The sequence below is a fragment of the Streptomyces sp. NBC_00557 genome (assembly GCF_036345995.1).
Classification (GTDB): Bacteria; Actinomycetota; Actinomycetes; order Streptomycetales; family Streptomycetaceae; genus Streptomyces.
The window spans coordinates 5,421,812-5,536,354 of record NZ_CP107796.1 but is presented as its reverse complement, the minus strand read 5'-3'; the positions used below and the strand labels follow the sequence as shown (position 1 = coordinate 5,536,354).

Sequence of the window (114,543 nt, the reverse complement as noted above, 5' to 3'; positions counted from 1 at the left end):
CGGCGATGACGGCGAGCGGCGCCCTCTTCGCGGCCTTCGAGGCGGAGACGTCGAACGCCACCCTGCTCGTCGGCTACGTCCTGTTCGGCATCGGCTTCGGCTTCGTGAACGCGCCGATCACCAACACGGCCGTCTCCGGAATGCCGCGCGCCCAGGCCGGCGTCGCCGCCGCGGTCGCCTCCACGAGCCGGCAGCTGGGCCAGACGCTCGGCGTCGCGGTGGTCGGCGCGGTGCTGGCCTCCGGCATCCACGCCTCCGCATTCCGCGGCACCTTCGTCGCGGCGGCCCGCCCCGGCTGGTGGATCCTCACCGCCTGCGGCCTGGCCGTCCTCGTCCTCGGCCTGCTCACCAGCGGCCCCTGGGCCCACCGCACGGCGGAGCGCACGGCCGACAAGCTCCAGGCGGCGGAGATCCGCCAGCCGGTGGGAGCGTCCGGGCGGGGCTAGGGGGCGCGCCGAGGCGCTCCCGGCCCCGTGCCGTGCCTCGCCCTGCTCCTCCGGCTCCCAGGCCCGGAGCAGCTCGAAGAGTCGGCCGTCTCCGTCGAGCTTCAGGGAGTCCGGCGAATGCGGTCGTAGAGGGCCAGGACCAGGTCACCGGCCGTGCCCCGGAGGGAGGCGTCAGCCGCCCCGGGGCCCTAGCCCGCAACGGCGGCGGGTATGGGCAGGCGGCCGGCTAGACGAGTAAGTCCGAAGGGGCCGAGTGCATGAAGCGAGGGTCTCGTTGGTCCGTTTGTGACGACAGACCTCGAAACCCTCGCGACTGCACTGTACGTGAAGATCGATGACTCTCTGGCAGGATCGCGTCGATGGGGCCGCCCGCCGAGCCTGAGCGATGCCGAGTTGTTGACGCTGGCGGTGATGCAGGCCCTGCTCGGGTTCGTCTCCGAAGCCCGCTGGCTGCGGTTCGCCCGCGTCCATCTGGCGGCCGAGTTCCCCTACCTGCCCGGGCAGTCCGGGTACAACAAACGCCTGCGGGCCGCGAACACGCTGATCAGCAGGTTCATCCGCACCCTGGCCCGGGACAGCGACCTTTGGCACGACGACGTGTGGATCGTGGACTCCACCCCCGTGGAGTGCGCCCGCTCACGGCCCACCGCGAAGCGCTCCGACCTGGCCGGCTGGGCCGGCTACGGCTACTGCCCCTCGCACTCCCGGTTCTTCTGGGGCCTGCGTCTTCACCTTGTGTGCACCCCCGGCGGCCTCCCGATCGCCTGGGCCCTGGCCAACCCCAAAGTTGACGAACGCGAGGTGCTGGCCGACATGCTCACCGGCGACCAGGACCTACTGGCCACCCACCCCGGACAGACCATCGTCGGCGACAAGGGCTACGTATCCAGGCACCTCGACGCCTTCATGGCCGAGCACGGCCTGACCCTGCTGCGGCCGACCTACCGCAACATCACCCCCCGGCCCGGCGAACACCTTCTCAAGCCCATCCGTCAGCTCATCGAGTCGGTGAACGACACCCTCAAGGGCCAGCTCGACCTCGAGCGTCACGGCGCGAGAACCCCCGCCGGCGTTCTCGCCCGTGTCGGACAACGGATCCTCGCCATGACGACCGCGATCTGGCACAACCGCAACACAGGCCGAGCCATCACACGCTCACTGATCGCCTACGACCACTGACCAACCCTTCGGACTTACTCGTCTAGGCCCTGGCGGTGGTGCGGGCCAGTGCGATGTCGTACAGCCGTTCCAGGCGCTCGTGGGTCTCCTCGTCGGCCGGGGTGTACGTCACCATGCGGGGGCCGTGCTCCGGGCCGAGCCACAGGTCGGTGTGCTCCAGCTTGAGGCGGCCCACGTGCGCGTTGAGGAACTCCTTGGTCCTGGTGCGGCTGCCGACGACCTCGTAACGCTCCCAGTGCTCGCGGAAGTCGGGGGACTCCGCCGCCAGCCGCTTCAGGAGCATCTTCCAGGCCGGCTCACCGAGATGACCGGCCAGGGACGCGCGCAGCTTGGCGGCCATCAGGCGCTGGGTCTCCTCGAGGTGGACGACCGAGGCCTGCCACTCCTTGTTCGTGTAGATGAGGAGCATGCAGTTGTGGTCCTCGGGCGGGATCGCGTCCAGGTCGCCCAGGAGCAGGGCGTACGTGCGGTTGTAGGCGACGATGTCGTACCGGCTGTTCTGGATGAGGGCCGGGACCGGCTCCAGCCGGCGCAGCATCTGCCGCAGCGCCGGGGTCACGCTCGGGCAGCTCGTCGCCGGCGTCGGGTCGGTGGCGCCGGCGAGCTGGAACAGGTGGGCTCGTTCGCTGGCGTCCAGCATCAGGGTGCGGGCGAGGGCGTCCAGCACCTGCACGGAGACCTGGATGTCGCGGGCCTGTTCGAGCCAGGTGTACCAGGTGACGCCGACCGCGGAGAGCTGGGCGACCTCCTCCCGGCGCAGCCCGGGGGTGCGGCGGCGGGCGCCGCGCGGCAGGCCCACCTGCTCGGGGGTGATGCGCTCACGCCGGCTGCGCAGGAACGCGGCCAGTTCGTGCCGCCGGATCTCCGAGCCCCGGCTCGCCGGCTGCGGGGGGCTGGTCCGGTCCGTGGCCATGGTCGTCATGGTCCCAGGGTGCCCTGTCCGTCATCCTGTTGCCAGGTAGTTCTTGTACCAGGATGAGGACACTCTGGTACCCCCCTGGGCGGCGGCGCAGGATCGGGGGCATGAGTGAAACCGTCACCACCCGGGCCGTCCGTACGACGGCCGCGCCACCCGCACTCGGCGGGCTCGGGCTGTTCACCGTCCTGCTGGCGGCGGCGCTGCCGCTGGTCGACTTCTTCATCGTCAACGTGGCCCTGCCGGCCATCGGCGCCGATCTCGCCGCGGGCGAGGCCGTGCTGGAGCTGGTCGTGGCCGGGTACGGGGTCGCGTACGCCGTGCTGCTGGTGCTCGGCGGGCGGCTCGGCGACCTGTTCGGACGGCGCCGGCTGTTCCTCGGCGGGATGGCCGCGTTCGGCCTGACCTCGCTGGCCTGCGGGCTGGCGCCCGGCGCCTGGAGCCTGGTCGCGGCGCGGGTCGCCCAGGGCGCCTCGGCCGCGGCGATGCTGCCGCAGGTCCTCGCCACCATCCAGGCCACCACCCGCGGCACGCGCCGCGCCAGGGCCATGAGCCTGTACGGCGCGACCGCCGGACTGTCCATGGTCGCCGGGCAGATACTCGGCGGGGTGCTCGTCGCCGCCGACATCGCCGGGACCGGCTGGCGGTCGGTGTTCCTGGTCAACGTGCCCGTGGTCGCGGTGGGGCTGGTCCTCGCCGTGCGGGCGGTGCCGGAGACCCGCTCGCAGCATCCCGAGCCCGCCGACGGGCCCGGCACGGTCCTGCTCGCGGTCTCCCTGCTGACGCTGCTCGCCCCGCTCACCGAGGGCCGGGCCGCGGGCTGGCCGCTGTGGACCTGGCTGTCGCTGGCCGCGTTCCCGGTCGCCGCGGGGGCGTTCTGGGCCGTGGAGCGGCGGGCCGACCGGGCGGGCCGGACCCCGCTGGTGCCGCCGAGTCTGCTGGCGCTGGCCTCGCTGCGGCGCGGTCTGGTGCTGATGCTGCCGTTCTCCATCGGCTTCAGCGGGTTCATGTTCGTGATCGCGCTGGCGCTGCAGCAGGGCGCGGGGCTCGGTCCGGTGCCGGCCGGGCTGGCGCTCGCACCGATGGCCGTGGCGTTCCTGTTCGTCTCCCTCGCCGGGCCGCGGCTGATCGGCCGTTACGGCACCCGGGTCGTGACCGCCGGTTCGGTGGTGCAGGGTGTGGGCGTGCTGCTGATCGTGCTGGCGGCGTGGCGGGACTGGCCGCACCTCGACTTCGGGTCGCTGCTGCCGGGCGCCGCCGTGGCCGGTGCCGGGCAGGCGCTCCAACTGCCCAACATCCTCCGGATCGTGATGTCCGAGGTGCCGCCCGCCCGGGCCGGAGTCGGCAGTGGTGTGATGGTCACCACCCAGCAGTCGGCGCTCGCGCTCGGCGTGGCCACGCTGGGCACGCTGTTCCTCACTCTGGTGCCGCGCATCGGCATGCAGGACGCGCTGGTCACGGCGCTGCTGGTGCAGTTGGCCGGGGTGGTGCTGACCGGGCTGCTCAGCCTGCGGCTGCCGCGCGAGGTCGGCTGAGCCGGTGCCGGACCGCCGGGCTTGCGGCCACGGCTCGGACAACTCCGCGTGAAGCTCCCCCTGTTGATGTTCGTTGTGCTGCACACTCCTGTCCCGGCCGGGGTTCGCGGACCCGAGAGAGCGGGAGGCGTCATGGCGCAGGGCAACACCACGAGCAAGGTGAGCCGTTGGGACCGGCACGGCCGGGAGCACGTGGTCCGGGTGCAGCGCACGGGGGTGCAGCGCACGATCAGATGCGACACGTGCGGCTGGCGCAGAGGGGCCCAGTTCCTGCCGTGGCTGAAGGCGGAGGAGCATCTGGCCGAGGCACATCAGGCGACGGTCGACCCGGCGGCCGCCCGGCAGCCGTCAAGGTAAGAAAAACAGGGTAAGAGCGCAGGTCGGACGGTCCGTTGGCGGCACGTGTCACGGTGCGTGACAACTCGAGTGGCCTGTGTGGCGGACCGGGGTCAGCCTTGAGACGTCCCTTCCACGAGCGACAGGAGACAGACATGACCTCGGTACTCCGCCACAGTCACGCCCGGGCGCTCGGGGCCGGTGCCCTCACCGTGGCGCTGCTCTCCGGCGGAACGGCCGGCGCGTTCGCCGCGAGCCCGAGTCCCAGTCCGACGCCGACCAGGACGATGTCCAGCCCGTCCGCCGGGATGGCGTCGATCACCGCCACCGCCAGACCGGCCTCGGTGAAACACGGTCACACCGTGCTGCTGGCCGGGCGCACCAAGGGCCTGAAGGTCGGCTCCCCGCTCATCGTCCAGCAGGAGATGAACGGCAAGTGGGTGCCGCTGAGGGCCACCGGCAAGGTGAAGACGGGCAGTTCGTACGCGATCACCGCCAAGCTCACCCGGACCGGCACGCAGAAGCTGCGCGTCGCGAGCGCGACCATGGCCGGGAAGGTCTACTCGCCCACGGTCACCGTGAAGGTGCGCTGACCCCCACGGTCCCGAGGCTCACCGTGCGGGTGTCGTCAGCCCCCGTATCAGCAGGTCCACCACGGCCGTGAAGTCCTCGTCGACGCCGGGAGCGGTCCATTCCCGGGCGTGACAGGGGTCGTGGAAGCGGCCGGTGGCCTGGAAGACGGCTCGGGCCGCGGCGGCCGGGTCGGGCACCGGGAAGGCTCCCGACCCGGCGCCTTCCGCGATGATCCGGGTCAGCTGCCCGGTCAGGTCGGCGATGTGCTCGCCGACCACCGTGCCGTTCTCGTCGGTCAGCACCGTGTAGGTGGCGAAGAGTTCGGGATCGTCGCCCGCCTTGTGCCGCTTGGCCTCGAACAGGGCGGTGAGCCAGGCCCGCAGTCTCTCCTCCGCGGTGCCGTCCCCGGCGGCGATGACGGCGAGTTTCTCCGCCGTCCGGTCCAGCCAGCGCTTGGTGACCGCCTCGCGCAGCGCGGCCTTGGTGCGGAAGTGCCGGTAGACGCTGCCGTGGCTGACGCCGAGCGCGCGGGCCACGTCCACCACGGTGGCCTTGGCCGGGCCGTGGCGGCGCAGCACCTCCTCGGTCGCTTCGAGGATGCGCTCGGCGGTCAGGGTCTCTGCGGGCGGTGCCATGCCCTAGACCGTACCCGGCTCCGCGGTCAGCGCTCGCTGTCGAGGTGTGCCATCTGCGCGGTGGGGTAGCGGTCGCCGGCCGCCGCGTCCGCCGGCACGGCCTCCTCGATCGCCGTGAGGTCGGCCGCGTCCAGGGTGACGTCCAGCGCGCCGAGGGACTCGCCGAGCCGCTCCCGGGTACGGGCGCCGACGAGCGGCACGATGTCCTCGCCGCGCGAGAGGACCCAGGCGATGGCGATCTGCGCGACGCTCACGCCCTTCTGCTCGGCGATCTTGCGCAGGGCCTCGACCAGGTTCAGGTTGTGCTGGAGGTTCTCGCCCTGGAAACGGGGCGAGTGGGCGCGGAAGTCGTTCGCGGCCAGCTGCCGGTCGCGGGAGAAGTGGCCGGAGATCAGGCCGCGGGAGAGCACGCCGTACGCCGTGATGCCGATGCCCAGCTCGCGGGTGACCGGCAGGATCTCCCGCTCGATGCCCCGGCTGATCAGCGAGTACTCGATCTGCAGGTCGGCGATGGGGGCGGTGGCGGCGGCCCGGCGGATGGTCTCGGCGCCGACCTCGCTCAGGCCGGCGTGCCGGACGTACCCCTTCTCGATCAGCTCGGCGATCGCGCCGACGGTCTCCTCGATCGGCACGTCGGGGTCGAGGCGGGCGATCCGGTAGACGTCGATGTGGTCGACGCCGAGGCGCTGCAGGGAGTAGGCGGCGAAGTTCTTCACGGCGGCCGGGCGGCCGTCGTAGCCGCTCCAGTTGCCCTCCGGGTCGCGCAGGGCGCCGAACTTCACGCTGGTCATGGCCTGTTCGCGCAGGGCGGCCGGGGCGGTGCGCAGGGCCTCGCCGATCAGCATCTCGTTGTGCCCCATGGCGTAGAAGTCGCCGGTGTCCAGCAGGGTCACGCCCGCTTCGAGGGCGGCGTGGATGGTCGCGACGGACTCCGCGCGGTCGGCGCCGCCGTAGAGCGCGGACATGCCCATGCAGCCGAGGCCCAGGGCGGAGACCCGGGGGCCGGTGGTTCCGAGGGTTCGGGTTCGCATCGTCATGGCACCACCCTGCCATGACAGCTGACAGATTTCAATATCTGTCAGCTGTCATGGGTCAGGGCGTCGCGACTGCCCGGCCGGTCACACCACGCCGCTCTCCCACCACCAGGAGCCGGAGCCGTACGAGGGGTACTGGACGCGGCTGTCGCAGTGCTGCCAGGAGTGGGAGTACGCCTCCAGACCGGAGAACCCGCAGGTCTCGGCGATCTTGTAGACCTGGTAGGTGGTGTGTCCCGAGACCACGACGTCCGCGGCGACGCCGTAGCAGTGCATGCTGTTGGAGGCGCCGCCCACCGAGGAGTTGTACGAGACGCTGCGGAAGCCGGAGTTGATGGTGACCGCGCTGTCGCCGGCCTTCCTGCGCAGCGCCTCCAGCTTGTACATCAGCCGGCGCACGTTCTCCTTGACCGTGGCGGAGCCGACCTTGCCGCCGCCGAAGCCGGAGCCGTCGTGCGAGGTGAACTCGCTCCAGTCGAAGTGCGCCGTCGATCCGTCGCTGCTCTCCAGGCTGTTGAGCACACTCTGGGTCTGCGGGCCCACGACGCCGTCCGCGCTCAGGCCGTAGGCGGACTGGAAGCGTCTGACCGCGCCGTCCGTGGCGGGACCGAAGTCGCCGTCCCAGGCGATGTACGTCTGGCTGGCCCCGGACGCGGCCCAGCCGCCGACCCGGATCTGCAGTTCGACCACGTCGGAGCCGGAGGCGCCCTGCTGGAGGGTGCGGGACCAGCCGTACGCGGAGGCGGGGCCGGCCGTGCCGAGGGTGACCGCCGCGGCGCCGAACGCGGCCGTGACGCCGGCCGCGCCGCGCAGCAGCGTGCGCCGTCCGATGATCCGGTCGTGCGGCTGTGACTCGTTCATGCGTGTCTCCTCTTCTGTCGAATCTTCTGTCGAACCGAAATGGGAGAGTTCTGTCGAACGGGACGGGCGAGCGGGCAGCAGTCAGGCGACGAGGGCCTGCCAGGTGTCCGGGCCGACGACGCCGTCGACGCTCAGCCCGTGCGCCGACTGGAAGGAACGCACCGCACTGTCCGTCGCCGCCCCGAAGGCGCCGTCCACGGTGAGCGCGGCGCCGTGCGCGTTCAGCTGGCTCTGCACCGCCGACACCGCCTGGCCGGTGGAGCCCTGGCGCACGGTGACGATCAGCGCCTGCCAGGTGTCCGGTCCCACGACGCCGTCGACGCTCAGCCCGTGCGCCGACTGGAAGGAACGCACCGCACTGTCCGTCGCCGCCCCGAAGGCGCCGTCCACGGTGAGCGCGGCGCCGTGCGCGTTGAGCAGGTACTGCACGGTTCTGACGCGTTCACCGGTGGCGCCCTGCCGCACGGTGGGCCAGCCGGCGTTCGGCGGGGGCGTGTAGCCGCTGCGGGCGAAGGACTGGAGCTGGGCGGCGGTGCCGTTGAAGGTGTCCTGGTCGCCGGGGAAGACGCCGGAGTCGGCGTACTGCCAGATGGTCTGGGCGGACCAGCCGGCCGGCAGCGTGCCGGGGCTGCTCGCGTAGCGTGCGATCCACAGCGGGTTGGTCGCGCCGAAGCCGCTGTTGCCGCCGGTGCAGGTGGTCCACCAGTCGGTGGTGGTGTAGATCGTGGGGTAGCGGCCGGTGCGGGCGTGCACCTCGTTGCTGAAGTCCCGGATCCAGGACACCATCGCGCTCTGGCTCAGGCCGTAGCAGGTGGCCCCGTAGGGGTTGTACTCGATGTCCAGCGCGGGCGGCAGGGTCCTGCCGTCGGCGCTCCAGCCGCCGCCGTGGCCGACGAACCAGTCGGCCTGCGCCGTACCGCTGGAGTTGCCCGGCAGGGCGAAGTGGTAGGCGCCGCGGACCAGTCCGGCGTTGTAGGCGCCGGTGTACTGCTGGGAGAAGTCGGGGCTGGTGTAGGTGGTGCCCTCGGTGGCCTTGACGTAGGCGAAGGCGGCTCCGGCGGCCTTCACGGACGCCCAGTCGACGGTGCCCTGGTGGCCGCTGACGTCGAGTCCGGCCGGTCCGGTGCCGGTGACGGCGGCCGAGGCGAGGGCGTTCGGTGCGGTGCCGAGGCGTTGCAGTCCGGCTCCGGCGTAGTCGTCCTCGGGGTGCGTCATGCGCACCGGGGTGCCGCGGTCGTGGCCGTGTACCGCGGGGTCTGCGGGCCGGGCGGAGGCGGTGGCGGGCAGGAGGAGCAGGGACAGTAAGGCGGTCAGCAGGACGGCCGCGCCGGCCGGCGCCGCTGACCGCGGGAGTCTGGTGGACGGCATGACGGATCAACTCCTCGGAAGGGAAGGGTTGACGCGCGTAAACCGTAGGAGTGGATTGTCATGGCTGCAACAGTCCGCGCATGAACAGTCGACTGCCGCAACGAGTCGGCTCCGCGGATTCGACCCACTCGGCGGGCTGGGCGAACTCGGCCCTCGCCCTCACCTCGCCCCACCGGACACACCACGGCCCCCGACGGGGTTCCGGGCGGAACCCCGTCGGGGGCCGGTGAGGCGGCGGGCCGGAGGGGCTAGCAGCCGAGCAGGCGTCCGGCGAGGTAGCCCTCGATCTGGTCGAGAGACACCCGCTCCTGCTTCATCGAGTCGCGCTCACGCACCGTGACGGCGTTGTCCTCGAGCGTGTCGAAGTCGACGGTCACGCAGTACGGCGTGCCGATCTCGTCCTGGCGCCGGTAGCGGCGGCCGATGGCGCCGGCGTCGTCGAACTCGATGTTCCAGTTCTGGCGCAGCGCCTGCGCGAGACCCTTGGCCTTCGGGGACAGCTCGGGGTTGCGGGACAGCGGGAGGACGGCCACCTTCACCGGGGCGAGCCGGTGGTCGAGGCGCAGCACCGTGCGCTTCTCCATCTTGCCCTTGGCGTTCGGCGCCTCGTCCTCGACGTACGCGTCGAGCAGGAAGGCCAGCATGGTCCGGCCGACACCCGCCGCGGGCTCGATGACGTACGGCGTCCAGCGCTCGCCGGCCTCCTGGTCGAAGTACGACAGGTCCTGGCCGGAGGCCTTGGAGTGGGCCGTGAGGTCGTAGTCGGTGCGGTTCGCGACGCCCTCCAGCTCGCCCCACTCCGAGCCGCCGAACTGGAAGCGGTACTCGATGTCGGCGGTGCGCTTGGAGTAGTGGGAGAGCTTCTCCTTCGGGTGCTCGTACCAGCGCATGTTCTCCTCACGGAGACCCAGGCCGGTGTACCAGTTCCAGCGCTGCTCCATCCAGTACTCGTGCCACTTCTCGTCCTCGCCGGGCTTGACGAAGAACTCCATCTCCATCTGCTCGAACTCGCGGGTGCGGAAGATGAAGTTGCCCGGCGTGATCTCGTTGCGGAACGACTTGCCCATCTGGGCGATGCCGAACGGCGGCTTGCGGCGCGAGGTGGTCTGCACCTGGGCGAAGTTGGTGAAGATGCCCTGGGCGGTCTCGGGGCGCAGGTAGGCGACCGAGCCGCTGTCCTGGGTCGGGCCGAGGTGCGTCGACAGCAGGCCGGAGAACTGCTTGGGCTCGGTGAACTGGCCCTTGTTGCCGCAGTTCGGGCAGTTGATGTCGGCCAGGCCGTTCGCCGGGGCGTGGCCCTTCTTCTCCTCGTAGGCCTCTTCGAGGTGGTCGGCACGGAACCGCTTGTGACACGCGGTGCACTCGGTCAGCGGGTCCGTGAAGGTGGCGACGTGACCGGAGGCGACCCACACCTCGGAGGCCAGGATGACGGACGAGTCGATACCGACGACGTCCTCGCGCGACGTCACCATGTAGCGCCACCACTGGCGCTTGATGTTCTCCTTGAGCTCGACACCCAGCGGTCCGTAGTCCCAGGCGGCGCGCTGTCCGCCGTAGATCTCACTGCACGGGAAAACGAAGCCACGGCGCTTGCTCAGGCTGACGATGGTGTCGATCTTGTCGGCGGCCACGGTGCTCTCTTCATTACGACGACGGGCGTTGAAGCGAGATGCTTCCAGCGAATGATTCAGGTTACCGGCGCAGGCTCCCCCCGGACCAAATCGGCCCCCTCCAGGAGGTGCCTCCCTCAGGCTCTCACCGGCTCTCACCGGCCTCTCACCGACCGTTGTTGACAACGGTTTCCATGTAAGTTGAAAATGACTGTCATGAACGTACGACGCCGCCTCATACCCGCCGCCGCGATCACCGCCGTGACCGCCCTCGGCCTCGGCACCCTCACCGCATGCTCCGGGGACAGGGCGGAGGCCGCGAACACCGGCAGGTTCGACGTCGTCGCGTCGTTCTACCCGATGGCCTTCCTCGCCGAGCGGATCGGCGGGGACCACGTCCACGTCACCAGTCTGACCTCCCCCGGCCAGGAGCCGCACGACCTGGAGATCAGCCCCCAGCAGATCGCCTCGATCCAGGAGTCCGACGCGGTCCTGTACCTGAAGAACCTCCAGCCCTCGGTCGACGACGCGGTGGCCCAGTCCCCGGTCAAGACCAAGATCGACGCGGCCTCGCTCACCACGCTGGAGGAGCACGGCAACGAGGCCGGCGGCCACGCCGCCGCGCACGACACCCACCAGGGCGAGGAGGCCGGCGCCAAGGACCCGCACATCTGGCTCGACCCGGTGCGCTACGCCCAGGTCGCCGAGGGCGTCGGCAAGGCCTTCGAGAAGGCCGACCCGAAGCACGCCGCCGACTACCGCAAGAACACCGCGGCCCTGGTCACACAGCTCGACGAGCTGAACACGCGGTTCAGGACCGGCCTCGCGCACACGAAGACCAAGGTCTTCATCACCACCCACGCCGCCTTCGGCTACCTCGCCGAGCGCTACGGCCTGACCGAGGAGGCCGTCAACGGCCTCGACCCCGAGTCCGAGCCCAGCGCCGCCCGGGTGAAGGACCTGGAGACCATGGCGAAGGCCGACGGCGTCTCCACCGTCTTCTACGAGACGCTCGTCAGCGACAAGACCGCGAAGACCATCGCGCACGACGCCGGCCTGAGGACCGACGTGCTCGACCCGATCGAGGGCATCACCGCCAAGTCCCGCGGCAAGGACTACTTCTCCGTCCAGGAGGCCAACCTCAAGGCCCTCCAGCAGGCGCTCGGCGCGAAGTGAGGGGACACGAGATGACCGGCGAACCCGTCATATCCCTGCGCGGCGTCACCGCCGAACTCGGCGCCCGGCCCGTGCTGCGCGGCATCGACCTCACCGTCGGCCGCGGCGAGGTCGTCGCGCTGCTCGGCGCCAACGGCTCCGGCAAGTCCACGGCGATCCGCACGATCATCGGCCAGGTCCCGGCGAGCGGCGGCACGATCGAGCTGTTCGGCACCCCGCGCCACGCCTTCCGCGACTGGTCGCGCGTGGGTTACGTGCCGCAGCGCACGACGGCGGCGGGAGGCGTGCCCGCCACGGTGACCGAGATCGTCTCGTCCGGCCGGCTCTCCCGCACCCGCTTCGGCGTCTTCCGCCGGGCCGACCGGGAAGCCGTGCACCGCGCCCTGGACCTGGTCGGGATGGCCGACCGCGCCAAGGACTCGGTGAACGCCCTGTCCGGCGGCCAGCACCAGCGCGTCCTGATCGCCCGCGCCCTCGTCGTCGAGCCCGAACTGCTGATCATGGACGAGCCGATGGCGGGCGTCGACCTGGCCAGCCAGGAGGTCCTCGCCCGCACGCTGGGGCAGCAGGTCGGCTCCGGTACGACGGTCCTGCTCGTCCTGCACGAACTGGGCCCGCTGGAGCCCCTGATCGACCGGGCGGTCGTCCTGCGCGACGGCTGCGTCCTGCACGACGGCCCGCCCCCGCAGGCCCTCGGCCAGCATGCGCTGCCCGGCCACGACCACGTACACCCGCACGCACCGTCGGGTTCGGAATCTCTGCGGACGGGACTGCTGAGCTGATGGACTTCCTCAACTACGCCTTCATGCAGCGGGCCCTGCTCGCCGCCGTCCTGGTCGGCATCACGGCCCCCGCGGTCGGCATCTACCTGGTCCAGCGCCGCCAGGCCCTCATGGGCGACGGCATCGGGCACGTCGCCATGACCGGCGTCGGCCTGGGCTTCCTGCTCTCCACCTCCCCCGTGTGGATGGCGACGGCCGTCTCGGTCCTCGGCGCGGTCCTGATGGAGCTGATCCGCTGGTACGGCAGGACCCGCGGCGACATCGCGCTCGCCATGCTCTTCTACGGCGGCATGGCCGGCGGCGTGATGTTCATCAACCTGGCGCCGACGGGCTCCAACGCGAACCTGACGACGTACCTGTTCGGATCGCTGTCCACCGTGTCGCCGTCCGACGTGACGGCGATCTGCCTGCTCGCCGCGTTCGTGGTGCTGGTCACCCTCGGCCTGCGCCGCCAGCTGTTCGCGGTCAGCCAGGACGAGGAGTTCGCCCGGGTCACGGGTCTGCCGGTGCGCGCCCTGAACCTGCTGACGGCGGTCACGGCGGCGGTCACGGTCACGGTCGCCATGCGCGTGGTCGGCCTGCTGCTGGTGTCCGCGCTGATGGTGGTGCCCGTCGCGGCGGCGCAGCAGCTCACCCGCAGCTTCACGGCGACGTTCGTGATCGCGGTCGCGATCGGCGTGGCCGTGACCGTCAGCGGCACGATCACCTCGTACTACCAGGACGTCCCGCCCGGCGCGACGATCGTCCTGCTGACCATCGCCGCGTTCGTCGCGCTGACGGCCCTGGCCACACCCCTGGCCCGGCGCCGCGCCCGTGCGGCGGCCGCGGCGCGGCCCGCCGCGGACCCGGCCGAGTGCACGATTCCGGCCACGAGACAGGCCGGAGACAAGATCGGCGTCTGACCGCTGACAGCCCGGGCTGGCACAATGGCCGCCCGGGCAGAAGCGAGACGTGAGGAGGACCCGGTGACGACCGCTGGACCGCCCGTGAAGGGCCGCGCGACCCGTCAGCGTGCAGCCGTGGCGGCGGCCCTGGACGAGGTCGAGGAGTTCCGCAGCGCGCAGGAACTGCACGACATGCTCAAGCACAAGGGCGACTCGGTCGGCCTGACCACGGTCTACCGCACCCTCCAGTCCCTCGCCGAGGCCGGCGAGGTCGACGTCCTGCGCACCTCCGACGGCGAGTCCGTCTACCGCCGCTGCTCGACCGGCGAGCACCACCACCACCTGGTCTGCCGGGCCTGCGGCAAGGCCGTGGAGGTCGAGGGCCCGGCCGTCGAGAAGTGGGCCGAGGCGATCGCGGCGGAACACGGGTACGTCAACGTGGCCCACACGGTGGAGATCTTCGGCACGTGCGCCGACTGCGCCGAGAGCTGACCGCCGGCCGGGGCAGCGCCGGCGGCGGTGCGGACCGTCCGGCGCCCGCGGCTCCGCTCAGCTGCGGGTGATGTGGCGGTCCAGGATCTCCCGCAGGCGGTCCGCGTCCGACGGCTCCGCCAGCCCCCGCTTCGGCAGCAACGTGAAGCACCGCGCCTGGGGATCACCGCTGAAGAGGACGAACATCTCCGGCGTCTCCCGGTAGCAGGGCCGTGCGCCCCACTCCTGGGTGACGGTGATGTGGTCCCTGCGGACCGTCACCCCGGCGTCCGTCACCGTCGTACGGCACGCCCCGCTCACCTCCGCGGCCCGTGCCAGGCTCCGCCCCTGCAACCGGGGCATCAGCAGGAGGCACAGCGCCAGATAGCCGGCGAGGAGGACCGAGGTCACGTCCATGCCGTCGGTGGCAAGGAACCCGGCCCACAGCAGGACGGCGAGGGCGACCCCCAGCGTGTTCCGGTCCCACCAGGTCATCCTCCGGCGCACCCAGAGTGCCTCGGTGAAATCGCGCGCGGTCGGCCGGTACGTCAGCTCCACGGCCTCATGAGCGGTCTCCCGCCCCATGCCCATGACCATGAGGCGGGATCGTACAGCCGTTCCCCCGGACGTGATCACGCGGTGCGGTCGAAGCAGCGCTCCAGCTCGTCCAGGTCGTAGAACACGCTGTTCCCGGCGATCGGGCGGCAGCCGGCCTTGAACGGGGTCTCCCGCTCGTTGTAGAGCATGCGGACCAGATAGCGGCCGTCCTTCTCGTACACGTCCCACTGGATGTTCGCGCCCAGCGGGGCGACCGAGGCGCCGCGCCAGGGGTTGCCGGCGTAGGTGTACGGCTGCCCCGGCGTCGCCGGCTTCGTGCTGCCCGGCAGGCCCATCAGCGCGGCCAGCGGGATGATCTCCTCGGCGTGGGTGAAGCGCAGCTCGGCGCCGAGGTCGCCGGTGCCGGCGCGTTTGGCCTCGACCTGGCGGAAGAAGTCGTCCAGGAGGACGCCGGCCATCCTGTAGGTGATGTCGCTGCCGGCGAAGCCGGGGCCCTTCTCGTAGAAGTCCTCCGCGTCCGAGAGGTACCCGAACCAGGCCGCGTCCGAGCGGGAGATGAAGCGGCCCATGTCCCAGCCCCTGCCGTCCGGGTCGGGGCTCTCCTGGATCATGGCGGGCGCGATGGCGTACAGGTTGTAGACGGCCTGCGCGGCGCCGGCCTGGTCGGTGATCCCGTCGACGAAGGACGACGTGAACAGCCGCCGCAGGACACTGCGCGCGGCCTCGTGCGTCCGGGGCTGGTCGGCGACGGCCGCCAGGGTGTCCTTCAGGCGCTGGTCGTTCGCCAGGTAGTCCCGGTACGCGGCGCCGCCCGCCGCCTTGTGGAAGTACAGCAGGTCCTTGTCCGTGCGGGCCGGCCCGATCAGCGGCTTCAGCGCCGGGTCGGCGGCGGCCAGCGCGGCCGTGTACTCCCCGGCGCTGTCCACGGCCCGCGCCTGCCCGGAGCTGACCACGTCGATCCTCTCGCCCCGGTCGGCGATGTCCTCGAACAGGGTGGGCAGGCGCTGCTCCATGCGCGTCGCGGTGTCCCGCATCTCCTGCCGGCCGCGCCCGCTGAGATCGCCGTACCCGGTCTTCGCCATGGCGGCCGTCAGCGCCCGCACGGCCGGCCCGAACTCCTCCCCCCATGCGGGTGAGTTGCTTCTCCTCCCGGGCCTTGTCCCACAGCGGGAGGATCAGGCCGGCGTCCCCGCCGTCGGTCGCCGCGCGGGAGCCGTGCCGGGAGACGTTCTCGGTGAAGACGGGGAGGTAACCGGCCGGGGGCCGCTGGTAGCCGCGCGGGTTCTGCTCGGGGGCGTACGGCGCCTTGGTGCCGTAGCTCTCGCGCTGCGCGGGAGCGCCGTCCGGGGCGGCGTGCGCGGGCAGCGCGGTGAGCAGCAGGGCGCCGAGGGCGAGGACAGGGGCGAGACGTCTCATGAGTCCCGCATCCTCGGCGCCGCGGATGAACCGGCCTTCGCCGCCCGGATGAACCGCCGATGGCTACGAGGAGGACTCGCCCTTCATCGCGGCCTCCATGGCGAGCAGTTCCTCGTTGGGCACGGCGCCGCCGAACCGCCGGTCGCGGGAGGCGAATTCGACGCAGGCCCGCCACAGGTCACGGCGGTCGAAGTCGGGCCACAGCACGTCCTGGAAGACCATCTCGGCGTACGCGCTCTGCCACAGCAGGTAGTTGGAGGTGCGCTGCTCCCCGCTGGGGCGCAGGAAGAGGTCCACATCCGGCATGTCCGGGTAGTACAGGTACTTCTGGATGGTCTTCTCGGTGACCTTCGACGGGTCCAGCCGCCCGGCCGCGACGTCCTCGGCCAGCGCCTTGGCCGCGTCGGCGAGCTCGGCCCGGCCGCCGTAGTTCATGCAGAAGTACAGCGTGAGCAGGTCGTTGCCCTTGGTCTGCTCCTGGGCGACCTGCAACTCCTTGGCGACGGACTTCCACAGCCGGGGCATCCGGCCCACCCAGCGCACCCGGATCCCCAGCTCGTCGAGCTGGTCCCGGGTCTTGCGGATGAAGTCGCGGTTGAAGTTCATCAGGAAGCGGACCTCGTCGGGCGACCGCTTCCAGTTCTCGGTGGAGAAGGCGTACAGGGAGATGTTGCGGACGCCGATCTCGATGGAGCCCTGAAGCACGTCGAGCACCCGCTCGGCGCCGACCTTGTGCCCCTCGGTGCGGGGCAGCCCGCGCTCCTTCGCCCACCGGCCGTTGCCGTCCATGACGATCGCCACATGGTTCGGGACCAGCTCCCCCGGGAGCTTCGGCGCGCGCGCACCCGACGGGTGCGGCTCCGGCGCCTTGTACTCGCGCCGCTGGCGCCCCAGGATCCCGCGTACGGCCATGTGCTCCTCGTCTCCCTCTTGCTTCGTTACCGGAGCGGACTACTTCTCGACGTATCTGAGCGAGCGCAGCCCGCGCTCCAGATGCCAGTGCAGGTAGGCGGACACCAGCCCGCTGCCCTCGCGGACGTACCGCGCCTCGCAGGCGTCCGCCGTCTCCCAGTCTCCCGTAAGCAGCGCGCCGAGCAGCACCAGGGTCTGCGGCGACGGTACGACACTGCCGGGCACCCGGCAGTCGGCGCAGACGGAGCCGCCGGAGGCCACCGAGAAGAACCGGTTCGGTCCGGGCATGCCGCACTTGGCGCAGTCGCTGAAGCTCGGGGCGTAGCCGTTCACGGCGAGGGAGCGGAGCAGGAAGGCGTCGAGCACGAGATGGGGCGCGTGCTCGCCCCGGGCGAGGGTCCGCAGGGCGCCCACGAGCAGCAGGTACTGCTGGACGGCCGGCTCGCCCTCGTGGTCGGTGAACCGCTCGGCGGTCTCCAGCATGGCCGTCCCGGCGGTGTAGCGCGCGTAGTCGGTGACGATCCCGCCGCCGTACGGCGCGATGGTCTCACTCTGCGTGCACAGCGGCAGCCCCCGCCCGACCAGCTCGCTCCCCCGCGCGAAGAACTGCACGTCGACGTGGGAGAACGGCTCCAGCCGTGCCCCGAACTTCGACTTCGTCCGCCGCACGCCCCGGGCCACCGCCCGCACCCGCCCGTGACCGCGCGTGAGCAGCGTGATGATCCGGTCCGCCTCACCGAGTTTCTGGGTGCGCAGCACGATGCCGTCATCCCGGAACAGGCTCACAGCCGCCCCCCGCATCCCACCGGCCGGGGGCCCGGGGGTCGCCCCCCGGAACAGCCCAGCATGATCCGGTCCGCCTCACCCGGCATCCGGGTGCGCAGCACGATGCCGTCGCGGAACAGAGTCATGGAGCCCATTGTCGCCCATCCGCTCGGCGGGGCGGCAAGCACTCCGGACCCGGAGAGGCCGTTCACGCGGGTCGGGGTCGCGTGCGGGCCGGGTCGCGAGCTCGCCGGTTTCCGGCGGGCGAACGGGAGTCGGAGCCGTCAGTGGTGCGGACCTCTGGCGGCTCACCCATCCGTGTACGCCGTCTTGACCACCCCCACGCCCCCTCCTATGGTCGCGCTACCGGCCGGACGTAGGACGTAGGACGTCGTATCTCTCACCCCGCCTCACCCTCCCGCTCCCAGACTCGTTGGAGGACCCGTGCGCGACGACGTGACACCCGAGCCCGGCGTATCGGCACCGCGCCGCCGGCAGTTCCTCACTTGCACCGGTGCGCTCGGCGCGGCCGCTCTGCTGCCGCCGGCGCTGACCGCGTGCTCGGCCGGGCCGCAGTCGACGAACGACACCGGGGGCGGGGGCAGCGGGAAGGACCGGACGCTGACCGCCGTGATCGGCTACGGCAACGACGGCAGCTGGGATCCGACGCAGACGGCGTCGGCGTTCTGCATGGCCGCCAACAACCACATCTACGAGGGGCTGCTGGACACCGACCCGATCACCCGGGTGCCGTATCCGGCGCTCGGCACCGAGGTGCCGAAGGACCCGAACGCCACCACCTGGCGGTTCACGCTGCGCTCCGGCGCCACCTTCCACGACGGCAAGCCCGTCACCGCCGACGACGTCGTGTTCGTCTTCGACCGGATCCTCGACCCGAAGACCCAGACCCTCGCCAAGGGCTTCTTCGCAAGCTGGCTGGACCGCGTCCGGAAGGTCGACGCGCGCACCGTCGAGCTGGTGCTCAAGTTCCCCTTCCCGGACGGGCTTTCCCGGCTCACGCTGGCCAAGATCATGCCGCAGCACGTCTTCTCCAAGCCCGGCGCCTGGGACGACGCGATCAAGGGGCTGGCGGTCGGCTCGGGACCGTACCGGCAGACCGCGCACCACCCGAAGTCCAACACCGCCTTCGAGGCGTACGCCGGCTACAACGGCCCGCGCCCGCCCGCCTTCAAGCGCATGAACTGGCTGACCATCGTCGACGCCGCGCCGCGCGTCGCGAAGATCTCCGGGTCGGACGCGGGGGCGCAGATCGCCGACAACATCCCCTACGCCAACATCGCGCGGCTGGAGCAGAGCGGACTGAAGGTCGCCGGCGGCGCCGGGATGAACAACCTGTTCCTGATGTTCAACACCCGGCACAAGCCCTTCGACGACGTGCGGGTGCGGCAGGCCCTGCACTACGCCATCGACACCGAGAAGATGGTGCGGGTCGCCCTCAAGGGGCACGGCAGGCCCGCGTCCTCGTTCCTCAACGAGGGCAACCCCGCCTACCGGCGGGCCCGGACCGTCTACGACTACGACCCCGACAAGGCCGAGGCCCTCCTCAAGGCCGCCGGGGTGAGCGACCTCAATGTCGAGATCCTCGCGGTCAACGTCAGCTGGATCGTCGACTGCCTGCCGACCATCAAGGCCTCCTGGGACGCCGTCGGCGTGCACACGACGCTGGCGCCGCAGGAGACCACGGCCGTGTTCACCAAGATGGACCAGAAGCAGGACTACCAGGTCGTCGCCGCCGCATCCAACCCCAATCAGTTCGGGCTCGACGCCGACCTGATCATGCACTACAACTACGGGCCGCAGAACCTGTGGATGCAGTACACCCGGTGGGCCGACGACCCCGTCGCCAGGCAGCTCTTCAAGGACATGGACCGGGCGACCCGGGAGCCGGACCCGCAGAAGAAGAAGGCGATGATCCAGGACTACATCGACGTCGTCGCCGAGCAGGCCGTGCTCTACCCGGTGGTGCACAACGAGCTGATGACCGCCTGGGATCCCCGCAAGCTCACCGGGATAAGGGCCCAGCCGTACCCGGGCATCAACCTGCTCCAGGCGAAATGGGCCTGACGGCATGACGGCCGTCGCACGGATCCTGCTCCGGCGTATCGCCCTGCTCGTGCCGCTGATGCTCGGAATCGTGCTGTTCGTGTTCCTGGTGATGCGGTTCTCGGACGTCGATCCCGCGTCCGCGTTCTTCCAGGGCGCCAATCCGACCCCGCAGCAGCTGCACGACTTCCGGGAGCGCAACGGCCTGCTCGATCCGCTCCTGGTGCGGTACGTCCACTTCGTCGGCGCCCTCCTCCACGGCGACCTCGGCACCAGCGCCCTGACCCGCGCGCCGGTGGCCGACCAGGTCACCACCGCGCTGCCGCTCACCCTCCAGCTGACCTTCCTCGGCCTGGCCCTCGCGGTGGTGCTGGCGCTGCTGGGCGGGGTGACGGCCGCCGTGTACCGGGACCGGATCCCGGACCAGGTGATCCGCGTCGTCTCGCTGGTCGGGGTCGCCGCCCCGGGCTTCTGGCTGGCGCTGCTGATGATCCAGTACCTGGCGGTGGACCGGGGCTGGTTCCCGACCGGCGGTTACATCAACCCGGCCGACTCGCTCACCGGCTGGCTGAGGACCATGGCGTTGCCCGCCTTCGCGCTCTCCCTGCCGGTGGCCGCCCAGCTGACGAGGATCGTGCGGACCTCGGTGGTGGAGGAGCTGGACAAGGACTACGTCCGGACGGCGATCGGCAGCGGGCTGCCGCCGTGGGTCGTCGTCGGCCGGAACGTGCTGCGCAACGCCCTGGTCAATCCGCTGACCGTGCTCGGGCTGCGGGTCGGCTATCTGCTCGGCGGCGCCGTCGTCATCGAGACGATCTTCTCGCTGCCCGGCATGGGCAAGCTGATGATCGACGCCGTGCAGAACGGCGACCCGGCGGTGGTGCAGGGCGTGGTCCTGACCACGGCCACCGGGTTCGTCGTCGTCAACCTCGTCATCGACATCCTGTATCTGCTGGTCAATCCACGTCTGAGGGCGGGCTGATGGTCACACGCGCGCCTCTTGCCGAGCGGCTCTCCCGGCCCGGCGGCGTCCGGCTGCGGGCCTGGCGCCGGCTGCCGCCGCTGTCGAAGGCCGCCGTCTGCTTCCTGGCCGTCGTCCTCCTCGTCGCCGTACTCGCCCCGCTGCTCGCCCCGGACGATCCCCTCGACCAGCAGGAGCCGGCCGGCGGCTCCGGGCATCCCTCCGCCGCGCACTGGCTGGGGCAGGACAGCCTCGGCCGGGACATCCTGAGCCGGCTGATGTACGGCGCCCGGTGGTCGCTGGCGATCGGGCTGGGCGCGACCGCGCTCGCCCTGGTCGCCGGCGCCCTGCTCGGCGCGCTCGCGGCCACCTCCCGCAAGGCGGTCGACGAGACGCTGATGCGCTGCCTGGACGTGGTCATGGCGTTCCCGGGCATCGCGCTCGCGGCCGTGCTGGTCGCGGTGTTCGGCGGCGGGATCGGGGTGCTGATCTGCGCCATCGCCTTCCTGTTCACGCCGCCCGTCGCCCGGGTCGTCCGGGCGAACGTCCTCGACCAGTACGGCGAGGACTACGTCACCGCCGAGCGGGTCATCGGCGCCCGCACCCCGCACATCGTGCTGCGGCACGTGGCCGTCAACTGCGCCGCCCCGGTGCTGGTGTTCTGCACGGTGCAGGTCGCCGAGGCCATCGTGTTCGAGGCGTCGCTGTCCTTCATCGGCGCCGGGGTCCGGCCGCCGGACCCGTCCTGGGGCAGTGTCATCGCCGACGGCAAGAACATGGTGCTGACCGGCGGCTGGTGGGCGACCGTCTTCCCCGGGCTGCTGATCCTGCTGACCGTGCTGTCGCTGAACATCCTCTCCGAGGGGCTGTCGGACGCGTGGGCGGCGCCGGCGCCCCGGGAGGTGGAGGCTCCCCCGGAAGGTGCGCCTGCGGCCGACCGGCTGCAGACCCCCGAGCCCGGCAGCGGCGAGGTGCTGCGGCTGCCCGGCCTGACCGAGGCCGCCCGGCGGCTGCGCGCCCGCGCCCGGCCCCGCCCCGACGCCTCCGCGCAGCCGGTGCTCGCCGTGGAGAACCTCACCATCGGCTTCCCGGACCGGCACCGGGGCGTGGACGTCGTCGCCGGGGTCGGCTTCGAGGTGTACCCGGGTGAAGTGCTCGGTCTGGTGGGCGAGTCGGGCTGCGGGAAGTCGCTGACCGCGCTCACCGTCATGGGGCTCCAGCCGCGGGGTGCGCGGGTCGGCGGCCAGGTGCGGTTCCGGCAGCGGGAGCTGCTCGCCGAGCCGATGCGGGTGCGGCGGCGGCTGCTCGGGCACGAGATGGCGATGGTCTACCAGGACGCCCTGTCCTCGCTGAACCCGGCGATGACGATCCGCGCCCAGCTGAAGCAGCTGGTCCGGCGGGGCGGCCGGCGCGGTCCGGCCGAGCTGCTGGAGCTGGTCGGCCTGGACCCGGAGCGCACGCTGCGCAGCTATCCGCACGAGCTGTCCGGCGGGCAGCGGCAGCGGGTGCTGATCGCCATGGCGCTGTCCCGCGAACCCCGGCTGATCGTCGCCGACGAGCCGACGACCGCCCTCGACGTCACCGTGCAGGCCCAGGTGATGGAGCTGCTGCTGCGGCTGCGCGAGGAGCTGGGGTTCGCGCTGATCCTGGTCTCGCATGATCTGGCGCTGGTCGCCGACGTCACCGACCGGGTGGTGGTGATGTACGGCGGGCAGATCGTGGAGAGCGGGGTGACCGCCGAGCTGGTGGCGGCGCCGGCCCACCACTACACGCGCGGGCTGCTCGGCAGCGTGCTGTCGCTGGAGTCGGCCGAGGAGCGGATGACGCAGATCAAGGGGGTCGTCCCCGCCCCGGCCGACTTCCCGGCGGGCTGCCGCTTCGCCGGCCGCTGCCCGCTGGCGACCGAGGTGTGCCGCGACCGGGCGCCCGTCCTCACCGGTACGGCCGCCCACACGGCCGCCTGCCACCATCCGGCCGTATCCGTGGAGGGGGCCCTGCAGTGAACGCCGTCGTCGAGGTCCGGGACGTCCATGTCGTGCACAAGGCCCGCAGCGGCGGCCTGTTCCGCCGGGACCGGGTGTACGCCCTGACCGGCGCCGACCTCACCGTGGCCGCCGGGGAAACGGTGGGCGTGGTGGGCGAGTCCGGGTGCGGGAAGTCGACGCTGGCGCGGGTGCTGGTCGGCGTGCAGCCGCCGACGTCCGGGACGGTGGCCTTCCGCGGGCGGGACCTGTGGACGATGCCGCCCGCCGAGCGCCGGGTCACCGTCGGCGCGGGCGTCGGCATGGTCTTCCAGGACCCGTCGACGGCGCTGAACCGGCGGCTGACGGTGCGGCGGATCCTGCGCGACCCGCTGGACGTGCACCAGCGCGGCACGCGGCCCGAACGGGAGGACAGGGTACGGGAGTTGATGGCGCTCGTCGGCCTCCCCGGGGCCCTCGCGGACGCCCTGCCCGGTCAGCTCTCCGGCGGCCAGCGGCAGCGCGTCGCCATCGCCCGCGCGCTCGCCCTGGACCCGGCGCTGGTCGTCGCCGACGAGCCGACCAGCGCGCTCGACGTGTCGGTCCGCGCGCAGATCCTCAATCTCCTGCTGGACCTGAAGGAGCGCCTCGGGCTCGCCCTGGTGTTCGTCTCGCACGACATCCAGACGGTACGGCGGATGAGCGACCGGGTGATCACCATGTACCTGGGCCGGATCGTGGAGGAGACCCCGGCCGACCGGGTCACCGGCGCCGCCCGGCACCCGTACACCCGCGCCCTGTTCTCCGCCACGCCCGGCCTGCTGGACCCGATCGACCCGATCCCGCTGACCGGCCCGGTGCCCTCGGCGACCCGGCCGCCCAGCGGCTGCCCGTTCCGCACCCGCTGCTGGAAGGCGGACGGGCGGTGCGCCGAGGCGATGCCGGACTTCTCGGCCGCGTCACGGCCCGGACACCGCTACCGGTGCCACCATCCTGTGCAGGAGGAGGAATCGACCCGAGACCTAGCAGACCTAGCACGCCAGGAGCCCTGACATGCCCTTCCCCGCCCCGCTGACCGGTGTCGTCCCGCCCGTCTGCACGCCCCTGACGCCGGACCGCGAGGTGGACGTGCCCTCGCTGCTCAGGCTGGTCGGCCATCTGGTGGAGGGCGGGGTGCACGGGCTGTTCCTGCTCGGGTCGACGTCCGAGGCCGCGTTCCTCACGGACCGGCAGCGCCGGCAGGTGGTGGAGGCGGTGGTGGCCCATGTCGGCGGTCAGCTGCCGGTCCTCGCCGGCGCCATCGACATGACGACACCGCGGGTGCTGGAGCACGTCGCGGCGGTGACGGCGGCCGGAGCGGAGGCGGTGGTCGTCACGGCCCCGTTCTACGCCCGCACCCACCGCTCCGAGATCATCCACCACTACCGCCGGATCGCCGCCGCGTCCGACGTGCCGGTCATCGCGTACGACATCCCCGTCGCCGTGCACACCAAGCTGCCCGCCGAGGTGGTGCTGGGCCTGGCCGCCGACCGGGTGCTGGCCGGGATCAAGGACTCCAGCGGCGACCTGGGCGCCTTCCGCGAGATCGTCACCGGCGCCCGCGCGCACCCCGGGTTCAGCGCGCTCACCGGCTCGGAGCTGGTCGTGGACTCGGCGCTGACGCTGGGCGCCGACGGGGCGGTGCCGGGCCTGGCCAACGTCGACCCGCACGGGTACGTGCGGCTGTACCGGCTGTGCCGCGCCGGCGACTTCGAGGGCGCGCGGGCCGAGCAGGAGCGGCTGTGCGCGCTGTTCGGGATGGTCGCGGTCGGGGATCCGGCCCGGATGGGCGGCAGCTCGTCGGCGCTGGGCGCGTTCAAGGCGGCGCTGCACCTGCGGGGGGTCATCGACTGCGCGGTCACGGCGGAGCCGCAGGTGCCGCTGTCCGGGGACGAGGTGGAGCGGGTGGGGAAGTTCCTGGCGGCGGCGGGGCTCCTCTAGCCCTCCGGCACGGCCAGACTGCGGAACTCCAGGGTGTCGTACGGGCGCACGCTCCCCGTCTCGTACAGGACGCCGATCGTGCGGGGGTCCAGTTGGACCAGGTCGGAGTAGGCGGCCGGGCGGTCCGAGAGGGTGAGCAGCCTGGTGAAGGTGCGGCCGGCGTCCGTGCTCGACCAGATCGCGAGGGCGCGGCGGGCGGTCGGCGCGGAGGGGGCCGAGAAGAGCAGCGGGGCGCTGCGGCCGCGGAGCTGGAGGAGGCTGCCCTGGACGACCGGGACGGCGTTCAGGGTGGGCTGGACGGCGTAGGGCCGGTCGAGGGTGGCGCCGCCGTCGGAGGAGTAGGTGTCGAGGCGGTTGCCCGGCGCGCTGCCGTACTGGTCGCGGGCGTTGAAGTAGACGCGCCCGTCGGGGAGTTGGGCGGCGGTCGTCTCGTTGGGGCGGATCGCGCCGCCGTGCGGCTCGGTCACGAAACCGAGGTGCCAGGTGCGGCCGCCGTCGTCGCTGTAGAGGGCGTGGCCGCCGTCGGACGGGGAGCCGGAGCCGGAGTGGTCGGCGGGGACCAGCAGCCGGACGGGGGCACTCCCTGTGGGGGAGTGCGGGCCCCGGGTGAGGGCGACGGCATGGCCGGGGCCGGTGGCGTACCAGGTCCAGCCGGGCCGCTTCACCGACGCCGTGATGTCCACGGGCGGTGTGAAGTGCCGGCCGTCGTCCCGGCTGCGCTGCACGAACACCCGGCGCTCCCCCGCACCGCGCCGGATCTGCTCCTCCGTCAGCCTGCCGCTGTGGGAGCAGGTCACCAGGACGACGGCGCCGGTGCGCGGGTCCACGACCGGTGCCGGGTTGCCCCGGGTGTCGCCGTGCCCGGCGGCCACCACGGTCAGCGGACCCCAGGTGCAGCCGCCGTCGGTGGAGCGGCGCAGCACGACGTCGATGGCGCCGGTGTCCGCGGGGCCGCTGCGCCGCCCTTCGGCGAAGGCCAGGAGGGTGCCGTGCCGGGTGCGCACCAGGGCGGGGATGCGATAGACGGCGTAGCCGCCGCGGCCGGAGACGTACGGCATGGACCCGGCGCAGCCGGTGCGCGGCTCGGCGAAGGCCGCCGCCGGCGGGCGGACGGTGAGCGAGGTGAGGAGCACGAGGGCGGTGAGCAGGAGGCGGCTTCTCGGTGTCACCCGCCCATGTTCCCCGCAACCACCGGCCCGGACTCGTAACCGGCGATCACGTCGGCGCGCGCGGCGCGGGCGGGGCCGACGGCCGGGTGCCCTGCCTCGCCGGCGCATGTCGTCCGCCCGGACCCGGGTGAGGGAGGGCCGCCGAGGCTCCTGGCGGCGGGGGTCAGGAGGGCGTGCGCGCCGCTGCCAGCAGCCGTGTCACGTCGTCGGCGCAGATGGTCAGCGCCGCCCCGACCGTGGTGAGGGCGTCCCGTTCCGCCGGTGTGTACGGTCCGTCGGCGAGGGCGATGCGGGCGCCCTGGAGGAGCAGGGACTCGCGGCCGGCCGGGGCGAGGTGCGGGGCGAGCGGGTCCAGGGCCTCGTGCAGCTCTATCGTCAGGCTGGTGCCGCACTCCGCGCCGAGTACCCGGCCGGTGTCGGCGGCGAGGGCCTCGACGAGCGCGGCCAGCTGTTCCTCGGTGCAGCCGTCGAAACCGGCGGCGCGCACGGTGCCGGCGGCCGTCTCCAGGGCCGTACGGGAGGAGGTGCCGCCCGCCGCGAGCACGGCGAGGGCGACGGTGTGCACGGCGTCGCGGAGCATCGCGGAGAAGCGGCGCGTGGTGGGGTGGTCGAGGACGTCGGTGCCGTAGTGGTGCCCGCAGGCGGCGCACTCCACGACCGGTCCGGCGGTGCCGCGCGGCAGCAGGGGCACGCCCAGCAGGGTGAGCCTGCGGCGTCCGGTGAGCCGCTGGTAGTTGCGGTCGCCGCCGCAGCCGGGGCAGTAGAACTCGCCGTCCCCGACGGGTGTCCACGCGGTGCGGATGCGCAGGATGCGCGCAGCCCTGGCGGCACGGCCGTCTCGTCCCCGTACTGGCAGCACGTCGCACCTCCGTAACGACGCCGCAACATCGCGGCGCTGGCGTGATGTTAGCCACACCACCGAGGCTGAGTCAGTACCCCGTAAGAGACCTTTCCGTGACCATCACGGTCCGCTGGCCGAAAACGGGCGGGTCCCGCCCGCCGGGAACGGCGGACGGGACCTTGCGGCTCGGGGCGGAACCGCACCCCAAGGGGCGCGGGGCTAGCGCGCCGCGCGGTTGACGGCGGAGACGACCGCCTTCAGCGACGCACGCGTCGTGTTCGCGTCGATGCCGATGCCCCACAGGACCTTGCCGTCGATGGCGCACTCGATGTAGGAGGCGGCCTGCGCGGAGGCGCCCTCGCTCATCGTGTGCTCCTGGTAGTCCAGCAGGCGTACGTCGATGCCGATGGACTGCAGGGCGTCGAAGAAGGCCGAGATCGGACCGTTGCCGGAGCCGGTCAGGACGGTGTCCTCGCCGTCGACGGTCGCCTCGACGGTCAGCGTGTCCACGCCGTCGGTGTCGGTGGTCGACTGGCCCGTCCTGACCTGGATGCGGCCCCACGGGTTGTCCGGGTTCGGCAGGTACTCGTCCTGGAAGACCGCCCAGATCTCCTTCGGCGTGATCTCGCCGCCCTCGGCGTCCGTCTTCGCCTGGATGATCTTCGAGAACTCGATCTGCATCCGGCGCGGCAGGTCCAGCTTGTGGTCGTTCTTCAGGACGTAGGAGATACCGCCCTTGCCGGACTGCGAGTTGACGCGGATGACGGCCTCGTAGGAGCGGCCGACGTCCTTGGGGTCGATGGGCAGGTACGGCACGGCCCACTCGAGGTCGTCGACGGTGACGCCCTTGGCCTTGGCGTCGGCCTCCATGGCGTCGAAGCCCTTCTTGATGGCGTCCTGGTGGGAGCCGGAGAAGGACGTGTAGACCAGGTCGCCCACGTACGGGTGGCGCGGGTGGACCTCCATCTGGTTGCAGTACTCCCACACGCGGCGGATCTCGTCGATGTCGGAGAAGTCGATCTGCGGGTCGACGCCCTGCGAGAACAGGTTCATGCCCAGGGTGACCAGGTCGACGTTGCCGGTGCGCTCGCCCTGGCCGAACAGGCAGCCCTCGACGCGGTCGGCGCCGGCCATCAGGGCCAGCTCGGCCGCCGCCACGGCCGTGCCGCGGTCGTTGTGCGGGTGGACGGACAGGCAGACGTACTCGCGGCGGGACAGGTTGCGGTGCATCCACTCGAACCGGTCCGCGTGCGTGGACGGGGTGGAACGCTCCACGGTGGCGGGCAGGTTGAGGATGATCTCGCGGTCCGGGCCGGGCTGCCAGACGTCCATGACCGCCTCGCAGACCTCCAGGGCGAAGTCCAGCTCGGTGTCGGTGAAGATCTCCGGCGAGTACTGGTAGCCGAACTCGGTCTCGGGGCCCAGCAGTTTCTCGGCGTACTCCACCACCAGGCGGGTGCCGTCGACGGCGATCTGCTTGATGTCGTCCTTGGAGCCGCGGAAGACGACCCGGCGGAAGACGGGCGCGGTGGCGTTGTAGAGATGCACGGTGGCGCGCTTGGCGCCCTTCAGCGACTCCACGGTCCGCTCGATCAGGTCCTCGCGGGCCTGGGTCAGCACGGAGATCGTGACGTCGTCCGGGATCGCGCCCTCTTCCTCGATGATCGAGCGCACGAAGTCGAAGTCGGTCTGGCCGGAGGCCGGGAAGCCGACCTCGATCTCCTTGTAGCCCATCTTGACCAGCTGGTCGAACATCCGGCGCTTGCGCTCGGGCGACATCGGGTCGATCAGGGCCTGGTTGCCGTCGCGCAGGTCGGTGGAGAGCCAGCGCGGGGCTACGGTGATCCGCTTGTCCGGCCAGGTGCGGTCCGGGATGTCCACCTGCTCGTAGCGGCCGTACTTGTGGATCGGCATGGGGCTGGGCTGCTGGCGGTTGGCCATGATCGCGTGGGCTCCTTGGGGAGTTCCGGAGGTCCGGATGTCCTGGTGGACGGCCGACGACGCAACACCAAGCTCCGCGGGGAGGGAGTCGGCCTTTGTCTACAGGCCCTCGCCGCGGCAGCTAAGGAGAAGCAGCCCGAAACGCATGATGCGCAGCAGCCTAGCCGAGCCACCCAGGACGCGGGGGCGTGTCCCAGTATGCGGGACCGCACCTACAAACCGATAAGAACATGGATAAATCGTGCGCCATACCACATGCGTCGTATCACATCGTCACGGAGCGTGGCGACTCCTGTCCCGCTATTTCACCAATCATGGTGGCCGCTAGTGACATCAGGGTCACGCAGTGCAATGGTGCCGGGCATGACGACCAACGGGGGCTTCGAGCCCGTCTTCTGCACGATCGTGCCGCCGCACATCCTCGACAAGCTCGCGCAAGCCGACGACCCCGCGCTCTCCGGCCCGGCCCGCCGGTCCCTGGAGCACGACGCCTACCAGCGCACCAAGCGCCGGCTGACCACGGTCGTCGGCGCGCCCACCGCCGCGGCGCCCGCGGGCGCCGCGGCGGACCAGCCGCACCGCACGATCTACGACGCGCACCACACCCAGGACCTGCCCGGCACCGAGGTCCGCGCGGAGGGCTCCGAGGCGGGCCCGGACGCCACCGTCAACCGCGCCTACGCGGGCCTCGGCGCCACCTTCGAGCTGTACCTGAAGGCCTACGGCCGCCGCTCCATCGACGGCGAGGGCCTCCCGCTGAACGCCACCGTGCACTTCGGGGAGTCGTACGACAACGCCTTCTGGAACGGCGAGCAGATGGTGTTCGGCGACGGCGACAACGAGATCTTCCTCGACTTCACCATCCCGGTCGACGTCATCGGCCACGAGCTGACCCACGGCGTCACGCAGCACACCGCGAACCTGGAGTACTTCGGCCAGTCCGGCGCGCTCAACGAGTCGGTCTCCGACGTCTTCGGCTCCCTGATCAAGCAGTACACCCTCGGCCAGACCGCCGCCGAGGCCGACTGGCTGATCGGCGCCGGGCTGCTCGCCCCGCACGTCCACGGCACCGCGCTGCGCTCGATGAAGGCCCCGGGCACCGCGTACGACGACCCGAGGCTCGGCAAGGACCCGCAGCCGGCGACCATGGAGCACTACGTCCGCACCGGCCGCGACAACGGCGGCGTGCACATCAACTCCGGCATCCCCAACCACGCCTTCTACCTGGTCGCCACGGCCATCGGCGGCCACGCCTGGGACCGGGCCGGGCAGATCTGGTACGACGTCCTCACCGGCGGCGAGCTGAAGAGCGACGCGGTGTTCGCCGACTTCGCCACACTGACGGTGAAGGCGGCGCGGGAGCGGTACGGCACCGGCGACGAGCTCCAGGCCGTGCAGAAGGCGTGGGAACAGGTCGGGGTGCGGACGCTGTAGTTCCGTACTAGACAGTCCCCATGCGTATCCGAGTACGGCGCACGGGCGGCTTCGCGGGCATCGAGCGCCAGGCCGAGCTGGACACCGCGGGCCGCCCCGACGCCCAGCAGTGGCACACCCTGGCCGAACGCGTCCTCGCGTCCGGCCAGCCCACCCGCCCCACCGGCGTCCCCGACGGCTTCCACTACGAGATCACCGTGGACGACCACACGGTCCACGCCGCCGATCCCCGTCTCACGGACGACGAACGGGAGCTGGTGTCGCGGGTGTTGAAGGAGGGGGCGTAAGCGCCGGGTCCCGACGGGGCGTTGACTTCTGTTACCGGGGGTACGGATGATCCCGCCATGGCGACTGACGCAGGCGGTCCGCGGTCTCCGGTGCCGCGCTTTCCGGACGGGTTTCTGTGGGGGGTGGCGACCTCGGCGCATCAGATCGAGGGGGCCGTCGAGGAGCGCGGGGCGTCCGTGTGGGACGTGTTCACGGCAGAGCCGGGGCGGGTGAAGGACGGGTCGACGGCGGCGGTGGCCTGCGACCACTACCACCGGTACCGGGAGGACGTGGCCCTGCTCGCCGGACTGGGCGTGGACGCCTACCGGTTCTCCGTCTCCTGGCCCCGGGTCGAGTCCCCCGGCGGGCTGGACTTCTACGACCGCCTGGTCGACGAGCTGTGCGCGGCGGGGGTACGGCCCGTGCCCACCCTCTTCCACTGGGACCTGCCCGCCGGTCTGGACTGGCTTCGGCGGGACACGGCGGCGCTTTTCGCCGACCACGTGACGGCCGTCGCCGAACGGCTCGGCGACCGGGTGCACCAGTGGATCACCCTCAACGAACCCGCCGAGCACACCCTCCTCGGCCACGCCATCGGCGCCCACGCCCCCGGCAAGCGGCTGCTGTTCGACGCGCTCCCCGTCGCCCACCACCAGCTCCTCGCCCACGGCCTCGCGGTACGGGCGCTGCGCGCGGCCGGCGCCGGCGGCATCGGCATCGCCAACTCGCACGGCCCCACCTGGCCCGCCTCCGCCGAACCGGCCGACGTGGAGGCGGCCGGCTTCTACGACCTCCTGCTCAACCGCCTGTTCGCCGAGCCGGTCATCCTCGGCGCCTACCCGGACGGGACGGGAGAGCTGATGCCCGGCGACGTCGCGGCCGACCTGAAGGTCATCGGCGAGCCCGTCGACTGGTACGGGATCAACTACTACGCCCCGACCCGGGTGGGCGCGCCCGGCGGCACCGACGGCGAGTACGGCGGTCTGGCGCTCCCCGCCGAACTGCCCTTCTCCGTCCGGGAGATCGAGGGCCGCCCGGTGACCGACTTCGGCTGGCCGGTCGTCCCGGAGGGCCTCACCGAGCTGCTGTGCGGCTTCCGGGACCGGTACGGCGACCGGCTCCCGCCGATCGTCATCACCGAGAACGGCTGCTCCTACGACGGCCTCGACGACCAGGACCGCATCGCCTACCTGGACGCGCACCTGCGCGCCCTGCACACCGCGCTGGAGGCCGGCGTGGACGTGCGCGGCTACTTCGTGTGGTCCCTGATGGACAACTTCGAGTGGGCCGAGGGCTATGCGCGCCGCTTCGGCCTGGTGCACGTGGACTACGAGACGCTGGAGCGCACTCCGAAGGCCTCCTACCACTGGTTCCGGGACGTGCTCCGGGCGCAGAGATGACCGCGGTCCGGCCCCCGGCCGCGCTGGCCGAACCGATCGAGCCGGTCGGCCGGGGCTGGACGGCCGCGCTGTCGCTGGCCAACGGGGCCATCTGGGTCGGCTGGTTCGGCCCGCTGCAGATCCTGCTCGCCTCCCAGGCGAAGGACCTCGCGCCCGGCTCCGGGATGTCCAAGGAGACCCTGCTGGCCTGGGTGACCGGCGCCGGCGCGGTGGTCTCCCTGCTCGCCAACCCGGTCTTCGGCGCCCTGTCCGACCGTACGACGGCCCGGCCCGGCCGCCGTACGCCCTGGATCGTGGCCGGGGCGGCCGGCGGCGCGCTGTCCCTGCTGCTGCTCGCGCGGGCGGGCGGGGTGTGGTCCATGGCGGTGGGCTGGTGCCTGGTGCAGCTGACGCTGAACGCGGCGTTCGCGGCGGTGACGGCGGCCGTGCCGGACCGGGTGCCCCGGCTCCAGCGGGGCGCGGTGGGCGGCTGGCTGGGGGCGGCGCAGATCCTGGGCGTGGTCGGCGGCACCGGCCTCGCGACCGCGGCCGGCGGGATCGGTGCCGGGTATGCGCTGTGCGCGGGGTGCGCGGTGGCGGGCGTGCTGCCGTACGTGCTGTGCCACGACGACCTGCGGCTGCTGCCGCGGGACCGCCCGCCCTGGTCCTGGCGGAGCTTCCTCGCGGGTTTCTGGCTGAGCCCGCGCCGCCATCCCGACCTCGGCTGGGCCTGGCTGACCCGGTTCCTGATCAACCTCAGCAACTCGCTCGTCCTGCTGTACCTCCTGTACTACCTCCGCGACCGCCTGCACCGCCCCGACCCGGGCCAGGGCGTGCTGGTCCTGACGGCCGTCAACAGCCTGACGCTGATGGCGACCGTCGTGGCGGGCGGGGTGTGGTCGGACCGGGTGGGGCGGCGCAAGCCGTTCGTCGTCTGGTCGGGCGTGCTGATGGCGGTGGCGACGGCGGCGCTGGCCGGCTGGCAGACCTGGCCGGGCGCGATCGTGGCGGCGGCGGTGCTGGGCGTCGGCTTCGGGGTGTTCACCTCCGTCGACTTCGCGCTGATGACGGACGTGCTGCCCAAGGCGCTGGACCGGGGCAAGGACCTGGGCGTCGTCAACGTGGCCAACGCCCTGCCCCAGGTGGCCGCCCCCGCGCTGGCCGCGCCGGTCGTCACGTACCTGGGCGGCTACCGGGTCCTGTACCTGGTCTCGGCGGTGATCGGGCTGGCGGGGGCGCTGCTGGTGGGGCGGATACGGGGGGTGGAGTGAGGCGGACTCACAGCACCCCCGCGTCGCGGGCCGCCCAGACCGTCGGGTAGAAGGGGCGGAAGCCCAGGTCCCGGCGGATCTTCTCGGTGGACATGATGCCGAGCCACGGGTCGGGATCGGTACGGGTGTGCATGTCGGCGGGCACCTCGACGCCGTTGAGCCGGAGCAGTTCGACCGCCGTGACGGGGGCGTCGTCGGCGATGTTGTGGACCGGGCCGTTCACCGCCGGGGCGTGCAGCAGGCGCAGCAGCCCCTGGGCGACGTCGGCGTGGTGGCCCATGTGCAGCCGCTGGGTGGACGCCCAGTGCACGGCCCAGCGCAGGGACTGGGCGAGGTGCGGGTCGCCGTCGCCGTACACGAACGGCAGCCGGCCCACGCGCACCTCCATGCCCTCGAGCGCGAGCAGTTCCCGTTCGGCCGCCGCCTTGGACTCGGGATAGGCGCCCCACATCGCGCCGCCGGGCCGGGTCTCGTCGTCCTCGGTCAGCGGGCGGCCGCGTCCGACGCCGTACACGAGCCCGGTGCTGACCTGCACGAACCGCCGTACGCCCGCGGTGAGCGCGGCCCGGCCCAGGGCCACGGCCGCGTCCCGGTTCACGGCCCACGCCTCCTCGTCGGGGACCCCGCGGAAGGAGGCGGCGACGTTCACGACGGCGTCCGCGCCGGCCACGGCCTTGCCGAGCGCCTCCTCGTCCCGCAGGTCGCCGACGACGACCTGGGCGCCCAGCGCCGCGAACGCCTCGCCGCGCGCCGCGTCCCGCACCAGCACCCGCACCTGCTCCCCCGGCCGCCGCTGGGCCAGCAGCCTCGGCACGAACCTCCGGCCCACCTGTCCCGTGGCGCCCGTCACCAGTGTCAGCATGTCCTGCTCCCCTCGAATCCGGTGCCACCACTGTCGGACGGCGCCGCCGGGGCCGGGAGAGACCTCCCGATCAGGGGACCGGCACTCCCTGGATAAGCCCGGCCCGCTGCCCCACCCTGAAGAGGTGAACCGAGCCGAACTCGCCGACTTCCTGCGCCGTGGCCGTGCCCGCCTGGACCCCGCCGACGTGGGCCTGCCCCCCGGCGCCCGCCGCCGCACCGCCGGTCTGCGGCGGGAGGAGGTGGCGTCGCTGGCCGGGATGTCGGTCGACTACTACACGCGGCTGGAACAGCGCCGGGGTCCGCGCCCGTCGCGGCAGATGCTCACGGCGCTGGCCCGGGCGCTGCGCCTGACCGACGACGAACGCGACCACCTCTTCCATCTGGCGGGCGAGGAGCCGCCGCGCCGCGACCGGGCGTCGGCCCATGTCCGGCCCGGTCTGCTGCTGGTCCTGGACCGGCTGTACGACGCGCCGGCGCTGGTGGTGACGGACTGCGGGGAGGTGCTGGCGCAGAACGCGCTGTCGCGGGCGCTGTCGGGAGACGTGCTGGCCCGCCCGGTGCGTGAGCGCAACATGGTCCGCCGCTTCTTCCTGGACCCGGCGGCGCGCGAGATCTTCCCGCCGGAGGACTGGCCGGAACACGCGCGCGGGCACGTGGCGAACCTCCGCGCGGTGGCCGCCGCACGGCCCGACGACCCGGAGCCGACCGCCCTGGTCGCCGAACTCCGCGCCGCGAGCGAGGAGTTCAGCCGGCTGTGGGACACCCACGAGGTGGCGGTGCGGCGCGGCTCGACCAAGCGGTTCCGGCACCCGGTGGTGGGACTGCTGGAACTCGACTGCGAGATCCTGCTGTCCGACGACCACCGCCACCACCTCGTCCTCCACACCGCCCGCCCGGGCACGGAGTCCTACGAGCGCCTGGAGCTGCTCAGGGTGGTGGGCACGCAGGACATGACACCTCGGGCCGCCGCCGGCCACTGACCCGGCCTGCGCCCGCCCCCGGAAAGCGCCTCAGAAGCCGGCCGGCCGGGAACCGAGCACTCAGAAACCCAGCCTCCGCAGCTGCTTCGGGTCCCGCTGCCAGTCCTTGGCGACCTTGACGTGGAGGTCCAGGAAGACCGGTGTACCGAGGAGAGCCTCGATGTGTTTGCGGGACTTGATGCCGACCTCCTTCAGGCGCTTGCCCTTGGGGCCGATGATGATGCCCTTCTGGCTGGGGCGCTCGATGTAGACGTTGGCGTGGATGTCCAGCAGCGGCCGGTCGGCGGGGCGGTCCTCGCGCGGGAGCATCTCCTCCACGACCACGGCGATGGAGTGCGGCAGCTCGTCGCGCACGCCCTCCAGCGCGGCCTCGCGGATCAGCTCGGCCACCATCACCTGCTCGGGCTCGTCCGTGAGGTCGCCCTCCGGGTACAGCGCCGGTCCCTCGGGCAGAAGCGGGATCAGGAGGTCGGCCAGCAGGTCCACCTGCTTGGCACCGACCGCCGACACCGGGACGATCTCCGCCCACTCGATGCCCAGCTCCTTGCCGAGCTGGTCGACGGCGATCAGCTGCTCGGCGAGGGCCTTCGGGTCCACCAGGTCGGTCTTGGTGACGATCGCGACCTTCGGCGTCTTCTTGATCCCGGCGAGTTCCTTGGCGATGAAGCGGTCGCCGGGACCGATCTTCTGGTCGGCGGGCAGGCAGAAGCCGATCACGTCGACCTCGGCCCACGTCGTGCGCACCACGTCGTTCAGCCGCTCGCCGAGCAGCGTGCGCGGCTTGTGCAGGCCCGGGGTGTCGACCAGGATCAGCTGGGCGTCGGGGCGGTGCACGATGCCGCGTACGGTGTGCCGGGTGGTCTGCGGCCGGTTGGACGTGATCGCCACCTTCTGCCCGACCAGAGCGTTCGTGAGGGTGGACTTGCCCGCGTTGGGGCGGCCCACGAAGCAGGCGAAGCCGGCGCGGTGGACGGTCTCGGCCGGCTGTTCGGATGACGGGGTGCGAACGCTCATGCCGTTCATTGTCCCTGATCCACAGGGCCGCCCCGTACCGTACGGCCCCCGTCTCCCGGGCCGCACCAGGCTGTGAGGTTTCGGTAACCCTCAGGCAATGAAACGTCACGGAAACACACCCGTACGCAACCGGAAACGCTCACCGGTGACCCTCTGACGAGCCCGCACACCCGTTGGAGACGCCCGTGACCCTCGCCGCCGCGCACGTGAACACCGGCGACACCGCCTGGCTGCTCGCCGCGACCGCCCTCGTCCTGCTGATGACCCCCGGCCTGGCCCTGTTCTACGGCGGCATGGTCCGCACGAAGAGCGTCCTCAACATGCTGATGATGAGCTTCGTGTCGATCGCCCTGGTCACGGTGGTGTGGCTGGCGGCCGGCTACTCCCTCGCCTTCGGCGACGACGCGTTCGGCGGGCTGATCGGCGGTCTGCGGGAGGCCGGGATGGCGCACCTCGGCCCCGGCAGCGTGCACGGCACGGTCCCCACCCTGCTCTTCGCCACCTTCCAGCTGACCTTCGCGATCATCACGGCCGCGCTGATCAGCGGCGCGGTCGCGGACCGGACGAAATTCGCGGCCTGGCTGGTCTTCGTGCCGGTCTGGACACTGCTCGTATACGTTCCGGTGACCCACTGGGTGTGGGGCCCCGGCGGCTGGATCGCGAGCGGGCTCGGCGCGCTGGACTTCGCGGGCGGCCTGCCCGTCGAGATCACCTCCGGCGCCTCCGGTCTCGCCCTGTGCCTGGTCATCGGCCCGCGCCTGGGCTTCAAGAAGGACGCCATGCGCCCGCACAACCTGCCCATGGTGATCCTCGGCGCCGGTCTGCTCTGGTTCGGCTGGTTCGGCTTCAACGCGGGCAGCGCGCTCGGCGCGAACGGCCTCGCCGCGGCCGCCTTCCTCAACACCCTGGCCGCCGGCTGCACCGGCCTGCTCGGCTGGCTCTTCGTCGAGCAGAAGAGGGACGGCCACCCGACGACGCTCGGCGCCGCCTCCGGCGCGGTGGCCGGCCTGGTCGCGATCACGCCCTCCTGCGGCACGGTCTCCCTGCTCGGCGCCCTCGTCGTCGGCCTGGCCGCCGGTGTCGTCTGCAGCTACGCGGTGAGCTGGAAGTTCAGGCTGAACTACGACGACTCGCTGGACGTCGTGGGCGTCCACCTGGTCGGCGGGATCATCGGCACCCTGCTGATCGGCCTGTTCGCCGAGAAGGCGATGACCGGCGGTGCGCAGGGCCTGTTCTACGGCGGCGGGCTCGCCCCGCTCGGCAAGCAGCTCCTCGCCGTCGCGGCCGTCGCCGGGTACGCCTTCGCGGTGACGTTCGGCGTCGGCAAGCTGCTCGACAAGGCGATGGGCCTCAGGGCGAGCGAGGAGCAGGAACACACCGGCCTCGACCTTACGGTGCACGCCGAGACGGCTTACGATCACGGGGTCCTGGGCCACGGCGCCCCGGTCAGCTCGTCCGTCCTCTCCACCGCCCAGAAGGTCAAGAGCCAGGCATGAAGCTCATCACCGCGATCGTCAAGCCGTACCGTCTGGACGAGGTCAAGACCGCCCTGCAGGAGCTGGGCGTGCAGGGCCTGACCGTGACGGAGGCGAGCGGCTACGGCAGGCAGCGCGGCCACACCGAGGTGTACCGGGGCGCCGAGTACCGCGTCGACCTGGTGCCGAAGGTCCGGATCGAGGTCGTGGTGGAGGACGCGGACGCCGACGCCGTGATCGACGCGATCGTGGACGCCGCGCGGACGGGGAAGATCGGGGACGGGAAGGTGTGGGCCGTGCCCGTGGAGACGGTGGTCCGCGTGCGGACCGGCGAACGCGGCCCCGACGCGCTCTGACCCACGGCACGCCGTGACGCCGCGCCCGCGGGGAACGCCGGCGCCACGAGCGGCCACGGCAGCGTGATGAAGTGGGCGTTCGCGGTCGGCGCCGCCTCACCTCAGCCGGCGGAGACGGTCGCCCGTACCGCTCCGTCCGGCCCGGCCAGCAGCACCGGCGTCCCCGCTCCGCCGAGGTCGGCGACCGCGGCCAGGTCCTCCGCCGGCACGGACTCCGCCTCCGTCACCAGCGCCGCCGCCTCCAGCGACGCGGCCCCGGACGCCACCGCCATGGCCACGGCGGTCCGCAGCGCGCTCAGCTCCAGCGAGCGCAGCGACACCGTCCCGGCGACATAGGTGCGCCCGGTGTCGTCCCGTACGGCCGCCCCCTCCGGCACCCCGTTGCGGACCCGCGCGGAACGGGCCAGGGTCACGATCTTGCGGTCCTCGGGATCAAGCGCGTTGCTCTCGGTCATGCCCCGAGCATACGAAGCACCGCTCCGCCGCCCCCGCCACGGGGTCGCATCGCCCCGTCACGGGGTCGCGTCGCCCCGTCACGGGGTCGCGTCACCCGGTCACGAGGTGCACGTCACCCCGCCACGGGATACATCGCGCCCCGCCGTCCCTCCGGAGACGCCAGCCACTCCAGCTTCTCCGCGGTGTCCGCCTCGTCCAGCGGAGTGTGCAGCACGATCATCAGATCGGGCCGGGCCGGCACCTTCAGCACCGTCGACTCCACCACCAGCAGCCCGGCCAGCGGATGCTCCAGTTCCTTGCGGATCTGCCCCTGGTCCTCGATGTCCCGCTCGGCCCACATCTCCCGGAACTCGGCGCTGGCCTCGCTCACCTCCGCGAGCACCGCCTGGAACCCCTCGTCGTCCGGCCGCGCCGCACACGCCGCCCGGAACTGCGCCACGACCGTGCGCGCGTTCCGCTCCCAGCTGTGGCTGCGCGCACGGTACAGCGGGTCGGTGAAGAAGTCGACGAGGCAGTTCTGCGTGATGTCCGGCCGCATGCCGAGCACGATCGCGGCCGCGTCGTTGTACATCACGCAGTTGTAGTACAGGTCCATGATGTGCGCCGGATACGGCATCCACGTGTCGATCAGCCGCCGCAGCCCGTCGCACATGTCCCGCTTGTCCGGGGCCACTTCGGGCGCCGGCGGGTTCATTCCGGCCAGCAGGTACAGATGCCGGCGCTCGGCGTCGCTCAGCCGCAGCACCCGCGCGACGGCGTCCAGCACCTGCGGGGAGACGGAGATCTCCCGGCCCTGCTCCAGCCACTGGTACCAGGAGGCGCCCACCCCGGCCAGCACGGCGACCTCCTCCCGGCGCAGTCCGGGCGTGCGGCGCCGGCCGCCGCCCATGGGCAGTCCGGCCTCCTCGGGGCTGACCCGGGCCCGCCGGCTGATCAGGAACTCGCGCAGTTCCTCGCGTCGTTGACTCCGTGTCGCCTCGGCAGCGGGCACGTGCCGCTCCTCCCCCGTCGTGACGGTCCCCGTGTCTGGTGGTGCCACCACCACCATAAGTTCCGACTCCCCACCGGTATTCCGGGCGCCCGAAGCTCGACGCATGGCGATCGACACCACCACCCCGACCACCCCGACCTCCACGGGCACGACGCTCGGCACACCCCGGCCACCCCGGTTGTCGACGCGTGACAAGCTCGTCCTGTTCGTCCTGTGCGCCGCCCAGTTCATGGTCGCGCTGGACTTCTCCGTGCTGAACGTGGCGCTGCCCGAACTCGGCGCCGACCTCGGCATGAGCCGCTCGGCCCTGCAGTGGGGGGTCACCGCGTTCGCGCTGCCCTCCGGCGGGTTCCTGCTGCTCTTCGGCCGCATCGGCGACCTGTTCGGCCGCCGGAAGCTGTTCCTGGCCGGCCTGGCCCTGTTCGGGGCGGCCTCGCTGCTGGCCACCCTGGCCTGGGACCCGGCGTCCTTCCTCACCGGACGCGCCCTGCAGGGCCTCGGCGCGGCGGCGATCGTCCCGACCGGCATGTCCCTGCTGACCACCACCTTCCCCGAGGGCCCGGCCCGCGACCGTGCCCTCGGCATCTCCGGCACGCTGCTGTCGCTGGGCTTCACCGTCGGCATGGTCGCGGGCGGTGTGCTGACGGACGCGTTCGGCTGGCGCTCCACGATGGCCCTGCTGTCGGTGTTCGCGCTGATCGTGCTGCCGCTGGCGCCGGGCCTGCTGCCGGAGTCGCGCACCCCGGAGCGGCCGCGCCTGGACGTGCCCGGCGCGGTCACCGTGACCGCCGGCCTGCTGTCCCTGATCTACGCCCTGTCCACGGCCGCGGACCACGGCTTCGCCCGCGCCGACGTCGTCACCACCCTGGTCGCCGGTCTGCTCCTGCTGGCCGCGTTCACGGTCGTCGAGTCCCGTACGGCCGCCCCGCTGGTCTCGCTGCCGATGCTGCGCCGCCGCACGGTGGCCTGGGGCAACGTGGGCGGCCTGGTGACCTTCTCGATGATGTCGACGGTGGTCTTCGTGCTGACCCTGTACCTGCAGGAGATCCTGCGCCTGTCGGCCTTCGAGACGGGCCTGGTCTTCGGCGTCCAGGGCGTGCTGTCGGCGGTCGCCGGCACCCTCGCCCCGAAGGTGATCGGCCGCTTCGGCGCCCGCCGCACCCTGGTCGGCTCGCTGACCGGCCAGGGCGCGCTGATCGCGACGCTGCTCCTGCTGAACGCCCACACCTGGTCGGTGTGGCTCGCCACGGCCGCCGTGTCCCTGGCCAGCATGTGCCACCTGGGCGCGATCATCTCGTACGGCCTGACCGTCACCTCGGGCGTCCCCGACGAGGAGCAGGGCCTCGCCACCGGGCTGGTGACCTCCACCCAGCAGGTCGGCATCACGGTCGGCATCCCGCTGCTGGGTGTGCTGGCCACCACCTCCGGCGACCTGCTGAGCGGCGTCCACACGGTCCTCGCCCTGGACGCGGGCGTGGTCCTCGCCGCCGCCGTCCTGGTCGGACTGGGCCTGCGCCGGGGTCAGTCCAGGGTCTGAACGATCCCGCTCCGCGCGGCCGTGTGCACCACACGGCCGCGCGCGCCGTTGACCAGGGGAAGGTACGGCGCGACATGCCCGCACTCGACGCCGGCGACGACCGGAACCCCGAGCGGGCCGAGCGCGTCCAGGACGGCCTCGTGCTGGGTGAGGGTGGGGCTGTCGGGGGCGTGGGTGCGGCCGACGAGAACGGCGGCGGCCCGGTCGAAGAACCCGGCGAGCCGCATGCCGTGCAGCTGGCGGCAGATGGTGAAGGCGTTGTCCTCGCAGGCCTCGACGTACACGAGCAGCGGCTCGTCCCCGGCGAACCGGGAGGTGTCGAGGTACGGGGTGCCGGCCAGGGGACCGACGGTCTCGACGCAGCCGCCGATCAGCCGGCCCTCGACGTCCACGTCCCCGTCGCCGTCCAGCCGGGTCCAGCCGCCCTCGGCGTCGAGGGTGAAGTCGCGGACCTCCGGGTGTCCGACGAAGTCGTCGAAGCGAGCGGTCCGGTACCGGCCGGGCGGCTCCTGCGTGAGCGGCTCGCCCTGCGGGGCCGTGACGATGTCGAGCCAGGACATGAGGCCCTCGGGCGTCCGGTAGGGGGTCTCCATCAGGTTGTTGCCGTGGACGGTCGCGACCCCGGTGAGCAGGGTCAGCGGGGTGAGGATCGTGGACATGTCCGAGTAGCCGACGACCCAGGTCGGCTCGGCCCGTCCGATCGCCTCGAAGTCGAGCAGCGGGAGCAGGTCGATCGCGGTCTCGCCGCCCCACGGGGGCACCACCGCCCGGATCGCCGGGTCGGTCAGCATCGCGGTCAGCTCGGCGGCGCGGTCGGCGGCCGGGGCGCTGACGTGCGTCGAGCCGTCCATGCACCGGCCGACGACCACCTCGTATCCGCGCTGCTCGAGGTCGCGGAGCGCCACGTCGAGGCGGGCGCGCATCTTCTCGGCCACCCCGCTGGACGGGGAGGTCACACCTATACGGTCACCGGGGCGCAGCGGGCGCGGATACCTGATCGTCATACGGGAGATCCGACCGCGTGCGGGCCGCGCCGGGCAACCGGATTCACGGCCGGTCCAGCCGCAGCCGCTCCGCCCGGGGCAGGCCGGCGACGACCAGGTCGTAGGAGTCCTCGATCAGCTCTCCGACCAGCCGGTCCGGCAGCCCGCCGGCCACCGTCACGGTGTTCCAGTGCCGTTTGTTCATGTGCCAGCCGGGGACGATCAGGCCCTCGTGCTCGGCCCGGAGCCGGATCGCGTCCTCCGGGTCGCACTTGAGGTTGACCGTCAGGGGCCGCGCGTCCAGGGCGGTGAGGGCGAACATCCTGCCCAGCACCTTGAAGACGGAGGTCTCCGGGTTGAACGGGAAGTCCTCCACGGCCGCGTTGAAGGACAGGCAGAAGGCGCGCAGCTCCTGAGGGGTCACTCGGCCGTCTCCTCCTCGGCGACCGGCACGGGGACTGGTTCCACCAGGACCGTGACGATCTTGTTCCGGCGTCCGGCGGCGGCCTCCGCGGTCAGTTTCAGCCGGCGCTCGTCGGGGAGTTCGACCTCGGCGGACGCGCCGGCGATGGGCACGCGGCCGAGGGCCTTGGCGAGCAGGCCGCCGACGGTCTCCACGTCCTCGTCGTCGTACTCCTCCAGGCCGTACAGCTCGCCCAGGTCGGTGATGTCGAGGCGGGCGGTGACCCGGTAGCGGTCGTCGCCGAGCTCGACGACGGGCGGGAGCTCCCGGTCGTACTCGTCGGTGATCTCGCCGACGATCTCCTCGAGGATGTCCTCGATGGTGACGATGCCGGCGGTGCCGCCGTACTCGTCGATGACGACGGCGACGTGGTTGCGTTCCTTCTGCATCTCGCGCAGCAGGTCGCCGGCGTTCTTGGTGTCCGGCACGAAGACGGCGGGCCGCATCGCGGTGGAGACCAGGTCGCTCTCCGCCTCCCGGCTGATGTGCGTCTTGCGGACCAGGTCCTTCAGGTACACGATCCCGACGATGTCGTCCTCGCTCTCGCCGGTGACCGGGATCCGGGAGAAGCCGGAGCGCAGGGCGAGGGTGAGGGCCTGCCGGATGGTCTTGAAGCGCTCGATGGTGACCAGGTCGGTGCGCGGCACCATGACCTCGCGGACGAGGGTGTCGCCCAGTTCGAACACCGAGTGCACCATGCGGCGCTCCTCGTCCTCGATCAGCGACTCCTTCTCGGCGAGGTCGACCAGCGCGCGCAGTTCGGCCTCGGAGGCGAACGGGCCGTGCCGGAAGCCCTTGCCGGGGGTGAGGGCGTTGCCGATGAGGATGAGCAGCGACGGGACGGGCCCCATGATCCGGGCGAGCGGCAGCAGCACGTACGCCGCCGCGGTCGCGGTGTTCAGCGGGTGCTGGCGGCCGATGGTGCGCGGGGAGACGCCCACGGCGACGTACGACACCAGGACCATGACCGCGATGGCGGTGAGCAGGGCCTGCCAGGTGGCGGGGAACTCCTCCAGGCAGGCGTACGTCACCAGGGCCGCGGCCGCCATCTCGCAGGCGACGCGGACCAGCAGGGCCACGTTGAGATAGCGGGTGGGGTCGGCGGCGATCTGGGCGAGCTTGGCACTGCCGCGCCGCCCCGACTTGACGGCCTCCTCGGCCCGGAAGCTGGAGATGCGGGCGATGCCCGCCTCCGCGCAGGCGGCGAGCCAGGCGACGACGACCAGCGCGATCGCGCCGATCACGATCTGCGGAGACATGCGGGCCGCTTACGAGACGGTCGGCGCCGGGGAGGGCCCGGTCAGCCCGCGCTCGGCCCGCCACCCGTCCACGATGGCGGCCTGCAGCCCGAACATCTCGGCCTTCTCGTCGGGCTCCTCGTGGTCGTAGCCGAGCAGGTGCAGCACCCCGTGGACGGTGAGCAGCTGCAGCTCCTCGTCCATGGAGTGCCGGGTCGGGGCTTCCTCGCCCTGTTTCCTGGCGACCTCCGGGCACAGCACGATGTCGCCGAGCAGCCCCTGCGGCGGCTCGTCGTCGTCCTTGGACGGGGGCCGCAGCTCGTCCATCGGGAACGACATGACATCGGTGGGCCCGGGCAGGTCCATCCACTGCACGTGCAGCTGCTCCATGGCGTCGGCGTCCACGACGATCACCGAGAGCTCGGAGAGCGGGTGGATGCGCATCCGCGCGAGCGCGTAGCGGGCGATGTCGAGGATCGCCTGCTCGTCGACCTCGGTGCCGGACTCGTTGTTGACGTCGATCGACATGGTCGTGCTGGTCTACTTCCCCTTGGAGCCCTTGGCGCCGGTCTTGGCACGACCGCTCTTGTGCGCGCCGTTCTCGGTGCCGTACTGGCTGTCGTACTTCTCGTACGCGTCGACGATACGGCCCACCAGCTTGTGCCGTACGACATCGTGGGACGACAGCCGGGAGAAATGGACGTCCTCGACCCCTTCGAGGATCTCCTGCACCTGGCGCAGACCGGACTTCTGCCCGCCCGGCAGGTCGACCTGCGTCACGTCGCCGGTGATCACGATCTTGGAGTCGAAACCGAGGCGGGTGAGGAACATCTTCATCTGTTCGGGGCTCGTGTTCTGGGCCTCGTCCAGGATGATGAAGGCGTCGTTGAGGGTCCGGCCGCGCATGTACGCGAGCGGCGCGACCTCGATCGTCCCCGCCGCCATCAGCCGCGGGATGGAGTCCGGGTCGATCATGTCGTGCAGCGCGTCGTACAGCGGGCGCAGGTAGGGGTCGATCTTCTCGTAGAGCGTGCCGGGCAGGAAGCCGAGCCGCTCCCCCGCCTCCACCGCGGGCCGGGTGAGGATGATCCGGTTGACCTGCTTGGACTGCAGGGCCTGCACGGCCTTGGCCATGGCCAGATAGGTCTTGCCGGTGCCGGCGGGGCCGATGCCGAAGACGATGGTGTGCTTGTCGATCGCGTCGACGTACCGCTTCTGGTTGAGGGTCTTCGGACGGATGGTCCGGCCCCGCGAGGACAGGATGTTCTGCGTCAGCACCTGCGCCGGGGTCTCGGGCCCGTCGCTCGTCCCGTTCTCGCTCGCCTTGAGCATGGCGATCGAGCGTTCCACTGCGTCCTCCGTCATCGGCTGCCCGGTGCGGAGCACCAGCATCATCTCGTCGAACACGCGCGAGATCAGGGCGACGTCCACCGGGTCGCCGACCGCGCTGATCTCATTGCCCCGGACATGGATGTCGGCCGCCGGGAAGGCCCTCTCGATCACACGCAGGAGGGAGTCGCCGGAACCCAGCACGGTCACCATGGGGTGCTGGGCGGGGACGGTGAACTGCGCTCTCGCCTGCTCCTGCGCGGGGGTGTGAGCTGTGGGTGTCTGTGTCATGGGCCGGCGCTTAAGGCCTGCGCTTCCTCCTCGTCACGGCCGCACGACTGAGGGCGGCCTCGCGATTCCAGGGTACGACGGTGCACTGACAACCCCGTAGGGCTTTTCATACGGACGCGCTTCCGGGCACGTCAGCCGGAGCGGCGGAAGCCGATCGTCGGCACCGCCCGCCGCAGGGGCCAGGGCCGGTCCAGCACCTCCGGCACCAGGCCCTCCAGGAACGCGTACCTCTCCAGCGCCGCCGGGTCCTGCCCGGGAAGGGCCTGCACCCGGCGCCACCACGCCCCGATCTCCGACCACCCGGGCGCCGACAGGGACCCGCCGAACTCCTGCACCGACAGGGCCGCCGTGAGCCCCGCGAAGGCCAGCCGGTCCGCCAGCGGCCACCCCGCCAGCGAGCCCGTCACGAACCCGGCGACGAAGACGTCGCCGGCCCCGGTGGGGTCCAGCGCCTCCACGGCGATCGCCGGCACCTCCGCCGCCTCGCCCGTCCGCCGGTCCACCGCGTACGCGCCCTCCGAACCCAGGGTCACGACCGCCACCGGCACGTACTCGGTCAGGGCGTGCGCGGCGAGCCGCGGGCAGTCGGCGCCGGTGTACCGCTTCGCCTCCTCCGCGTTCGGCAGGAACGCCTCGCAGTACTCCAGGTCGGCGAGCCCGGCCAGGTCCCACGCGCCGGTCTCGTCCCATCCGACGTCGGCGAAGATCCGCGTGCCCTCCCGGGCCGCCTTCGCGATCCACGGCGCGCGCGTGCCGGGCGTCAGCGAGGCCACGGCGGCACGTGCGCGGGGCGGGCACGCCGGGCTCCCTTCCGGGCCGAACACGGCCTGGGGCGGTGGCTCGTGCCCGTGCGACACCATCGTGCGCTCGCCCTCGTACGCCATGGACACGGTGACCGGTGAGTGCCATCCGGGCACGGTGCGCGACGCCGACAGGTCGATGCCCTCGCCCTGCTCGAGCGCGTCCCAGCAGTACTCGCCGTAGTGGTCGTCGCCGAAGGCCGCCGCGAGCGCCGTCCTCAGGCCGAGCCGGGCCAGGGCGGTGGCCATGTTGGCGACCCCGCCGGGGCTGGAGCCCATGCCCCGGGCCCAGGACTCGGTGCCGCGCACCGGCGCCGAGTCCAGGCCGGTGAAGATGATGTCGAGGAAGACCGTGCCCGTCAGGTAGACGTCCCAGGGCGGGTCCCCGGGCGCGCGCAGCGCGGCGAGCGGGTCGACCTGGGCCTGACAGCGTGCGGCGGGGGTGAGGTGTTCGGGTTCCTCTCCGAGGATCGTGTGCGACGGGGTCACGGTGCGCTCCCTGGCGTGGTGCGGATCTCGCCAGTGTGCACCAATCACCCCGCCGGGCACGGGGCTACCAGCGGGGCATCGCCGGCTGCCGCCAGCCGGGCTCGGCGACCCGCATCGCGGCGGCGTCGTCGCGGTCGCGCAGCGCGCCGTCGTCCTCGGCCCACCGCCGGTGCAGCCTGGCCAGCTCGTCCCGGTCGAGCTCGACGCCGAGGCCGGGTGCGTCGGAGACGGCGACCTTCCCGGCGCGGAACCGGAGCCGCTCGGTGAGGACGTCCTCGGACTGCCAGGGATAGTGGGAGTCGCAGGCGTGGTGCAGTTCGGGGACGGTGGCCGCGACCTGGGTCATGGCGGCGAGGCTGATCCCGAGGTGCGTGTTGGAGTGCATGGACACGCCGACGCCGAACGCGGCGCAGATCGCGGCGAGCCGCTGGGTGTTGCGCAGCCCGCCCCAGTAGTGGTGGTCGGAGAGCACGACCTGCACGGCGTCCCGGGTGAACGCCTCCTTGATCTCCCCGAAGGTGGTCACGCACATGTTGGTGGCGAGCGGGACGCCCGCCCGTCGCCCACCACCGCCCTTGTCCGAGGCGCTTCGCGCCGCTCCTCTCAATTCCGCCGACACCTCGGCCATCGCGGGCGTGCCCAGCGTCGGGTCCTCCAGGTACTCCAGGACGTCCCCGAGTTCCTTCGCCACCTTCAGCGAGGTCTCCACCGACCAGGCGCCGTTGGGGTCGAGCCGCAGCGGATGCCCGGGGAAGGCCTCGGCGAGGGCCCGTACGGCGGCGATCTCCTCGTCGGGCGGGAAGACACCGCCCTTGAGCTTGAACGACCCGAACCCGTGCCGCCGCTGCAACTCCCGCGCCTGGGCGACGATTCCGGCCGGATCCAGCGCGGCGCCCCAGTCGTCCGGCTCGGCGGCCACGCCCGCCGGATGCGCGGCCCACTTGTAGAACAGGTAGGCGCTGTAGTCGACGGCGTCCCGCACCTTGCCGCCGAGCAGCGCGTGCACGGGCAGCCCGAGCGCCTTGCCCTGGGCGTCCAGGCAGGCGACCTCGAAGGCGGACAGCACCGACAGCCGCAGCTTGTCGGCGCTCTGCACCCCGCGCAGCCCGCCGGCGTCGACCTGCCCCTGGACCCGGGACTCGTCGACACCGAGGTCGATCGCGAACAGGCCGTTCACATCCATGACCGAGCGTCCAGTGAGGTGTTCGGTCAGCGGGCGGGCCAGTTCGAGGTACTTGATGTCGCCGTAGGTCTCGCCGAGCCCGGTGATCCCGTCCGCGGTGACGATCTCCACGATCAGCCGCGGGGTGTACGGCTGGTGCACGCCCTGGGTGTTGAGCAGCGGGGCGTCGGCGACCAGGATCGGCGTCAGCCGCACCTCGGCGATGGTCAGGTCACGGGTCACAGGGAGGCTCCTACGAGGTCGAGTCCGGCGGTGAGCAGGGCCTTGAGGTCGGCCAGGTCGGCGGGCGCGGGGTCGGCGAGCGGGGCGCGGACGGGGCCGACGCGCTGCCCGCGCAGCCGGGCCGCGGCCTTCACCAGGGACACCGCGTATCCGGGGGCGCGGTCGCGCAGTTCGACGAAGGGGACGTAGAACTCCCGCAGCAGCTTGTCGGCGGTCCCGTGGTCGGCGTCCCGCAGGGCGGCGAAGAAGGCGCCGGCGATCTCGGGGGCGAAGGCGTGCACGGCCGAGGAGTAGGCCGGGACGCCGACGGCGGCGTAGGCGCGGGCCTGGATCTCGGCGGTGGCGGCGCCGTTGAAGAACAGGAAGCCGTCGGGCGCGGCGAGGGTCAGGCGCTGCAGGCGGTCGAGGTCGCTGCGGCCGTCCTTGAGGCCGATCACGCCCGGGATGCGCGCGATGCGCCGCAGGGTGTCCGCGGTGTAGGCGACCTGGCCCCGCTGGTAGGCGATCAGCGGCAGCCGGGTGCGTTCGGCGAGCCGCTCCAGCTGGGCGGCGAGACCGTCCTGCGGGGCGTCGACCAGGTAGTGCGGCAGCACGAGCAGGGCGTCGGCGCCGGCCTCCTCGGCGATCCGCGCGAACCGGGCGGCCTGTGCCCAGCCGTACCCGGTCCCGGCCACGACCGGCACCCTCCCGGCCGCCTCCTCGACCGCGACCCGGACGACGGTCCGGTACTCGTCCTCGTCCAGGGAGAAGAACTCCCCGGTGCCGCAGGCCGGGAAGACGGCGCCGGGTCCGGCCGCGAGCCGGGCGGCGACATGGGCGCGGAAGCCGTCGGGGTCGAGGGAGCCGTCGTCGTGGAAGGCGGTGAGCGGGAAGGACAGCACCCCGCGCGCCATCCCCTCCCGCAGCCGCCGCGCCACGCTCCCGGGACTCGGATCGCCGCCCACCTGACCATCTCCTCTTATGAATCGCGTCTACATATGAGAACGAGCCTAGCCCTTCCTACCCGACCCCGCGCCTGGCAAACCGAAAAGTGACGTAGATCGCACCGGTCGCGTTTCCCCGGCGAACCGCGTGCTTGGTACAACTTGCTTGCGCGTCCCTGTCCGTCGACGGTCGTCGCTCCACCCCTTTGTCGAGCCCTTCCTTTCGCCTGCCCTGGGAACGCCCGTGTCCGCCCGCCGCACCCTGCCCTGGCCCCTCGTCGCCCTTTTCACGGCCGGGTATCTCGCGCCGTATCTGCTGCCGACCGCCGTGGGCCGGCTCGATTCCGGGCTTCCGCTCAGCCCGACCCAGGCCGGGGCCATCGGCAGCGCGCTGCTGCTGAGTTCCGCGGCGGCGGGCTTCCTGCTGGCCTCCCGGGTCGACCGGACCGGCCCTCGCACCCTCGCCCGCGCGGGCCTCGTGCTCGCCGCCCTCGGCTACGGCGGCGCCGCGCTCACCGCCTTCGTTCCGGCCGTCGTCGCGGGCGCGGTCGTCGGCGGGTTCGGGTCCGGCACGGTCACGGCGGTCGCCGCGACCGCCATCGCCGGCCACCGCGATCCGCACCGGGTCACCACGCTCGGCCTGTTCGGTGTCTCCGCCCTGGCCGGCGCCCTCTACCTGACGATCCCTCACCTCGGCCCCGGCCACGGCGTGCCGCTGGCCGCGATCGCGCTCACGGCACTCGCCGTCCTGCCGGTCACCGGCCGGCTGCCCGGCCGTACGGCACCGGCCCGCACGGCGTCCCCGGCGCACGGGCGGCTTCCGCACCGGCGGGCCGGACTGCTGCTGGCCGCCGCCATGCCCTGCTGGTCCCTCGCGCAGAACGCCCTCTGGGGGGTCAGCGGCCGGATCGGGCTCGACCAGGCCCACCTGTCGGAGGTCACCGTCGGCGCGGTGTTCGCCGTCGCGCTCGGCGCCGGGCTCCTCGGGGTCGTCGGGGCCGGCGCGCTCGGCCCCCGGCTGGGCCAGGCGGTGCCCATCGGCGCGGGTACGGCCCTGATCGCGGGCTGCATCGCGCTCAGCGCGTCGGCGTCCGGGCTGCCGTCCTTCGCGGCGGGCGAGATCTCCTGGAACCTGCTCTACCCGGTCGTCCTGTCGTACGTCATCGGCCTGGCCGCCTCCCTCGACCCGCGCGGCCGCTGGGCGGTGCTGCTCGGCTCGGCGGCCTCGCTGGGCACGGCGGCGGGACCGCTGGCGGGGAGTGTGCTGGCGGCGGGGACGGGCTTCCCGGCGATGGGGCGGCTGCTCGCCGCCGGGCTGCTGCTGATCGCCGTGCCGATGACGGCGGTGGCGCTGCGGGCGGGCAGGCGCCCCCTGCGAGGCGCGGAGCTCCCGGTCGTGGAAGTCCCGGTCAGGGAAAACCTCGTCAGGGAGAACCCGGTCGCGGAACTGCCGGTCGTGGAAGTCCCGCTGGAGACGCCCGCCCCGGCCGACCGCAGCGCCTACGACACCGCGTCCCCGAACTCGTACGCGTCGACCTCGGCGAGGTAGCGGGCCCGCCGCTCCTCGTCGTCCTCCAGGAAGGAGGCGAGGAAGGAGTTGCGGGCCAGCTCGCGCAGCCGGTCCTCGGTCAGTCCCAGGGTCTGCCGCACGGCGTCGAAGTTGTCGCCGGCGTACCCGCCGAAGTAGGCGGGGTCGTCGGAGTTGACCGTGCACAGCAGTCCGGCGTCGAGCATGGCCGGCAGCGGGTGGTCCGCGAGGGTGTCGACGGTGCGCAGGCGGACGTTGGACAGCGGGCACAGGGTGAGCGGGATCCGCTCCCGGACCAGCCGCTCGACCAGCGCCGGGTCCTCCATGCAGCGCAGCCCGTGGTCGACGCGCTCGACGCCGAGCACGTCCAGGGCCTCGGCGATGTACGCCGGCGGCCCCTCCTCACCGGCGTGCGCGACCCGGCGCAGCCCGAGCGCGGCGGCGGCCTCGTACACCTCCCGGAACTTCGCCGGCGGATGCCCGACCTCGGCGGAGTCCAGGCCGACGCCGGTGATCCGGTCCAGGTACGGCCGGGCCGCCTCCAGGGTCTTCATGGCCGACTCGGCGGAGTCGTCCCGCAGGAAGCACAGGATGAGCTTCGTGGAGACGCCCTGGTTCTCCTCGCTGCGGCCCAGCGCCCGCCACAGCCCTTCCACGACCGTGCCCAGACCGACGCCGCGCGCGGTGTGGGCCTGCGGGTCGAAGAAGATCTCCGCGTGCCGGACGCCCTGCGCGGCGGCCCGCGCCAGATAGGCGTTCGCCAGGTCGGCGAAGTCCTGCTCGGTGCGCAGGACGGCCATCAGCTCGTAGTAGAGGTCCAGGAAGGACTGGAGGTCCTGGAACCGGTAGGCCTCGCGCAGAGCGCCGGTGTCGGCGTACGGCAGGGTCACGCCGTTGCGGGCGGCCAGCTCGAACGCCAGCTCCGGCTCCAGGGTGCCTTCGATGTGGAGGTGCAGTTCTGCTTTCGGGAGGGGCATCAGGGCATCGTACGGCTGGTTCACCGACGTTTCGGGACCGGCACTCGCTGCAGATCGTGTGCCACGGTCAGCTCGCCCCCGAAACCGGCCGCCCGCGCCTGCCGCTCGAACTCCTCCGGTTCGGCGTAGCGCTGGCTGAAGTGGGTGAGGACCAGGTGCCGTACGCCCGCGTCCCGGGCCACGGCCGCCGCCTGACCGGCCGTCAGGTGGCCGAACTCGACGGCGAGTTCCGCGTCCTCGTCGAGGAAGGTCGACTCGATGACGAGCAGGTCGCAGCCCTCCGCGAGCGCGTGCACGCCGTCGCAGAGCCGGGTGTCCATGACGAACGCGAACCGCTGCCCGCGCCGCACCTCGCTGACGTCCTCCAGCCGCACGTCCCCGAGCCGGCCCTCGCGCTGCAGCCGGCCGACGTCCGGCCCCGCGATCCCGTGCGCGGCCAGCCGGTCGGGCAGCATCCGGCGGCCGTCGGGCTCGATCAGCCGGTAGCCGTAGGACTCCACGGGATGGGACAGCCTGCGGGCCTCGAGCGTGTACGACGGGGTCGCCGCGAGGACGCCGTCGGCGGCGACAGGCGCCTCGGCGAGGGGGACCGTCTCCCGGTAGGCGGTGGCGTACCGGAGCCGGTCGAAGAAGCGCTGCCCGGAACGCGGATAGTGCGCGGTGACCTCGTGCGGCACCTTGTCGAGGTTGATCCGCTGGATGACCCCGGCGAGACCGAGCGAGTGGTCGCCGTGGAAGTGGGTGACGCAGATCCGGTTCAGGTCGTGGGCGGCGACCCCGGCGCGCACCATCTGGCGCTGTGTGCCCTCGCCGGGGTCGAACAGGATGCCCTCGCCGTCCCACCGCAGCAGATAGCCGTTGTGGTTGCGGTGCCGGGTGGGGACCTGGCTGGCGGTGCCGAGGATCACCAGTTCACGTACGGACACCGCCGGTCACCCGGGCGGCCACTGCAGTCCGCGGCCGCCGAGGACGTGCGCGTGGGCGTGCCAGACGGTCTGGCCGGCGCCGCCGCCCGTGTTGAAGACGGTGCGGTAGCTTTCCAGCTTCTCCTCGTCCGCCACGGCCTGGGTCTCGGCCAGCACGTCCGCGGCGAGCTGCGGGGCGCCGGCAGCGAGCGCGGCGGCGTTCTCGTAGTGGGCCTTGGGGATCACCAGGATGTGGGTGGGAGCCTGGGGGTTTATGTCCCGGAAGGCGACGGTGGTGTCCGTCTCGCGGACGATCGTCGCCGGGATCTTACCCGCGACGATCTTGCAGAACAGGCAGTCGTCCCGCGGTTCACCTGCCATGCGTGTGCCTCCTCACGCTGGTGATCAATACCGGTGCATCGTAGTCGTATCAGGCCGGCAGCACCGGCGGTGCCTTCGCGGGCCGTTCCTCGAGTGCCTCCAGGGCGATCCTGACGGCCTCGTCCAGTTGGGTGTCCCGGTCCTGCGCCCAGTCCTGGGGCCGCTGGACGACCTCCACGTCCGGGTCCACGCCGTGGTTCTCCACGTCCCAGCCGACCCCCTCCAGCCACATCGCGTACTTCGGCTGGGTCACCAGGGTGCCGTCGACCAGGTGGTAGCGGCTGTCGATGCCGATGACGCCGCCCCAGGTGCGGGTGCCGACGACCGGGCCGATGCCGAGGGCCTTGATCGCCGCGTTGACGATGTCGCCGTCGGAGCCGGAGAACTCGTTGGCGACGGCGACGACCGGGCCGCGCGGGGCGTCGAGCGGGTAACTGGTCGCGCGCATGCCGCGCGGCAGGTCCCAGCCGATGATGCGGCGGGCCAGCTTCTCGACGACCAGCTGGGAGGTGTGGCCGCCGCGGTTCTCGCGGACGTCGACCACCAGCCCCTCGCGGGCCACCTCCACGCGCAGGTCCCGGTGGATCTGCGCCCAGCCGGGGGCCTGCATGTCCGGCACGTGGAGGTAGCCGAGCCGGCCGCCGGAGGCTGCGTGGACGTGGGCGCGGCGGTCGGCCACCCAGGCGTGGTAGCGCAGCGGCTCCTCGTCGGCGACCGGGACGACGACCGTGTGGCGCGGTTCCCCGCCGCCCGCCGGGGAGATGGTCAGTTCCACCGGCCGGCCGGCCGTGCCGGCGAGCAGCGGCCCCGGCCCGACGACCGGGTCGACGGGGTGGCCCGCGACCGCGATGATCGCGTCCCCGGAGCGGACCGCGACGCCGGGTGCGGCGAGCGGGGAGCGGGCGTCCGGGTCGGAGGTCTCCGAGGGCAGGATCCGGTCGACCCGCCAACTGCCGTCCGGGTGGCGGGAGATGTCGGCGCCGAGCAGGCCGTGCCGGGGGCCGTCGCCGCGGCCGCCGGCGGGGATGACGTAGGCGTGCGAGGTGCCGAGTTCGCCGTGCACCTCCCAGAGGAGGTCGACCAGGTCGCTGTGGGTGGCGACGCGGGCCAGGAGCGGGCGGTAGCGGTTCAGGACGCCGGTCCAGTCGGCGCCGCCGAGGTCGGGGCGCCAGAAGTGGTCGCGCATGAGGCGGCCGGTCTCGTCGTACATCTGCCGCCACTCGGCGGCCGGGTCGAGGGTCTGCCGGACGCGGGCCAGGTCGACGGTGACGCTGGTGTCGCCGTCGTCGTCGGCGCCGGTGCGGCGGTCGCCGGGGACGACCCGGAGCCGTTCGCCGGTCCACAGCAGGACGCGTCGGCCGTCGCCGCTGACCTCGAAGTGGTCGGCGTCCGCGGCCAGATGCTCCAGGCGCCGCTGGGCGAGGTCGTAGCGCTCCAGCTCGGTGTGCGGGCCGGGGTCCTCGGGGTGGGCGCGGGCGGCGCCGAGGACGCCGTGCACGGGGTGGCGCAGCCAGAGCACGCCGTCCTTGGCGGCGCGCAGGGTGGAGTAGCGGCCGGCCTCCACCGGGAAGGGCACGATCCGGTCGGCGAGGCCTTCGAGGTCGATGCGGGTGGCGGGGGTGCCCTCGCTGTCCGGGGTCTCGTCCTTGTCGGGGCTCTCGAAGGGGCGGCCGTGGCGCTGCGGGCCGAACGGCGAGGGGGTGGTGGCGGCCAGGGTGATCAGGTGCGGGCGGGCGCCGACGACGAACGCGAGGTCGAAGACGTGCTCGTCGTAGACCGGGTCGAAGGCGCGGTTGGAGAGGAAGGCGAGGTGCTTGCCGTCGAGCGTGAAGGCGGGGGCGTAGTCCTGGAAGCGGAGCGGGGTCGCCTCGGTGACCGACAGGTCGGTGGTGTGCGCGATGCGCAGCTGGGAGAGCGGGCGGGCGCCGGGGTGGGCCCAGGCCAGCCAGGCGGAGTCGGGTGAGAAGGCGAGCCCGGACACTTCGCCGTCGTCGCTGCGGTCGACCTCGCGGACCTCGCCGGTCTCCCGTTCCACGAGGAGCAGGCGTCCGTCGTGCGCGGCGACGGCGGCCCGGCTGCCGTCGGGGGCCACGGCCAGCTCCAGCACCCGGCCGAGCTGCCCGGCGGCCAGCCGGCGGGGCGGGGCGCCCGGCACGGTCCCGGTCGCCGGGGCGAACTCCAGGGCGTCGTCGCCCTCCGCGTCCGTCACCCACACCACCCACTCCTCGCCGTCGGCGCGGAAGGTGCGCGGCATCCGGGCGCGGACGCCCGGGGTGGCCGCGAGGGCGCGGGCGGGCCCGGAGCGATGGGTGACCCAGTGGATCCCGCCGCGCACGCAGACGGCGCTGCCGCGCCCGGTGTGGTCGGGCGACGCCTCGCCGAACCAGCGGGCGGCGTCCACCGGCCGGGGGCGCAGATCGATCCGGGGCCCGCCGAGCCGCACCTCCAGCCGGCGCGGCTCGGCGCTCTCCAGGTCGTCCAGCAGCCAGAGTTCGCCGCCGGAGCTGTAGACGACGCGGCTGCCGTCACCGGAGGCGTGCCGGGCGTAGAAGCCGTCGAGGGGGGTGTGCCGGCGCAGGTCGGAGCCGTCGGCGAGGGAGGAGTACAGCGCGCCGGTGCCCTCGTGGTCGGACAGGAAAGCGATCCGGTCCCCCACCCACACCGGGCACTCGATGTTCCCGTCGACCTCCTCGTGCAGCCGCTCGAAGTCCCCGCCGCCCTCCCGGTCGATCCACAGCTTGCCCGCCGTGCCGCCCCGGTAGCGCTTCCAGTGGGCGGCCTCGCGGCCCATCGGCGCGGACAGCAGCACGGTGGCCGGGCCGAAGGCCACATCGCCGACCGGGCCGTACGGCAGGGTCTCGGCGGGGCCGCCGTCCAGCGGGACGGCGTACGCCCAGCTGTGCCGGAAGGTGTGCCGGCCGTGCGCGCCGAGCGCGAGCACCCGCCCGTCGGCGGTCCAGCCGCGCACCTCGGTACGGCGGTTGCCCCAGTACGTCAGCCGCTCGGCCGGCCCTCCCTCGACGGGGGCCACATGCACCTCGGGCGCGCCGTCCCGGGTCGAGGTCCAGGCGAGGTGCCGGCCGTCCGGGGAGATCCGGGGCGTGGTGACCGGCGTGTTGTCGGCGCTGACCCGCCAGGCCCGGCCGCCCTCCAGGGGCGCGAGCCAGACGTCGTCCTCGGCGACGAAGGCCACCAAGTCGCCGTGTACATGGGGATATCGGAGATAAGCGGCACCCTGAGTCACCCCGTCACTGTACGCAGCGGCGGGTGTACCGCGCCCGGTGTTCCGATCACTTGCCCTGGACGGGCCAGCAGGTGGGGTCGCCCTTGCACCACAGGGTCCGGGTGACGGTGACGGTCACGGTCGGCCTGCCACCGCCCGGCTGATAGGTGGGCGGCTTGTACGTCGGCCCGGTCGTGGCGTCGCAGTCCCCGAGTCCGTCGACGTGGAACACCTGCCTGCCGCCGACCTCCGCGGTCAGATCCCCCCGCACACAGGCGCCGTCGACGGCCCTGGTCACCTTCCCGGTGACGGTGATCCTCCGCCCGTCCTTGGTCTCGCCCCGGCAGTCGACGGACACCACGGTGCTCTCGCTGGGCGACGGCGTCCTCTTCGCCGAGCCGCCGCCGTAGTTCCCGGTGCAGGTGAGCCAGCTGACGTCGACGTGCTGCCGCTTCAGCTTCGCCGTCGCGGTGGTGTCGGTGGTGTAGGCGGCGGAGGTGGTGCTGAGATCACCGGGCTGACACGCCACCAGGGCCGCCCCGGCCGCCACGACGGCACCGCCCGCGGCCACCACCCGCATCCCTCGCCGATTCCCTCTCGAAACCCCCATGCAGGGAGGGTGCCACCGGCACGGGCACGGGGGAAGAACACATACGGCCACTCACCCGTACGGGGCGGCCGCGGGCAGCGCCCCGGCAGCGCGAGCTACCCGCGCAGCAGCAGCCACTGCTGAAGCTCCACCAGGTTCCCTTCGGGGTCCTTGAGGTGGGCCACCCGCATGCGGTCCGTCATGGGCGCGGGCCCGTGCACCACCACCGCACCACGACCGGTGATCTCCGACACGTACGCATCCAGGTCGTCCACCCGCAGCACCACCAGCGAGCGATGCCCCGTGACCGTCTCGCCCAGCTCGTCGAGCACCTCGGCCATCATCGAGCGGTCCTGCAGCGCGATCCCCGCGGAGCCGGTGTGCGGGCTGAACTTCTCGTACGGGCCCTCGGCCGCTCCCGACTGCGGCTTGAGGCCGAGGACATCGACGTAGAAGCGGTAGCAGGCGGCGAAGTCGGTGACCAGGAGCCGGACTTGGGCGAGTTCCACGGCGTTCCCCCAGGGTGTCGGTGGGTCAGGACCAGCGGCCCGTGCGGCCCAGCAGCAGGGCCACGGCGGCGGTGCCGGCGGTCGATGTACGCAACACGGTAGGACCGAGCACGTACGCCTTCGCACCCGCCTCCTCGAAGAGCGCCAACTCGTCCCGGGCGACGCCGCCTTCCGGGCCGACGACCAGCACGATCTCGCCCTCGGCGGGCAGTTCGGCGGTCGCCAGCCGCCCGCTGTCGTGCCCGAAGTCGGAGTGCAGCACGGCGGCGAAGTCCGCTTTGGCGAGAAGTGCCGCAACCTGCTTGGTGCTCGCCGCGTCCGCGACCTCCGGGAAGCGCAGCCGGCGGGACTGCTTGCCGGCCTCGCGCGCGGTGGCCCGCCACTTGGCGAGCGCCTTCTGGCCGCGCTCGCCCTTCCACTGGGTGATGCAGCGGGCGGCCTGCCAGGGCACGATCGCGTCGACGCCGGTCTCCGTCATCGTCTCGACGGCGAGTTCGCCCCGGTCGCCCTTCGGCAGCGCCTGCACGACGGTGATCCGGGGGCTGGGCTCCGGCTCCACCGGGAACTCGTGGGGCTCGACCACCAGGTGGTCCTTGCCGGACACGCCGACGACGACCCCGGCGGCCCCGCGTCCCCTGCCGTCCGTGAGCACCACCTGCTCGCCGGGCTGCAGGCGCCGTACGGAGACCGCGTGCCGTCCCTCGGGGCCCGTGACGTCGACGACCGAGCCGGGGCCCACGCCCTCGAGCGAGTCGACGACGAACACCGGCGCGGTCATCGCCGGCCGCCCAGTCGGCCCGGGCCGCCCAGTCCGCCCTTGGCCGACAACGCTGTCCGGGCGGCGTCGAGTTCGGCGGCCAGCACCTCCACCAGCTCCGCGGCGGGCAGCGCGCGGGCCAGCCGGTGTCCCTGCCCCGCCCACAGCGCCATGCCCTGCGCGTCCCCGGCCTTCGCGGCGGCCTTGCGCAGCGGCGAGGTGAGGTGGTGGACGTCCGGGTAGGCGGCGGGGGCGTACGGGCCGTGCTCGCGCAGGAACCGGTTGACCAGTCCGCGCCCCGGCCGCCCGGAGAACGCGCGGGTCAGCTCGGTGTGCGTGAACAGGGGGTTGGTCAGCGCCTGCTTGTGCACGGCATGGGCGCCGGACTCCGGGGTGGCGAGGAAGGCGGTGCCGAGCTGGGCCGCGCTCGCGCCGGCCGCGAGGACCGCGGCGATCTGGCTGCCCCGCATGATGCCGCCGGCGGCGACGACCGGGATGTCCACGGCCTCGCGGATCTGCGCGACGAGCGACAGCAGGCCGATGCCGGCGCCGTCGTTCTCGGGGACGTCGCGGTGGGTGCCCTGGTGACCGCCGGCCTCCACGCCCTGCGCGATCACCGCGTCCGCACCGGCCCGCTCCACCGCGCGGGCCTCCTCGGCGGTGGTGGCCGTGACCAGCGTGCAGGTGCCGGCCCGGCGCAGGCTGTCGAACACCTCGGGGCTCGGCACGCCGAAGTGGAAGGAGACCACCGGCACCGGGTTGTCGAGGAGCACGGCGAGCTTGGCGTCGAAGCCGTCGTCCCGGCCGCTGTCCGGGTCGCCCAGCTCGGTCTCGTACCAGGCGGCCTCGCCGGCCAGCTGGTGGGCGTAGACCTCGACCGCACCGGACTCGGCATATTCGGGCTGGGGCATGAACACGTTCACGCCGAAGGGGCGGGCGGTGAGGCTCCGCAGCTGCTTGATCTCCTGGTACATGCCGTCGGCGGTCTTGTACCCGGCGGCGAGAAACCCGAGGCCACCGGCCTCGGAGACGGCGGCGGCGAGTTGCGGGACGGAGACACCGCCCGCCATGGGGGCCTGCACGATCGGGTGCAGGAGGAGATCGGTCAGCGCGGAGGACATGACCGCATGTTGTCACGTCCTGTGAAAGAGTCCGAATCGGGCTTGCGACGGCATGAACCGCTGGCATACGGGGTGCGGAAAACACCCCGTACCCAGCGTCTCAGCGCCTCACCTCAGCGCCCGTTGAACGCATCCTTCAACCGCGAGAACAGCCCCTGCTGCCCGGGCTGGAACTGCCCCTGGGGGCGTTCCTCGCCGCGGAGCTTGGCCAGCTCGCGCAGGAGGCGTTCCTGTTCGGGGTCGAGCTTGGTCGGGGTCTGGACCTCGACGTGGACGATCAGGTCGCCCCGGCCGCCGCCGCGCAGGTGCGTGACACCCCGGTTGTGCAGCGGGATCGACTGGCCGGACTGGGTGCCGGGCCGGATGTCGACCTCCTCCATGCCGTCCAGGGTCTCCAGCGGCACCTTGGTGCCGAGCGCCGCGGCCGTCATCGGGATCGTCACCGTGCAGTGCAGGTCGTCGCCGCGCCGCTGGAAGGTCGGGTGCGGCAGCTCGTGGATCTCGACGTACAGGTCACCGGCGGGACCGCCGCCCGGCCCGACCTCTCCCTCGCCGGCGAGCTGGATCCGCGTGCCGTTGTCGACACCGGCCGGGATCTTCACGGTGAGGGTGCGCCGGGAGCGGACCCGGCCGTCGCCCGCGCACTCGGGGCACGGGGTCGGCACCACGGTGCCGAAGCCCTGGCACTGGGGGCACGGCCGCGAGGTCATGACCTGGCCCAGGAAGGACCGGGTGACCTGCGAGACCTCACCCCGGCCCCGGCACATGTCGCACGTCTGGGCGGACGTGCCCGGCGCCGCGCCCTCGCCGTTGCAGGTGTTGCAGACGACCGCGGTGTCGACCTGGATGTCCTTGGTGGTCCCGAAGGCCGCCTCGTCCAGCTCGACCTCGATCCGGATCATCGCGTCCTGGCCGCGCCGGGTGCGCGAGCGCGGGCCGCGCTGCGACGCCGTGCCGAAGAACGCGTCCATGATGTCGGAGAAGTTGCCGAAGCCGCCGGCCCCGAAGCCGCCCGCGCCGGCGCCGCTCTGCGAGAGCGGGTCGCCGCCGAGGTCGTAGACCTGCTTCTTCTGCGGGTCCGACAGCACCTCGTAAGCGGCGTTGATCTCCTTGAACCGCTCCTGGGTCTTCGGATCCGGGTTGACGTCCGGGTGCAGCTCGCGGGCGAGCCGGCGGAACGCCTTCTTGATCTCATCCTGCGACGCGTCGCGGCGCACGCCGAGAACGGCGTAGTAGTCCGTGGCCACTTACGACTCCGCCAGGATCTGTCCGACGTACCGTGCCACTGCGCGTACCGCTCCCATCGTTCCCGGGTAGTCCATGCGGGTCGGTCCGACCACGCCGAGCTTGGCAACCGCCTCGCCGCCCGAACCGTAGCCCACCGACACCACGGAGGTGGAGTTGAGTCCCTCGTGGGCGTTCTCGTGCCCGATGCGCACCGTCACGCCCGGATCCTTGGCCTCGCCGAGCAGCTTGAGGAGCACGACCTGCTCCTCCAGCGCCTCGAGCACCGGCCGGATCGTGAGAGGAAAGTCATGCGCGAAGCGGGTGAGATTGGCGGTGCCGCCGATCATCAGCCGCTCCTCGTTCTCCTCGACGAGTGTCTCCAGGAGAGTGGAGAGCACCGTCGAGACCGTACCGCGGTCCTCGGCCTCGAAGGCCTCCGGCAGGTCCTCGACCAGCTTCGGCACGTCCGTGAACCGGCGGCCCGCGACCCGGCTGTTCAGCCGCGCGCGCAGGTCGGCGAGGGAGGCCTCGCCGAAGGGCGCCGGGCAGTCGACCATCCGCTGCTCGACCCGCCCGGTGTCCGTGATCAGCACGAGCATCACACGCGCGGGGGCGAGCGAGAGCAGCTCCACGTGCCGGACGGTGGACCGGGTCAGGGACGGGTACTGCACCACGGCGACCTGGCGGGTGAGCTGGGCGAGCAGCCGCACGGTGCGCGCCACGACGTCGTCGAGGTCGACGGCGCCCTCCAGGAAGTTCTGGATCGCCCGCCGCTCGGGCGCGGTCATCGGCTTGACGCCCGCCAGCTTGTCCACGAACAGCCGGTAGCCCTTGTCGGTGGGGATGCGCCCCGCGCTGGTGTGCGGCTGCGCGATGTACCCCTCGTCCTCCAGGGCGGCCATGTCGTTGCGGACCGTCGCCGGGGACACGCCGAGGTTGTGCCGCTCGGTCAGGGCCTTCGACCCGACCGGCTCCTCGGTGCCCACGTAGTCCTGGACGATGGCGCGCAGCACCTGAAGCCTGCGTTCACTCAGCATTCGCGCGCACCTCCAGCATGTGGTCCCCTCGGTTCGCTCGGTCCTGCGTTCGTCCGCCTGGCACTCGTCGCATGCGAGTGCCAGCGTCCCGGGCCCAGTGTACGGCTGTCGGGTACACCCGGGGCAAGGTCGGTGCCCTCACGGCGGCTCGTGCGGATAGCGTCGCGGCATGACGGTGACTTGGGAAGAGCTGGGCTGGGAACGGCTGGCCGCGGGTGTCGGCCGGTGCCGGCTGCCCGGCTGGGACTGCACGGCCGGTCTGGTCCTCGGGGCGGGCACGGCGCTGATGGTGGACGCCGGCTCCAGTCTCGCCGAGGGCGCCCGGCTCCGGGGCCGGGCCGAGCAACTGGCCGGCGGCCGTGTGACCCATCTCGCGCTGACCCACCCCCACTTCGATCACGTCTTCGGGGCGGCGGCCTTCGCGGGAGCGGAGGTGTACGGGGCGGTGGGCCTGGACGCCGTCCTCGCCCACGAACGCGAGGCGCTGCGCCTGGACGCCGTCCGCAACGGACTCGCGGTGGCGGACGCCGACGAGGCGGTGGACGCGCTCGTGCCGCCCGGCCACCCGGTCTCGGGCGAGTGGACCCTGGACCTCGGCGGCGGCCGCCAGGTCCTGCTGGCGAACGTGGGCCCGGGCCACACCGGACACGATCTGGCGGTGCTGGTGCCCGGGGACCGGGAGGTGGTCTTCTGCGGGGACCTGGTCGAGGAGTCCGGCGAACCGCAGGCCGGCCCGGACGCCGTCCCGTCCCGTTGGCCGGACGCCCTCGACCGTCTCCTCGCCCTGGGCGGCGAGGACGCGCTGTACGTGCCCGGTCACGGAGCGGTGGTCGACGCGGGTTTCGTACGGCGCCAACGCGACGAGCTGGCGGCCCGTTTCGGCGTGTCGTAGGTACGGGTCCACCGGTTCTCCTATCGTCATCCGAATGCGCCAGTACTCCGCCGACCTGACCCCTCCCTGGAAGAAGCAGAAGCCCGTACCCGAGGTGCCCGCCGAACCGGGCCTCGTGGTGGAGGAGGCCGGTACCGGTTTCTGCGGGGCGGTGATCGGCTGCGAGGCGGGCACGGTGACGCTGGAGGACCGCTTCGGCAAGCACCGGGTGTTCCCCCTGGAGCCGCGCGGCTTCCTGCTGGAGGGCCGCGTGGTCACGCTGGTGCGGCCGTCGTCCGGCGGCCCCGCACGGCCCGCCCGGACCGCCTCCGGCTCGGTCGCCGTCCCCGGCGCCCGCGCCCGCGTGGCCCGCGCCGGCCGCATCTACGTCGAGGGCCGGCACGACGCCGAGCTGGTCGAGAAGGTCTGGGGCGACGACCTGCGCGTCGAGGGCGTGGTCGTGGAGTACCTGGAGGGCGTGGACGACCTGCCGTCGATCGTGTCGTCCTTCGCGCCGGGTCCGGACGCGCGGCTGGGCGTGCTGGTGGACCACCTGGTGCCGGGGACGAAGGAGTGGCGGATCGCCGAGTCGGTGACCAGCGAGCACGCCCTCGTCGTCGGCCACCCGTACATCGACATCTGGCAGGCGGTGAAGCCGGCCGCGCTGGGCATCGAGGCGTGGCCGACGGTGCCGAAGGGACAGGACTGGAAGACGGGCGTGTGCCGGGCCCTGGGCTGGCCGTCGGAGAACACCGGGGCGGTGTGGCAGGCGATCCTGAAACGGGTGACGTCCTACAAGGACCTGGAGCCGGAACTGCTGGGCCGGGTGGAGGAGCTGATCGACTTCGTCACGGCAGCGGGAAGCGGTGCGGCTTGACGTCGGGGAACGTGCCGAACCCGCTGCTGTCCAGGTCGATGCCCAGCGCCTCAATCCGCAGCGGTTCGCCGAATTTCCGCAGGGTCTGCTCCTTGTAGTCGGCCCTCTCCCCCTCGCCTTCGGGCCGCGTCAGCAGGACGCACTGCGCCATGATCGGATCGACGATGAGGTACACGGGGATCCCGCCCGCGGCGTAGATGGAGCGCTTGACGCAGTAGTCCCGCTCGACGCTGGTCTTCGACACCACCTCGACGACCATCGTGACGAGACTGGCCGGGAGCAGCCGGCCCGATGCAGGCAGGATTTCGGGTGCGACGACCACAAGATCGGGGACAGGCTCGCTGGCCTCGTCGACGATGTCGACATCCTGGGTCTGAAGGCTGTACCAGTGCTCAAGAGGAATCTGCCTCCCGAGCAGCATCACGATCAGGTTGTGGACCAGATCCGGGCTGGCCATCATCACGATTTCCCCCCGCAGGAGCTCCACCCTGAGTCCGTCGGGCGGCTCGAACCCCTCGAAGAACTCTGCGACTCCACGTTCGTCCACAGCGGTCATCTCCGTGGCCTCCACATTCGCCGCGTACGGTCGGCGGCAGCCTACGAACCAGGTTAGGGACCGAACCGGCGTTCCGGAGGGATTCGCTCGCAGGAGTGATCAGTCCACCAGGTCCCGCACCACCGCGTCCGCCAGCAGCCGCCCCCGCAGGGTCAGCACGGCCCGCCCGTCGTCGTACGGGCCCTGCTGGAGGAGACCGTCCGCCAGCGCCCGGCGGGACGCCGCGAGCCCCTCGTCCTTCAGCACGGCCAGCGGCACCCCCTCCCGCAGCCGCAGTTCCAGCAGGATCCGCTCCACCCGCCGGTCCTCGTCGGACAGCAGCTCCCGGCCCGCGCCCGGTGACCGGCCGGAGGCGAGCGCCGCCGCGTACGCCCCCGGATGCTTCACGTTCCACCACCGCACCCCGCCCACGTGCGAGTGCGCCCCAGGCCCGGCCCCCCACCAGTCGGCGCCGCGCCAGTACAGCTCGTTGTGCAGGCAGCGGCCCGTCTGAGAGGTGGCCCAGTTGGAGACCTCGTACCACTCGAAGCCCGCCGCGCTCAGGGTCTCCTCGGCGATCAGGTACCGGTCCGCGTGCACGTCGTCGTCGGTCATCGGGACCTCGCCCCGGCGGATCCGCCGGGCCAGCTGCGTGCCCTCCTCGACGATGAGGGCGTACGCGCTGACGTGGTCCGGCCCGGCGCCGATCGCCGCGTCCAGCGAGGCCCGCCAGTCGTCGTCGCTCTCCCCGGGCGTGCCGTAGATCAGGTCCAGGTTGACGTGCTCGAAGCCCGCCGCCCGCGCCTCCGCGACGCAGGCCTCGGGACGGCCGGGGGTGTGGGTGCGGTCCAGGACGTCCAGCACGTGCCGCCGGGCGCTCTGCATGCCGAAGGAGATCCGGGTGAAGCCGCCCTCCCGCAGCGTGGCGAGGTAGGCGGGACCGACCGACTCGGGGTTCGCCTCCGTCGTGATCTCGGCGTCCGGCGCGAGCCCGAACTCGTCCCGGACGGCCCCCAGCATCCGTACGAGATCGTCGGCCGCCAGCAGGGTCGGCGTGCCGCCGCCGACGAACACCGTGCGCACCGGCCGCGGGTCGTCGCCGAGCACCTTGCGGGCGAGGCGGATCTCGTCCGTCAGCGTGTCGGCGTAGTTGTCGCGGGACGCCAGGACGCCGCCGGTGCCGCGCAGCTCGGTCGCGGTATAGGTGTTGAAATCGCAGTAGCCGCAGCGGGTCGCGCAGTACGGGACGTGGAGATAGAACCCGAGGGGCCGCTCGGCGGCGCCGGCGAGCGCGTGCGCGGGCAGCGCGCCGTCGGCGGGGACGGGCTCGCCGTCGGGGAGTGCGGAAGGCATGCCTTCCATTGTCCAGCACCGGCGCCGTGACCCTGCCGCCGTCACTCCGCCTGGAGGACCAGCAGGGCGAGGTCGTCCTCGGGCGGGCCGCCGCTGAAGTCGTGGACCAGGCGGCGGATCCTTTCGGCGATCTCCTCGGCGCTCAGGCCGGTGCAGCCGGACAGGGCGTGGGCCAGGCCGTCGCCGTCGTCGAACTGGCGGGAGCCGGAACGCCGCTCGGTCACCCCGTCGGTGACGCACAGCAGACTGTCGCCGGGCCGCAGGTCGATGCTCTCGCTGGTGTACGTCTCGTCCTCGACGACGCCGAGCAGGGTCTGCGGGCGGGCCGCCGTGCGCACGGTGCCGTCGGGGCTCAGGACGAGCGGGAGCGGGTGACCCGCGGAGGCGAGCGTGCAGTGGACCCCGCCGGCGTACGGCGTCAGCTCGCCGTACAGGAGCGACAGGAAGCGGGTCTGCGGCCCGTCCCCGGCGGCCACCGGCCGGCCGCCCGCCGCGACCAGGGCGCGCGCGGCGGCGTCGGCGGCCTCGGTGGCGTCGTCCAGGAGGAGCTGGTTGAGGCGGTCGAGGACGTCGGCGACGCGGTAGCCCTCGCGGGCGAGGAGGCGGAGCCACGGGCGGGCGAGGCCGATCACGACGGCCGCCTCGGGTCCCTTGCCCTGGACGTCCCCGACGGCGAAGCACCAGCGGCCGTCGCCGGCCGGGAACAGGTCGTAGAAGTCGCCGCTGGGGCCGCCCTTGTCGCACGGCTCGTAGACGAGGGCGCTGCTCACCCCGGGGATCTCGGCGACCGCGCCGGGCAGCAGGCCGCGCTGCAGGACCGCGCTGATGGTGGCCTGGCGGGCGTACTGGCGGGCCGCGCCGATCGCCAGGGCCACCCGGCGGCCGAGGTCCTCCACGAGCCCGGTGACCTCCTCGGGGAAGCCGGCCGGCCCGCACCGGCCGATGACCAGCGTGCCGAGCGGCCGCCCGCCCGCGATCAGCCGGTACGCCAGCGCCGTGCCGTCGGCGCCCTGCGGTCCGAGCGCCGGTCCGGGCCAGGGGTACGGTTCCGGGCCGGAGCGCAGGCCCTCGCCGGGGCAGGGCGGCTCCTTCTCCAGGGCGCAGCGCAGTTCCTCGATGCGGTTCTCGCTGGTGTGCCAGACCCGGTCGGGCCCGCCGGCGGCACGACCGCGCACGGTCGCCTCGTCCTCCAGCCACACCGCGCACCAGTCGGCGAGCCGGGGCACGATGAGCTGGCCGGTGAGCGCCGTGACCAGGTTCTCGTCCAGCTGTCCGGCGAGCAGGTCGGAGGCCTCGGCGAGGAACGACAGCGCGCCCCGGCCGAGCCAGTCCCGGTCGCCGTCGGCGCGGTGCGGCTGCGGGGCCAGGTCCTCGGCGACCTCCAGGGCCGCGTCCGGCGCGCAGGCGTCCGGCCCGTCCACGCCGCCGGGAGGCAGCCGGGCCCAGACGGTCTTGGCGCCGGCGCGGTAGGTGACGCCCCAGGACTCGGCGAGCGTGGTGACCAGGCGCAGGCCGCGCCCGTACTCGGCGGTGTCGTACGAGCCGTCGCCGCCGAGGGCGTCGCGCGGGGCGCGGGAGGGGTGCCGGTCGCCCACCTCCACGACGAACGCGCCGGTCTCCTCCAGCCGCCAGTCGACCTCCACGTCCGTGCCGGCGTGCACGACGGCGTTGGTGACCAGCTCGCTGACCACGGCCAGGGCGTCGTCGACGAGCCGTGCCGAGACCCCGGGCGCCTCGGCCAGCGTGGCCTGCACCAGGGCGCGGGCCGACCCGGGCGCGAGGGGGCTGCCGGGCAGCGTCGCCCGGCCCCGGACCTCCCTGGCCCGGGGCTCACTCTCCCTCTGCGTCGGTATGGCCGCCATGTCCATGCGGCCAGAGTGACAGACAGGGGGCGGTCATAAGCGGGGAGTTACCGAAATGGACAGAAGTGGGCGCCTTTTGAGCGCCGGTGAGCGTCCGGGTGGCCCGGTCCCGCCGCCGTACGGCTGCGCCGCGCGGGGGCGGGACGCCGTGGCTGTACGGCCGCGGCGGGAGGGGGCAGGACGCCGTGGCTGTACGGCTGCGACGGGTGGGCGCGCCAGGCACGGCGGGCCCGCCGCTCTCCGCTCGCCGGGCCGCGCCCTTACCTCTCCCTCGTCACTTCTCCCTCGTCCCCGCGTACATCTCCTCGATGAGGTCCTTGTACTCCCGCTCCACGACGGGCCGCTTCAGCTTCAGGCTCGGCGTGATCTCCCCGTGCTCCACGTCGAGGTCCCGCGGCAGCAGCCGGAACTTCTTGATGGTCTGCCACTTCTGGAGCCCGGCGTTGAGCTGCTGCACATACCCGTCGACCATCTCGACCGTCTGCGGCGCGGCGACGATCTCGGCGTACGACTTGCCCTCCAGCCCGTTCTCCTTCGCCCAGTCCAGGATCGCGATCTCGTCCAGGGCGATGAGGGCGGTGCAGTAGTTCCGGTCGGCGCCGTGCACCAGGATGTTGGAGACGTACGGGCACACCGCCTTGAACTGTCCCTCGACCTCGGCCGGCGCGACGTACTTGCCGCCGGAGGTCTTGATCAGGTCCTTCTTGCGGTCGGTGATGCGCAGGTAGCCGTCGGGCGACAGCTCGCCGATGTCGCCGGTGTGGAACCAGCCGTCGGACTCCAGCACCTCGGCGGTCTTCTCGGGCAGCTTGTGGTAGCCCTGCATGATGCCCGGGCCGCGCAGCAGGATCTCGCCGTCGTCGGCGATGCGCACCTCCGTGCCGGGCAGCGGCTTGCCGACCGTGCCGGTGCGGTAGGCCTCGCCGGGGTTGACGAAGGAGGCGGCGGAGGACTCGGTGAGGCCGTAGCCCTCGAGGATGTGGATGCCGGCGCCTGCGAAGAAGTAGCCGATCTCGGGCGCGAGCGCGGAGGCGCCGGAGACGCAGGCGCGCAGCCGGCCGCCGAAGGCCTCGCGGAGCTTGCCGTAGACGAGGGTGTCGGCGACCTTGTGCTTGGCGGCGAGGCCGAACGGCACGGCGTGGGTTCCGGTGCGCCGGAAGTTGTCCTGGCTGACCTTGGCGTACTCGCGGGCGACCCCGGCGGCCCACTGGAAGATCTTGTACTTGGCGGGGCCGCCCTCGCGGGCCTTGGCGGCGACGCCGTTGTAGACCTTCTCGAAGATGCGCGGCACGGCCGCCATGTACGTCGGCTTCACCACCGGAAGGTTCTCGATGATCTTGTCGACGCGGCCGTCGACGGCGGTGACGTGCCCGACCTCGATCTGGCCGGAGGTGAGCACCTTGCCGAAGACGTGCGCGAGCGGCAGCCACAGGTACTGCACGTCGTCCATGGTGACCAGGCCGGTCGCGGCGATCGCCTTCGCCATGTACGCCCAGTTGTCGTGCGGGAGCCGGACTCCCTTGGGGCGGCCGGTGGTGCCGGAGGTGTAGATGAGCGTGGCGAGCTGCTCCCTGGTGATCGCGCCGACCCGCTCCTTGATCAGCTGCGGGTGCTGCTCCAGGTAGGCGGCGCCGCGCCGCTCCAGCTCGGCGAGGGTGATGACCCAGTCGCCCGTCTCGACGCCGGCCGGGTCGATGACGACGACCTTGGTCAGGTCGGGCAGCTCGGCGCGCTTCTCGACCGCCTTGGCGACCTGGGCCGCGTCCTCGGCGATCAGCACCCGGCTCTCGGAGTCGGAGAGGATGAACGCCGACTCGTCCGCGTTGGTCTGCGGGTAGACGGTGGTGGTCGCGCCGCCCGCGCACATGATGCCGAGGTCGGCGAGGATCCACTCGACGCGGGTGGAGGAGGCGAGCGCCACGCGCTGTTCGGGCTGCAGGCCCAGCTCGATGAGGCCGGCCGCGATCGCGTAGACCCGCTCGGCCGCCTGCGCCCAGCTGAGCGACTTCCAGTCGTCGGGGCCCTGACCGGAGGCCGGAGGCACCGGATAGCGGTAGGCCTCGGCGTCCGGTGTGGCCGCCACGCGCTCCAGGAAGAGGGCCGCCACGGACGGCGGACGGTTCTCGATCAGGGTCTGTGTGTCGCTCACGACATCCTCCGGGGCCCGCGACGGTGCGGCGTACTCGGTGCGGCTGGGTTCACTCACGGTGGGGGTTCGTGCTGCTGCTGCGCTGCTGTTTAACTCGCGAGTAACTATCGAGCAGGGATCAGAGTAAGCCGCGACCGGCCGCTGCGTAAGAGGCTTCGGCCAGTCACTTTCCAGTCGTCACGGCGCCGCGGACGTAAGGGGGCCCGCCGCGCTTTCGCACGGCGGGCCCCCTTGTGTCCCGTTTGTGGACGTAACCGGCTGTTACCTCTGGTTACTTCTTGCCCTTGACCGACCCCGCACTGTCATCACTCGACAGGACGGCGATGAAGGCTTCCTGCGGAACCTCCACGGAACCCACCATCTTCATCCGCTTCTTGCCTTCCTTCTGCTTCTCCAGCAGCTTCCGCTTACGGGAGATGTCACCGCCGTAGCACTTGGCGAGGACGTCCTTGCGGATGGCGCGGATGGTCTCGCGGGCGATGACCCGGGAGCCGATGGCGGCCTGCACCGGCACCTCGAAGTTCTGCCGCGGGATCAGCTCCTTCAGCTTGGCGACGAGCCGTACGCCGTACGCGTACGCCTGGTCCTTGTGGGTGATCGCCGAGAAGGCGTCGACCTTGTCGCCGTGCAGCAGGATGTCGACCTTGACCAGGGAGCTGCTCTGCTCGCCCGTGGGCTCGTAGTCGAGGGAGGCGTAGCCGCGCGTCTTGGACTTCAGCTGGTCGAAGAAGTCGAAGACGATCTCCGCGAGCGGCAGGGTGTAGCGGATCTCGACCCGGTCCTCGGAGAGGTAGTCCATGCCGAGCAGGGTGCCGCGCCGGGTCTGGCACAGCTCCATGATCGCGCCGATGAACTCGGTGGGCGCCAGGATGGTGGCCCGCACGACGGGCTCGAAGACCTCCTGGATCTTGCCCTCGGGGAACTCGCTCGGGTTGGTGACCGTGTGCTCGCTGCCGTCCTCCATGATCACGCGGTACACCACGTTGGGGGCGGTGGCGATCAGGTCCAGGCCGAACTCGCGCTCCAGCCGCTCCCGGATCACGTCCAGGTGCAGCAGGCCGAGGAAGCCGACGCGGAAGCCGAAGCCGAGCGCGGCGGAGGTCTCCGGCTCGTAGACCAGCGCGGCGTCGTTGAGCTGCAGCTTGTCCAGCGCCTCGCGCAGCTCCGGGTAGTCGGAGCCGTCGAGCGGATACAGCCCCGAGAAGACCATCGGCTTCGGGTCCTTGTACCCGCCGAGCGCCTCCGTCGCCCCCTTGTTCTGGCTGGTGACCGTGTCACCGACCTTGGACTGGCGCACGTCCTTCACACCGGTGATCAGATAGCCCACCTCGCCGACGCCGAGGCCGTCGGCCGGCAGCATCTCGGGCGAGTTGACGCCGATCTCCAGCAGCTCGTGCGTGGCGCCGGTCGACATCATCCTGATGCGCTCACGTTTGTTGAGCTGGCCGTCGATGACACGCACGTACGTCACGACACCGCGGTAGGAGTCGTACACCGAGTCGAAGATCATCGCGCGGGCGGGCGCGTCGGCGACGCCGACCGGCGCCGGGATCTCCTTCACGACCTTGTTCAGCAGCGCGTCCACGCCGAGGCCGGTCTTGGCGGAGACCTTGAGGACGTCCTCCGGGTCGCAGCCGACCAGGTTCGCCAGCTCCTCGGCGAACTTCTCCGGCTGCGCCGCCGGCAGGTCGATCTTGTTGAGCACGGGGATGATCGTGAGGTCGTTCTCCATCGCCAGGTAGAGGTTGGCGAGGGTCTGCGCCTCGATGCCCTGGGCGGCGTCGACGAGGAGGATGGTCCCCTCACAGGCGGCGAGCGACCGCGAGACCTCGTAGGTGAAGTCGACGTGCCCCGGGGTGTCGATCATGTTGAGGATGTGGGTCGTGCCCTGGTCGGGGCCCTCGGTGGGGGCCCAGGGCAGACGCACCGCCTGGGACTTGATCGTGATGCCGCGCTCGCGCTCGATGTCCATCCGGTCGAGGTACTGAGCACGCATCTGCCGCTGCTCGACCACACCGGTCAGCTGGAGCATCCGGTCGGCGAGCGTGGACTTGCCGTGGTCGATGTGCGCGATGATGCAGAAATTGCGGATCAGAGCCGGGTCGGTACGGCTCGGCTCGGGCACATGGTTAGGGGTCGCGGGCACGCAGGGTCCTGTCTCTTGAGGCGCCTTATGCCTCGGGTCGGATCGATACGTAGTCTCCATGGTCCCACGCGGAGGGACCGGGCACCGTTTTGGGCCGCTCGCAGGGCCACTGGTACTGTAGATGGCTGTGCCTCATGCCCTCTCAGCGCGAGGCGCGACAAACAATTTTGGATCACCGGTACGGGACCTTCGCGGCCCCGTGCCTGAACCTGAAAAGGCTCCTTCGTGGCGAACATCAAGTCCCAGATCAAGCGGATCAAGACCAACGAGAAGGCCCGGCTGCGCAACAAGGCCGTCAAGTCCTCCCTGAAGACCGCGATCCGCAAGGCCCGCGAGGCCGCTGCCGCGGGTGACGTCGAGAAGGCCACCGAGCTGCAGCGCGCCGCCGCGCGTGCGCTCGACAAGGCCGTCTCGAAGGGCGTCATCCACAAGAACCAGGCCGCCAACAAGAAGTCGGCGCTTGCTTCCAAGGTCGCGTCCCTCAAGGGCTGAACCTCCTCTTTGATCTGACCGCCGGAAGGACCCAGAGCGGGCCCTCTCTCATCCGCTCCCGACCGGCACCCCGGATTCGCACGCGGCCTGCGTTCGCCACGCGGGTGCGAGTCCACCAGCTCCAACCGAAGGCCCCGCTGCTTCCCCTTCCCCAGGGTGGGTGGCGGGGCTTTCGGCATGCCGGAGTGACTTGTACGAGCGGGGGCTGGGGTGGAGACCTGTCTTACAAACAGGGGCTGGGGTGGAGCCTGCAGGCGGGGCTGCGGTGGAGCCCCCGGTGTCTCCGTCTATCCGGGGCCGCGGGAGCGAGCGGCCTATCCGCGGCCGCGGGAGCGAGCGGCGCGGGCGATCACCACGACGGCCTTCTCCAACGCGTACTCGGGGTCGTCGCCGCCGCCCTTCACGCCCGCGTCGGCCTCGGCGACAGCCCGCATCGCCGCCGCGACCCCGTCCGGTGTCCACCCCCTCATCTGCTGCCGTACCCGATCGATCTTCCACGGCGGCATCCCCAGCTCCCGCGCCAGATCCGCCGGCCGCCCCCCGCGCGCGGAGGACAGCTTGCCGATCGCCCGCACGCCCTGGGCGAGCGCGCTGGTGATCATCACCGGCGCCACGCCCGTCGCCAGCGACCATCTGAGCGCCTCCAGCGCCTCCGCCGTGCGCCCCTCCACGGCCCGGTCCGCGACCGTGAAGCTGGAGGCCTCGGCCCGGCCGGTGTAGTACCGCCCGACGACCGCCTCGTCGATCGTCCCCTCCACGTCGGCGACCAGCTGGGAGACCGCCGAGGCCAGCTCCCGCAGATCGCTGCCGATGGCATCGCAGAGCGCCTGGCACGCCTCGGGCGTGGCCGAACGCCCGAAGGAGCGGAACTCGCCCCGCACGAAGGCCAGCCGGTCCGCCGGCTTGGTCATCTTGGGGCAGGCGACCTCCCGCGCGCCCGCCTTGCGCGCGGCGTCCAGCAGTCCTTTGCCCTTGGCGCCGCCCGCGTGCAGCAGCACGAGCGTGATCTCCTCGGCGGGTGCCCCGATATACGCCTTCACGTCCTTGACCGTGTCGGCGGACAGGTCCTGCGCATTGCGTACGACCACGACTTTCCGCTCGGCGAAGAGCGAGGGACTGGTGAGCTCGGCGAGCGTGCCGGGCTGCACCTGGTCCGGGGTGAGGTCGCGTACGTCCGTGTCGGCGTCGGCGGCCTTGGCGGCGGCCACCACCTCCTGCACGGCACGGTCGAGCAGGAGGTCCTCCTGGCCCACGGCGAGCGTCACCGGGGCGAGAGGGTCGTCATTCGCAGTCTTCCTGGCCATCGCTCACAGCATCCCACGCGGCACTGACAACCAGGCCTCCCCCAGCCCCTGACCGCACCCTGACCGCACCCGGAGCAGGCCTCGGGGGCAGCCGGGGACGGGACGGGCGGGGCTTGGGGAGCCGGGGCTCGGCGAGCTAGACGAGTAAGTCCGAAGGGTTGGTCAGTGGTCGTAGGCGATCAGTGAGCGTGTGATGGCTCGGCCTGTGTTGCGGTTGTGCCAGATCGCGGTCGTCATGGCGAGGATCCGTTGTCCGACACGGGCGAGAACGCCGGCGGGGGTTCTCGCGCCGTGACGCTCGAGGTCGAGCTGGCCCTTGAGGGTGTCGTTCACCGACTCGATGAGCTGACGGATGGGCTTGAGAAGGTGTTCGCCGGGCCGGGGGGTGATGTTGCGGTAGGTCGGCCGCAGCAGGGTCAGGCCGTGCTCGGCCATGAAGGCGTCGAGGTGCCTGGATACGTAGCCCTTGTCGCCGACGATGGTCTGTCCGGGGTGGGTGGCCAGTAGGTCCTGGTCGCCGGTGAGCATGTCGGCCAGCACCTCGCGTTCGTCAACTTTGGGGTTGGCCAGGGCCCAGGCGATCGGGAGGCCGCCGGGGGTGCACACAAGGTGAAGACGCAGGCCCCAGAAGAACCGGGAGTGCGAGGGGCAGTAGCCGTAGCCGGCCCAGCCGGCCAGGTCGGAGCGCTTCGCGGTGGGCCGTGAGCGGGCGCACTCCACGGGGGTGGAGTCCACGATCCACACGTCGTCGTGCCAAAGGTCGCTGTCCCGGGCCAGGGTGCGGATGAACCTGCTGATCAGCGTGTTCGCGGCCCGCAGGCGTTTGTTGTACCCGGACTGCCCGGGCAGGTAGGGGAACTCGGCCGCCAGATGGACGCGGGCGAACCGCAGCCAGCGGGCTTCGGAGACGAACCCGAGCAGGGCCTGCATCACCGCCAGCGTCAACAACTCGGCATCGCTCAGGCTCGGCGGGCGGCCCCATCGACGCGATCCTGCCAGAGAGTCATCGATCTTCACGTACAGTGCAGTCGCGAGGGTTTCGAGGTCTGTCGTCACAAACGGACCAACGAGACCCTCGCTTCATGCACTCGGCCCCTTCGGACTTACTCGTCTAGTTCCGTGGGCCGGGAGTGGGGCCGGGACCGGGGGCGGGACCGGGGGCGGCTCATGCGGCGCCGTGTCGGAGCCGGTCATGACTGCCAGTCACGGCTTGCCGGTCACCGCTTGCCGGTCACCGCTTGACTCACGGCTCCTCGCGCCAGCCGTCCCACTCGCCGGCGAACGCGTCCAGTTCCGCCGGATCCAGCCGTCCGTCCTCGTCCCGCAGCACCACCAGCCACTGCGCGTCCTCGGCGTCGTCCTCCCCGGCCAGCGCGTCTCGCACGAGCCGGGGCTCCTCATCGATACCGAACCGCTCCCCGAGCGCCTCGGCCGCCTCCTCCGCCGCGTCCCGGTCGGGCAGCACCAGCACATGTCGCACATCACTCACGGCCACATTCTCCGGCACCGCCCGGAAACCGGACCGCCAGGTCAGCCCTTGGGCACGATCTGCACGTCCGAGGTCGACCCGGATGCTGGGACCGGCGACCGCGATGCCCCGCGCCAGCATGGACTGCCGGCTCACGGTGCAGTCGTCCCGGTGCAGTTCGGACACCGCTGCACGTCCAGGAAGTCCGCCGAGCTCGCTCCCCCATAGCGGGAATCAAGCATTAGCGCCGGAACTGAGCCCAATCACGGGTTCGGGCTCGCGCTCCGGTTCCGCACCGTCGGCACACGGTCCAGCTCGATCCCGAACCTCTCCCGGTACGCCGTCAGGACCTCCTCGTCCGTCTCCAGCTCCGTTGCGGCGCGCGTGCCGTCGACCGCCGTCGTCTTCAACTCGCGCTCGCTGAGCGTGATCCTCCCGCCGTCCTCGGTGAGCCGTGAGCAGACCAGCGAGCGGGTGAAGTGCGACAGCGGCGAGGTGCTGTGCCACCAGGCGCCGGCCACGAAGTCCCCCAGCGCCCGGGGCCGCGTCTCCAGCCGGTACCGCGGCGTCCCGTCCCGTACGACGTCCAGGTCCCCGGCGCCGGCCGAGCCGCCGCCCCGTACCCCGGCCGCGTCCGGCCCGGCGTCCGCCACCCGGAACACCCCGCCGGGGTCGGCCTGCTCCGCGCGGTCGGTGCAGCGCAGCGGATGGTGGCTGTGCGTCCCGAACCCGACGTCCGCGATCCACGTGTCCCCCTCCACCGTCCCGACCCGCAGGGCGAGATGGTCGTAGGGGATGCCGAGCCGCCCCTCGTCGCCGTACACGCGTGCCGCGAGCAGTTCCACCTCGTAGCCGAGTGCGGCGAGCAACGCGCCGAAGGCGCCGTTCAGTTCGTAGCAGAAGCCGCCCCTCCCGCGTCCGATCAGCTTGTCCAGCAGCCGCTCCTCCTCCAGCACGATCTCCTCGCCGAGGTGGATCGACAGGTTCTCGAAGGGCACCGTCCGCAGATGGCGCAGATGCAGCTCGTGCAGTGCCCGGCTGGTGGGTTTCGCCGGGCGCTGCGCCCCGATCCGGCGGAGATATGCGTCGGCCTGACGTGAGTCCATGCACCTAGTCTGGTCGACGTTCCGCGGCCCCGGTCATCGGTCTCTCGCCACCCGTATCTCCCCGCCCGTCCCTCCGGTCCCGCCGACCGCGAGTTCTCCGTCCCGGTCGGTGCGCAGCACCAGCGCTCCGCCCGCCCGCAGCGCGGCCACGGTCGCCGGCGCCGGGTGTCCGTACGGGTTGTCCTCACCACAGCTGATGAGCGCTACCCGGGGAGCCGCGAGCCGTATCAGCTCCGGATCCTGATACGCCGATCCGTGATGGGCGACCTTCATGACGTCCACACCGGCCAGCTCGGCCGCCACCGGTGACCGTGCCAGCGCCTGCTGGGCCGGGGGTTCGAGATCGCCCAGCAACAGCAGCCGCAGCCCGCCGGAGCGGACCAGCATCGCGACGCTGGCGTCGTTCGGATCCTCCGGCTCCGGCACCGGGCCCGGCCAGAGCGGGCTCCGTGTGTCCCCGGGCGGCCGGATACCCGGCGGGGGCCACAGGACCTGCCAGGACAGCGGCCCGGTGCGCCGTTCCTCCCCCGCCACGGCCCGCGTGACCGGGATGTGCCGCGACGCCGCCTCCCTTCTGACGAACTCGGCCTGATCGGCGGGCTCCTCGAATCCCGTGGTCTCGATCACGGCCACCGAACGGCCCCGCAGCACGCCCGGCAGTCCCGCGACATGGTCGGCGTGGAAGTGCGTCAGGACGAGCAGCGGGACGCGGGTGATGCCCAGGTGCCGCAGGCAGTGGTCGACCAGCGCCGGATCGGGTCCGGTGTCCACCACCACTCCGGCTCCCTCGCCCGCCGCCAGGACGGTCGCGTCGCCCTGACCCACGTCGCACATGGCGTACCGCCAGCCCGGTGGCGGCCAGCCCGTGATCACCCGGGTCAGCGGCGCGGGCCGCACCACCGCCAGCAGCACCAGCACCCCGAGCAGCCCGCACCACCACGGGTGCCGAATCAGCCGCCGGCCGGCCAGGACGACGGCCACGGTGACCGCCGCGAGCGCCAGCGCCCCCGGCCAGCTGCCCGGCCAGTCGACTCCCGCACCAGGCAGCGCGGCGCCCGTCCGGGCGACTCGGGCGATCCAACCGGCGGGCCAACCCGCGCACCACGCCAGCGCCTTGGCGGGCGCCATCGCCACCGGCGCCACCACGAGCGCCGCGAACCCCAGCACCGTGGCCGGCGCCACCGCCACCTCGGCCAGCAGGTTGCACGGCACCGCGACCAGGCTCACCCGCGCCGACAGCACCGCCGTGACCGGCGCGCACACCGCCTGTGCCGCGGCGGCCGCTGCCAGCGCCTCGGCGAGCCTCGGAGGCACCCGGCGGCGGCGCAGTGCCTCGCTCCAGCCCGGGGCCAGGACGAGCAGCGCGCCGGTGGCCAGCACGGAGAGCAGAAAGCCGTAACTGCGGGCCAGCCACGGGTCGTAGAGCACCAGCAGCAGCACTGCCGTGGCCAGTGCGGGAACCAGGGTTCTACGTCGTCCGGTGGCCAGCGCGAGCAGCGCGACCGCGCCGCAGGCCGCCGCCCGCAGCACGCTGGGGTCGGGCCGGCACACGACGACGAATCCCAGCGTGAGCACTCCGGCCAGCAGTGCGGTCGCCCGCAGCGAGAGCCCGAGGTGCCGGGCCAGGCCACGGCGTTCGGCCAGCTGTGCCAGTCCGGGCGGGCCGATGAGCAGCGCGAGCAGGACGGTGAGGTTGCTGCCGGACACGGCCAGCGTGTGCGCCAGGTCCGTCTCCTTGAACGCGTCGTCCAGCTCGGGTGTGATCCGTGAGGTGTCTCCGACGACGAGCCCCGGAAGGAGCGCTCGCGCGTCCCCCGGCAGGCCGTCGGTCGCCTCCCGCAGTCCGGCCCTGAGCCGTCCTGCCAGCCGTTGCGGTCCGCTGGGCCCCGCCACGATCCGCGGTATGGGACGGCCACGCACCCGCAGCACGGCCGCGGTCCGCTCGCCACCGCTCAGCGCGGGCGCCAGCCGCCCTCCGACCCGCAGGCGCGTGGACGGCAACAACCCGAGCCAGGCCTGCCGTGCCTCCTGCGGGCCCTGTGCACGCCATGTGCCCTGTGCAGGCCGCGCGCCCAGGCCGGCGGAGAGAGCCGCGTCCCCCTCCCGCGCGGAACCACCGGTCCGAGCGGCGGTTCCTTGCGGTGCCGGGACGTCCGCGTCGACGACCAGCAGCACCGGGGTCCGCGTCCGCACGCTCGACCCGTCGCTCCGCTCGACGCGCCGCACCTCCGCCCGGGCCAGCACCGCCACGGGCGCCGCGTGATCACCGCGCACGCGCGGCCGGCTCAGCCAGGGGTCACCGCTCACCTCGACCTCGGCGGTCACGGTCGCGTACCGGCTGGCCAGCCCGGGCACCGGCCCGCGCCGCAGGTCCGCTCCGTGCAGCCCGGCCGAGGCCGCCGCCGCGGCAGCGCAGAGCAGCACAGCGGCGACGGAGGCACGGGCCCACGCGAACCGCCCGGTCGCCCGCCCACGCGCCCTGTGTCCGGACGGACCGGTCGACCGCCCGGACTGCGCCCGCCGTCCGGACTGACTGGCTGGTGCCGCCGGTGCGTTCGGTGCCACATGCGCCGCCGGCGGGTCCGGTGCCTGCAGTGCCGCCAGTGCGTTCGCCGCCGTCCGCACCGCCGGCCCGTTGGCTGTCGGCCGTACCGCCACTTCGATCGGTGCCATCTGCACCGCCGGCCCGTCGGCCGCCGGCCGTACCGCCGATGCCTCAGGTCCCTGCAGTGCCGCCGGTGCGTTCGCCGCCGTGTGCGTCGTCGCGACCGGCCGTCGGGCCCGGCCATGTCTGCGCACCCGCAGCAGGAGGGCTCCGCCCACCAGGCAGGCGCTCGCGATCCCGGCCGTCCAGGGCGCCGGTGTGTCCAGTGTCAGGGCCGCCGTGGCCCAGGCCGCGAGCGCGGGCGGCACCAGACGCAGGTCCAGGGGCCCCGCCCGGTCACCGCGAGCGGCCCCGTCCTGCTTGGGGTCACGACTCGCGCCGCCGATCCCCGGGTCTCCTCGCCCGGCCTTCGCGGGCCGGCCCGAACTTCCGCGCCGCGGCAGCCGGTCGGTGATCGTGCGGCTCATGGCCGCACCAGGCTGTGCAGATCGTTGAAACGGCGGTCGCCGATGCCGTTGACCTCGCGCAGTTCGTCCACCGAGCGGAAACCGCCGTGCCGGGTGCGGTAGTCGATGATGTGCTGAGCGAGGACCGGGCCGACGCCGGGCAGCGTGTCGAGCTGGTCCGCCGTGGCCGTGTTGAGGGAGACGGGCGCGGCGGGACCCGCTCCGGCCTGTCCGGTGACCGGTCCTGCCGCCGGGCCGGGTGGAGCCATCGCCCCGGCGGGTGCGCCGACGACGATCTGTTCACCGTCGGTCAGGAAACGTGCCCGGTTGAGTCCCTCGGTGCTCGCGCCCGGACGGACTCCGCCGGCCGCCCGCAGCGCGTCGACCACCCGGGAGCCGGCCGGCAGCCGTTGGATGCCCGGTTTGCGAACCTTGCCGCTGACGTCCACGACGATCTGCCCGCCCGGTGTCGCCGAGACTCCCGCGCCCGCACCGGCTTTCACGCCGTCCTCCTTCCTTGCGTAGGGAGCCGACGCCTCGGTGTAGGGCTTCTCCGTGCGCACCACTCGAGGTGCGCTCAGGGATTGGGTCCGCCCTGCCCAGAAGTGCTGCACGGCGAACACGGCGGCGGCCACGAGCACCACGGCGAGCGCCACGACTCCCCGTCTGTCCACCCCGCACCGCGTCTGCAACCACACGGGCATCCGCTCCCGCAGCGCGAGCCCCGCCCGGTCCCGCCAGCCGGGGAAGACGGGCTGTGCCCTCTCCGACATGCCTGCCGCGTCCGGTGGTTCGACGTCTTGGGGTGCAGGGGCCGGCGCCGGGTCATCCGTCGGCCCGGTGTGCGCCGGCGCGGTCGGGAGGGGCTCAGCCGTGGTCGGCATCGCCCTCGCCGGGCTCAGCCCGGACGCCCGGCCGGTGACCGGCACCGTGGCCGCTCGGCCCGCCACCCCGCCTGACGCACCTGCCTCGGCTGCCTCCACTGGCTCCGCTGCCGTCACGGTCGGCGTGCTCGCGGGCCCTTCCGCGTCCGGCGGCCCGTTCCCCGACTCCCGCCACTTCACCGCTCGTTCGCCGAAGAGGAGTTCCGCCCGGCGGCGCAGCTCCTCGGCCGGTGCCGGCGGGTGGTGGCGGGCACGGCGATGGCCGATGGAGCGGCGGTGGCCGGTGCCACGGTGGTGGACGCGGCCGTCGGAGGCGGGGCCACGGCCCGGACCGCTGGTCGCAGTGGCTGTGCGTGAACGTGATGGAAGTGCCATGCGACGAGGATGGGACATACCGTCGATTCGCGTTGATCTTGGTCGATTTCGGGGGACAGTCGCCCCGTTGTGGATAACTCCGCCACCCGTACGAGTGATGTGGCGGACCGCGCGAAGGGTCAGCGGGGTGAGATCACCGCGCCGAGCAGCCCGGGACCGGTGTGCGCGCCGATCACCGCCCCGATCTCGCTGACGTGGAGTTCGGCCAGGCCCGGCACCCGTTCGCGCAGCCGGTCGGCGAGCGCGGCGGCACGCTCGGGAGCCGCGAGGTGATGAACGGCGATGTCGACCTCGGCGCCGCGCGCTCGCTCGGCGGCGATCTCCTCCAGGCGGGCGATGGCCTTGGACGCCGTACGGACCTTTTCGAGCAGCTCGATGCGTCCGCCGTCGAGTTGGAGCAGGGGTTTGACGGCGAGCGCGGAACCGAGCAGGGCCTGTGCGGCGCCGATGCGGCCGCCGCGGCGCAGGTAGTCGAGGGTGTCGACGTAGAAGTAGGCGGACGTGCCCGCCGCCCGCTTCTCGGCGGCCGTGACGGCCTCGTCCACCGTGCCGCCGGCTTCCGCGGCCTCGGCCGCAGCGACCGCGCAGAAGCCGAGGGCCATCGCGACCATCCCGGTGTCCACCACGCGTACCGGCACCGGGGCCTCGCGCGCCGCGAGGACGGCCGCGTCGTAGGTGCCGGAGAGCTCGGCGGACAGGTGCAGGGAGACGATCCCGTCGGCGCCGGACTCGGCGACTCTGCGGTAGGTTTCCGCGAACACCTCGGGGCTCGGCCGCGAGGTGGTGACGGGACGCCGCTTCTGCAGTGCCTGGGCCAGGGAGCGGGTGGAGATCTCGGTGCCCTCTTCGAGTGCCTGGTCGCCGAGGACCACGGTCAGGGGCACCGCTGTGATGCCGTGGCGCTCCATCGTCCGTGGCGGCAGGTAGGCCGTTGAATCGGTGACGATCGCGACATGGCGGGACATGAGCTGGAGGTTACCTGCCGTAGTGCGCGCGCGGCAGCCCAGCCCCCATGGTGGCCCGGGGCGTCGGGCTCAGGTGGTGCTCTCGGGGCGCGGTTTCTTCTGCCAGGGGTGGACGAGACGCGGTGACGGCGGGGTGATCGCCTGGCGGGCCTGCTCCTCGGCCGGGCGGGACGGACGGGACTGGGCACGCTGCGCCGCCGGGCCGTGGTCAGGCGAGGCGGCGGACGCGGTGGAGGTGTCGGACCGCTGTCCCGGTGCCGCCGCGGGACCGGCCGGGGTCCAGTGGCGCAGGGCGTCGGCCTCGATGTCGATCTGGTCGCTGAGCGCGCCCAGATCGTCCTCAACGAAGCGGCGGGACCGGTCGCGGACCGCCCAGCGCAGCGAGTCCGCGGACTTGGTGATGCGCTCGGTGCGGCTGCGCAGCTCGGGCAGCCGTGCGGTGAGTTCGGCCCGGTCCGGCTCCGACTCCAGGCGCCTGAGATCGGCGTCCAGCTCGTGTCCGTGCGCGCTGAGCCGCTGGAAGAGGCCGAGGGACTCCCTCAGCGACTCGTCCTCGGCCACGCCCGCGTGCAGCGCCTCCTGGGTGGCGCGCATGGAGGTGCGCAGCGCGAGCCGCAGCTGCGCGATCTCGGCGGCGGGGCCGGCCTGGATGAAGGACCTGGCGCGCAGGGTGTGGTCCTCGACCGTGCGGCGGGCCTGCTCGATCGTCCGGTCCACGCCGCGCTTCGCGGCGCCGACCGCCTTGACCGTGGCGTACACGCCCAGGCCGATGAAGAGCAGGAAGAGCAGGGCGAACACGGCGATCACTGCTTCCACGACGCTCCTCCTCCGGCTGGGCGGCACTCGCCGCCCGCGCTTTCCACGGTAAACGCAGCGGGCAGGTCCGGGGTTCCAGAAAAACCCCGAACCTGCCCGTAGGGGACTACCCCGAGAGGCCGGCCGTCGCTCTCCGGGGGTTAAGCGGGAACGATGTTGACCAGCTTCGGCGCGCGGACGATCACCTTGCGGATGCCCGCGCCGTCCAGCGCCGCGACGACCTTCTCGTCGGCCAGGGCCACCTTCTCCAGCTCCTCCTCGGAGATGCCCGGCGGCACCTCCAGGCGGGCCTTGACCTTGCCCTTGATCTGCACGACGCAGGTCACGGTCTCGTCCACGACGTAGTCCGGGTCGGCGACCGGGAAGTCCTGGTGGACGACCGAGTCGGTGTGGCCCAGCTTGCGCCACAGCTCCTCGGCGATGTGCGGGGCCAGCGGGGCGACCATCAGCACCAGCGGCTCGGCGACCGAGCGCGGCACCGCCGTACCCGCCTTGGTCAGGTGGTTGTTCAGCTCGGTCACCTTGGCGATGGCGGTGTTGAAGCGCAGGCCCTCCAGGTCCTGGCGGACGCCGTCGATCGCCTTGTGCAGGGCGCGCAGGGTGTCCTCGTCGGGCTCGGCGTCGGTGACGGTGACCTCGCCGGTCGTCTCGTCGACGATGTTGCGCCACAGCCGCTGCAGCAGCCGGAACTGGCCGACCACCGCGCGCGTGTCCCACGGCCGGGAGACGTCCAGCGGGCCCATGGCCATCTCGTACAGGCGCAGGGTGTCGGCGCCGTACTCGGCGCAGATCTCGTCCGGCGTCACCGCGTTCTTCAGGGACTTGCCCATCTTGCCCAGCAGCCGGGTGACCTTCTCGCCCTGGTAGTAGTAGGCGCCGTCGCGCTCCTCCACCTCGGCGGCCGGCACCGCGATGCCGCGGCTGTCGCGGTAGACGTAGGCCTGGATCATGCCCTGGTTGAACAGCTTGTGGAACGGCTCGGCCGACGACACGTGGCCCAGGTCGTACAGGACCTTGGACCAGAAGCGCGCGTACAGCAGGTGCAGCACGGCGTGCTCGGCGCCGCCGACGTACAGGTCGACGCCGCCGTGCGGCTGACCCTCGCGCGGGCCCATCCAGTACTGCTCGATCTCCGGGTCGACCAGCCGCTGGTCGTTGTGCGGGTCCAGGTAGCGCAGTTCGTACCAGCAGGAACCCGCCCAGTTGGGCATGGTGTTGGTCTCGCGGCGGTACTTCTTCGGCCCGTCGCCCAGGTCCAGGGTGACGTTGACCCACTCCTCGTTGCGTGACAGCGGGGTCTCGGGCTGGGTGTCGGCGTCGTCCGGGTCGAAGGTGCGCGGGCTGTAGTCCTCGACCTCGGGCAGCTCCAGCGGCAGCATGGACTCCGGCAGGGCGTGGGCGACGCCGTCCTCGTCGTAGACGATCGGGAAGGGCTCGCCCCAGTAGCGCTGGCGGCTGAACAGCCAGTCCCGCAGGCGGAAGTTGACGGTGCCCTCGCCGATGCCCTTGCTCTGCAGCCACTCGGTGATGCGGGCCTTGGCCTCGACGACGCCCAGGCCGTCCAGGGAGACCTCGTCGCTCGCCGAGTTGACCAGCTTCGCCTCGTACGAGACGAACGCGTCGTCCCACGTGGAGGTGTCGGTGCCGCGGCCGTCGGTCGGCTCGACCACGCAGCGGATCGGCAGCTCGAAGGCGCGCGCGAACGCGAAGTCGCGGGTGTCGTGCGCCGGCACGGCCATGATCGCGCCGGTGCCGTAGCCCATCAGGACGTAGTCGGCGATGAAGACCGGGATCTTCTCGCCGTTGACCGGGTTGGTCGCGAACGCACCGGTGAAGACGCCGGTCTTGTCCTTGGCCTCGGCCTGCCGCTCGACGTCGGACTTCGAGGCGGCCTGTGCGCGGTAGGCGGCGACGGCCTCGGCGGGCGTGGCGTGGCCGCCGGTCCACACCTCGTGGGTGCCCTCGGGCCAGGCTCCGGGGGTGAACTTCTCGACCAGCGGGTGCTCGGGCGCCAGCACCATGTAGGTCGCGCCGAACAGGGTGTCCTGGCGGGTGGTGAAGATCGTGATGTGCTCGCCGTCGATCGGGAAGTCGACGCGGGCGCCCTCGCTGCGGCCGATCCAGTTGCGCTGCTGCAGCTTGATGGCCTCGGGCCAGTCCAGCTCCTCCAGGTCCTCCAGCAGCCGGTCGGCGTAGGCGGTGATGCGCATGTTCCACTGGCGCAGCTTGGCCTTGAAGACCGGGAAGTTGCCGCGCTCGGAGCGGCCGTCGGCGGTGACCTCCTCGTTGGCCAGGACGGTGCCCAGACCCGGGCACCAGTTGACCGGCGCGTCGGAGGCGTAGGCCAGGCGGTACTCGCCCAGGACGTCGGCGCGCTCGCGGGCGCTCAGCTCGCTCCACGCGCGCGTGGTGCCCGGAACCGGGCGCTCACCGGACTCGAACTGGGCGATCAGCTCGGAGATCGGGCGGGCCTTCCTCGCCTCGTCGTCGTACCAGGAGTTGAAGATCTGCAGGAAGATCCACTGGGTCCACTTGTAGTAGTCCGGGTCGATCGTGGCGAAGGACCGGCGCTTGTCGTGGCCCAGGCCCAGCCGGCGCAGCTGGGCCTTCATGTTCTCGATGTTGGCCTCGGTGGACACGCGCGGGTGCGTGCCGGTCTGCACGGCGTACTGCTCGGCGGGCAGGCCGAAGGCGTCGAAGCCCAGGGTGTGCAGGACGTTGTGGCCGGTCATGCGCTGGAACCGGGCGTAGACGTCGGTGGCGATGTAGCCCAGCGGGTGGCCGACGTGCAGGCCCGCACCGGAGGGGTACGGGAACATGTCCATGATGAACTTCTTGGGCTTGGCGACCAGCTCGGAGTCGCCCGCCAGGTCGCCCTTGGGGTTGGGCGCGGCGTAGGTGCCGTCGGCGTCCCAGAAGTCCTGCCAGCGTGCCTCGATCTCGGCTGCCATGGCGGCCGTGTAGCGGTGCGGCGCGGCCTCCGCCGACGTGGCGGCGGCAGCGGGGTTCGTCTCGCTCATGATCCTCAAAGCTCCATCGATCGTCTCTGCCTGCGGCTGTGACATTCAAAGAAACGAAAAAACCCCTCACACAGGAGGGGACGCCGCGCCGATGCCGACCTCACGGTGCGACCGGGGTCGGTACTGATCAGCGCGGCCCGCTAAGCAGAAGGCGTACGGCACGCATGGCGTTAGGGTACCGCAGGCCCTGAGCGAGCGGCGACGGCCTTGAGCAAGCCGGGACGCGCTTGCGTATCCCTTGTGGACATGCCAGGACCTACGGGGGAGCTGAACCAAGGTCAACGATTACTTCGCGTACCGCCCGCTAAGGGACATCGCTCCAGCCACATTGTCCGTTGATAACAACGCAATAACTCAAACCCTCGTACTGATCGGTATGCAGCCACTTAGAGTTCGGCAGCGGGACCGCTTTCCCGAAACTGCTCGGAGTTGCCCCCATGAACCCTCGTCGTAGTACCAGCTCCCTCCCCAAACCGGGCCGGTCGGCCTATGGGGTGGCGTCCGCTGTCGTCCTGCTGCTCATACCCGTGGTCGTGCTGGTCGGAGGCAACCAGTTCCGCGACTTCCTGAACTTCGGCGCGGGCGTGTTGTCCCTGGTCTCGCTCAGCTGCTCGGTGATCTGGGGACTGTTCGCACAGGACCGGATCTTCCTGAACACCCGGCAGCGGATCGTCGGCCAGGCGGTGCACCGGACCACCGCGGTCGCCTCGATCGCGTTCCTCCTGCTGCACATCACCACGAAGATCGCGATGGGCCACACACAGCTGATCGCCGCGATCATCCCCTTCTCGCTCGGCGTCACCGGAATCGGCGGCCTGATCGGCCTGGGCTCGCTCGCGGGCCTGCTGATGATCTTCGTGGGCATCACCGGAGCCCTGCGCAGCAACTTCGCCGCCCCGGCCCCCGTCGCCGCCCGCTGGCGCGCCATGCACATGCTCGCCTACCCCGCCTGGTGCGCGGCGCTCGTCCACGGCCTGTACGCGGGGCGCTCGGCCAAACCGATCTTCGTTATCCTCTACAGCCTGTCGCTGCTGGCCGTGATGGCCGCCCTCGCCCTGCGCGCCGCTCCGCGCCCGGTCAAGCGCAAGGTCGCCGACCGGCTGGTGGCGCTGTTCGGCAGCTCGGAGCGGCCGGGGATCGACGACCTGGACGCGAGCCGGTCCAGGGCGGCCGAGCCGGCGCCGACGGGCTTCGAGGGCCGGCGTGGGCCCAGGACGGCGGCCGCCCCCTCCGCGCCGCTGTACCAGTCCCCCGTCGCCCCCGCCGCGGAACCCGCGTCGGGCTTCGCGGCCGCCTACCGCGCCGTCTCCACGCCGGGCCGCTCCCGGCAGTCGTACGCGGCCGGCCAGACCGCCCGCATGGACCTGCCGATGGACCTGCAGGCCACGGAGGCCGTCCCGCGCGTGGACGGCCAGTCCAGCACCTCGGGGAGCTGGCCGATCCCGTCCCCGCCCCCGGTCGGCGAGGCCCCGCCGTCCGCGTACGACCCGCTCCAGGACACCGGACAGACCATCCCCGTCTACGGCAATCCAGGCACTGCCGGCTACGGCGGCAGTGACATGTACGACACCGGTGAGACAAACGGCCTCTATGGCGCGTACAACGCCAGTGACCCGTACAACAGCGGTCCCGCGACCGAAACGCTGCCTGGCGCGTCCTTCGACACACCGGGCTCGGGCGAATCCTGGAACACGCCGTCCGGAGGCTTTAAGTGAACGAGGCCCTGCCCGACGTCCCCGAAGTCCGCGTGGTCGGTCTTCCGCAGCTCACGTCGGGCTTCGACCTTGTGGAGCGACTCGACCTGCCCATGCACCTGAAGGTGCACGGGCCGCTCGACCCGCTGGGCGGCGAACAGCTCGCCCAGCTCGCCGAGAGCATCAACCTCAAGGGCCGCGGCGGCGCGGGCTTCCCGTTCCACAAGAAGCTGCGCTCGGTCGCCGAGTCGGCGATCAAACGCGGTGTGCGGCCGGTCGTCGTGGTCAACGGCAGCGAGGACGAACCGGCCTGCCGCAAGGACACGGTGCTGATCAACCGCGCCCCGCACCTGATCCTGGACGGCGCGCTGCTGTGCGCCGAGGCGCTCGGCGCGCGAACGCTCGTGATCGGTGTCACACGCGAGTCGACGCAGCGCTCCATGGAGGCCGCGCTCGCCGAACGCGGGCTGAGCAACAGCCGTAGATCCGCGCTACGCGCGTGGGTGCAGCGCAATCCGGTGCGCATGGTCACCGGCGCCGCGGCCTCACTGATCCGCTCGATCGACGGCGGCCCGGCGATCCCGCCCGGCCGCAAGATCAGCGCCTCGCAGAGCGGCGTCGGCGGCGCGCCCACACTGCTGTCCAACGCGGAGACGTTCGCGCAGCTGGCCATCGCCGCCCGCATCGGCCCCGAGCGCTACGGCAACACCGGCCTGTACGACGAGCCGGGCACCGTGATGCTCACGGTGTCCGGCGCGGTGGCCCGCCCCATGGTGATCGAGGCCCCCACGGGCGTGCCGCTGCGCTACGTACTGCAGCTGGCGGGCGCCCCGCCGGTGCCGCAGGGCGTGCTGACCGGCGGCTACCACGGCAAGTGGATCGACGCCGCGACCGTCAACGAGGCGATCGTCTCCCGCAACTCGCTGGACGCGGTGGGCGGTTCGCTGGGTGCGGGCGCGATCCTGCCGATCAGCCAGGAAACCTGCCCGCTGGGCGAGTCGCTGCGGGTGGCGCAGTGGCTGGCCGAGGAGAGCGCCGGCCAGTGCGGCCCCTGCTACCTGGGGCTGCCGGCCGCCGCGCGCGGCATGGAGGACATCCTCAACGGCGGCGGCCCGGCCGCTCTGGAGGCGCTGAAGCAGGTCGCGAAGAACGTCAAGCGCCGTGGCGCCTGTTCGCATCCGGACGGCTCGGCGATGTTCCTGGAGTCGACCATCAAGGCGTTCACCGACGACCTCGCCGCCCATGTCCTCGGAAACGGCTGCGGACGGCCCGTGGAGGGCGTTCTGCCGCTCTTCGAGGGCGGCAGGGCCCCCACGGGCATCCCGGGCGGCGGAGAGCCCGAGGAGACCGGCGCCAGCCGCCAGAAGATCTACGTCGACTGGACGCTGTGCCGGGGCCACGGGCTGTGCGCCGACATCCTGCCGGAGGTGTTCGAACTGGGCGCCGACGGTTTCCCGACCGTCGCCCAGGCGCAGGTGCCGCGCTACGCGGAGGCGAAGGCGCTGCGCGCGGTGCGCCGCTGCCCTGCGCTCGCCCTGCGCATCGAGGAGGACACGCGCGGGCAGGCGCCGTCCCGCAACCTGCCGGTCGTCTCGCAGGGCCGGGGCCGGCGCGCCCTCGGCCGCTGACCACACGAAGGGGGCGGGGCGCCCGGCTCGGGTGCCCCGCCCCCTTCGCATGACTGTGCCCTGCTCGCTCAACTGCGCCCTGCGCAACATGCCGAAGGCGGACCATCCGTGAGGATGATCCGCCTTCGACTTCTGTGGAGCTAAGGAGAATTGAACTCCTGACCTCTTGCATGCCATGCAAGCGCTCTACCAACTGAGCTATAGCCCCTTGTTCTCTTGTTTCGCCCGGTTCCCCCGGCGACGACGTAAACATTACAGGCCCTGCGGCGCAGCGCCAAATCGGTTTCCACCCCACCTCGATACATACATAAATGTCCGTTTTGAGGGTCAAACGTGGTGACTACGCGCGCGTGGCCGCCGCCTGGAGCGGTCGGCGCACCGGCCGGTGGCACTGGCGCTGGCGGGGAGTGCGGCACGCAAGCGGGCGCCCCGAAGTCCGTCGGGGCGCCCTGGAATTGCTCTGTCGTCGCTCGGCGCGGCAGTCGGCAGCGCGCGGCGTCAAGCCGTCACGAAGGAGTAGAAGCGCTTGAGGGTGCAGTGTTCCTCGAGAAGGCGGCCGTAGATGGGCTCGCCCTCCAATTCCCGGTACGTCTCGATCGGGTCGCCTTTTATGATCAGCGCCCGCGCGCATTCCTCGCACCAGTACTGGTAGTCGGGATTGATCGGCTCCATGTCACGGACGATCGGCGTACCGCTCCCACACCAGTCGCACTTTCGCCTGTGTGCACCCATCGATCAGCTCCAGCTGTGGCCGCAGGCCGTGCACACGTAGGAGATTCCGCCGTTGTCGCCGAGGACTTGGGCGACGTGCGCGGAACCGCAGGAAGGGCAGCTCAGCCGGGTGGTCGTGTCCTGTATCAACGCCGCACCGAGGAGGTGGCCGACCTCCTCAAGGATGCTCGCAGGCATCGCTACTCCCTCCCGTCGGGCCGCGCCCCCTTCCGGCCGTTTGATTCTGCCACGGCCGGAGCAATACGGTCAGCGACGCCTCAGTACCAGTCCGGACACGGCACCCGCCGCTGCCGCGGCGGCCAGCGCCCAGGCACACACCGAGAACGCCTCCGCAGAGGTATACGAGCGCAGAACCGCGACTGACTCAAGCCGGTTCAGGAACAGTGTGCCGAAAGACGCCACGCCGATCAGCTGACCGAGCTGGGTCACCGTCGCCAGCAGGCCGCTCGCGTCCGCCGCGTCCTCGGGCCGCACGGTGGCGAGCGCGCCGGTGAGCGTCGGGCTGAAGGCGAGCGCGAGCCCGGCGCCCAGGCCCGTGTATCCGGCGTACAGCAGCGCTCCCCCGTCGCCGCCCCCGTGGAAGGCCAGCCCCACGACGGCCACGGACACTGCGGTCAGCACGAACCCGGCCGTCGTCAGCGCCCGCTGGAGCCCGGCGGGCCACCTCCGCCAGGTCAGGCTGACGGCGGCGAACACCGCGGCGGTGGGGCCGAAGCTCAGGCCCGCCCGCAGCGCGCTGTAGCCGAGGCCGCCCTGGACGTGCAGGGTCAGCGCGAAGAGGAAGCCCGCGTTGACCGACATCACGGTGAGGACGCGGAACACGGCGAGGCCGATCCCGGGGTGGCGCAGCACCCGCGGCGCGATCAGCGGGGCGCCGCCGTGCCGGGCCAGCCGGGTCTCGTACCCGCAGAACAGCGCGAACAGCACCGCCGCGCCCGCCAGCGACAGCCAGGACCACAGCGGCCAGTCCTCCTCCTGCCCGAGCACCAGCGGCACGGTCAGCAACGACACGGCGGCGCCCAGCAGCACCAGCCCGGGAAGGTCCAGCGCACGCGTCCGCTCGCTCCGGCTCGCGCCGCCCAGCGGCAGGACCCGGCGGCCCAGGACGAGCAGCAGCGCGCCCACCGGCACGTTGACCAGGAACACCGGCCGCCAGCCGGTGCCGAACAGATCGGCGCTGACCAGCACGCCACCCACGATCTGCCCGGCCGCTGCGCCGACCGCCAGGACGGCCGAATAGGCGCCGAGCGCCCGGGCCCGGGCCTCGCCGGCGAAGGTGCGCTGGATCAGGCTGAGCACCTGCGGGATGGCCAGGGCCGCGCCGGCGCCCTGCACCAGCCGGAAGACGATCAGCTCGGTCGCCCCCTGCGCCAGGCCGCAGGCCAGCGAGGCCGCGGTGAACAGGGCGACGCCGGTGAGGTGGACCCTGCCATGCCCGAGCCGGTCGCCGAGCCGTGCGCCGGTGATGAGCAGCACCGAGTACGAGATGGTGTAGCCGGCGATGACCAGTTGCAGGTCGGCGCCGGAGGCCTGGAGTTCGGAACCGATGGTGGGCGCCGCGACGTTCACGATGAAGACGTCGAGGGCCGCCATGAACAGGGCGGCGAGCAGGACCGCGAGCAGCAGCCGGGGCCGGTTGTCAGTGGCGGGTGCTTCACTGTGGGTGATGGAGGATGCCGGACCGCGACCGGCCGAGGGGTCACTGTCAGTGGCGGATGCTTCACTGGTCGCAGAGGTCGCAAGAGGCCCGGCGTCCGGCCCGGTTCGGGATGTCGTCGTCATGGCGTCGAGCGTGACGACGGTCCGGTACCGGTGCCGAGAGCCCGGCGATGCTGGTACTGCCAGCACCTGGCAGAGCCGGATCCGGGTGCCGACCATGAAGACGGGGACGACGGGGCACGGACGGGGGATCGACGATGACGACGAACGCGCCGAGCGGTGCGAGCACTGCGGGCACGGCAAGCACGGCAAGTACGCCCGAGATGACGCGCGCCGCGCGGGCGACGAAGACGACGCACGCGGCCGGCACGGCACGCACCGCGCCGACGGCGCGACCGCCGGGCCCGCAGCGGCGACGGCACGAGCTGGCCGCCTTCCTGCGCAGCAGGCGGGCGCGGGTGACGCCCGCCGACGTGGGAATGCCGCCGGGTCTGCGCCGGCGCACACCCGGGTTGCGGCGGGAGGAGGTCGCGCAGCTGTCCGGTGTGGGCGTGACCTGGTACACGTGGCTGGAGCAGGGCCGGCCGATCAACGCCTCACCGCAGGTGCTGGACGCGGTGGCCCGCACGCTGCGGCTGGACGCTCCGGAGCGGGAGCATCTGTACCGGCTGGCGGAGGTGCCGTTCGAGGCGGCGCCGGACGCCCTGCCACGGCGGGTCGCCCCACAGGTGCAGGGCATCATCGACGCCCTGGATCCCCTGCTCGCGGTGGTCTACAACGCGCGCTACGACGTCCTGGCCGCCAACGCCGCCTACCGGGACCTGTTCGCGGTGCCGCAGGCCCTCGGGCTCGGCCTGCCGAACGTGCTGTGGACGCTGTTCACGGTGTCGGAGGACGCCTGCCCCGTCGTGGGGCGGGAGCGGGAACTGCCCCTGATGGTGGCGACGCTGCGGTCGGCTTACGGCAGACACGTGGGCGAGCCGGCCTGGGAGGACTTCATACGCGCGCTGTCCGCGGCGAGCCCCCGGTTCGCGGAGCTGTGGGCGAGCGGTCAGGTGGTGCTTCCGGGGCCCCGGGTGAAGACCTTCCGGCACGAGGCGGTGGGCGAGCTGCGGATGACCTCGCAGTCACTGTCCATCGACGGCATGCCCGAGTGCCGGATCGTCGTCTACACCCCCGACGACGAGGACACCCGCGAGAAAGTCGGGCTGCTGCGGACCCGACGGATGCGGCTGTGGCCGCCGGAGCCTGACGACGAGGGCACGGAGGGCCTCATCCGCGGCTGAACGCAGAAAATCCCGCCCCCTGATGGGGACGGGACCTTCATCACCGATCCTTGACAACTCAACAGAGTGTCGATCAGTGGAGCTAAGGAGAATTGAACTCCTGACCTCCTGCATGCCATGCAGGCGCTCTACCAACTGAGCTATAGCCCCTTGCCACGCAGCCGGGCCGCATGGTGTTCGGCTCCCGCTCGGCGGGGCGAACAAGAAGAACTTTAGCCTGTGACCTGCCAGAAAGTGAAATCCGGTGTCCCGGGGGTGTCCCGGGCTCAGTCGTCGTCGCCGAGGACGGGCTCCGGGAGGGTGCCGGCGTTGTGCTCCAGCAGGCGCCAGCCGCGGGCGCCCTCACCGAGCACGGACCAGCAGCAGTTGGAGAGGCCGCCGAGACTCTCCCAGTGCCGGGCCTCCAGGCCGAGCAGCCGGCCGATGGTGGTGCGGATGGTGCCGCCGTGGCTGACGACGACGAGGGTGCCGTCCTCCGGAAGCTTCTCGGCGTGCCGCAGGACGACCGGTGCGGCGCGGTCGGCGACCTCGGTCTCCAGTTCGCCGCCGCCGCGTCGGACCGCCTCACCGCGCTTCCAGGCGGCGTACTCCTCGCCGTGGCGGGCGATGATCTCCTCGTGCGTCAGTCCCTGCCAGACGCCCGCGTAGGTCTCGCGCAGGCCCTCGTCGAGGGTGACGTCGAGGCCGGTGAGCGAGGCCAGCTCGGCGGCCGTGTTCGCCGCCCGCTGCAGATCCGAGGAGATGATCGCGTCCGGCCCCAGGGAGGCCAGCAGCCGGGCCGCGCGACGGGCCTGCCCGACGCCGGTCTCGGTGAGCGCCACGTCCGTGCTGCCCTGGAAGCGGCGCTCCACGTTCCAGGCGGTCTGGCCGTGCCGCCACAGGATGATGCGGCGGCCGCGGTTCTTGCGGTCGGTCACCTCGCCGGTGGCGCTCATCACCACTCCCCGCCCGGCTCCTGCTCGGCCTCGGCGGCCTGCATCCTCGCGTGCTCCTCCGCCTTGCCGCGGGTGGCCTTGGCGTCGGCGGGCAGCTCCAGCTCGGGGCAGTCCTTCCACAGCCGCTCCAGGGCGTAGAAGACGCGCTCCTCGCTGTGCTGGACATGGACGACGATGTCGACGTAGTCGAGCAGGATCCAGCGGGACTCGCGGTCGCCCTCGCGCCGCACGGGCTTGGCGCCGAGTTCCTTCAGCAGGCGCTCCTCGATCTCGTCGACGATGGCCCTGACCTGGCGGTCGTTCGGCGCGGAGGCCAGCAGGAAGGCGTCGGTGATCGACAGGACGTCGCTGACGTCGTAGGCGATGACGTCGTGGGCGAGCTTGTCGGCCGCCGCCTGGGCGGCGGTGTTGATGAGCTCAAGGGAACGGTCGGTGGCGGTCACTGCGTAGCTTTCGGTCGGCGGTCACTGAACCTCTCAAGGGTCTCACGGACCGCCGGGCGCACCCCACGTGATTACGGCGGCACGTGGGGTGCGGGGCACCGGTCAGGAACCGGCGGGCCTGTAGTCCCGGCCGAGGACGACCGAGACGTCGGCCCCCGCGGAGACGGTGCCCTTGGCCACGGAGCCGGCGGGCAGGCCGAGGGTCTTGGCGACCTCGGCGGCGTCCGGCTTGTGGGCGGCGTCGGAGTAGACGACCTTCGAGACGGCCTGGGTGCCGGAGGCGCTGCCGCCTTCCAGGAAGGTGAAGCCGCCGTTGAGCAGGACCACGCGTGCCTTCTCCGTGTCGTCCTTCACACCGGTGGCGTTCTGCACGGACACCCGGACCGCGGAGCCGGCGTCGGGGCTCTTGGCGGTGCCGCCGAGGATGTCCTTCACGACGCTGTCGCTGGTCTTCGCGCTCAGGGTGCCGTCGGGCTGCACGGGCAGCAGGGCGGTCTTGTAGGCGCCGCTCTTGGCGAGGTCCGCGAGCTTGGCGAGGAACGTGCCGAGGTCCTTGTCGGTGAGCGGCGGGTCGAGGATCTGAGCGAGGGTCTGCACGGTGGTGGTCGCCGACGCCGGGTCGGAGGACATCTTGCGCAGGACGCCCTGCATGACCTGGCCGAACCGCTCCAGCTGGGCGTTCTGGGACTCGCCGGGGGCGCGGTAGGTGGCGTAGGCGACGGCCATCTTGCCGCTGAGGGTCTGGTCGCTGCCCTTGTGGACGAGCGGCTCGGCGCCCTTCTTCCTGGCGTCCGGGTCGGGCACGTCGGTGTCCGTGTCGATGTCGATGTTGCCGACCAGGTCGACGAGGTTCTGCAGGTAGGGGGTGTCCAGGCGCCAGGTGCCCTGGATGTTGGTGCCCAGGACGGTGTCGAGCTGGTCGCGGGTGCCGGAGGAGCCGTCGTCGTCCACCGACTTGGCGAGGGTCGTGGTGGAGCCGTCGTCGTCGCTCAGGGCGAGGGAGTTCGGCAGCAGCACGGTGCTGCCCTGCTTGGTGGTGGTGTTGTCGACCAGCAGCGCCGTGGAGGTGCCGCCCTTGCCGGTGACGTGCAGGTGGACGACGAGCACGTCACGTTTCTGGGCGCTGACCGGGGTGGCCGCGCCGGGTTTGGAGCCGGAGGAGGACAGGCCGGGCAGCTTTCCGGCGTACCAGAGGTAGCCGACGCCGCCGACGGCGACGAGGGCGAGGACCACCAGGAGGGCGATGATCCGGCTGCGGGCGCGGCGGCGGGCCTCCTCGCGGCGCTCGGTGCGGTTCTCGGTGAACTTCAGCCAGTCGATGACGTCCTCGGAGTCGCCGTCCGGCTCCTCGACGAACGCGAACTGCTCGGTGCGGTAGTCCCGTTCGGCCTCCTGTCCGGGCTCCTCGGAGTGCGCCGGGGAGGCCGGGGCCTCCGCCGGGCCGGCCTGCTGCGGGATGTAGGCGGTCTGCTCGGTGACCCGGGGCTGCTGCCCGCTGCTCGCGGCCTGCCCGTAGGGGTCGTAGCCGGCGGGGTGCTGGGCGCCGGTGCCGTAGGGGTCGTACGGCGCCTGGGAGCCGTAGGGGTCGTAGCCGGGCCTGCCGGTGTCGTAGGAGGGCGTCTGCGGCTGCTGGCCGGTCGCGTACGGGTCGTAGCCGTAGCCCTGCTGCTGGGCGTACGGGTCGTAGGCGGCCTGCTGCGCCTGCGGTCCAGGCTGTGCCGGGACCTGCTGGTACACGGGCCGGCCGTACTCGTCGTAGCCGACGATCTCGTACGGACCGGCGCCGTAGCCTCCGTCGCCCGCGTCGTATCGGTCGTTCACCGGTGCCCCTCTCGGCTCACTCGCCGCGGTACAGCTCGCGCTTGTCGATGTAGCGCACGACTCCGTCCGGCACCATGTACCAGATGGGTTCTCCCTTGGCGACTCTCGCACGGCAGTCCGTGGAGGAGATGGCGAGGGCCGGGACCTCGACGAGGGAGACGCCGCCTTCCGGGAGGCCCGGGTCGGTCAGGTGGTGGCCGGGCCGGGTGACGCCGATGAAGTGGGCGAGGGAGAACAGCTCCTCGCTGTCCCGCCAGGTCAGCAGCTGGGCGAGGGCGTCGGCGCCGGTGATGAAGAACAGGTCCGTGTCGGGGTTGAGGGCGCGCAGGTCGCGCAGGGTGTCCACGGTGTAGGTGGGGCCGCCGCGGTCGATGTCGATGCGGCTGACGGAGAACTGCGGGTTCTCGGCGGTCGCGATGACCGTCATCAGATAGCGGTCCTCGGCCGGGGAGACCTTGCGGTGGGACTTCTGCCAGGGCTGGCCGGTGGGCACGAACACCACCTCGTCCAGCTGGAACTGCGCGGCAACCTCGCTGGCGGCCACGAGGTGCCCGTGGTGGATCGGGTCGAACGTTCCGCCCATGACGCCGAGGCGCCGCTTGCCCGTGTGGGCGGGGCCGTGGCCCGGCCGGTGCCGCCGGTACTGCGGGTGCTTCACCGTGTCGTCGGCGGTCTCGTGCGCCGGACCGGTAGGCATGTCCTGCTCTCCCATGCGTGCAGACCCTACCGGCCCGGCTTGTGACGTCCGGCCGGGGACGGGGTCCCCGCTCAGCGGTCGCGGTTGAAGCGCGTGGTGATCCACAGCAGGAGCAGCAGGATGGCCAGGGCGCTGCCGCCGGTGACCGCCGGGTTGAGGCTGTTGTGGTGTCCGCCCTCGGCTTCGGCGAGGGTGACCAAGTGGGCTGCGGTGCTGGGAAGGCTCATCTTCGGCAGGACCTAACGCGTGTGGGCGGGATAAAGATGTCGGCTCATCGTATGCGGGCGGCCCGGCGGCGATCACGCCGACTCCTCCGTTGGGCCGCACGGGGAACTTCCGCGAGCTGTCAGTCGTCTTTCCGCTTGTAGCCGCGCAGCAGGAACCAGGCGGTCAGTACGCAACCCAGGATCATCAGGACGAGGATGATGCGGAGCAGATTCCCCGCTCCGTGCTGCTTGACGGCGCTCGCGGCGGCCTCGGTCAGCCAGGCGGCTGCGGGGTGGTGCTCCATGAACGGACTCCTTCGGCTGTACTGCCCGTCCACGGTATCTCCGCCTAGGCTGGGCTCCGCCTCGGGGGCACAGTGGGCACTCACACGCACATGGGGGAAGACATGTCCGACGACGGCCGGCAGCAGACGGGGCACGAGCGCGTGCCGAGCAGGCAGCGCAGGCGCTTCCCGGGGATCTCCTCGCGTGCCTACGAGCACCCGGCCGACCGCTCGGCCCTGGTGGCCCTGCGCAAGCTGAGCGGGTTCGACACCGTTTTCAAGGCGCTCAGCGGGCTGCTGCCCGAGCGGAGCCTGAGGCTGCTGTTCCTGTCCGACTCGGTGCGGGTCTCCGAGCGGCAGTTCCAGCATCTGCACGACATGCTGCTGGACGCCTGTTACATCCTGGACCTGGAGAAGGTCCCGCCGATGTACGTCAACCAGGACCCGCAGCCGAACGCGATGTGCATCGGGCTGGACGAGCCGATCATCGTGGTCACCACGGGGCTGGTGGAGCTCCTCGACGAGGAGGAGATGCGGGCGGTCGTCGGGCACGAGGTGGGGCACGCGCTGTCCGGCCACTCGGTGTACCGCACGATCCTGCTGTTCCTGACCAGCCTCGCGCTGAAGGTCGCCTGGATCCCGCTCGGCAACCTCGCGGTCATGGCCATCATCACGGCGCTCAGGGAGTGGTTCCGCAAGTCGGAGCTGTCCGCCGACCGGGCGGGCCTGCTGGTGGGCCAGGACCTGCGGGCCTCGATGCGGAGCCTGATGAAGATCGCGGGCGGCAACCATCTGCACGAGATGAACGTGGACGCGTTCCTGGAGCAGGCCGAGGAGTACGAGTCCGGGGGCGATCTGCGCGACTCGGTGCTGAAGATCCTCAACGTGCTGCCGCGGTCGCACCCCTTCGCCACGATCCGCGCGGCCGAGCTGAAGAAGTGGGCCGAGTCGCGGGACTTCCAGCGGATCATGGACGGCCACTACCCGCGGCGCGACGAGGACAAGGACGCCTCGGTCAGCGACTCCTTCCGTGAGTCGGCCGCGAGCTACGCGAGCGATGTGAAGACGTCCAAGGACCCGCTGATGAAGCTGGTCACGGACCTCGCCGACGGTGCGGGCGACCTGGGCGGCCGGGTCCGCCGGGGCTTCGAGGGCTTCCGCAGCCCGCCCCCGCCGAAGGGCGGCGCGGCCGACACCCCGCAGGAGGGCTGACCCCGCGACGCCGGCACCGACTGCTTCGCGGCGCGCGACACCGGTGCCGGCCGCGTGCCGGACCCTGGGAACCCCGGAAACCCCACAAACCCTAGGAACCCCACAAACCCCGCGACCCCAGAAACACCCAAAGGCGGAAACTCCCCCTCACACCTTCGGCTCAGCCCCGGGGGCCAGCGTCCCGCACAGGGCCGTAGGGCTGTCCGTCTCGTAGGGATCGGTGCCCGCGGGGCCGCCGGCGCGGGCCGTCTGGCCGGCCAGGAGGGGGCGGAAGTAGGCCGTGGAGTCCTCGGCGCAGGCGAGGGGGCCCGCCTGCACGTAGGACGTGACCAGCTGGACCTGGTGGGTGCGCAGGTCGTCGCGGGTGAAGCGGAAGGTCAGCTCGCGGCGGACGGTGAACAGGGAGGCCGGCGCGTTCGCGGCGGCGCCGGTGGGGCGCAGGGCGTAGACGAAGGTGTGGTCGGCGGTGACCTCCAGGGCGCCGGAGTCGGCCTCGGTGGCCCGCAGATCGCCCTGGACGCGGATGCGGTTGTCGGCGAGCTGGGCGCGGGAGGGGTCGAGGCGGACCAGCCAGCCGGTGGGGGCGTGCCGGCCGTCCGCCGTCGGGTGGTCGAAGCTCTGGTCGAACTGGTCGAGCTGGTCGGCGTCGAGGAGGGACCGGGCGGGCTGGACGTCACGGCCGGTGAGCACCTCGGGGTAGAGCGAGGAACGGACGATGTAGTCCTTGGCGGTGGTGAGGGCGCTGACCACCTGGCTGTCGGAGAAGTGGGCGGTGCTGCGGGTGGCCGGCAGGGATATCCCCTCGGCGCCGACGTCGTACTGGGCGGCGGGGCTGTGCTTGTACAGGTACTCGGCGTCGGCGGTGCCGGGCACCTTGCCCGTCGGGGCGAGCGGGATCACCGTCGTCCGCAGGGGCTCGAGGGGGCGCCGGGCCTCCGGGGAGCCGTAGGGGTGGCGGACGCCCATGTAGATCGCGGTGCCGAAGGCGACGGCGATCAGCACGACCAGGATCAGGGCCTGGCGGGTGAGTCCGCGGTGCAGGGGCGGGCGGCGCCGTACGGCGGGCGCGTGATCGGCCATCCGCTCCTCGGCGGAGTACTCCTGGAGGCGGGCAGCGCGGACGAACGACTCGTCGAACACGACGGATCGGTACTCGTCCTCTGCGCCGCCGGGGCTGCCCTCGGGGCCGCCCTCCGGTGGGTCTCCAGGCCCGCCCATACTTTCAGAGTAGGTCGCGTGAGCCGCGGGTAAACGCCCCGCCGACGGACAACTTCTGACAGGTGCTCACCAAAAGCGGGCGCGGGCGCTCAGGGGGTTCTCGGGATGGCGGAGGCCGCCGGCTGGGAGGTGTCGGCGGAGACGGAGGGCGCGGCGGCGCTGCCCTGTTCCAGGCCGGTGGGGGCGGGTGCGGGGACCCCGTCGCGGGTGCCGGCGGAGCCGCCGCGGTAGACGGCGGCGAAGGCGAGGGCGACCATGCCGATGCCCATCACCACGGCCAGCACCCAGGCCACGGGGCGGTGCCAGCGGACCTGCTTGCCGTACCCGCCGAGGTGACGGTCGCCGAGGACGTAGGTGTCCTCCAGTTCGTCGTCCGGATCTTGGCCGAAATCGGTGCCCTCCGGGCCGTAGGCGTCGTCGTAGCGCTCGCCTCGGGCGTGGGAGCGGCGGGCCTCCGCCTCTGAGGCCTCGGCTCTGGCCTGGGCGGCGGCAAGGAGGCGTTCGACGGCGGTCGGCTCGTGGACCGTGGCCGCCTGTATGAAGGCCTCGTCGAAGACCACGGAGGCGAACTCTTCGTCCGACACCCCGTGGTCGTGGTCGTCGTCGGGCTCCCAGCCGTCAGGGAACGGCGTGCCCCCCACGTCCTCCGGCACGCATCCAGAGTAGACCTGGGGGGTCAATTTGGGCAGACGGTATGGAGATTCGTCTGACTGGTGAGACGCCTTCCGGCCGCGGCCCCGGTTCCCGGCTGTGCCGTGAGCAGGCCCGGTGACCTGCGGCCGGACGGGTGAACGTCAGGGGCGCACGTGGCCGTCGCCGGTGACGATGTACTTGGTGCTGGTCAGCTCCGGCAGACCCATCGGGCCGCGGGCGTGCAGCTTCTGGGTGGAGATGCCGATCTCGGCGCCGAAGCCGAACTGGCCGCCGTCGGTGAAGCGGGTGGAGGCGTTGACGGCGACGGTGGTGGAGTCGACCAGCTGGGTGAAGCGGCGGGCGGCCTGCTGGGAGGTGGTGACGATCGCCTCGGTGTGGCCGGAGGTCCACAGCCGGATGTGCTCGACGGCCTTGTCCAGCGAGTCCACCACCGCGGCGGCGATGTCGTGGGAGAGGTACTCGGTCTCCCAGTCCTCGGGGACGGCCTCCACGACCGTCGCCTTGGAGTCCTTGGCGTAGGCCATCACCCGCTCGTCGGCGTGCACGGTGACGCCGGCCTCGGCGAGGGCGTCGAGGGCGCGCGGCAGGAACCGCGGGGCGATGTCCTGGTGGACGAGGAGGGTCTCCGCGGCGTTGCAGACGCTGACCCGCTGGGCCTTGGAGTTGATCAGGATGTCGACGGCCATGTCGATGTCGGCCTGGGCGTCGACGTAGACGTGGCAGTTGCCGGTGCCGGTCTCGATGACCGGGACGGTCGACTCGTTCACGACGGTCTGGATCAGGGAGGCGCCGCCGCGCGGGATGAGGACGTCGACCAAGCCGCGGGCGCGCATCAGCTCGCGGACGGACTCGCGGCTCTCGCCGGGCACCAGCTGGACGGCGTCGGCGGGCAGCCCGGCGCCGCCGACGGCGTCCCGGATGACGCGGACGAGGGCGGTGTTGGACTCGTAGGCGGAGGCCGAGCCGCGCAGTAGGACGGCGTTGCCGGACTTCAGGCACAGCGCCGCCGCGTCGACGGTCACGTTCGGGCGGGCCTCGTAGATGATGCCGACGACGCCGAGCGGGACGCGGACCTGGCGCAGGTCGATGCCGTTGGGCAGGGTGGAGCCGCGGACGATCTCGCCGACCGGGTCGGGCAGCCCCGCCACGTCACGGACGTCGGAGGCGATCGCGCGGACCCGCTCCGGGGTGAGGGTGAGCCGGTCGACGATGGCCTCGCTGGTGCCGTTCTCCCGGGCCTTGGCCACGTCGCGGGCGTTGGCCTCGACGATCTCGGCGGTCCGGACCTCCAGGGCGTCGGCGATGGCGAGCAGCGCGTCGTCCTTCTCGGCGCGCGGGAGCGGCGCGAGATCGGCGGCGGCGGCCCTGGCCCGGTAGGCGGCCCGGGTGACCGGGGACATGGAGTCGTACGGCGAGAGCGTGGTCATGAGGGAAGGGTAGTGCGCGGCAGGGGCCGGCCACCGCTCATCCCGATGCGCGAGACGGCGTCTCAGGAGGGCGCGGAAGGGGCGCACCCGAGGGGCTCGGAAGGAATGCGTCCCGGGAGGCTCAGAAGGGATGCACCCCGACCGGTGTCGCGGGCCGGGGGCCGTAGCCCTCGGCGAGGCGCTGGTGGTAGGTCTCGCGGTCGATGACCTCCAGGCCGACGATCTCCCACGGGGGCAGTCCGGCGCTCTGCCGGTGCTCGCCCCACAGGCGCAGGGCGACGGCGGCGGCGTCGTGCAGGTCGCGGGCCTCTTCCCAGTACCGGATCTCCGCGTGGTCGCTCGCGTATCTGCTGGTCAGCAGGAAGGGGTGGTCGTGGGCCAGCTGTTCCAGGGCCCGCCGCAGCTCCTTGAGCGGGACCTCCGGGCCGGCGACGCTGAGGGTGACGTGCCACAGCCTGGGCAGGTCCTTGGGTTCCTCGTAGGTGTCCCCGGCCGCGACGCTCGTCAGGGCACCGCGGGTCGTCGCCCCAGGGCGCACTCGTCTCACGACGGCCTCCTTCACCCAGCGCTCGGGAACGTTTCCTGAGTCAAAGTTGAGCAGCCCGTCAGGGTCCGCGGGGCGGTTTTACGGAAGGTCCCCCACCGGAGGCCGTCGTTGCGGCAGGGTTTACGCGTGCAGGAGCACCAGGTCGTCCCTGTGTACGACCTCGCGTTCGTACGCCGGGCCGAGCTCCCGGGCCAGTTCGCGGGTCGAGCGCCCGAGCAGCCGGGGGATCTCCTTGGCGTCGAAGTTGACGAGCCCGCGGGCCACCGCGCGTCCCGAGGCATCGCGCAGTTCGACGGGGTCGCCGGCGCTGAACTCGCCCTCGACGGCGGCGATTCCGGCGGGCAGCAGCGACTTGCGCCGCTTGACGACGGCGTCCACCGCGCCGTCGTCCAGGGTCAGCGCGCCCTGCGGGGTGGAGGCGTGCTGGAGCCACAGCAGGCGGTCGGCGGAGCGTTTGCCGGTGGGGTGGAAGTAGGTGCCGGTGTCGCCGCCGCTCAGGGCCTCCGCCGCGTGGACGGCGCTGGTGAGGACCACGGGGATGCCGGCCGCGGCCGCGATCCGGGCGGCCTCGACCTTGGTGACCATCCCGCCGGTGCCGACGCCGGCCTTGCCCGCGCTGCCGATCTCGACGCCCGCGAGGTCCTCCGGCCCCTTCACTTCCGCTATCCGGGAGGTGCCGGGCCTGCTGGGGTCGCCGTCGTACACGCCGTCCACGTCCGACAGCAGGACCAGCAGGTCGGCGTGGACGAGGTGGGCGACGAGGGCGGCGAGGCGGTCGTTGTCGCCGAAGCGGATCTCGTCGGTGGCGACGGTGTCGTTCTCGTTGACGATCGGCAAGGCGCCCATGGCGAGGAGCTTGTCGAGGGTGCGGGAGGCGTTGCGGTGGTGGGCGCGGCGGCTCATGTCGTCGCTGGTGAGCAGGACCTGGCCGACGCGGATGCCGTAGCGGGCGAAGGAGGCGGTGTAGCGGGCGACGAGCAGGCCCTGGCCGACGCTGGCGGCGGCCTGCTGGCGGGCGAGGTCCTTCGGGCGGCGGCGCAGGCCGAGCGGCGCGAGACCGGCGGCGATGGCGCCGGAGGAGACGAGGACGACCTCCCGCTCCCCGCCGCCCGCCCGTCTCCCGACGCCGCCCTCGGCCGAGGCCGTCCGGGCCGCCCCCTGCTTCCGGCTCTTGGCGAGCACGTCGACCAGGGCGTCGACGCGGTCGGCGTCCAGTCCGCCGGCCGCGGTGGTCAGCGAGGAGGAGCCCACCTTCACGACGATCCTGCGGGCCTCGCCCACGGCCTGCCTTGCCCTTGTCACCTTGCCCTCTGTTCCCTCTCGGTGCCGCGCGCGGACACGGCTGCCTGAGCGGCAATCTACGCGAAGTGGATCGTCCCGCGCGCGTCGGTCCAGCCTCCGGACATGCGGTCCGTAGCGGCACCTTCACGGTTTGCACACGGCAAAAAGGTTGTACTGGTTGCGTATGGAACTTAAAGCTCTCGTCAACATAAGTTGAAGATCGTGAAACGCATTCTGCTGAGATCGGGCAAGAGCCCGTACGACGTCCTGTCCGTCGAGGAAGCCCTGCACCGGGACGTCATCGCCACCAACTCAGGCAATCTGATCTTCAGCGACGCGGCCCACAAGATCCTGCAGACACCGGACACCGAGGTGGTCTCCAACGGCATCGGGACGGACGTGACCGCTGCCGCGCGGATCAACGAGGAGTACGACGCCTTCGTCGTCCCCCTGGCCAACGCCTTCCGGCCGTCCTTCGAGGCCCGGCTGAAGCGGCTGACCCGGCTGATCTCCAAACTGAGGATCCCCGTCGTGGTCCTGGGCGTCGGCGCGCAGACCGGGGTGAACTACGACCCGTCCCGGCTGAAGCCGATGGAGCGGTCGGTGCGCGAGTTCTGCGCGGCGGTGCTGGAGCGCAGCGCGTCGATCGGGGTGCGGGGCGAGTTCACCGAGCAGTACCTGCGGGACATGGGCTTCCGTGACGTGGAGGTCATCGGCTGCCCGTCGATGTTCCTGTACGGCGCCGAACTGGACGTCCGCAAGCGGGTGCCGGCGCTGACCGCCGAGTCGCGGATCGCGGTGAACGGTTCGCACAGCGCGGTGCAGAAGCAGGGCCTGGACCGGATCATCGGCCGTACCCACGCGTGCTATCCGAACCTGCGGTTCATCGGCCAGAACCTCAGCGACGCCCGGCAGTTGCACTGGCGGGACCTGTCGGACCCCAACTCCCTGGTGACCGCCATGCCGACGCACCCGGACCACCCGATGTACCGGGAGGACAAGGTGCGGGTGTACGTCGACCCGGTCACCTGGATCGACGATCTGCGCGGCTTCGACTTCTCCTTCGGCTCGCGCATCCACGGCAACATCGCCGCGCTGCTGGCGGGGACGCCGGCCACCGTGCTGTGCGGTGACTCGCGGACGCTGGAGCTGTGCCGGTACTTCGAGATCCCGCACCGGCGGCTGGACGAGGCCGCCAAGGATCCTCGGGCGGCGGATCCGGCGCGGCTGTACGAGGAGGCGGACCTCGGCGGGCTGGTGGGCAACCACCGCGAGCGGTTCGACCGGTTCACCGGCTTCCTGGAGAAGAACGGGCTGCGGAACACCTTCACGCACGGCGACGGCGGTGCCGCGTTCGAGAAGCGGATGCGGTCGCTGTCGTTCCCGCCGGGCATCCGGCCGTGGAACGACACCGATCTCGCCTCGCTCAGCAGCCGGTTCGGCTGGCTGCACAGCCAGGTCAGCGAACTGACCCAGGCGAACGCGAAGTTGCGCAAGGAGCTGGCCCGGTCCCGCAAGGAGCAGGGCGCGCTGCCCGCACCGGCCACCTCCGTCTACCGCCGCGCCCGCCGCGTGGTGGGCCGCCCCCTGCGCCGGGCACTGCAGTCGGGCAAGCAGTAGCGCACCGGGCGGCTCGGGCACGGGTGCCCGAGCCGCCCGGTCGGCGTGAGGGCGTCGCTCAGGCCGCCGCCGTCTTGACGGTCTTCGGCGACAGGATGCGCCGGATTCTGCGCAGGACCCGGCGCGGGAAGGAGTTGGCGGCCGCCTCGCGGTATCCCTTGACGGCGCGGGCCTCGCGGGGCGCGGCGAGGTAGATCTCGTCCGGGATCCCCGCCTGCTTCGACCGGAAGTGCGGGTAGGCGAAGTAGACGCGGGTGCCGCGCTTCTCCACGACCGCGTCGGGCTGCTTCTTGGCCTTGATGAACTCGAGGACGTCCAGCAGCAGATCGGCCCGCTGCCGGGCGACCAGGTGCAGCCGCAGCCGCTCGTGGACCTTCAGCCGCCCGGCCACTCCGGGCGTCCAGTAGGCCTCCATCAGCGGCTCGGCCAGCTCCAGCTTGTGCCGGCGGACCTTCTCGCTGTCCTTGAGGAACCGCGGCCCGAACTGCGGCAGCAGGGTGATGAGGAAGGGCCGGACCATGAGCAGGTCGCGCTTGTCGCCGGCCGGCACCATGTCGGCGATCAGCTTCATCAGGGCCCGAGCGGAGTCGAAGCGCAGGGTGTAGCTGCCGCTCTTGGTGACGTGCTTGCCGTCCTCGCGGCCGACCAGGTAGTAGCAGGGGTAGTCGGCGATGACGGACACGCCGTTCGCGCGCAGGTACGCCTCCATGGTGAACAGGGCGTCCTCGCCGGTGAACAGCGACTCGTCGAACCGTATGCCGTGCCGGTCCAGCAGATCGCGGCGGAACAGCTTCTGCGCGCTCAGCGTGAACTTGATGTTGGAGGAGAAGACGTCGGTACGGCCGAGGGTCTTGCCCCACATCGACTTGGGCGGGGTGCGGTTGACGCCCTCGACCTTGCCGAGGACGACGTCCGTGCCGTTCTCGTCGGCCATGGCGACCATGCGCTCGAGGGCCTCGGGGCCGAGCCGGTCGTCGGCGTCGAGGAAGAAGACGTAGCGCCCGGCGGCCTTGGCGAGGCCGACGTTGCGGGGGCCGCTGGGGCCGCCGGAGTTCTCCTGATGGATGACGGTGAAGGGCATGGGAGCGCGGGCGGCGAACTCGTCCAGGTACTCCCCGGTGCCGTCCGTCGAGCCGTCGTCGACCGCGATGACCTCCAGGCGCGCCGGGTCGATGGTCTGTGCCTCGACCGACGCCAGGCACTCGACCAGGTACGGCATCGCTTCGTACGCCCCGATGATCACGCTGACATCAGGCTGCGTCACGGCGGTCACACTTCCCCCTTACTTACCATCAACAGAACATTTTCCCCGTAGTGCCACAAGGGCAACCTGTTAGACGAACTCCCGCTGCATGCGGTTGCCCTCCGCGGGGTGATCAGTGGCGCACGTCACACAGGTTCGGGGCTTCCACCCGACAGTACGTAGGGTCGGTAAGAGGTGCTCACCCGAGCCTCACCAGTCGGGTAAGACCGGCCGTAAGAAACCTGAACCAGGGATTGTCCCCGACGGCAACGGGCCGGCCCTCCGGGATCGCTCCCGGGGGCCGGCCCGTGCGGTGCCGGTGCGGCGGGGCTCAGCCCGCGTTCACGCCGTCCTGGTCGCCCGCGGACGCGGTCCGCTGGCCCGGCACCGCGTTGGTCAGCTCGGCGGTCTCGGCGGGGTCCGCGTTGGCGGCGCCCACCCGGGACTGCTGGCCGACGTTGCGGGCCTCGGCCTTGAGGGCGAGGTCCGCCACCGCCTTGTTGAACTGGACGATGGACGCCGGCTCGTCCGGGCCCAGCAGATAGCGCTTGAGCTCCTTGCGGGCGTCCGCCAGCGGGTCGGCGGCCGGATCGCGCACGGCGTCCAGCAGACCGCCCAGCTCGCGCGCGTCGTTGGACAGGATCACCGCGGCGCGCACGGCCGTGTTCTGCCGCTTGAACTCCTCGTGCCCGATCTCGCCGGAGTCGGTGACCGCGTACGGCTTGCCGCTCGCGATGAAGTCGGAGACCACGGAGGAGATGTCGGAGACCATCGCGTCGGAGACGTTGAAGCAGTCGTACAGGCGCGGCTCGGCGCCCGTGATGACGCGGTGCTCGTACGACGGGAAGGAGCGCCAGTAGGCGTCGTTCCACTCGGCGCGCAGCCGGGCGATCTCCTGGTGCCGGGCCACGTCGACGACGCCGTCCCGGGTGGCCTCGGCCTCGTCGCCCTTGTCCCCGCCGACGCCGGCCAGCTCGGCCAGCCGTGCCTCGATCCGGGCCAGCTCCGCCTTGGCCTGGGCCATCGCCTTGGTGTCGGCGGTGAAGCGGGAGTCGGCGGCACGCTCGGCGGCGGCCTTCTCGACCAGCGCGGTGATCCGCCGGTGCGCGGCGCCGGCCTCCTTGCTGACGGTGCCGGTGAACGGGTGCGGCTTGTACAGGACGCGGACCGGCGGATCGGCCTTGACCAGCTTCTTCACGATGTTCTCGCCGGCCAGCACGATCGAGGTGTTGCCGGGGTTGCCGTCCCAGCCCTCCCAGGTCGGCGCGTACAGAACCGTCGGGATGCGGCCTTCGGGCACGCCCTGCCAGGTCTGGATGGACGCGAGCTGCGGGCGGCCCACCTCGACGATGTCCTCGTCGCGGACGCCGACGTCGGCGATGGCGTAGCGGTCGCGGCCGGCCCGGCCGGCGGTCCACACCTCGTCGTAGACCTTGCTGTACGGGTTGACACTGGCGAGCTTGTCGCTGTCGCCGTGGCCGATGAAGACGTGCTTCATGGTGGGCACGCGCAGCAGGTGGATGTTCTTGCCGACGTTCGCCGCGTACAGGGCAACCCGCACGGTCGACAGGTCCAGGTTCATCAGGTGCACCCCTCCGGGCACGCAGATGACGGGGACCGTGGTCGGCGCGAGGTTGTTCAGGATGGCCCGCTCGCGCAGGATGATCAGCGGCCGGGTGTCCAGCTGCTCCATCGTCTCCAGCCACATGTTGACCTGGTAGGCGGAGTCCTTGGAGCCGGAGAAGTACAGCACCGTCTCGGGCTTGTAGGAGGCCAGCCAGTCGTCGACGGCGGCGAGGACGACCTCGGCCTTCGGCGGGATCTTCCGGCCGCGCACGTACGGCACCAGCACCAGCACGTACAGGACGCCGAGGCCGACGGTGAGGCCGATGCCGGCGAAGCCGGGGGCGGCCGGCGAGTCCTGCCCGGCGGAGAGCAGGATGCCTGCCATCGCGAACAGGTCGAGGTGCAGCATCTTCTCCGCGCTGCGGTGCAGCAGGCCGCGCGGCGGGGCGTCCGGGATGCGGATGCGCGACTTGAGGTCGATGTTGCGGGTGGCGACCGGCATCCGGCGGCGGTTGCGGATGAGGGTGACCAGTGCGCCGTGCGGGGCCTGCAGCCCGTAGAAGGCGATGAAGCAGGCGACGGCGCCGTAGAAGATCAGGTCGTCCGCGTGCGACAGACGGGCCAGCAGCAGGATCAGCAGCAGCTGCCGGATCAGGAAGCGGATCGACAGACCCGCCCGGATCTTGCTGAGGCGGTTGATCAGGTAGCTGCCCTTGCGGTGCAGATAGTGGTCCGCCAGGTACGTCACGGCGGCCAGGACCGCGAAGAGGGGAACGCTCGGGACGAGCGCGGCCAGCATGAGCGCCGGGAAGCCCAGGATCATGAGGGCCGCCGCGGTCAGCTCTGCCGCGCTGCCCACCCGGGCGACGCGAATAGCGGTGGATATCACGGAGAAACCTGCTCTGGGAGGGGAGTGCCGGTTTTGTTCATTAATGCCGGAGGAGTGCCGGTAATTCGGAAGATGTACGGATTCAGGCCTCTGCTAACGCCCGGTGAATGAGCGACGGCAGAGGCCTGAAATTCCTTAAAGCTATTGACGAATTATTACATGCCGTCCTGGCGGTCCAGAACAGTGGCCAGCGCCTGCTCGAAGCCGGACGCCTTGGCCGCGCCCGCCGTCGGGTCCTGCTGACGGACGTCGATGACATGCCCCGTCAGCTCCGACAGCAGCACGTCGAGCGACGTACGGGCCACGGCCTCGGAGGACAGCAGCGTGCCCGCGGGCTCCTGGCCGAAGGCCTTGGTGCGCATCGGGGTGGCGGTGCGCTCGGGGTTGACGCAGTTGACGCGGATGCCGTCGGCGGCCCACTCGTCGGACAGCGCCTGAGTGAGGTTCACCATGGCGGCCTTGGTGGAGGAGTACAGGGAGTACTCGGCGCGGCCGCGGGTGTAGCTGCTGGAGGTGTAGAGCAGCAGCTGGCCCTTGGTCTCGGCGAGGTACTTGTAGCTGGAGCGCGCGATCTGCACCGGGGCCAGGTAGTTGACCTTCAGCGCCTCCTCGATGGTGGCGTTGTCGGTCTCGGCGAGCTTGCCGATGCGCAGCACGCCGGCGGTGTTGACGACGTAGTCGATCCGGCCGGTCTCCGCGTACGCCTTGGACAGCGCGTCGTCGACCTCCTCCGGGTTCTCCACGTGGGTGCCGGTGGTGGAGCGGCCCAGCGCGTAGACGTTCGCGCCGTAGGACTCGGCGAGTTCGGCGATGTCCTTGCCGATGCCGTAGGAGCCGCCGAAGATGACGACCGTCCTGCCGGTCAGCAGCTCGCGGTAGACCTCCTCGCCCTTCTGCTCGGGGGCCGCGGTGGAGGCGAGCTGGAACAGCTTGTCGGCGATGAAGACGTCGACCGGCTGGGTCACCTTCATGTTGTACTCGTCGCCCGCGACGACGTGGATCGGCACGTCCGGCAGGTACTTGAGCACGACGGAACAGTCGTCGGTGGCCTGGAAGTTGGGGTCGCCGGCGGCGATCTCGTAGGCGCGGCGGATCGTGGACAGCTTGAAGGCCTGCGGGGTCTGGCCGCGGCGCAGCCGGGAGCGGTCCGGGATCTCGGTGATGAACTCGCCGTCCTCGCCGTGCGTGCGCGTGACGATGATGGTGTCCGCGGACGGGATGGCGACGTCCACGGCCTGGTAGCGCTCCAGCGCGGCCACGCAGTCGTCGATGACGCGCTGCGAGAGCAGGGGGCGTACGGCGTCGTGGAAGAGGACGTTGAGGTCCTCGCCCTCGGCAAGTCCCTCGCCCAGCGCCGAGATGGCGCGCTCGGTGGTCTCGTTCCGCGTGGAACCGCCCTCGATGACCTTCTTCACCTTGGTGAAGCCGGCCTTGGCGACGATCTTCTCCACGTCCGGGACGTAGCCCGGCGCCATCAGCACGATGACGTCGTCGATCGAGTCGGCCTTCTCAAAGGTGGTCAGGGTGTGCTCGATGACTGCCTTGCCGGCGATCTTCAGCAGCTGCTTGGGGATCGACAGACCCACCCGCTGACCGGTGCCACCGGCCAGGATCACTGCGGTGGTTCGGGGCTTGGCTATGTGCTGGGACACAGGTGACCTACCTTGGGGCGTCAGGGAACCGTGAAATGGTCCCACTTTAGGTAAGCGCAGTGCAAGGTGAGCGACATCCCATGCATATGTGAGCGCAACCTGTCATTCACCTTGTACCCCAGGTGATTGGACCCAGGCTCCGCGAACCGCCCGTGAATTTGCTGTGAGTAAGTCCACAGGTCCGTCACGGGCTTGCCCGCACGCTCCGCCGGTACGGCGCCGGGCCCCGCACTCCGCGTCCGGGACACGATCTTCACGGGCCCGAACGCGGGACGGCACGCGTTCTTCATACCGGGCACGGCGCGGCCTCGCACGAGGCGGTAATACGGCTCGCCGATGCGCCCCATTGCCGCGGAATTCGACATCAAGATTTCGCAGCTTTTCGGTCTCGGCGAGAACAAGAGAACGGTTGGCGGGGCGAAAGAACGCGGTGCTGTTCCCGTGCACCGGCGCCGGGCCGGTCAGCGGGGGAAGGCGGTGCCGAGGCCCGCGCTGGAGGCGGTCGTGCCGAGGGTGCCCGCGGTGACCGGACAGGAGCCCTGGGCGGTCGTACGGCCCGGGAACACCCAGAACCCGCCGGCGCCGGAGTTCTCCCCCGGCGCCCCGGCCACCGGCTCGGCCCTGCCGTCGCCGTCGCCGTCCACCAGGTGCACGGCGGCCCCGAACACGTCCCCCGACTCAGCGGCCCCCGGCACGCCCGCGCTGTCCTGGCTGAACACCCTCGTCCCGGCGCCGGTCGCCCCCGCCCGGCCGCCCGGCACGAGGGCGAAGGTGCCGGCGTTCCTCACGTGCCCGAAGTCCTCGTACGGGATGCCCGCGAGGATGTCGGCGAAGCCGTCGCCGTCGACGTCCCGGACGGACACGGACCGGCCGAAGCCGTCCCCGGCCTCCTGGACGCCGGGCACCCCGGGCGTGTCCTGGGTGATCACCTGCGGCGCCCCGGTGCCGAGGCCCCGCTCGCCGGCGTAGAGGATCCGCAGCGAGTCCTCGCCGACGACGAGGTCGGCGCGGCCGTCGCCGTCGAGGTCGCCGAGCGCCACGGCGTCGGCCTTCGGCCCGTACAGGTCCTTCAGCTCGACGGGGGCCCGCAGCCCGTCGCGTCCGCCGCGCGCGGTGAACACGTAGTTGCCGTAGTTGCCCTCGTCGTCCCAGTCGTAGGTGCGGGCGATGGTCACGATGTCGTCGATGCCGTCGCCGTCGGTGTCGCCGGCCGCCGCCGCGACCGTGTTCAGGTCGCCGTCGGTGAAGTCCGCGCCCTCCTGGACGCCCGCGGGGCGGCCGTCCCGGCCGAACGGGCCGAGCAGGACACGGCCGTTGCGCGCGAGGTCCTGGTGCCCGTCGCCGTTGAAGTCGCCGGCGACGGTCAGCCAGGCCTGGCCGATGCCCGTGCCCTCGGCGGGCAGCACCCGGCCGGAGGCGAACCCCCCGGGGCCGCCCCACAGCACGGTCCGGCTGCCGGCCCGGTCGACGCCGTCCTGCTGCCACCGCTCGTTCCCGGCCTCCACCAGCAGATCGCTGTAGCCGTCCCCGTCGAGGTCGGCCGTCACCAGCCGGGAGCCGAACAGGTCGTCCTTCTCCGCCACGCCGGGGACACCCGGGGACGCCTGCGTATAGACCTTCTTCGCCGACAGACCGTGCGCGGACCCGTACAGCACGGCCACATAGCCCGCTCGGGTCACACCGCCCACCGTGGCGTACGGCGCGCCGACCGCGAGGTCCTCGTAGCCGTCGCCGTTGAAGTCCGCGCGCAGGTGCGCGGCGGGACGCTGCGGGGCGGCGCTCGCGGCGGAGGCCGGCAGGACGCCGGCGGCGGCCAGGGCGACACCGGTGGCGATCGCGAACGTGCGCCGGTGGAAGGGCCGGAAGGGGCGGGGCTGAGGCGACTGGGACACGTCGGCTCCGGGAGTCGTGACGACGGGGAGATGCGGCGCGGCGAGGCACAAGTACCTCTCCGCACCGCACAGTTCGACTCACCGGAGTGAGGCGGGGTTGCCCTGGAGTGCACATGGAGTTCGACCGGCGTTCACCCCGACGGCTGTCCGGCGGCCGCGGGGAGGCCGGCCGGACCGACAGCGGGGCTGCGGGGGCCGTCCTCTGCCCGGACCTCCCGAAGGCGCTCTCGGACGGCCCCCACGCGGGGTCGTCGACGACGCGCTCGCGGGCGACCCAAGCAGCCCGCAGACTGTACCCGAGGCACCCCCGGCAGCCCGCAGACGGCACCGAGGCCCCCCAAGAGCGACCCGGAAACGGCACCCGGGGCACCCCGGCAGCTCGCAGACCGTACCCGAGGCCCCCCAAAGCGACCCTGAAACGGCACCCGAGGCACCCCCAGGCGGCCGCCGAGCATCCCTGATCACGGTCAGGCGGCCGCCGGGCATCCCTGATCACGGTCAGGCGGCCGCCGTGGCCGGCCGGGCTCTGCTACTCGAACGGGTCGAACTCGTCGTACTCCCGCAGTGCCTCGTCGCGCTCGGCCTGCTTGTCCCGGCGACGCTGGGCCGCTGGCCTCGGCGCGTCGAGGCGGTGGTCCTCGCCGCGGCGGCCCAGCATCTCCGCGCCGGCCATGACCGTCGGCTCCCAGTCGAAGACGACCGCGTTCTCCTCGGGGCCGATGGCGACGCCGTCGCCGCTCCGGGCGCCCGCCTTCATCAACTCCTCTTCCACACCGAGGCGGTTGAGGCGGTCGGCGAGGTAGCCCACGGCCTCGTCGTTGTTGAAGTCGGTCTGGCGCACCCAGCGCTCCGGCTTCTCGCCGCGCACCCGGAACAGCGGCTCGCCGCCGACCTCCTCGCGGGTGACGGTGAAGCCGGCGTCGTCGACGGCCTTGGGCCGGATGACGATCCGGGTCGCCTCCTCCTTCGGCTTCGCGGCGCGCGCCTTGGCGACCAGCTCACCGAGCGCGAAGGACAGCTCCCGCAGGCCGATGTGGGCGACCGCCGACACCTCGAAGACGCGGTAGCCGCGGGCCTCCAGGTCGGGGCGGACCATCTCGGCGAGGTCCTTGCCGTCGGGCACGTCGACCTTGTTCAGGACCACGATCCGGGGCCGGTTGTCGAGGCCGCCGTACTGCCGCAGTTCCTCCTCGATGACGTCGAGGTCGGAGACCGGGTCGCGCTCGGACTCCAGGGTCGCGGTGTCGAGCACGTGCACCAGCACGCTGCACCGCTCCACATGCCGCAGGAACTCAAGGCCCAGGCCCTTGCCCTGGCTGGCACCGGGGATGAGGCCGGGCACGTCGGCGATGGTGTAGACGGTCGAACCGGCGGTGACGACGCCCAGGTTCGGCACCAGCGTGGTGAACGGATAGTCGGCGATCTTCGGCTTGGCCGCACTGAGCACGGAGATCAGCGAGGACTTTCCGGCGCTCGGGTAGCCGACCAGGGCCACGTCGGCGACGGTCTTCAGCTCCAGCACGATGTCCTGCACGTCGCCCGGCTCGCCGAGCAGCGCGAAGCCGGGCGCCTTGCGGCGGGCGGAGGCCAGCGCCGCGTTGCCGAGGCCGCCGCGGCCGCCCTGTGCGGCGACGTACGAGGTGCCGTGGCCGACGAGGTCGGCGAGCACGTTGCCCGCCTTGTCCAGCACGACCGTGCCGTCCGGCACCGGCAGGACCAGGTCCTGGCCGTCCTTGCCGGAGCGGTTGCCGCCCTCGCCGGGCTTGCCGTTGGTGGCCTTGCGGTGCGGGGAGTGATGGTAGTCGAGCAGCGTGGTGACCGACTGGTCCACGGTGAGGATGACGTCGCCGCCACGGCCGCCGTTGCCGCCGTCCGGGCCGCCGAGCGGCTTGAACTTCTCACGGTGGACGGAGGCACAGCCGTGGCCTCCGTTACCCGCGGCGACATGCAGTTCGACGCGGTCCACGAAGGTGGTCATGGTTCAGTGCCTCCAGAAAAAGTACGGTTTGTCTTTGCTCAACACGCGAAAGGCGGACCCGCTTCCCTCAGGGGAAGTGAGGTCCGCCTCGCGAAGAAACCGTTCGGTCAGGCGACCGGAACGATGTTCACGACCTTGCGGCCGCGGTGGGTACCGAACTCCACCGCACCGGCCTGCAGGGCGAACAGCGTGTCGTCGCCGCCACGGCCGACACCGGCGCCGGGGTGGAAGTGGGTACCGCGCTGGCGGACCAGGATCTCACCCGCGCTCACGACCTGACCGCCGAAGCGCTTCACGCCGAGCCGCTGGGCGTTGGAGTCGCGACCGTTCCGGGTGGACGATGCGCCCTTCTTGTGTGCCATTTCTCCTCAGTCCCTTACTTCGCAGCCGTGGGGATCGACGTGACCTTGATCGCCGTGTACTGCTGGCGGTGGCCCTGCCGACGGCGGTAGCCGGTCTTGTTCTTGTAGCGCAGAATGTCGATCTTCTGGCCCTTGTGGTGGTCCACGACCTCGGCCTGGACCTTGATGCCGGCCAGCACCCACGGGTCGCTGGTCACGGAGTCGCCGTCGACAACGAGCAGGGTCGAGAGCTCGACCGTGTCGCCAACCTTGGCCGTGGAAATCTTGTCAACCTCAACGATGTCGCCGACAGCAACCTTGTGCTGGCGACCACCGCTGCGCACGATGGCGTACACGCGGATCTCACTTTCGCTCGAAGAAACGGCACCCCCGCAGGCCAGCCGCCCAGAAACACGCGGGCGACCTCTCCCGGCCAAGCCTGCCCGGGAGGAAGAGGTTTACGGGGATGTGGCGTGCTCAGTGGACACGCCGACGGTCAAGGTTACGGGGCCATGACCTGGAGGGTCAAACCGGGCCCCGCCGGGTGTGGGGCCGGTCACCCGGACCGGCCCCACACCCCGGGTGTCAGCCCTCGTCGGAGGGGTCCGCGGCGGCGGAGGCGGCGCTGGTCTTCTTCGCCGCGGCCGTCTTGGCCGCCTTCTTGGCCGTGGCCTTCTTGGCCGTGGCCTTCTTCGCCGTGGTCTTGGCCGCCGTCTTCTTCGCCGCGGTCTTCTTCGCGGTGGTCTTCTTGGCGGCGGCCTTCTTCGCCGTGGCCTTCTTGGCGGTCTTGCGGGCCGCCTTCTTGGCCGGCGCCGTCGCCTCGGCCGCCTCCTCGGCCGTGACCTCGCCTGCGGGCGCCTCGGCCGCCTCCGCGGCGACCTGGGCTTCCGCGGTGGCCGGGGCCTCGGCGGCGGGCGACGGGACGACCACGACGGCCGCTTCCTCCGGCGCGGTCGGCGCGGTGGCCTTGCGCACGGCACGGCGGCGCGGGCGGGCCGGGGCCGCGCTCTCGGCGGCCGCCGGAGCCTCCGCGGGCGCCTCCTCGGCAGCCGGGGCCGACGGTGCGGGAGCCTCGGGGGCGACCGTCACCACGGCCGGCTCGGCCCCCGCCGGGGAACCGGCCGGCGCCGACGCCTTCCGGGTGGCACGACGGCGCGTACGGCCCTTGGGGGCGGCCTCCTCGGCGGGCTCGGCCTCGGGCGCCGGGACCACCTGGTCCTCGACGGCCGCGGGTTCGGCCAGGGCCTCGGCGGCGGGCTCCGGCCGCACCGGGCGTGCCGCCGCCTCCTCGGCGGTGACCTCCTGCGCGGTCGGCGCCTCGGCGGCCACGGCGGCCTCGGGCTCCGCGGCCTGCTCGGCCCGTTCCCGGCGGGCCTCCGCCTTCGGCGCGCCCGCCGGGGCCTGTGCCCGGCGGCCGGCCCGGCGGCGCGTACGGCCACGGGTGGCCGCCGCCTCCGCCTCGGCGACGCTGCTGTACAGCTCCTCGTCCGGCGCGAAGTCGGGGGCCGGGAGGGCCACCGGCTCGGCGGCCTCGGCGGCCACCTCGGCGGCGGTCTCCACCTCGGGCTCGACGGCCTCGCCGGTCTCCACGGCCACGGCGGCGGTCTCGTGCACGTGCTCGGTCGCGTCGGCGCCGCGCCCGCGCTTCTTGCGCTTGCCGCCGCCGTTCGCGGACGGCTGCTCCAGGTGCACGATGACGCCGCGGCCGTTGCAGTGGACGCAGGTCTCGGAGAAGGACTCCAGCAGGCCCTGGCCGACCCGCTTGCGGGTCATCTGCACCAGGCCCAGCGA

At 72.0% G+C, this 114,543-nt stretch carries 102 protein-coding genes, 2 tRNA genes and 1 pseudogene (2 of these 105 only partly in view); 31 read left to right on the top strand and 74 right to left on the bottom strand.

Annotated elements, in window-relative coordinates; translation table 11 throughout:
• On the top strand, positions 1–446 hold the end of the coding sequence (locus OG956_RS24185; RefSeq protein ID WP_330340080.1) for an MFS transporter. The gene continues 1,006 nt to the left of window position 1, outside the view; only the last 446 of its 1,452 coding nucleotides appear in the window; the start codon falls outside the window, past its left edge; the stop codon is at positions 444–446.
• Between the two features lie 285 nt (positions 447–731).
• A complete protein-coding gene (locus OG956_RS24180) occupies positions 732–1,625 on the top strand; it encodes an IS982 family transposase (protein ID WP_330335877.1) in 894 nt (297 codons plus the stop codon).
• Between the two features lie 22 nt (positions 1,626–1,647).
• Here the strand turns inward: OG956_RS24180 and OG956_RS24175 are convergent, their stop codons facing one another.
• Positions 1,648–2,547 (bottom strand): helix-turn-helix transcriptional regulator, encoded by a 900-nt coding sequence (locus OG956_RS24175; protein WP_330340079.1) that lies wholly within the window; start codon positions 2,545–2,547, stop codon positions 1,648–1,650.
• 101 nt (positions 2,548–2,648) lie between these two features.
• Between OG956_RS24175 and OG956_RS24170 the strand changes: the two genes are divergently transcribed.
• The 3 genes from OG956_RS24170 (at position 2,649) to OG956_RS24160 (ending at position 5,005) form a co-directional block, all read left to right on the top strand.
• The gene (locus tag OG956_RS24170; RefSeq protein WP_330340078.1) at positions 2,649–4,076 is read left to right on the top strand and encodes an MFS transporter; all 1,428 of its coding nucleotides are present in this window, start codon (positions 2,649–2,651) and stop codon (positions 4,074–4,076) included.
• 132 nt (positions 4,077–4,208) lie between these two features.
• Entirely contained in the window at positions 4,209–4,433 is a 225-nt protein-coding gene (locus tag OG956_RS24165) for a hypothetical protein (RefSeq protein WP_330340077.1), read from the top strand.
• Between the two features lie 134 nt (positions 4,434–4,567).
• Positions 4,568–5,005 (top strand): hypothetical protein, encoded by a 438-nt coding sequence (locus OG956_RS24160; RefSeq protein ID WP_330340076.1) that lies wholly within the window; start codon positions 4,568–4,570, stop codon positions 5,003–5,005.
• A gap of 18 nt (positions 5,006–5,023) precedes the next feature.
• Here OG956_RS24160 and OG956_RS24155 read toward each other — a convergent pair whose 3' ends face one another.
• From OG956_RS24155 to OG956_RS24135, 5 genes are all read right to left on the bottom strand, one after another.
• Positions 5,024–5,620, bottom strand: a complete 597-nt coding sequence (locus OG956_RS24155; protein ID WP_330340075.1) for a TetR/AcrR family transcriptional regulator — start codon at positions 5,618–5,620, stop codon at positions 5,024–5,026.
• Positions 5,621–5,646: 26 nt separating this feature from the next.
• The gene (locus tag OG956_RS24150) at positions 5,647–6,657 is read right to left on the bottom strand and encodes an aldo/keto reductase (protein WP_330340074.1); all 1,011 of its coding nucleotides are present in this window, start codon (positions 6,655–6,657) and stop codon (positions 5,647–5,649) included.
• Positions 6,658–6,738: 81 nt separating this feature from the next.
• A complete protein-coding gene (locus OG956_RS24145; RefSeq protein WP_330340073.1) occupies positions 6,739–7,515 on the bottom strand; it encodes a D-Ala-D-Ala carboxypeptidase family metallohydrolase in 777 nt (258 codons plus the stop codon).
• 81 nt (positions 7,516–7,596) lie between these two features.
• Positions 7,597–8,883 (bottom strand): GH25 family lysozyme, encoded by a 1,287-nt coding sequence (locus OG956_RS24140; protein ID WP_330340072.1) that lies wholly within the window; start codon positions 8,881–8,883, stop codon positions 7,597–7,599.
• A gap of 248 nt (positions 8,884–9,131) precedes the next feature.
• Positions 9,132–10,514, bottom strand: coding sequence for a glycine--tRNA ligase (locus OG956_RS24135; protein ID WP_330340071.1), 1,383 nt, complete (start codon positions 10,512–10,514; stop codon positions 9,132–9,134).
• Positions 10,515–10,709: 195 nt separating this feature from the next.
• Between OG956_RS24135 and OG956_RS24130 the strand changes: the two genes are divergently transcribed.
• The 4 genes from OG956_RS24130 to OG956_RS24115 all read left to right on the top strand — a co-directional run bounded on the left by OG956_RS24130 (position 10,710) and on the right by OG956_RS24115 (position 13,827).
• Positions 10,710–11,669 carry a metal ABC transporter substrate-binding protein gene (locus OG956_RS24130; protein ID WP_330340070.1) on the top strand — a complete coding sequence of 320 codons (960 nt, stop codon included), beginning with the start codon at positions 10,710–10,712 and terminating at the stop codon, positions 11,667–11,669.
• A gap of 11 nt (positions 11,670–11,680) precedes the next feature.
• The gene (locus OG956_RS24125; RefSeq protein ID WP_330340069.1) at positions 11,681–12,451 is read left to right on the top strand and encodes a metal ABC transporter ATP-binding protein; all 771 of its coding nucleotides are present in this window, start codon (positions 11,681–11,683) and stop codon (positions 12,449–12,451) included.
• The gene (locus tag OG956_RS24120) at positions 12,451–13,353 is read left to right on the top strand and encodes a metal ABC transporter permease (protein ID WP_330340068.1); all 903 of its coding nucleotides are present in this window, start codon (positions 12,451–12,453) and stop codon (positions 13,351–13,353) included. The genes OG956_RS24125 and OG956_RS24120 overlap by 1 nt, the downstream gene beginning before the upstream one ends.
• Before the next feature lie 63 nt (positions 13,354–13,416).
• Positions 13,417–13,827, top strand: coding sequence for a Fur family transcriptional regulator (locus OG956_RS24115; protein ID WP_330340067.1), 411 nt, complete (start codon positions 13,417–13,419; stop codon positions 13,825–13,827).
• Positions 13,828–13,884: 57 nt separating this feature from the next.
• On the opposite strand, the gene OG956_RS24110 is transcribed toward OG956_RS24115, so the two are convergent.
• The 5 genes and pseudogenes from OG956_RS24110 to OG956_RS24090 form a co-directional block, all read right to left on the bottom strand.
• Positions 13,885–14,403, bottom strand: a complete 519-nt coding sequence (locus OG956_RS24110) for a YcxB family protein (protein ID WP_330340066.1) — start codon at positions 14,401–14,403, stop codon at positions 13,885–13,887.
• Between the two features lie 35 nt (positions 14,404–14,438).
• Positions 14,439–15,780, bottom strand: a pseudogene (locus tag OG956_RS24105) (histidine-type phosphatase).
• A 63-nt stretch (positions 15,781–15,843) separates the two neighbouring features.
• A complete protein-coding gene (locus tag OG956_RS24100; RefSeq protein WP_330340065.1) occupies positions 15,844–16,692 on the bottom strand; it encodes an isoprenyl transferase in 849 nt (282 codons plus the stop codon).
• A gap of 39 nt (positions 16,693–16,731) precedes the next feature.
• On the bottom strand, positions 16,732–17,478 hold the full coding sequence (gene recO / locus OG956_RS24095) for a DNA repair protein RecO (protein ID WP_330340064.1): 747 nt from the start codon (positions 17,476–17,478) through the stop codon (positions 16,732–16,734).
• On the bottom strand, positions 17,475–17,603 hold the full coding sequence (locus OG956_RS24090; RefSeq protein WP_330340063.1) for a hypothetical protein: 129 nt from the start codon (positions 17,601–17,603) through the stop codon (positions 17,475–17,477). The genes recO and OG956_RS24090 overlap by 4 nt, the downstream gene beginning before the upstream one ends.
• Before the next feature lie 298 nt (positions 17,604–17,901).
• Between OG956_RS24090 and OG956_RS24085 the strand changes: the two genes are divergently transcribed.
• From OG956_RS24085 to OG956_RS24065, 5 genes are read left to right on the top strand one after another with little or no spacing between them, the layout of a single operon-like run.
• Positions 17,902–19,542, top strand: a complete 1,641-nt coding sequence (locus tag OG956_RS24085) for an ABC transporter substrate-binding protein (RefSeq protein ID WP_330340062.1) — start codon at positions 17,902–17,904, stop codon at positions 19,540–19,542.
• Between the two features lie 4 nt (positions 19,543–19,546).
• On the top strand, positions 19,547–20,503 hold the full coding sequence (locus OG956_RS24080) for an ABC transporter permease (protein WP_330340061.1): 957 nt from the start codon (positions 19,547–19,549) through the stop codon (positions 20,501–20,503).
• Positions 20,503–22,485, top strand: a complete 1,983-nt coding sequence (locus OG956_RS24075) for a dipeptide/oligopeptide/nickel ABC transporter permease/ATP-binding protein (RefSeq protein WP_330340060.1) — start codon at positions 20,503–20,505, stop codon at positions 22,483–22,485. Before OG956_RS24080 ends, OG956_RS24075 begins: the two co-directional genes overlap by 1 nt.
• Positions 22,482–23,495 carry an ABC transporter ATP-binding protein gene (locus OG956_RS24070; protein ID WP_330340059.1) on the top strand — a complete coding sequence of 338 codons (1,014 nt, stop codon included), beginning with the start codon at positions 22,482–22,484 and terminating at the stop codon, positions 23,493–23,495. The genes OG956_RS24075 and OG956_RS24070 overlap by 4 nt, the downstream gene beginning before the upstream one ends.
• Position 23,496: 1 nt before the next feature.
• Entirely contained in the window at positions 23,497–24,423 is a 927-nt protein-coding gene (locus OG956_RS24065; RefSeq protein WP_330340058.1) for a dihydrodipicolinate synthase family protein, read from the top strand.
• Here the strand turns inward: OG956_RS24065 and OG956_RS24060 are convergent.
• From OG956_RS24060 to leuA, 3 genes are all read right to left on the bottom strand, one after another.
• Positions 24,420–25,592, bottom strand: a complete 1,173-nt coding sequence (locus tag OG956_RS24060; protein ID WP_330340057.1) for a sialidase family protein — start codon at positions 25,590–25,592, stop codon at positions 24,420–24,422. The genes OG956_RS24065 and OG956_RS24060 overlap by 4 nt on opposite strands.
• 163 nt (positions 25,593–25,755) lie before the next feature.
• Positions 25,756–26,451 carry a TerB family tellurite resistance protein gene (locus OG956_RS24055; protein ID WP_330340056.1) on the bottom strand — a complete coding sequence of 232 codons (696 nt, stop codon included), beginning with the start codon at positions 26,449–26,451 and terminating at the stop codon, positions 25,756–25,758.
• A 201-nt stretch (positions 26,452–26,652) separates the two neighbouring features.
• Positions 26,653–28,374, bottom strand: coding sequence for a 2-isopropylmalate synthase (gene leuA, locus OG956_RS24050; protein WP_330340055.1), 1,722 nt, complete (start codon positions 28,372–28,374; stop codon positions 26,653–26,655).
• A gap of 363 nt (positions 28,375–28,737) precedes the next feature.
• On the opposite strand from leuA, the gene OG956_RS24045 reads away from it, so the two are divergent.
• Genes OG956_RS24045 through OG956_RS24030 form a run of 4 tightly spaced genes read left to right on the top strand, consistent with a single transcriptional unit; the run spans position 28,738 to position 32,725 of the window.
• Positions 28,738–29,808 carry a M4 family metallopeptidase gene (locus OG956_RS24045; protein ID WP_330340054.1) on the top strand — a complete coding sequence of 357 codons (1,071 nt, stop codon included), beginning with the start codon at positions 28,738–28,740 and terminating at the stop codon, positions 29,806–29,808.
• 20 nt (positions 29,809–29,828) lie between these two features.
• On the top strand, positions 29,829–30,095 hold the full coding sequence (locus tag OG956_RS24040; protein ID WP_330340053.1) for a protealysin inhibitor emfourin: 267 nt from the start codon (positions 29,829–29,831) through the stop codon (positions 30,093–30,095).
• A 57-nt stretch (positions 30,096–30,152) separates the two neighbouring features.
• Positions 30,153–31,475, top strand: coding sequence for a GH1 family beta-glucosidase (locus OG956_RS24035; RefSeq protein ID WP_330340052.1), 1,323 nt, complete (start codon positions 30,153–30,155; stop codon positions 31,473–31,475).
• Entirely contained in the window at positions 31,472–32,725 is a 1,254-nt protein-coding gene (locus OG956_RS24030; RefSeq protein ID WP_330340051.1) for an MFS transporter, read from the top strand. Before OG956_RS24035 ends, OG956_RS24030 begins: the two co-directional genes overlap by 4 nt.
• A 7-nt stretch (positions 32,726–32,732) precedes the next feature.
• On the opposite strand, the gene OG956_RS24025 is transcribed toward OG956_RS24030, so the two are convergent.
• A complete protein-coding gene (locus OG956_RS24025) occupies positions 32,733–33,587 on the bottom strand; it encodes an NAD-dependent epimerase/dehydratase family protein (protein ID WP_330340050.1) in 855 nt (284 codons plus the stop codon).
• Positions 33,588–33,711: 124 nt separating this feature from the next.
• Here OG956_RS24025 and OG956_RS24020 point away from each other — a divergent pair, with 124 nt between their 5' ends.
• On the top strand, positions 33,712–34,569 hold the full coding sequence (locus tag OG956_RS24020; protein ID WP_330340049.1) for a helix-turn-helix transcriptional regulator: 858 nt from the start codon (positions 33,712–33,714) through the stop codon (positions 34,567–34,569).
• Positions 34,570–34,629: 60 nt separating this feature from the next.
• Here OG956_RS24020 and era read toward each other — a convergent pair whose 3' ends face one another.
• The gene (gene era / locus OG956_RS24015; RefSeq protein ID WP_330340048.1) at positions 34,630–35,583 is read right to left on the bottom strand and encodes a GTPase Era; all 954 of its coding nucleotides are present in this window, start codon (positions 35,581–35,583) and stop codon (positions 34,630–34,632) included.
• 185 nt (positions 35,584–35,768) lie between these two features.
• Between era and OG956_RS24010 the strand changes: the two genes are divergently transcribed.
• Positions 35,769–37,079 (top strand): ammonium transporter, encoded by a 1,311-nt coding sequence (locus OG956_RS24010; RefSeq protein WP_330340047.1) that lies wholly within the window; start codon positions 35,769–35,771, stop codon positions 37,077–37,079.
• Complete coding sequence (locus OG956_RS24005) at positions 37,076–37,414, top strand: P-II family nitrogen regulator (protein WP_330340046.1); 339 nt, start codon at positions 37,076–37,078, stop codon at positions 37,412–37,414. The genes OG956_RS24010 and OG956_RS24005 overlap by 4 nt, the downstream gene beginning before the upstream one ends.
• 101 nt (positions 37,415–37,515) lie before the next feature.
• Here the strand turns inward: OG956_RS24005 and OG956_RS24000 are convergent, their stop codons facing one another.
• Positions 37,516–37,869: a cytidine deaminase gene (locus OG956_RS24000; RefSeq protein ID WP_330340045.1), complete on the bottom strand. Its 354-nt coding sequence runs from the start codon at positions 37,867–37,869 to the stop codon at positions 37,516–37,518.
• Between the two features lie 113 nt (positions 37,870–37,982).
• Entirely contained in the window at positions 37,983–38,918 is a 936-nt protein-coding gene (locus tag OG956_RS23995; protein WP_443065599.1) for a helix-turn-helix transcriptional regulator, read from the bottom strand.
• Positions 38,919–38,964: 46 nt separating this feature from the next.
• Between OG956_RS23995 and OG956_RS23990 the strand changes: the two genes are divergently transcribed.
• Positions 38,965–40,398, top strand: coding sequence for an MFS transporter (locus OG956_RS23990; protein ID WP_330340043.1), 1,434 nt, complete (start codon positions 38,965–38,967; stop codon positions 40,396–40,398).
• Here the strand turns inward: OG956_RS23990 and OG956_RS23985 are convergent.
• The 8 genes from OG956_RS23985 to OG956_RS23950 form a co-directional block, all read right to left on the bottom strand.
• On the bottom strand, positions 40,383–41,402 hold the full coding sequence (locus OG956_RS23985) for a S66 family peptidase (RefSeq protein WP_330340042.1): 1,020 nt from the start codon (positions 41,400–41,402) through the stop codon (positions 40,383–40,385). The genes OG956_RS23990 and OG956_RS23985 overlap by 16 nt on opposite strands.
• Positions 41,403–41,445: 43 nt before the next feature.
• A complete protein-coding gene (locus OG956_RS23980; protein WP_330340041.1) occupies positions 41,446–41,805 on the bottom strand; it encodes an MmcQ/YjbR family DNA-binding protein in 360 nt (119 codons plus the stop codon).
• On the bottom strand, positions 41,802–43,103 hold the full coding sequence (locus OG956_RS23975) for a hemolysin family protein (protein ID WP_330340040.1): 1,302 nt from the start codon (positions 43,101–43,103) through the stop codon (positions 41,802–41,804). Before OG956_RS23975 ends, OG956_RS23980 begins: the two co-directional genes overlap by 4 nt.
• Before the next feature lie 9 nt (positions 43,104–43,112).
• Positions 43,113–43,610, bottom strand: a complete 498-nt coding sequence (gene ybeY / locus OG956_RS23970) for an rRNA maturation RNase YbeY (RefSeq protein ID WP_330340039.1) — start codon at positions 43,608–43,610, stop codon at positions 43,113–43,115.
• Positions 43,611–43,622: 12 nt separating this feature from the next.
• Positions 43,623–44,702, bottom strand: a complete 1,080-nt coding sequence (locus OG956_RS23965; protein WP_330340038.1) for a PhoH family protein — start codon at positions 44,700–44,702, stop codon at positions 43,623–43,625.
• A 131-nt stretch (positions 44,703–44,833) separates the two neighbouring features.
• Positions 44,834–45,991, bottom strand: a complete 1,158-nt coding sequence (locus tag OG956_RS23960) for a carbohydrate kinase family protein (protein ID WP_443065598.1) — start codon at positions 45,989–45,991, stop codon at positions 44,834–44,836.
• Positions 45,992–46,055: 64 nt separating this feature from the next.
• Entirely contained in the window at positions 46,056–47,396 is a 1,341-nt protein-coding gene (locus OG956_RS23955) for a glucarate dehydratase family protein (RefSeq protein WP_330340037.1), read from the bottom strand.
• Positions 47,393–48,289, bottom strand: coding sequence for a 5-dehydro-4-deoxyglucarate dehydratase (locus OG956_RS23950; RefSeq protein WP_330342934.1), 897 nt, complete (start codon positions 48,287–48,289; stop codon positions 47,393–47,395). Before OG956_RS23950 ends, OG956_RS23955 begins: the two co-directional genes overlap by 4 nt.
• 274 nt (positions 48,290–48,563) lie before the next feature.
• On the opposite strand from OG956_RS23950, the gene OG956_RS23945 reads away from it, so the two are divergent.
• Positions 48,564–49,868, top strand: coding sequence for an MFS transporter (locus OG956_RS23945; RefSeq protein WP_330340036.1), 1,305 nt, complete (start codon positions 48,564–48,566; stop codon positions 49,866–49,868).
• Here OG956_RS23945 and OG956_RS23940 read toward each other — a convergent pair.
• The 10 genes from OG956_RS23940 to hrcA form a co-directional block, all read right to left on the bottom strand.
• Positions 49,820–50,824 carry an adenosine deaminase gene (locus OG956_RS23940; protein ID WP_330340035.1) on the bottom strand — a complete coding sequence of 335 codons (1,005 nt, stop codon included), beginning with the start codon at positions 50,822–50,824 and terminating at the stop codon, positions 49,820–49,822. The genes OG956_RS23945 and OG956_RS23940 overlap by 49 nt on opposite strands.
• Positions 50,825–50,844: 20 nt before the next feature.
• Positions 50,845–51,750, bottom strand: a complete 906-nt coding sequence (locus tag OG956_RS23935) for a ribonuclease Z (protein ID WP_330340034.1) — start codon at positions 51,748–51,750, stop codon at positions 50,845–50,847.
• A 6-nt stretch (positions 51,751–51,756) separates the two neighbouring features.
• The gene (locus OG956_RS23930; protein WP_330340033.1) at positions 51,757–52,110 is read right to left on the bottom strand and encodes a histidine triad nucleotide-binding protein; all 354 of its coding nucleotides are present in this window, start codon (positions 52,108–52,110) and stop codon (positions 51,757–51,759) included.
• Between the two features lie 49 nt (positions 52,111–52,159).
• Positions 52,160–55,354 carry a S41 family peptidase gene (locus tag OG956_RS23925; protein ID WP_330340032.1) on the bottom strand — a complete coding sequence of 1,065 codons (3,195 nt, stop codon included), beginning with the start codon at positions 55,352–55,354 and terminating at the stop codon, positions 52,160–52,162.
• 46 nt (positions 55,355–55,400) lie between these two features.
• Positions 55,401–55,913: a hypothetical protein gene (locus OG956_RS23920; protein WP_330340031.1), complete on the bottom strand. Its 513-nt coding sequence runs from the start codon at positions 55,911–55,913 to the stop codon at positions 55,401–55,403.
• Between the two features lie 125 nt (positions 55,914–56,038).
• Complete coding sequence (locus tag OG956_RS23915; protein WP_330340030.1) at positions 56,039–56,431, bottom strand: VOC family protein; 393 nt, start codon at positions 56,429–56,431, stop codon at positions 56,039–56,041.
• A 25-nt stretch (positions 56,432–56,456) separates the two neighbouring features.
• Positions 56,457–57,209, bottom strand: coding sequence for a 16S rRNA (uracil(1498)-N(3))-methyltransferase (locus OG956_RS23910; RefSeq protein ID WP_330340029.1), 753 nt, complete (start codon positions 57,207–57,209; stop codon positions 56,457–56,459).
• Entirely contained in the window at positions 57,206–58,309 is a 1,104-nt protein-coding gene (locus OG956_RS23905; RefSeq protein WP_330340028.1) for a nitronate monooxygenase, read from the bottom strand. Before OG956_RS23905 ends, OG956_RS23910 begins: the two co-directional genes overlap by 4 nt.
• A 113-nt stretch (positions 58,310–58,422) precedes the next feature.
• Positions 58,423–59,556, bottom strand: coding sequence for a molecular chaperone DnaJ (gene dnaJ / locus OG956_RS23900; RefSeq protein WP_330340027.1), 1,134 nt, complete (start codon positions 59,554–59,556; stop codon positions 58,423–58,425).
• Complete coding sequence (hrcA, locus tag OG956_RS23895; protein ID WP_330340026.1) at positions 59,557–60,573, bottom strand: heat-inducible transcriptional repressor HrcA; 1,017 nt, start codon at positions 60,571–60,573, stop codon at positions 59,557–59,559.
• A gap of 169 nt (positions 60,574–60,742) precedes the next feature.
• Here hrcA and OG956_RS23890 point away from each other — a divergent pair, with 169 nt between their 5' ends.
• Positions 60,743–61,465: an MBL fold metallo-hydrolase gene (locus tag OG956_RS23890; protein ID WP_330340025.1), complete on the top strand. Its 723-nt coding sequence runs from the start codon at positions 60,743–60,745 to the stop codon at positions 61,463–61,465.
• Between the two features lie 34 nt (positions 61,466–61,499).
• The gene (locus OG956_RS23885; RefSeq protein WP_330340024.1) at positions 61,500–62,321 is read left to right on the top strand and encodes a DUF3097 domain-containing protein; all 822 of its coding nucleotides are present in this window, start codon (positions 61,500–61,502) and stop codon (positions 62,319–62,321) included.
• Here the strand turns inward: OG956_RS23885 and OG956_RS23880 are convergent.
• The 5 genes from OG956_RS23880 to lepA all read right to left on the bottom strand — a co-directional run bounded on the left by OG956_RS23880 (position 62,293) and on the right by lepA (position 70,366).
• A complete protein-coding gene (locus tag OG956_RS23880) occupies positions 62,293–62,877 on the bottom strand; it encodes a Uma2 family endonuclease (RefSeq protein WP_330340023.1) in 585 nt (194 codons plus the stop codon). The two genes, OG956_RS23885 and OG956_RS23880, sit on opposite strands and share 29 nt — an antisense overlap.
• Positions 62,878–62,976: 99 nt before the next feature.
• Positions 62,977–64,209: a radical SAM family heme chaperone HemW gene (gene hemW, locus OG956_RS23875; protein ID WP_330340022.1), complete on the bottom strand. Its 1,233-nt coding sequence runs from the start codon at positions 64,207–64,209 to the stop codon at positions 62,977–62,979.
• A gap of 41 nt (positions 64,210–64,250) precedes the next feature.
• Entirely contained in the window at positions 64,251–66,071 is a 1,821-nt protein-coding gene (locus OG956_RS23870; protein ID WP_330342933.1) for a SpoIIE family protein phosphatase, read from the bottom strand.
• A 274-nt stretch (positions 66,072–66,345) separates the two neighbouring features.
• On the bottom strand, positions 66,346–68,220 hold the full coding sequence (locus OG956_RS23865; RefSeq protein ID WP_330340021.1) for an AMP-dependent synthetase/ligase: 1,875 nt from the start codon (positions 68,218–68,220) through the stop codon (positions 66,346–66,348).
• Positions 68,221–68,491: 271 nt separating this feature from the next.
• Positions 68,492–70,366, bottom strand: a complete 1,875-nt coding sequence (lepA, locus tag OG956_RS23860) for a translation elongation factor 4 (RefSeq protein ID WP_330340020.1) — start codon at positions 70,364–70,366, stop codon at positions 68,492–68,494.
• A 225-nt stretch (positions 70,367–70,591) separates the two neighbouring features.
• Between lepA and rpsT the strand changes: the two genes are divergently transcribed.
• A complete protein-coding gene (rpsT, locus tag OG956_RS23855; RefSeq protein WP_004001350.1) occupies positions 70,592–70,858 on the top strand; it encodes a 30S ribosomal protein S20 in 267 nt (88 codons plus the stop codon).
• A gap of 314 nt (positions 70,859–71,172) precedes the next feature.
• Here rpsT and holA read toward each other — a convergent pair whose 3' ends face one another.
• From holA to leuS, 9 genes are all read right to left on the bottom strand, one after another.
• The gene (holA, locus tag OG956_RS23850) at positions 71,173–72,162 is read right to left on the bottom strand and encodes a DNA polymerase III subunit delta (RefSeq protein WP_330340019.1); all 990 of its coding nucleotides are present in this window, start codon (positions 72,160–72,162) and stop codon (positions 71,173–71,175) included.
• 162 nt (positions 72,163–72,324) lie between these two features.
• Complete coding sequence (locus tag OG956_RS23845; protein ID WP_330335877.1) at positions 72,325–73,218, bottom strand: IS982 family transposase; 894 nt, start codon at positions 73,216–73,218, stop codon at positions 72,325–72,327.
• A 187-nt stretch (positions 73,219–73,405) separates the two neighbouring features.
• Positions 73,406–73,651 carry a hypothetical protein gene (locus OG956_RS23840; protein WP_330340018.1) on the bottom strand — a complete coding sequence of 82 codons (246 nt, stop codon included), beginning with the start codon at positions 73,649–73,651 and terminating at the stop codon, positions 73,406–73,408.
• Positions 73,652–73,893: 242 nt separating this feature from the next.
• Entirely contained in the window at positions 73,894–74,736 is an 843-nt protein-coding gene (locus tag OG956_RS23835) for an arylamine N-acetyltransferase family protein (protein ID WP_330340017.1), read from the bottom strand.
• Positions 74,737–74,769: 33 nt separating this feature from the next.
• The gene (locus tag OG956_RS23830; protein WP_330340016.1) at positions 74,770–77,808 is read right to left on the bottom strand and encodes a ComEC/Rec2 family competence protein; all 3,039 of its coding nucleotides are present in this window, start codon (positions 77,806–77,808) and stop codon (positions 74,770–74,772) included.
• The gene (locus tag OG956_RS23825; protein WP_330340015.1) at positions 77,805–79,046 is read right to left on the bottom strand and encodes a helix-hairpin-helix domain-containing protein; all 1,242 of its coding nucleotides are present in this window, start codon (positions 79,044–79,046) and stop codon (positions 77,805–77,807) included. The genes OG956_RS23830 and OG956_RS23825 overlap by 4 nt, the downstream gene beginning before the upstream one ends.
• Before the next feature lie 119 nt (positions 79,047–79,165).
• Positions 79,166–80,011, bottom strand: a complete 846-nt coding sequence (locus OG956_RS23820) for a DegV family protein (protein WP_330340014.1) — start codon at positions 80,009–80,011, stop codon at positions 79,166–79,168.
• A gap of 69 nt (positions 80,012–80,080) precedes the next feature.
• On the bottom strand, positions 80,081–80,827 hold the full coding sequence (locus OG956_RS23815) for a hypothetical protein (RefSeq protein WP_330340013.1): 747 nt from the start codon (positions 80,825–80,827) through the stop codon (positions 80,081–80,083).
• A gap of 140 nt (positions 80,828–80,967) precedes the next feature.
• Positions 80,968–83,847 (bottom strand): leucine--tRNA ligase, encoded by a 2,880-nt coding sequence (leuS, locus tag OG956_RS23810; protein ID WP_330340012.1) that lies wholly within the window; start codon positions 83,845–83,847, stop codon positions 80,968–80,970.
• Positions 83,848–84,284: 437 nt separating this feature from the next.
• On the opposite strand from leuS, the gene OG956_RS23805 reads away from it, so the two are divergent.
• Together OG956_RS23805 and OG956_RS23800 are read left to right on the top strand one after the other, a co-directional pair.
• Positions 84,285–85,562, top strand: coding sequence for a cytochrome b/b6 domain-containing protein (locus OG956_RS23805; RefSeq protein WP_330340011.1), 1,278 nt, complete (start codon positions 84,285–84,287; stop codon positions 85,560–85,562).
• Positions 85,559–87,169 (top strand): NADH-ubiquinone oxidoreductase-F iron-sulfur binding region domain-containing protein, encoded by a 1,611-nt coding sequence (locus OG956_RS23800; protein WP_330340010.1) that lies wholly within the window; start codon positions 85,559–85,561, stop codon positions 87,167–87,169. The genes OG956_RS23805 and OG956_RS23800 overlap by 4 nt, the downstream gene beginning before the upstream one ends.
• 135 nt (positions 87,170–87,304) lie before the next feature.
• On the opposite strand, the gene OG956_RS23795 is transcribed toward OG956_RS23800, so the two are convergent.
• The 4 genes from OG956_RS23795 to OG956_RS23780 all read right to left on the bottom strand — a co-directional run bounded on the left by OG956_RS23795 (position 87,305) and on the right by OG956_RS23780 (position 89,512).
• A tRNA-Ala gene (locus OG956_RS23795) sits at positions 87,305–87,377 on the bottom strand.
• A 290-nt stretch (positions 87,378–87,667) separates the two neighbouring features.
• Positions 87,668–87,901, bottom strand: a complete 234-nt coding sequence (locus tag OG956_RS23790) for a hypothetical protein (protein WP_006136074.1) — start codon at positions 87,899–87,901, stop codon at positions 87,668–87,670.
• A gap of 3 nt (positions 87,902–87,904) precedes the next feature.
• Positions 87,905–88,078, bottom strand: coding sequence for a hypothetical protein (locus OG956_RS23785; RefSeq protein ID WP_330340009.1), 174 nt, complete (start codon positions 88,076–88,078; stop codon positions 87,905–87,907).
• A gap of 69 nt (positions 88,079–88,147) precedes the next feature.
• Positions 88,148–89,512, bottom strand: a complete 1,365-nt coding sequence (locus OG956_RS23780; protein WP_330342932.1) for an MFS transporter — start codon at positions 89,510–89,512, stop codon at positions 88,148–88,150.
• Between the two features lie 371 nt (positions 89,513–89,883).
• Here OG956_RS23780 and OG956_RS23775 point away from each other — a divergent pair, with 371 nt between their 5' ends.
• On the top strand, positions 89,884–90,846 hold the full coding sequence (locus OG956_RS23775) for a helix-turn-helix transcriptional regulator (RefSeq protein WP_443065692.1): 963 nt from the start codon (positions 89,884–89,886) through the stop codon (positions 90,844–90,846).
• A 77-nt stretch (positions 90,847–90,923) separates the two neighbouring features.
• Here OG956_RS23775 and OG956_RS23770 read toward each other — a convergent pair.
• From OG956_RS23770 to OG956_RS23740, 7 genes are all read right to left on the bottom strand, one after another.
• A tRNA-Ala gene (locus OG956_RS23770) sits at positions 90,924–90,996 on the bottom strand.
• Positions 90,997–91,112: 116 nt separating this feature from the next.
• Positions 91,113–91,781, bottom strand: coding sequence for a histidine phosphatase family protein (locus tag OG956_RS23765; protein ID WP_330340007.1), 669 nt, complete (start codon positions 91,779–91,781; stop codon positions 91,113–91,115).
• The gene (gene rsfS / locus OG956_RS23760) at positions 91,781–92,224 is read right to left on the bottom strand and encodes a ribosome silencing factor (protein ID WP_330340006.1); all 444 of its coding nucleotides are present in this window, start codon (positions 92,222–92,224) and stop codon (positions 91,781–91,783) included. Before rsfS ends, OG956_RS23765 begins: the two co-directional genes overlap by 1 nt.
• A 102-nt stretch (positions 92,225–92,326) precedes the next feature.
• A complete protein-coding gene (locus OG956_RS23755; RefSeq protein ID WP_330340005.1) occupies positions 92,327–94,045 on the bottom strand; it encodes an LCP family protein in 1,719 nt (572 codons plus the stop codon).
• 16 nt (positions 94,046–94,061) lie between these two features.
• A complete protein-coding gene (nadD, locus tag OG956_RS23750; protein WP_330340004.1) occupies positions 94,062–94,757 on the bottom strand; it encodes a nicotinate-nucleotide adenylyltransferase in 696 nt (231 codons plus the stop codon).
• A 56-nt stretch (positions 94,758–94,813) separates the two neighbouring features.
• Positions 94,814–94,969 carry a hypothetical protein gene (locus OG956_RS23745; protein WP_330340003.1) on the bottom strand — a complete coding sequence of 52 codons (156 nt, stop codon included), beginning with the start codon at positions 94,967–94,969 and terminating at the stop codon, positions 94,814–94,816.
• 119 nt (positions 94,970–95,088) lie between these two features.
• The gene (locus OG956_RS23740) at positions 95,089–95,253 is read right to left on the bottom strand and encodes a hypothetical protein (protein WP_330340002.1); all 165 of its coding nucleotides are present in this window, start codon (positions 95,251–95,253) and stop codon (positions 95,089–95,091) included.
• Positions 95,254–95,355: 102 nt separating this feature from the next.
• Here OG956_RS23740 and OG956_RS23735 point away from each other — a divergent pair, with 102 nt between their 5' ends.
• Positions 95,356–96,444: a M48 family metallopeptidase gene (locus tag OG956_RS23735; RefSeq protein ID WP_330340001.1), complete on the top strand. Its 1,089-nt coding sequence runs from the start codon at positions 95,356–95,358 to the stop codon at positions 96,442–96,444.
• Between the two features lie 147 nt (positions 96,445–96,591).
• Here OG956_RS23735 and OG956_RS23730 read toward each other — a convergent pair whose 3' ends face one another.
• From OG956_RS23730 to proB, 5 genes are all read right to left on the bottom strand, one after another.
• Positions 96,592–97,662: an SCO2583 family membrane protein gene (locus OG956_RS23730; RefSeq protein WP_330340000.1), complete on the bottom strand. Its 1,071-nt coding sequence runs from the start codon at positions 97,660–97,662 to the stop codon at positions 96,592–96,594.
• Positions 97,663–97,751: 89 nt separating this feature from the next.
• Complete coding sequence (locus OG956_RS23725) at positions 97,752–98,315, bottom strand: SCO2584 family spore wall biosynthesis protein (RefSeq protein WP_443065597.1); 564 nt, start codon at positions 98,313–98,315, stop codon at positions 97,752–97,754.
• 141 nt (positions 98,316–98,456) lie between these two features.
• Positions 98,457–99,743, bottom strand: coding sequence for a glutamate-5-semialdehyde dehydrogenase (locus OG956_RS23720; RefSeq protein ID WP_330339998.1), 1,287 nt, complete (start codon positions 99,741–99,743; stop codon positions 98,457–98,459).
• 121 nt (positions 99,744–99,864) lie between these two features.
• A complete protein-coding gene (locus tag OG956_RS23715) occupies positions 99,865–100,290 on the bottom strand; it encodes a hypothetical protein (protein ID WP_330339997.1) in 426 nt (141 codons plus the stop codon).
• Between the two features lie 120 nt (positions 100,291–100,410).
• Positions 100,411–101,571, bottom strand: a complete 1,161-nt coding sequence (gene proB / locus OG956_RS23710; protein ID WP_330342931.1) for a glutamate 5-kinase — start codon at positions 101,569–101,571, stop codon at positions 100,411–100,413.
• A 222-nt stretch (positions 101,572–101,793) separates the two neighbouring features.
• On the opposite strand from proB, the gene OG956_RS23705 reads away from it, so the two are divergent.
• On the top strand, positions 101,794–103,191 hold the full coding sequence (locus OG956_RS23705; protein ID WP_330339996.1) for a polysaccharide pyruvyl transferase family protein: 1,398 nt from the start codon (positions 101,794–101,796) through the stop codon (positions 103,189–103,191).
• Positions 103,192–103,249: 58 nt separating this feature from the next.
• Here OG956_RS23705 and OG956_RS23700 read toward each other — a convergent pair whose 3' ends face one another.
• The 8 genes from OG956_RS23700 to OG956_RS23665 all read right to left on the bottom strand — a co-directional run.
• On the bottom strand, positions 103,250–104,455 hold the full coding sequence (locus OG956_RS23700; protein WP_330339995.1) for a glycosyltransferase family 2 protein: 1,206 nt from the start codon (positions 104,453–104,455) through the stop codon (positions 103,250–103,252).
• Positions 104,456–104,765: 310 nt separating this feature from the next.
• Positions 104,766–106,859 (bottom strand): hypothetical protein, encoded by a 2,094-nt coding sequence (locus OG956_RS23695; protein WP_330342930.1) that lies wholly within the window; start codon positions 106,857–106,859, stop codon positions 104,766–104,768.
• A gap of 185 nt (positions 106,860–107,044) precedes the next feature.
• On the bottom strand, positions 107,045–108,541 hold the full coding sequence (locus OG956_RS23690) for a bifunctional cytidylyltransferase/SDR family oxidoreductase (RefSeq protein ID WP_330339994.1): 1,497 nt from the start codon (positions 108,539–108,541) through the stop codon (positions 107,045–107,047).
• A 461-nt stretch (positions 108,542–109,002) separates the two neighbouring features.
• Positions 109,003–110,433: an FG-GAP-like repeat-containing protein gene (locus OG956_RS23685; RefSeq protein WP_330339993.1), complete on the bottom strand. Its 1,431-nt coding sequence runs from the start codon at positions 110,431–110,433 to the stop codon at positions 109,003–109,005.
• Between the two features lie 529 nt (positions 110,434–110,962).
• A complete protein-coding gene (gene obgE / locus OG956_RS23680) occupies positions 110,963–112,411 on the bottom strand; it encodes a GTPase ObgE (RefSeq protein ID WP_330339992.1) in 1,449 nt (482 codons plus the stop codon).
• A 107-nt stretch (positions 112,412–112,518) separates the two neighbouring features.
• Complete coding sequence (gene rpmA, locus OG956_RS23675; protein ID WP_030605064.1) at positions 112,519–112,773, bottom strand: 50S ribosomal protein L27; 255 nt, start codon at positions 112,771–112,773, stop codon at positions 112,519–112,521.
• Positions 112,774–112,787: 14 nt separating this feature from the next.
• Positions 112,788–113,108 carry a 50S ribosomal protein L21 gene (gene rplU / locus OG956_RS23670; protein ID WP_028422127.1) on the bottom strand — a complete coding sequence of 107 codons (321 nt, stop codon included), beginning with the start codon at positions 113,106–113,108 and terminating at the stop codon, positions 112,788–112,790.
• A gap of 229 nt (positions 113,109–113,337) precedes the next feature.
• A protein-coding gene (locus OG956_RS23665; protein WP_330339991.1) for an Rne/Rng family ribonuclease crosses the window boundary here: on the bottom strand, positions 113,338–114,543 show its final stretch. The gene runs 3,573 nt beyond the window's last position; only the last 1,206 of its 4,779 coding nucleotides appear in the window; the start codon falls outside the window, past its right edge; the stop codon is at positions 113,338–113,340.

What these genes read in the sequence shown, in the direction of transcription:
- OG956_RS23740 (WP_330340002.1), bottom strand. Translation starts at nt 95,253, where the DNA reads ATGGAGCACCACCCCGCAGCCGCCTGGCTGACCGAGGCCGCCGCGAGC.
- OG956_RS23975 (WP_330340040.1), bottom strand. Translation starts at nt 43,103, where the DNA reads ATGTCTCCGCAGATCGTGATCGGCGCGATCGCGCTGGTCGTCGTCGCC.
- OG956_RS23785 (WP_330340009.1), bottom strand. Translation starts at nt 88,078, where the DNA reads ATGCCTGCGAGCATCCTTGAGGAGGTCGGCCACCTCCTCGGTGCGGCG.
- OG956_RS23730 (WP_330340000.1), bottom strand. Translation starts at nt 97,662, where the DNA reads ATGGGCGGGCCTGGAGACCCACCGGAGGGCGGCCCCGAGGGCAGCCCC.
- OG956_RS23890 (WP_330340025.1), top strand. Translation starts at nt 60,743, where the DNA reads ATGACGGTGACTTGGGAAGAGCTGGGCTGGGAACGGCTGGCCGCGGGT.
- hrcA (WP_330340026.1), bottom strand. Translation starts at nt 60,573, where the DNA reads ATGCTGAGTGAACGCAGGCTTCAGGTGCTGCGCGCCATCGTCCAGGAC.
- OG956_RS23920 (WP_330340031.1), bottom strand. Translation starts at nt 55,913, where the DNA reads ATGCGGGTGGTGGCCGCGGGCGGTGCCGTCGTGGCGGCCGGGGCGGCC.
- OG956_RS24080 (WP_330340061.1), top strand. Translation starts at nt 19,547, where the DNA reads ATGACGGCCGTCGCACGGATCCTGCTCCGGCGTATCGCCCTGCTCGTG.
- OG956_RS24125 (WP_330340069.1), top strand. Translation starts at nt 11,681, where the DNA reads ATGACCGGCGAACCCGTCATATCCCTGCGCGGCGTCACCGCCGAACTC.
- OG956_RS24005 (WP_330340046.1), top strand. Translation starts at nt 37,076, where the DNA reads ATGAAGCTCATCACCGCGATCGTCAAGCCGTACCGTCTGGACGAGGTC.
- OG956_RS24040 (WP_330340053.1), top strand. Translation starts at nt 29,829, where the DNA reads ATGCGTATCCGAGTACGGCGCACGGGCGGCTTCGCGGGCATCGAGCGC.
- OG956_RS23930 (WP_330340033.1), bottom strand. Translation starts at nt 52,110, where the DNA reads ATGGCAGGTGAACCGCGGGACGACTGCCTGTTCTGCAAGATCGTCGCG.
- OG956_RS24145 (WP_330340073.1), bottom strand. Translation starts at nt 7,515, where the DNA reads ATGAACGAGTCACAGCCGCACGACCGGATCATCGGACGGCGCACGCTG.
- OG956_RS23835 (WP_330340017.1), bottom strand. Translation starts at nt 74,736, where the DNA reads ATGGACTCACGTCAGGCCGACGCATATCTCCGCCGGATCGGGGCGCAG.
- nadD (WP_330340004.1), bottom strand. Translation starts at nt 94,757, where the DNA reads ATGGGAGAGCAGGACATGCCTACCGGTCCGGCGCACGAGACCGCCGAC.
- OG956_RS23870 (WP_330342933.1), bottom strand. Translation starts at nt 66,071, where the DNA reads ATGGCGGCCATACCGACGCAGAGGGAGAGTGAGCCCCGGGCCAGGGAG.
- OG956_RS23820 (WP_330340014.1), bottom strand. Translation starts at nt 80,011, where the DNA reads ATGTCCCGCCATGTCGCGATCGTCACCGATTCAACGGCCTACCTGCCG.
- OG956_RS24155 (WP_330340075.1), bottom strand. Translation starts at nt 5,620, where the DNA reads ATGGCACCGCCCGCAGAGACCCTGACCGCCGAGCGCATCCTCGAAGCG.
- OG956_RS23950 (WP_330342934.1), bottom strand. Translation starts at nt 48,289, where the DNA reads ATGGCGCGCGGGGTGCTGTCCTTCCCGCTCACCGCCTTCCACGACGAC.
- OG956_RS23880 (WP_330340023.1), bottom strand. Translation starts at nt 62,877, where the DNA reads ATGACCGCTGTGGACGAACGTGGAGTCGCAGAGTTCTTCGAGGGGTTC.
- OG956_RS23905 (WP_330340028.1), bottom strand. Translation starts at nt 58,309, where the DNA reads ATGTCCTCCGCGCTGACCGATCTCCTCCTGCACCCGATCGTGCAGGCC.
- OG956_RS23775 (WP_443065692.1), top strand. Translation starts at nt 89,884, where the DNA reads ATGACGCGCGCCGCGCGGGCGACGAAGACGACGCACGCGGCCGGCACG.
- OG956_RS24140 (WP_330340072.1), bottom strand. Translation starts at nt 8,883, where the DNA reads ATGCCGTCCACCAGACTCCCGCGGTCAGCGGCGCCGGCCGGCGCGGCC.
- OG956_RS24065 (WP_330340058.1), top strand. Translation starts at nt 23,497, where the DNA reads ATGCCCTTCCCCGCCCCGCTGACCGGTGTCGTCCCGCCCGTCTGCACG.
- OG956_RS23940 (WP_330340035.1), bottom strand. Translation starts at nt 50,824, where the DNA reads ATGCCCCTCCCGAAAGCAGAACTGCACCTCCACATCGAAGGCACCCTG.
- OG956_RS23825 (WP_330340015.1), bottom strand. Translation starts at nt 79,046, where the DNA reads ATGGCACTTCCATCACGTTCACGCACAGCCACTGCGACCAGCGGTCCG.
- obgE (WP_330339992.1), bottom strand. Translation starts at nt 112,411, where the DNA reads ATGACCACCTTCGTGGACCGCGTCGAACTGCATGTCGCCGCGGGTAAC.
- OG956_RS24170 (WP_330340078.1), top strand. Translation starts at nt 2,649, where the DNA reads ATGAGTGAAACCGTCACCACCCGGGCCGTCCGTACGACGGCCGCGCCA.
- OG956_RS24075 (WP_330340060.1), top strand. Translation starts at nt 20,503, where the DNA reads ATGGTCACACGCGCGCCTCTTGCCGAGCGGCTCTCCCGGCCCGGCGGC.
- OG956_RS24030 (WP_330340051.1), top strand. Translation starts at nt 31,472, where the DNA reads ATGACCGCGGTCCGGCCCCCGGCCGCGCTGGCCGAACCGATCGAGCCG.
- hemW (WP_330340022.1), bottom strand. Translation starts at nt 64,209, where the DNA reads ATGCCTTCCGCACTCCCCGACGGCGAGCCCGTCCCCGCCGACGGCGCG.
- OG956_RS23735 (WP_330340001.1), top strand. Translation starts at nt 95,356, where the DNA reads ATGTCCGACGACGGCCGGCAGCAGACGGGGCACGAGCGCGTGCCGAGC.
- OG956_RS23830 (WP_330340016.1), bottom strand. Translation starts at nt 77,808, where the DNA reads ATGAGCCGCACGATCACCGACCGGCTGCCGCGGCGCGGAAGTTCGGGC.
- OG956_RS24165 (WP_330340077.1), top strand. Translation starts at nt 4,209, where the DNA reads ATGGCGCAGGGCAACACCACGAGCAAGGTGAGCCGTTGGGACCGGCAC.
- OG956_RS23995 (WP_443065599.1), bottom strand. Translation starts at nt 38,918, where the DNA reads ATGGTGGTGGTGGCACCACCAGACACGGGGACCGTCACGACGGGGGAG.
- leuA (WP_330340055.1), bottom strand. Translation starts at nt 28,374, where the DNA reads ATGGCCAACCGCCAGCAGCCCAGCCCCATGCCGATCCACAAGTACGGC.
- OG956_RS24150 (WP_330340074.1), bottom strand. Translation starts at nt 6,657, where the DNA reads ATGACGATGCGAACCCGAACCCTCGGAACCACCGGCCCCCGGGTCTCC.
- OG956_RS24045 (WP_330340054.1), top strand. Translation starts at nt 28,738, where the DNA reads ATGACGACCAACGGGGGCTTCGAGCCCGTCTTCTGCACGATCGTGCCG.
- OG956_RS23985 (WP_330340042.1), bottom strand. Translation starts at nt 41,402, where the DNA reads ATGACGATCAGGTATCCGCGCCCGCTGCGCCCCGGTGACCGTATAGGT.
- OG956_RS24175 (WP_330340079.1), bottom strand. Translation starts at nt 2,547, where the DNA reads ATGACGACCATGGCCACGGACCGGACCAGCCCCCCGCAGCCGGCGAGC.
- OG956_RS23720 (WP_330339998.1), bottom strand. Translation starts at nt 99,743, where the DNA reads ATGACCACGCTCTCGCCGTACGACTCCATGTCCCCGGTCACCCGGGCC.
- rpmA (WP_030605064.1), bottom strand. Translation starts at nt 112,773, where the DNA reads ATGGCACACAAGAAGGGCGCATCGTCCACCCGGAACGGTCGCGACTCC.
- OG956_RS23765 (WP_330340007.1), bottom strand. Translation starts at nt 91,781, where the DNA reads ATGAGCGCCACCGGCGAGGTGACCGACCGCAAGAACCGCGGCCGCCGC.
- OG956_RS23790 (WP_006136074.1), bottom strand. Translation starts at nt 87,901, where the DNA reads ATGGGTGCACACAGGCGAAAGTGCGACTGGTGTGGGAGCGGTACGCCG.
- OG956_RS23965 (WP_330340038.1), bottom strand. Translation starts at nt 44,702, where the DNA reads ATGACACAGACACCCACAGCTCACACCCCCGCGCAGGAGCAGGCGAGA.
- OG956_RS24000 (WP_330340045.1), bottom strand. Translation starts at nt 37,869, where the DNA reads ATGACCGAGAGCAACGCGCTTGATCCCGAGGACCGCAAGATCGTGACC.
- OG956_RS24035 (WP_330340052.1), top strand. Translation starts at nt 30,153, where the DNA reads ATGGCGACTGACGCAGGCGGTCCGCGGTCTCCGGTGCCGCGCTTTCCG.
- leuS (WP_330340012.1), bottom strand. Translation starts at nt 83,847, where the DNA reads ATGAGCGAGACGAACCCCGCTGCCGCCGCCACGTCGGCGGAGGCCGCG.
- holA (WP_330340019.1), bottom strand. Translation starts at nt 72,162, where the DNA reads ATGGCCAGGAAGACTGCGAATGACGACCCTCTCGCCCCGGTGACGCTC.
- OG956_RS24110 (WP_330340066.1), bottom strand. Translation starts at nt 14,403, where the DNA reads ATGGTCATGGGCATGGGGCGGGAGACCGCTCATGAGGCCGTGGAGCTG.
- OG956_RS24130 (WP_330340070.1), top strand. Translation starts at nt 10,710, where the DNA reads ATGAACGTACGACGCCGCCTCATACCCGCCGCCGCGATCACCGCCGTG.
- OG956_RS23885 (WP_330340024.1), top strand. Translation starts at nt 61,500, where the DNA reads ATGCGCCAGTACTCCGCCGACCTGACCCCTCCCTGGAAGAAGCAGAAG.
- OG956_RS23990 (WP_330340043.1), top strand. Translation starts at nt 38,965, where the DNA reads ATGGCGATCGACACCACCACCCCGACCACCCCGACCTCCACGGGCACG.
- era (WP_330340048.1), bottom strand. Translation starts at nt 35,583, where the DNA reads ATGAGCGTTCGCACCCCGTCATCCGAACAGCCGGCCGAGACCGTCCAC.
- OG956_RS24090 (WP_330340063.1), bottom strand. Translation starts at nt 17,603, where the DNA reads ATGACTCTGTTCCGCGACGGCATCGTGCTGCGCACCCGGATGCCGGGT.
- OG956_RS24100 (WP_330340065.1), bottom strand. Translation starts at nt 16,692, where the DNA reads ATGGCCGTACGCGGGATCCTGGGGCGCCAGCGGCGCGAGTACAAGGCG.
- OG956_RS23745 (WP_330340003.1), bottom strand. Translation starts at nt 94,969, where the DNA reads ATGAGCCTTCCCAGCACCGCAGCCCACTTGGTCACCCTCGCCGAAGCC.
- OG956_RS23805 (WP_330340011.1), top strand. Translation starts at nt 84,285, where the DNA reads ATGAACCCTCGTCGTAGTACCAGCTCCCTCCCCAAACCGGGCCGGTCG.
- OG956_RS24160 (WP_330340076.1), top strand. Translation starts at nt 4,568, where the DNA reads ATGACCTCGGTACTCCGCCACAGTCACGCCCGGGCGCTCGGGGCCGGT.
- OG956_RS24025 (WP_330340050.1), bottom strand. Translation starts at nt 33,587, where the DNA reads ATGCTGACACTGGTGACGGGCGCCACGGGACAGGTGGGCCGGAGGTTC.
- OG956_RS23910 (WP_330340029.1), bottom strand. Translation starts at nt 57,209, where the DNA reads ATGACCGCGCCGGTGTTCGTCGTCGACTCGCTCGAGGGCGTGGGCCCC.
- ybeY (WP_330340039.1), bottom strand. Translation starts at nt 43,610, where the DNA reads ATGTCGATCGACGTCAACAACGAGTCCGGCACCGAGGTCGACGAGCAG.
- OG956_RS24120 (WP_330340068.1), top strand. Translation starts at nt 12,451, where the DNA reads ATGGACTTCCTCAACTACGCCTTCATGCAGCGGGCCCTGCTCGCCGCC.